Here is a 115,343-nt window from a genome sequence, read left to right on the forward strand (position 1 = left end):
TGCTGTGTGATATATTAAAGCCCGTGGGCTTCCATATCGAGGAAATCCACGGGCTTTGTTGCGCTTTTTTTTACAGCGCCTTTTTTGCATTATTTTGTAGGGAAAACAGCGTTCGCCCACAGTTTCAACGTTTTTTTCTGAAAAAACTACTCCATAAATTCTCCCAAAAGACCACTTGCAATTGCTACAGTTTCAGGACATGGACGCTTCTGATAGTATTCTTTTGTGCGCTTTGCAGGGTCAGGGTCACTAGGTCCGCTCAGACCGAGAAGCTCACGGCAGATGATAGTGTCAGAGCCAAGCTCTTCCTTGAAACGCTTTGCAAAAAGCTGAACACGCTCATAATCCTTGCCCTTTGCCGCCCTGTCACTGCCTATGGTGTTGCCAAATTTCAATCCAAGCACCATGACTGCACCTGTAAATGCTCCGCAAACCTCTCTCATTCTGCCTATTCCGCCGCCAAAGCCCGAAGCTATCTTGTATGCAGTTTCGCTGTCAAGGCCGATATCCTCAGCCCATGCGCCTACTACCGCCTGTGAACAGTTGTAGCCCTCCATGAAAAGAGCCTTTGCTGCCGCTGCTTTTTCCTTATTCATTTTAAAAACTCCTTTTTTGTCATATATTGATTTTTAGTATAGCACAGCTTTAAGTTTTTTTCAAGACGTATTATTGGTTAGTATAGTCTACGTCAAATTGCATAAAATTTTGCCATAAAATTTTGCAATATTTTTATATTGTTAGACAAAACTAACCTATTGACAAATGTACACTAATGTGGTATACTTTAATTACAGCAAGGGAAAAGCTGCAAAGAATAACGCAGATAAAGCGAAAACGCTGGTCTGTGGAAAAGTAAAAAATGATATTAAAATAAGGAGGACAAAAATTATGTCAAAGTTTGTATGTTCAGTATGCGGTTACGTTTATGAGGGCGAGGCTGCTCCAAAGGAGTGTCCTATCTGCCACGCACCAGCAGAAAAGTTCAATAAAGTAGAAGAAACAGCTATCACATGGGCTGACGAGCATAAGGTAGGCGTTGCAGAGGGTCTTGATGAGGAAGTTGTTGCAGGTCTTAGAGAGAACTTCAACGGCGAGTGCTCTGAGGTAGGTATGTATCTTGCAATGGCAAGAGTTGCTTACAGAGAAGGCTATCCTGAGGTAGGTATGTACTATGAGAAGGCTGCTTATGAAGAGGCTGAGCACGCTGCTAAGTTCGCAGAGCTTCTGGGCGAGGTAGTAACACCTTCTACAAAGAAAAATCTCGAGATGAGATATATGGCTGAGAATGGTGCTTGTGAGGGCAAGCTGAAGCTTGCTAAGAGAGCAAAGGAGCTTGGCTATGACGCTATCCATGACACTGTTCATGAAATGGCTAAGGACGAAGCAAGACATGGATGCGGCTTCAAGGGTCTGCTTGACAGATATTTCGCTAACAAGTAATTTATCTTAAAATAGTATAAATTAAAGATTACGACGAATTTTTCCCGAAAAAGGCGGAGGTATTTGAAAAAATACTTCTGTCTTTTTGTTTTATAAAGCCGTTATAAAGACTCAAATCTATTGCAAATGACGTAAAACTGTGGTATAATATCTTAGTATGATAAAATAATGCTTTAGGAGATGATAGTGTGATAGAAACACTGGCGGCGGAAACTGCGACCTTGCAGAACGTTTATGCCCCCTTGCCTTTCAAGGTGCATATGATATTCTGCGTTATCGCTACGCTTTTATATATAACTCAGTTCATAAGGAAAGGCTCTTATCATTATCTTACATTAATGATAGCTATCGACATTACTATAGTTACTCAGTTTACCACAAAAAGCTTTGTTATCGGTATGCTTTTCGGTGCAGAGGTAGCGCTTCTTGCGGCAACAGCTTTTATTTCCCATAGGTTTGCTAAAAAGCAGAAAGCTTTGGAGAATGCCGAGGAAAAGTCGGAAACTGCTCAAAAGGAAGATGAAGAATGAAAATAGTTATACTTGACTCTGAAACAGTTTCAAGAAACGATGTGTCGCTGGAGGGTATAACAGTCCTTGGTGAAAGCATTGTTTATGGTTTTACACCAAATGAACAGGTCGCAGAAAAGATAGGTGACGCTGACGCTGTTATATGTAATAAGTGCCTTATAACAGAGGAGGTATTCTCAAAGTGCAAAAACCTGAAATACGTCGGTCTTTTTGCAACGGGATATAATAATGTTGACCTCTCCGCCGCAGACAGGCATGACGCAGTGGTCTGCAATGTGCCTGCATATTCTACAAACGCAGTGGCACAGCATACTTTTGCACTTATCCTCAACTATTTCAGCAAGATAAGAGAATATGCCGAGAAAGTTGACGAGGGTGGCTGGGTGAATTATAAGCTGTTTTCATATTTTGGTATTCCTACCTATGAGCTTGCAGGAAAAACCATTGGTATAGTAGGCTATGGCGACATAGGAAAGAAAGTTGCTGAGATAGCAAGAGCGTTCGGCATGAAGATCATCACCTTTACACGCTCACCCCAAAAAATAACTGACGGCACGCCTGCGGTAAGCCTTGAAGAACTTCTAAAGACCTCTGATATAGTGACGCTCCATTGTCCTCTTACAAAGGATAATGAGAAAATGATAAATGCCGAAAGCCTTGGCATGATGAAAAAGTCAGCATTTTTCGTCAACACTGCAAGGGGCGGTCTTGTGGACGAAAAGGCTCTTGCACAGGCTCTTGAAAATGAAGTCATTGCAGGGGCAGGAATTGATGTTCTCACAAACGAGCCAATGAGTGAAGACTGCCCTCTCAGAAACGCAAAGAACTGCACTGTTACCCCTCACATAGCATGGGCGCCAAAGCAGACGAGAGAAAGGCTTCTTGAAACTGTTGCGCAGAACTTGAAAATGTGGATAGAGGGTACGCCGCAGAATGTTGTCAACGGAAAATAACAATAAGGACATGATAAAAATGATAGATATGACAAAAAAGAAAAGAGTTGTGGTAAAGGTAGGAACTTCTACTCTTACTCACAGCACGGGGCTTCTTAATATACGCCGTGTGGAACAGCTCGTTAAAACTCTTGCCGATCTGCAAAATGCAGGGCATGAGATAATCCTTGTATCAAGCGGTGCGGTGGGTCTTGGCAGAGCAAAGCTGGGCATAAAGGAAAGACCCAAGGACACTCCCACAAGACAGGCTTGTGCGGCGGTGGGTCAGTGTGAGCTTATGTATCTTTACGATAATCTTTTCTCTGAATACAGCCTTAATGTGGCTCAGCTTCTGCTTACAAAGTATATTCTTCTGGAGGACAGACGCATAAATGTGCAGAACGCTCTCAACCGCATCATAGAGCTTGGTTCTATCCCTATTGTGAACGAGAACGATACGGTGTCTATTGATGAGCTGGAGCTTGAAATGGGTGAGAACGATTCTCTTGCGGCAAATGTTGCGGTGCTTGCTAATGCAGATCTGCTTATAATAATGTCTGATATTGAGGGACTTTTTGACAAAGACCCTCATAAGTATGATGACGCTGAGCTTATTCCTGTTGTGCCTGAGATAACAGAGGAGATAAAGGCTATTGCAGGGGGTGCAGGTTCTTCACTTGGCACAGGCGGAATGGCGACAAAGATAAAAGCCGCTGAGATATGCAAAAATGGCGGAATAGATCTTATAATAATGAATGGCAGAGATCCAAGACATTTGTATAAGGTATTTGAAAATAAACCTATAGGAACACTTTTTACAGCTAACGGGGAGGTATAGTAAAAATGAGTTACATCGATATTTTGGGACAGAAAGCAAAAGCTTGCAAAAAGGATATCGCCTTCGCTTCAACAACACAGAAAAATGACGCACTTCTTGAGATCGCACATATCCTGAGAGTTTGCAAGGACGATATTATCGAAGCAAACAAGGTTGACCTTGAAAACGGCAGAATGAGAAAAATGTCTGAGGCAATGCTTGACAGACTTGCACTCAATGACAGCCGTATCGAGGGCATGGCAAAGGCTTGCGAGGAGCTTGCACAGCTTGACGACCCTGTGGGCGAGGTAGTTTCAGGCTCAACAAGACCTAACGGCATGAAGATCGAGAAAGTAAGAGTTCCAATGGGTGTTATAGGCATTATTTTTGAAGCCAGACCTAACGTTACTGTAGACGGCGCTATACTTTGCCTTAAAAGTGGAAACGCTGTTATACTCAGGGGCGGAAAGGAAGCAATAAACTCAAACAAAATGCTTGCCGACCTTATGAGAAAGGCTGTTGAAAGGGCAGGTTTCAGCCCTGACATCATTCAGCTTGTGGAGGATACTGACAGAGGCATCGCTCTTGATATGATGAAAGCTAATGATTATATTGATGTTCTTATCCCAAGAGGAGGCGCACAGCTTATAAAGGCTGTTGTACAGTCTGCCACTGTGCCTGTTATCGAGACCGGCACAGGAAACTGTCACGTTTATGTTGACGCAAGTGCGGATATAAAAATGGCTGTGAACATTGTTGATAACGGCAAGACCTCACGTCCGTCTGTATGCAACGCAGTTGAAAGCTGTCTTGTTCACAGGGATATCGCAGAGGATTTTCTCCCGAAGCTTAAAGAAAGACTTGACAAGCACCACGTTGAGATAAGAGGCTGTGAGCTTACAAGGCAGATACTTGGTCCTGAAAACGTTACTCCTGCTGATGATGACGATTATGCAACAGAGTTTCTTGACTATATAATCTCTATCAAGGTCGTTGACGACATGGCGGAAGCCCTTGAACATATCGACAGTTTTTCTACAGGACATTCTGAGTGTATCGTTACGGAAAGCCTTTTTGCCGCACAGGAATTTCAAAAGCGTGTTGACTCAGCGGCAGTATATGTAAACTGCTCAACAAGATTTACAGACGGCGGAATGTTCGGCCTTGGTGCTGAGATAGGCATTTCCACTCAGAAGCTTCATGCAAGAGGTCCTATGGGTCTTAGAGAAATGACCACCACAAAGTATCTTATCTCTGGCAACGGACAGATAAGAGAATAGATATTAATGAGGAGTTAGGAGTGAGGAATGAGGAATGAAGGTATCGCCTGCGGCGATAATATTTCTCTCTGTAGGGACGAACAGTGTTCGCCCGTTTACTCTATAATTTGATATATTACAAAAAAAGAGGTAATTATAATGATAAAAGCTATGAATATTTCTTATGAGATAGGCGATAAGCTTTATCTCAACATCACAAACAAGTGCCCATGCAACTGCACATTCTGTATTCGTCACAACGGTGACGGTGCTTATGGCTCTGACCCACTGTGGCTGGAACATCAGCCAACTGCCGAAGAGGTAATAGACAACATCAAAAAGCGTGACCTTGACAGCTACAAGGAAATTATTTTCTGCGGCTATGGCGAGCCTACCTGTGAGCTTGAAATACTCAAAGAAACTGCAAAGTATATAAAGTCTGTTACAAAGACACCTGTAAGGATCAACACAAATGGTCTTAGCGACCTTATCAACAAGCGTGAAACTCCTACTGAGTTCAAGGGACTTGTTGATATAATCTCAATAAGTCTTAACGCTTCTGACGCAAAGGCTTATGACGAGGTAACAAGACCCTCATTCAAGGGTGTGAACTGTTTTGAAGAAATGCTCTCTTTTGCAAAAAGAGTGAAAGAGTTCGTGCCGGAGGTAATGCTCACTGTGGTTGATATAATCGGCGAAGAGGAGATAAAAAAATCTCAGGCGGTTGCTGACAGCGTGGGTATACATCTCAGAGTCAGAGAATATGTTGATTAATATTTTGTAAACAATATATTAAGTTTTATATTTGCTCAATATTCCGTTTTCAGCAAACATCTAAGTGATGTCGGAACAATAACCGAGTGCTGAAAACGGATATTTTTTTGTTCGATAATAAAAAGAAAGCTTGGTAGAAAAAATGGAAAAGGAAAAGATAAGATGTCTTGTTTTGCAGGCAGGACAGGGGAACAGAGCAGCTTTCGGCGAGCTTTACGAAGAAACGGGCAGGAGCGTATATTTTAACTGCCTGAAGCTTCTTGGAAATGCTCAGCAGGCAGAGGATATAACTCAGGACACTTTCATGAAAGCTCTTGAAAAGCTTGACAGCCTTAAAGAGCCTGAGAATTTCTCAGCATGGGTAAACCGCATTGCCATAAACAACTGCAAAATGTATTTCAGGAAAAATCCCCGCACTGCGGAGGAGGAGTCGGAAAAGATAATCGACGATACGCCCGACAGCGAGCTTATCCCTGACGATTATGCCGACAGCGAAGAAAAACGCAGGATAATAATGAACATTATCGACACCGCTCTCACTGACGAACAGCGTCAGACAATAATACTTTACTATTTTGATATGATGAGCGTGGCTGAGATAGCAGAGATAATGGAATGTTCTGTTGGCACTGTCACTTCCCGTCTTAGCGCTGCAAGAAAGAAGATAAGGGAGGCGGTGCTTATTTACGAAAAGAAAAACAATGACAGGCTTCATGCTGTTATGCCTATACCTGTTCTGTCAAAGATATTTATGCAGGAATGTCAGCATTTGAAGCTGCCTGAATTATCCGTTTTCAGCAACACGGCAGCCGCCGAGGATATTGTTCCCGATAAAAATACTACAATAAGTAAATCGGGAGGAAAAGGTATGTTTTCAACAGTAAAAGCAAAAGTAATAGCAGGAGTAGTCGCATTGGCAGTAGTAGGTGGAGGTATCACAGCGGTGGTGCTTGCAAACAGAGATAAGACAGCAGATGCTGATAAGCCAAACACAGCCGTTCAGACAGACGCACAGGGGGAAGTGAACGAGCAGGAGATAGAGGACAATCTAAACGAACTTGATGAAAATGCTGATAATGAAGATAATGTTACTGACGATGATGCAAGCGGTACAAATTCAAACAGCGAGTTTGAAGTGGCTGTTTACACTGTTTCTGATGAGATAAAAAATGCTGATCTTTCGTCAGGTCTTGTTCAGCTCAACGGTGACATCATGCAGGTGGGCGGATATATAAAAACGTCTGATTTCTATGCAAAATATGCTGACGAATACAGCTTTGTATACTGCGACGGTGGTCACTATGAGGATAAAAAGGGCGAAATGCTCAATTATCGTGTAGGTGCTGACAATTATTTCGGCGGTGAATGGTGGGATAGCTATTACATGACCCTTATCCCAAATGTCGAGCCGCAGGGAGATGAGATAACGGTCTATGTTGCAAACCTCACAAACCCTGACGGACAGGTATCTCTTGCAGACAGCTATGTGGTATGGGCAGAGGAAACGCCTATGTCAAACGATATTTACACCCCTGCTTGGATACCGACCGGTATGCCAACAAGGCTTTGCTATGATGTCACAAGCACAAAGAAGCTTGATGAGATATATGACAACATAGATGATTATTCAGCACGATCAGTGCAGGAGATGCTTGCTTCTCAGGGCATCTCAAAGGGCGAGAACAGCATTTCAGGAAACTATCTTTCCTATGTTTACTCACAGGGCGATATGTCAATGAGCGGAACATACTGTGTGAACAGCGACACTGACCCTGATGTTTTCGTTGCATATGTTTTAGGCGAGAAAAATGCCGCAGGGCTAACACCTCTCTACAGATATCATTTTGCCTTCGATACAAATTCAAAAAAGCTTTATGAAAGTAGAATGTATCTTGCAGGTATGTTCTGAAAAACCTATCCCTCACATTTGTGGGGGATATTTTTTGCTCGTTGACAGGCATTTTGTTATGTGATATAATTATTTCGGCAATATTATAATAATAAGTATTAATTATATGTAAACTATATATGAAAATTTTGAATTTGCTCAACAAATCGTCTGCGTTTTGCATCTAACTAATGTCGGGACTGATAAAACAGCGGACGAGAAAACGGCAATTCGGAAAGAAAGAGCAGGTCAAAAACATGGAAAAAGATGATATCAAAAAGCTTGTATTGCAGGCGGCACAGGGAAACAAGGCGGCGTTCGGTGCGCTTTATGAAGAAACGGGCAGAACAGTGTATTTTAGCTGTCTGAAGCTTCTTGGCGACCCACAGCTTGCAGAGGATATCACTCAGGAAACTTATCTTAAAGCCCTTCAAAAGCTTGGCACTCTTGCACAGCCTGAGAATTTTCCAGCATGGGTAAACAGGATAGGGATAAATCTCTGCAAAATGCACTTTAGAAACAATTCCGCCCCTGAGGACAACTCAGAGGAGATAATAGAGGAGATCCCTGACGAGGGGCTTATCCCGGAGGAATATGTGAGCAATGACGCTAAAAGAAAGATAATAATGGATATTATCGACACTGTTCTCACAGAGGAGCAAAGACAGTCGGTGATACTGTATTATTTCGATATGCTCACAGTGCCTGAGATAGCAGAGGTAATGAACTGCACCACAGGTACAGTAACTTCCCGCCTTAGTGCCGCAAGAAAAAAGATAAAGGAGGCGGTGCTTATATACGAGGAAAACAACAACGACAGACTTCATGCTGTCGTGCCTGTATTTATTCTTTCAAAGCTTCTTAATAAAGAGGCTTCAAACACCGTTCTTCCGAAACTTACCGTTTTCACAGGCTCAGCCTCAGCCGCTAATGCAGTTCCCGATAGCGTAACATCAACAAAAACTATATCGGGAGGAAAAGGAATGTTTTCAACAGTAAAAGCAAAGGTTATAGCAGGCGTTTGTGCAGTGGCAGTTGTGGGCGGAGGTATCACAGCGGCGGTAATGCTTAGTTCAAATAATAGTGATGACGATGATAATAATGATATTGTTGTTGCTTCTTCACAAAATGACAGCACAGCTTCAAAGGGCGATGAAGACGTGTCTGATACCGCTAAGGATAACAAAGACAGCGACTTATATTGGATAGACAGCTTTCAGGGCGGCACGCCGTCAGATACTTTGCCGCAGGATATTTTCGGCAGCAAAATATCAGTGCCTGTTGACCTTAGTGCCATAGACGGCGGCAATGCCAATATGAAAATGTACGGCGACGATATTGGCAGATCTAGTGATATTATGAGCGTTGATAAAATGATAGGTGAAAACAGTGACGTTGAGATAACCTTCGTTTCATCAGATGAGAGCCAAACAAACTACGACCTTACCAGTGCAAACCCATTTGACCGTGACGCAAGTGTGGCTGACATTCTCAAGGAAAACAGCTGGAGCATTACCATACCTTTAGAAGAGGCTGTGGATACCTCCGACTGGGAGTATGAAAGCTACGGCAACTACAGCAATAAAGAAGATCTTGATAAAATAATCGACAAAATGGGCTGCCCTACAAGCATTTATATGAACAGCGAATATGACGGCATGGACGATTATAAATGCTATACAATGTATTGGGAGAACGTTGACTATACAATTTCACTCGGCGTGGTGGAAACATATAGTAATTACGAAGAGTATGACGTAGTGCTTGATTACTTCTCGGTTTCCGATTTCACATACTACAGCAAAAACTATCCGCAGGAAGAAATACACGAAAAAGACGGAGAGGCTGTTTTCACATCTGAGTATACAGGCATAACAACACCGGGCGAGAGCACTGTAAACACTGATGAGAACAGAGTAAAGGTATATGATGACCTCAAGACCCTCGACCTTACTTCAGACGCTGCTCTGCCTAAGGATATAAGCGTTAGCTATAAGGGCATAGACCACGTTTTCACAGGCAATGAGCTTATTGATGATGTAAGAGCAGAAATGGCGGATACACCTGACGATGAATACGATTCTGCTCTTTGCTACGGAAAAACAAGCTCGACTGTGGATAATATCATCATCTTCGACTTCTGGCTCAACAGCGATCATACCCTCCATAAGATAAGAATGAGTTTCACCACCGAAAGCGACTGCTCAATATTCGGTATAACAAAAAATTCAACTCCTGAGGAGATGGCTGCGATTCTCGGCACACCTGAGGTCAGCGACAGAAACGGCAAAGATCAGTTTCTTGATTGGAAGAGCGATTCCATGAGCGTGAACGCATATTACTATGACGGCGTTTTGCAGTCTATACAGGCTTACTTTGAAAACTAGGCGGCTTTTATTTGACAACATAAGCGGTATGTGCTATAATATTTTATATTAATGCTTTACTATGATAAAATATAGAGAGGATAATGTAAAATGAGCGAAAAGCTTTGGAGAAAAAACCTTATAAATATAGAGCCATACGTTGCAGGGGAACAGCCTAAAAACGATAAGATAATAAAGCTCAATGCAAATGAAAACCCTTATCCGCCGTCACCAAAGGTAAAGGCAATATTGGAGGGGAAAACTATTGCAGAGCTTAGAAAATACCCTAGTGCTGATGCTTCTGCACTGAGAACGGCGCTTGCGGAGCGTGTGGGACTGAATAGCGAAAATGTTTTCTGCGGAAACGGTTCAGACGATGTGCTTGCCACAGCTTTCAGAGCATTTTTCAACTCTGATAAGCCTATACTTTATCCTGATATAACTTATTCGTTCTATCCTGTGTGGTGTGAGCTTCTGAAGATACCATACAAGACTAAGAGCGTTGACGATGATTTTGTAATAAATATCGAGGATTTCAAAGAGCCTAACGGTGGCGTTGTTATACCAAACCCTAATGCTCCGACAAGCCTTGGTGTGGGTGAGAAATTTATAAGAGAACTTCTTGAAAACAATCAGGACAGCATTGTTATAATCGACGAGGCATATGTGGATTTCGGCAGATATTCCTGCGTGGAGCTTGTGAAAGAGTACGATAATCTCGTTGTAACACAGACTTTCTCAAAGTCACGTTCCCTTGCAGGCATGAGAGTGGGCATGGCTTTTGCAAGTGCTGAGCTTATCAGCTATATGCGGGCTGTAAAGGACTCATACAATTCCTATCCTCTCGACCAGATAGCCATAGAAACTGCCGTTGCAAGCCTTTCTGACGAGGATTATTTCAAGGCGACAGTTGAAAAGGTCAAGGCAACAAGGGATAGAACAGCGGAAAAAATGCGTGAAATGGGCTTCAACGTCCTTGACAGCGAAACGAATTTTCTCTTTGCACAGCATGAAAAGCTCTCTGCAAAGGAGATCTTCACATACCTCCGTGAAAATGGTATCTTCGTGAGATATTTCAACAAGCCGAGAATAGATAACTTCCTGAGAATTACTATCGGCACAGACGAGGAAATGGATCTTATGCTTGAAAAGCTTTCGGAGATATGCAAATAATATAGTTATCACAAAAGCTTATGGATATATCTATTCAGTGTAGGGGCAAACAGTGTTCGCACCTTAGTTTCTGATTTTTTTGAAAGACTTTTGTTCGGGCGGCTCTGACCGCCCTTTTTTGTGCCTTATCCCTTAAAATCAGAGCATAAAGGTATTGAAAATCAGAAAATGTTGTGATATAATTATCATAAGTAATTATTGCCTGAAGAAAGGATATGTATATATGTTGATAAATTCACTGGCGGCGCTTGCGCTTGGCTTTGCGCTGGATATGCTCCTTGGCGACCCTGAAGTAGTGGTCTATCCTCAGTATTTTATAAAAAAGCTTGTGGCAAAACTTGATAAGTCTTTCAGAAACAGCTATAAAAACACCCCCGAAGCACAGCGTATGGCAGGTCTTATGATGACTGTGATAGTGCTTCTTATAGTTGCCGCTGTGGCATTGCTTCTTCTATTCGTGGGCTATAAGCTAAATGCCGCACTTGGCATCTTCCTCGAGGGCATAATGTGCTGGTCAGCGCTTTCTGTAAAGTCCCTTAAAACTGCAGCAGGGGGCGTAATGCGTGCGGCAAGGGCAGGCAATCTTTCTTCGGCACAGCGTAAAGTAAAAAAAGTCACATTCCGTGACACCGACGATATGAACATTGACGCTGTTATAAAAAGTACGGTGGAGTCGGTTGCAGAGAACACCACAGATTGGGCGGTCGCACCTATTTTCTGGTCTGCGATATTCGGTGGTCTGGGCGGAATACTCTACAGAACAGTGAATATTATCGACAACACAGTGGGCTATAAAACAGACACATACATAAACTTCGGCAAATTTCCTGCAAAGCTGGACGACGTTCTCAGCTTTATACCTGCAAGAATAGCCGCTCTGCTTATGAAAATGAACGTTTCTTATCTTCACCTTGACAGCAAGAACGCTTCTCAGGTATACAAAAAAGACAGAAGAAAATCCCCTAGTCCTAATTCAGCGCAAACTCAGTCGGTGTGTGCAGGTGCATTGGGTATCCAGCTTGGCAGTGATGAGTATTACGGCGGACAGCTTGTAAGAAAGCCTGTTATAGGCAGAAATCTAAAGCCATGCGAGCCTAACGATATATTCTGGGCAAATCAGCTTTTGCTTGGCACATCGTTCTATGCTATGCTTTTTACAGCCGTTATAAGAACGGCACTGTTCTTTGTGATATGATATAAAATAACAATAGCCGAGAGGTAAATGCCCCTCGGCTTTGTTTTTATAGTGTAGAGGCGACCTTGGGTCGCCCGCTTATCGTTAGTTTCTGTGCAAAAAAAAGACCTCCCACCAAGAGAGGTCTTTTGTGTTATCAGTGGTTTCTGTACCAATCACGAATGAACTTGCCGCTTGCTGTGAGCTGTGAAGTGCCGCTCTTTATAGCTTTGAGGTTCGTACCGCTAACGAATGCGGAAGCCGTTTCGCTCTTTCCGCAGGCTGACCAGTTTATGTAGCCCACTTTTAGTGAGTCGAGAAGCTTGAGCCATTTTGTGCTTTCTGCTGAGTTATATCCGCCGTTTCCGCTTGCGTCGCAAGTTCCGAACTCAGATACAAGAACAGGAAGTCCCTTGTTGTAGCAGTTCTTAAGTCTGTTTCTCAGCCAATCAGTGTGAGAGTTTGCATAGAAGTGAAGAGCATAAACGCAGTTTTTGTCTGAAAGCTTGTTGCCAAGCACCTGATCTATGTCCTGACTCCATGTGCCTGTACCGCAAATTATGATAGCGTCACTGTCGTATTTTCTGATAGCGCTTACAACGCTCTGGCAGTAACTTTTTATGCCGCCTGTCCATGTTACACCGCCGTTAGGCTCGTTGCAGATCTCATAAATAACGTTATTGTAGTTCTTGTAGGTCTTAGCCATTTCTGTGAAGAACTTGATAGCTTCATTTTTGTGGTTGTTAGGGTTTTGGTCATTGAGAACGTGCCAGTCGATTATAGCATACATTCCAAGAGACTTTGCGTTCTCAACGCCTGTCTTGACTTTCTGCTTTGCCTGTGCCTGATACTTGCCGTTCTCGGTGCAGTAGCCACCCCATTCTTCTGTGTACATTGCAATTCTTATAGTGTTGACCTTCCAGTCATCTCTCAGCACTTTAAGAGAGTCCTTTGTAAGGATATCGGAGAAATCTTCCCACATGATGCCGTGAGTTGACATACCCTTTATCTTGAATATCTTGCCGTTCTTGTCAACAATATTCGCACCCTTTACAGAAAGCTGACCATGCTGTGAAACTGGGGTCACAACAGCAGGAGCTTTAGATGTGGTAGCGGATACCTCTGCAGAATATTTTCCATAGTGGTTGGCTTTCTTGTCGTCTGTCTTGCAGGCTCTTATCTTGAACTTGTATGTGGTCTTCTGGCTGAGATTTTTTACAGTGTAGCTTGTGCCTGTGGTCTTTGCAATCTCTTTCCACTGACCATTTTTAAGCTGAAATATTCTGTAATTTGTGCATCCTATCTTTGTCCATGAAAGCTTTACGCTGTTGTAGGAAACGCTTGATACTTTAAGACCCTTTGCAGGCTGTGGGTTCGTGGCGGTGTTCCAGTTGTTTGAATATGCGCCGTATACCTTTTTTCCTTTCACGGTCTTGTAGGCTCTTACCTTGAAGTTTTCACGGGTAGCATTTGGCAGTTTTTTCACAGTGTATGTGAGGGTCGAGCCACTTTTTACGTCTGCGATCTGCGGATATTTACCGTTTTTTCTCATACAAACTGAGTATCCCGAAGCTCCGCTGACCTTTTTCCAGCTAAGCTTTATCTCGCTGTTGCTAAGTGTTTTTGAAGTAAGCCCTGTGACTTTTCCGACGCTTGCCGCTTCAACAGTTATCGCCGTCTGCGAAAGAAGCGGCGTTTTGTCCACAGCAGGCAGTGCCGCCGCAGCCGACATGAGTGTTACCGAAGTCAGCAGCACAGCGGCGGCTTTCTTCAGGTCAATAAATTTTCCCATAATTTTTCCTCCAATAATGAATATTGTAACTTTTCATTCATATTTATTATAAGTTTAACATATTTTCATTCATTTGTAAACAGCAAAAGCCTATTTTAAAACTTAAATACTTCACAAATTTTAAATTCGTTCATTGGTGAAAATGTAATAAATCCTCCCTATTTACTATAGAAGTACGAAAAATGAATAAATTACAAATGATTAAAAAACGGTAACAAGAGCTTTTTTGGACAGTTGAAAACTACAGTTGAAAACTTTTGAAAATGTTGAAAACTATGTTGAAAATGTTTAAAACTCATGCTATAACAGCAATTTGGTGTTGAAAATTATAAAGTTTTCAACAATCGTCCGTTTTTTTACCCTTGTCTGTAACCAAAATGTAATCAAATCATTACATTGTGATATCCAAAAAAATGTACTTGAAAGAGTTGAAAATGTACAGAATATTATTTGATTTGTAATCATTGTGTAACGTGGTTTACTTTATCTCATAAAGTAAGTGAATTTTACATTCTAACGCATAAATAATAAAAATCATGCCTGTTTTGGTAAAAACTGCTATTGACATCGTGCCATAGACAGTGTATATTGTTAGTAAATCATATTTACACAATAGTACATGACAAATGTCAATTGACAGTTGGAACGTGGTGTGCTATACTTGATTTATTCACAAAAAATATAATGATACAGACAAAGAAAGGAATGGTGAAACGATGGAAACTGTTTTACAGGTCAAAGGGCTTTCAAAGCAGTACAAAAAAGGCATTTACGCCTCACATAACGTCACTTTTGACGTTGGAAAGGGCGAGATATTTGCGCTGATAGGTCCAAACGGTGCAGGAAAGACCACGACCATAAGAATGATATCAACACTTTTGCAGGCAACAGAGGGCGACGCTATCGTGGCAGGTCATAGTATTCTCACTGAACCTGATATGGTAAGAAAAAGCATTACATACCTCCCTGACGAGGCTGGTGCGTATAAGACCATGACAGGCAGAGAATATCTGGAATTCATGGCTTCTATCTATGCCGACAACGGAGAACAGGCTTACGAGTTTGTTAAGCGTGGCTGTGAGATATGCGAGCTTGGTGACAGGCTTAACGATAAAATATCAAATTATTCCCGTGGTATGGCAAGAAAGCTTCTCCTTGCAAGGGCGATAATGCCGCTCCCTGCACTGGCTATCCTTGACGAGCCGACTTCGGGACTTGATATTATAAACGCCCTTGAAATAAGAAGAATGATAAGAAAGCTTGCTTCTGAGGGCATGAGCTTTCTGCTTTCTTCCCACAATATGCTTGAAATAGAGTATGTTTCAGACAGAGTGGGTATAATTGCAAAGGGTGAGTTGCTGGAGGTCGGCAAGCCTGCGGAGCTTATTGAAAAATATGGCGCTCAGAACCTTGAAGAAGTCTTTGAAAGGGTGGTGCTTGACCGTGAAGGTTTATAGTCTTTTCCGCAAGGAATTAAAGGAAATGCTCAGTCTGCAAACTATTATAACAATGATAGTCACAGTAGTGGTGCTTGTTATGGCAGGTCAGGCAATGTCAGGGGCAATAAGTGACAGTGCCGAAAAGGCTTCCGACCTTACTATCTGCGACCTTGACAAAACAGAGTTCACAGAAAACGTTTTAAACTCTCTGAAAGCTACTGCAAAGGCTGGTGACGGTAAGATAACAGTTGTAGATATAAAGTCTGACGACTATGCCGCAGAGCTTAAAAGGCTCGATCAGGACAGCGTTGTGATAATACCAAAAGGCTTTACAGAGCAGGTAAAACAGCATAAAAAGGCAGACGTTGGATATGTTCAGAGAATGACCTCTCTTGCAACCATGTCAAATATAAACACAGGCTCGGACACTGCCCTTGCAGTTATACAGCAGGCAGTAAAATCAACTATCTATCAGGATAAGCTTTCAAGCGGCACAATGACAGAGGACGAAATGAATCAGCTTGAAGACCCTGTACTGCTTTCTGAAACAACGGTTGTTGGCGACAAGGCAGATAAAGTGAGCAGTTCTGTAGTGATGTCCCTTTGCTCAGCACAGAGCATGGTAGTGCCTATAATAATGTTCGTTCTTATAATGTTCTCGGCTCAGATGATACTTAGCGCGATCTCTACCGAGAAAATAGATAAGACCCTTGAAACGCTTCTTTCCGCACCTGTTTCAAGACTTTCAGTTCTTGCGTCAAAAATGCTTGCCGCAGGTGTTGTTGCGGCTTTGCAGGCTGTGGTCTATATGTTCGGCATGAGCAAAATGACAGGCGGTCTTACGGAGGGCATGGGAGATACCTCGGCATATGAATCTGCAATGGAAAACCTTGGTCTTACTATGAGCATTGGACAGTATGCTCTTGTGGGAATACAGATGTTTGTGTCTATCCTTATCTCATTGTCACTCTCAATGGTATTAGGCGCACTTGCAAAAGACGCAAAATCTGCCCAGACAATGCTTTTGCCTATAACCTTCTCCGCAATGATACCATATCTTCTTGCAATGGTAGTTGATATCAGAACGCTTTCACCTGTTATAAAGTATATCGTCTATGCTATACCGTTCACCCATACCTTTATGGCAAGCGAGAACGTAATGTTTGGCAACTACAGCCTTTATGCAGGGGGACTTATCTATCAGATAGTGCTTCTTATAGTGTGCATGACTGTCGCACTGAAAATCTTCATGAGCGACAAGATATTCACAATGTCAATAGGCGGAAAGCAGAGAACAAGAAAGTCATTTGCTTTTAAGAAGAAATAATATCACATAAAAGCGTATAATTACGCCACTTATATGTAGGGGAGCGACTCAATTTCTGTTTTACAGAAATACGGCGTCCCACCATATAGGTTTTATCGCAAAACAAAAAACCGCTGCGGATCTTTCTCCGTGGCGGTTTTGCTTTGTGCTATTTAATTTTCTGAAGTTTTAAGCCCCGTGTCCTCGTCAACAATGCCGTTATCCTGCGTGATATTGAAAATGCACCATTTTCCGCTGCATTTTCCAACGTAGATGTAAAGCTTTGCGTCCTCACTGCCCTTTGAGCCTTTGAAAGTCACGTTCGTTACTATCTCATAAGCCTCTGAAACATTCGGTGCAGAGCCGTAAAAGCTTTTGTATTCGCTCAGGTCATATTCAGACTTGTCAAGCTTTGTTTCTCTTCCGAAAGATACGTCAATAGTGTAATCAGAACCATAGCTTTCAATGAAATCACCGTAAAGGACTTCTTTCATAACCTGCTCTTTGCCATATCCGCCTTCGGTTCGCTGCTGTTCGTATTCGTTCTTCATCTCTTTTGGAAAGCACTCCACGAATGAGTCGAAATCGCTTGTCTGTATGGACTTGAAGTATTTTTCTATTACCTCTGTCTTTGTGGAGCTGAAAATAACTCCGCTTTTGTATAGCACAGCCACGATAACGCCTATAACAACTACCGCCACAATGGCAAGGGTCTTTTTGCCTGCGTTGGGATCATAGTGACGCTTTATCTCAGTGTCCTCTTTTTTTTCCTTTTCCCACTCGGCGTAAAGCTCTTTTTCCTCCTCCGTCCTGAAACGTTCAGGCTTTGTGGGCTTTTTGTATTTGTCGGCGGCGTGGGTCTTTAAGTTTGGGTCGCCATAGCCGCACTTGTCGCAGTGATCTCCCTCATAATAGTTTCCACATGATTTGCAAAGTTTTGACATTTTTGTACCTCGTGTCTGTGTTTGTAGATGTATGGTATGAGCATAAAAGCATATTTGGCGAACACTGTCCGCTCTACAGTTTTACTTTTGCTTGTAGTCTTTGAGGAAATCTCTCATTTCATTCATGGAGTATTCAAGATCCTCAAGCTTAGGAAGATAAACTATCCTGAAATGGTCAGGCTGTTCCCAGTGGAAGCCGCCGCCATGAACAAGAAGTATCTTCTTCTCACGGAGAAAATCAAGCACGAACTGCTCGTCATTTGTGATGTTGAAACGCTTTGCGTCTATCTTTGGGAAGATATAGAATGCCGCCTTAGGCTTTACAGCCGACAGACCGTCAATGCTGTTAAGTGCGTTGTAGATATACTCTCTCTGATCGTAGATACGTCCGCCCGGCAGGAGCAGATCGTCAGTTTTTGTGTAATCACCAAGAGCATATTTGATTATATACTGGCTCGGTACATTTGAACAAAGCCTCATGCTTGAAAGCATATTAAGACCCTCGATGTAGCCTTTTACCCTGCTCTTATCTCCGCTGAGGGTCATCCAACCCACACGGAAACCTGCTATCCTGTGGGACTTTGAAAGTCCGTTGAGGGTGATGCAGAAAACGTCAGGACAAAGTGAAGCGATAGAAGTGTGCTCAACGCCGTCCATAAGAAGTCTGTCATATATCTCGTCTGAGAATATGATAAGCTCATGACGTCTTGCCATGTTTGCTATCTTTTCAAGTATCTCTTTTGGATATACCGCACCTGTCGGGTTGTTAGGGTTGATGATAACGATAGCCTTTGTCTTGTCTGTTATCTTCTTTTCCATGTCCTCAAGGTCAGGATACCATTCGGAGCTTTCATCACAAATATAGTGAACGGCAGTACCACCTGCAAGAGTAACGGAAGCTGTCCAAAGCGGATAGTCAGGTGCAGGAACAAGCACCTCGTCACCGTTGTTGAGAAGACCCTGCATTACCATTGTGATAAGCTCGGAAACACCGTTTCCGGTGTAGATATCGTTAAGACTTTCAACAGGTATGCCCTTAAAGTGTGCATAATCATAAATGGCCTGTCTTGCTTCTGTTATGCCCTTTGAGTCGGAATAGCCCTGAGCGTTTCTCAGATTGTCTGTCATTGCCTGTATTATCTCGTCAGGGGCATTGAATGCAAACGGAGCAGGGTTTCCGATATTGAGCTTGAATATCTTCTCTCCCTTTGCTATCATTTCATTTGCTTCGTCCATAACAGGACCTCTTATATCATAACACACGTTATCAAGCTTGCTTGATTTTGAAAAAGTTCTCATTTTATAAAGCTTCCTTTCGCTTTTTGGTTTTCTTTTTATCTTTACTCTTTGTAAGCTCAAAGCTTCTGAGGGTAAGATCTTCTATCTCTAATGTTGGCACGTCGCTGTCGAGATACAATGTTATCCAGTGGACCTTGTTCATGTGATAAGCTTCCGTCACGCCCTTGTAGATATCCCTGTAAAACAGCACTTCTTCGGGTTTTAGCTTTAAGTTTACTATCCACCTGTCATTGTGGAGCATCAAAAGCCCGAACCACTTTTTCGTGTCCCAGTGGCGCAGTGCAGTGGACTGAAAGTCCTCGTTGAAAGGCTGGTCATATGTCGCACCTGCAATAGAGCCGCAAAAGTCAAGATATTCTTCTTTTGTCATAAAATCACCGACCTTTGCAAAATAAAGAAGTGTACTCGTTTAAGGCAATACCGTCAGGCGGGCTTTGTGCGGTGTTGCCTTAATAGTATACCTTATTATAATAACACTGCTTTGACCCTCTGTCAAGAAGAAAGTCAAGAAAAAAGCTGTCCCGATCTCTCGGAACAGCTCTTTCCCTGAAGTAAAAGAATATGAAAAATATGAAGAAAGCTTTGTTATTTAGAAACCGTAGCCGTAATTATAGCCGCCAAGACCATTGCCATAGTTTCCATAGTAATCGTTGTAGTCGTCGTTGTTATTGTTATTATTATTGTTATTGTTGTTCTGGTCGTTGTCATTTGACTCAGAAGTGTCCTCTGTGGACTCGCCGAGAACAACGTCAACATTTATCATTTTCTTGTTTCTGTATATAGTAAGCTGAACAGTGTCACCGACTTTGCACTTGTTCTTTATCTCATTCAGCTCGCTGATGTTTGATATAACAGTTCCGTTTATGCCTATAACAATATCGTTTTCCTGAATACCAGCCTTTTCAGAGCCGCTTCCCTTAGTAACGCTCTTTACAAGGAAGCCCTGTGGGATACCGTAGTATGATGAATATGCGCTTGTGATGTCTGTGCCTGAAATTCCAAGGCTAGGTCTGCCTGTAACGTAACCGTTCTTCATAAGGTCCTCAACAATAGGGAGCGCCTCGTCGATAGGGATAGCAAACCCAAGTCCCTCGCCCACAGATGATGATACCTTTGCAGAGGTGATGCCTATTACCTGACCATATGCGTTGATGAGTGGTCCGCCTGAGTTACCGCTGTTGATAGAAGCATCTGTCTGGATAAGATTCATTGTCCTGTCTTCAACAGTGAGCGTTCTGTCTGTTGCGGAGATTATACCTGCTGTTACAGAGTTTGCAAGTGAGAAGCCAAGTGGGTTGCCTATTACGATAGAAGCTTCACCTACCTGAAGATCTGCAGATGTGCCGAACTCAGCGGCTGTAAGTCCCTTTGCGTCTATCTTCAAAACTGCGATATCAGTCTGAGTGTCTTTGCCTACAAGGGTAGCTGTGTATGTGAGGTTGTCCTCACCGTCATCAGAGCTGCTGTCAGAACTTGATTTGCTGTCATCTGATTTGCTTGAAGTATCGTTGTAGCTGTCAGGAAGCACAACTGAAATAGACTGTGCACCGTCAACAACGTGTGCGTTGGTTACGATGTAGCCGTCCTCGCTCATTACGATACCTGAACCTGTTGCAGTGCCGTTTGAAAGGATACAGGAGATGCCTACAACAGAAGGTGAGACCTTCTTTACTATCTCAGGGATAGTCAGTGCGTCGGACGGAGTTGAGAGCTGCTGGATAGTTGGCAGATTTGAACGGTCAACAGTGCTTTTTGCACTGTTTGATGAGCTGTCGTCCTTTGAAACAACGGTGCCGTTGTTTGAAGAGCCTACAGCGTTCTTTCCTGTAACAAGATTGTAGCCTACAATGGAAGTAGTTCCGATAGCTGCAACGCAAAGCACTGCAATAATGCCTGAAAGCACCTTCTTGCCCTTTGACTTTTTCTTATTAGGATTGTATGTGAACTCATTCACGCTGCCTGCCTGAGCCTGATATTGATTATATCCGTTTTGCTGTGTATAGCTATTCTCAAAATTGTTATTATTGTTATCATTGAAGTTGTTGTTTTTGTATTCATTCATGATGAAAACCTCCTGGTATGTCAGCGGCGTGAGCCGTGGTAATCAATTTTAACCGCCCCTTGTGGGGCTTTCTTGTTTCGTTATCTAATATTATACTTGTTTATGTGAAAACTGTATGATAAATAGAACAATGTTTAATGTTTTTTGCGGGAATATTACGTCATATTGCAGGCTTATTTCTTTCACATTTGGCTTTTTTTATAGGTTCAAATTGCACAAATGCCTTTTTGTATAGTTTTTTTTTGCCTCCTTTTACATAATGTTAAGAACAGTTTTGCTTTTGCATATTTTAAATAAATATATCAAATGTTTTTTGTGCATATCGGTAGAAATTTTTCGGATTTTATTCTTCGAAATGTAAAATTATTATTAATTGAAAGCTAAAATCTTGACGGCTACAGAGTTTTCAACCTTTTTTGACAAGATTTATTGCGAAATGCACAAAAAATGATTTTATAGTTTGTTTAAGGTGACTAAATCCTCCGCAAGCCTCGTTTTTATGTTATCTTAAACGTTTAACATCCTTGACAAAATACAGAGAAATTGATATAATTAAGATTAGCTGAATGAACCCATTTTGGCATTTTACATAAAATTGTGGGCTGATTTGCATAATTTATTGCCCGAAATTTGAACATATTGTACAAGAAATACAATATGTTGTGGTCGTTGTGTGCTTCTGACACGATATGTGAATAATGCACAAATATTTTAACCTTTGTTTGAGTATATTACATAGGTCAAAATGACCAATACAGTGGATGAGATGAGGACGAATATCCTGTTTGATGTGATAAAGGAGCCATGCGGTATGGACACTATACTTTCAACTGAAGATCTGTGCCGTGACTTTAAGATCGGCGACGGAAGCGTTGTGAATGCGCTGAAAAATATCAACATCGAAATAGAAAAAGGCAAGCTGACGATCCTTAGAGGACGTTCAGGAAGCGGTAAGACTACTCTTATCAATATTCTTGGAGCGCTTGACAAGCCAACAAAGGGCAAGGTCATGTTTGGCGGACGGGATATTACAAGGCTTTCTGAAAGAGCCAGAGATGATATACGACGGTATAAAATGGCGTTCGTGTTCCAATCTGTGGCACTTATGTCGGGAATGACCGCTTATGAAAACGTTGACTTTGGTCTAAGACTTGCAAAATATCCATATGAAGAAAGGGATAAGCGCACAAGGGAATGTCTGCGAAGCGTGGGACTTGAAAAGCGAATGTTCCACCGACCGGGGGAAATGTCCGGTGGTGAACAGCAGCGAGTTGCTATAGCAAGAGCTATCGCGCATAAGCCTGACATAATTTTTGCGGACGAGCCTACTGCCGAGCTTGATACGGCAACTGCGCTCCATGTTGTAAAGCTTTTCAAAGAGCTGGTGGCGAGAGATGAGATGACTATCATAATGACCACTCACGACCCCAGCATGATAGATATAGCTGATAAGGTTTATACATTAGAGGACGGTGAGATAGTTGAGTGATGAACTTGATACTATTGTAGCTGCCGACAATGATAAATATATGATACGGTGTGAAAATCTGGTGAAGATCTACAAAACTTCTGATGTTGAGGTGGTGGCGCTCCAAGGACTTGACCTGGATGTCGAGCGTGGAGAACTTATGGCAATCGTCGGAAACTCAGGAAGTGGTAAATCAACGCTGCTCAATATGCTTGGAGGACTTGATAAGCCTTCGGCGGGAAACCTTTATGTGGACGGTAAGGATCTTCTGAAGTTTACCGATAAGGATTATATGGAGTATAAAAGGAACACCGTAGGCTTTGTGTGGCAGAATAATGCAAGAAATCTTGTGCCGTATCTTACGGCTGTGCAGAATGTTGAGCTTCCTATGCTGCTCAACGGCGAGCATAAAAGACGGCAGAAAGCACTGGAGCTGCTTGACAGAGTGGGACTGCTGAAAAGAAAAAACAGCAGGCTCGACCAGATGTCGGGAGGCGAACAGCAAAGAGTTGCAATAGCTATTGCATTGGCAAACGATCCGAGATTACTGTTGGCTGATGAACCTACAGGCTCGGTGGATACAAAGACTTCCAATATGATACTTGATATATTCAAGGAGCTTAATAAAGATGAGAAGATCACTATAGTGATCGTTACCCATGACCTTAAGCTTGCCGATCATATCGACAGAGTGGTGGCTATCAGAGATGGAAGAACAAGCTCTGAGATCGTAAGAAAGCGTTCTTATGTGGAGGAGCTTAATGAAATGGGAGATATCGTGCTGGTTGAGAACAGCGAGGAAACGGCTCATGAAGAGCTTATCGTCCTCGACAGATCTGGACGGCTGCAGCTCCCGAAGGACTTTATGGACGCTCTTGAGATAAAAGGCGGCGATAAGGTCAAGGTCGAACTTGATGAGAACGGCGAAAAGCTTGTGCTGTTCAGATCGGGGGGGACGTAAGCTTTATTTTCTTTATTTCCCGTGGGGGATCACATAATGAAGAGGTTCTATACTATTTATATTAGAATGTAATTAAGTAGGCTTGATTCTCGCAAAACCAAAAGCAATTTATTTAGAAAGGTGGATTCATAGTGAAAGACACAATGTTTAGGCGTGTTATTGCTTCCGCATTGGCACTTGCTCTGTGTGCAAGCGCATCAGTTCCAGCATTTGCAGACAGTGAAGCGGCGGACGACAGCACTCTAGGCACGCAGGCAACTGCTGATGATTCTGCAACAGGCGACGGAAGCTCCGCTGCCACGACGGGTACCGATTCGATCCGTCAGACTTCTTATACTAACTATGTAAAGAAGTATACCGACGCTGCAAGACCTGATAAGACAGTCGAGGTCTTGGGAAAGGATTACGATCCTGCTTCAGTAACAGACGCTCAGATCACTGTAACTACAGTAGATGGAGAGAATGATGTTATGCAGTGGGCAAATCAGGAGGGTTCAGTTTCTTGGACGGTGAACATTCCTGAAACAGGCGTCTACAATATCAAGATGATATATGAGGCACTTGAAAGCAACACAAACGACGTTGAGTTTTCGTTGCTTATCGACGGCGAAAGCCCATATGCAACAGCGTCAAGAATCACGCTGAGCAAGAGATGGATCAACGAATCTGAGATCAAACAGGATTCAAGACAGAACGATATCCGCCCTGGACAGATATCGACTCCATGCTGGCAGGAAACTCCTCTGGAGGACATCGACGGACTATTTAACGAGCCGCTGGAGTTCTATATGGAGGCAGGCGAACATACGATAACATTTGAATCTGAAAAGGCTGAGTTTGCTGTCAAGAGCTTTACTTTCTATCAGTATGAAGCACCTGCTGCTTACACAGCACCATCAGACAGCGATCTGACGCAGGCTCAGGGACAGAAGATCACTCTTGAGGGTGAAACTGCTGCCTACAAGTCATCAAGAACTCTTTATCCTACATCAGATAAGAGCTCTTATCTCACATCGAGCGCAAACGGCTCAAGCCCTACTAAAACAAGATATAATACTATCGGTTCAGGAAGCTGGACGCAGTCAACTCAGACAGTAACATGGGAGTTCAATGTTGACAAGGCTGGCTACTATAAGATAGGTATAAGAGGCAGACAGGATCAGATGAGAGGTATGTACTCCAACAGACGTCTTTATGTCAATGGCGAAGTACCTTGCCTTGAAGCTAATCAGATAAAGTTCTACTACGATACAGACTGGAGCATCACAACGCCAAAGTCTGAAAATGGCGACGATCTTTATTTCTACCTCCAGGCAGGCACAAACACTATTTCTCTGGAAGCAGTTCCTGGTGAGATCGGTGAGGTCATGGGCGATCTGGACGAGCTTGTTTATAACATAAACAGCTACTATAGACAGATCAGACAGATCACAGGTCCTGATCCTGATGAATACAACAACTACATGATCGACACAGCCATCCCTTCTATCGTTCCTGATTTCAAGGAATATGCTAAGACATTGAGAGATAAGAAGGCTGAGATCGAGAAGCTTTCAGGTTCAGGCGGAACTGAGGCTGAAACTCTTGAGAAAATGGCTATCGTTCTTGATAAGTGTATAAAGAAGCCTGACCTTATCCCTGAGATGATGTCACAGATCAAGGATAACATCACATCGGTTTCTTCTTTCGTAAACCAGTATCGTGAGCAGCCTCTTGAGGTCGATATGATCGAGGTAGCTACTTCCGATCAGGATTTCACTTCATGTGACAAGTCATTCTTTGGCTCACTTGGCTTCGGCTTCAAGGGCTTTATCGGTTCTTTCTTCGAGGACTACAACGCACTGTCCGATGAGGACGAAAGCGCTATGGAGTGCTGGGTAATGCTCGGTCGTGATAACGCTGAGGCTCTCCAGCAGCTCATTTCAAGTGAATACAATCCAACAGCTAAAACAAAGATCAATCTTAAGCTCGTTCAGGGTGGTATCGTTGAGGCTACATTTGCAGGCAAGGGTCCTGACCTCGCTCTCTTCATGGGCGGCGACTTCCCTATCCAGCTTGCAGCCCGTGGCGTTCTTACAGATCTCACCACATTCAGCGACTTTGACGAGGTAAAGTCACGTTTTGCAGACGACGCTACTGTTCTTTATCAGTACAACGGCGGTACATACGGTCTTCCATGTGACCAGACCTTCCCAATGCTGTTCTATCGTTCTGATATCCTCAGCGAGTACGGTATCGACCCAGCAACAGATCTTAACACTTGGGACGGACTTCTTAACTGTCTGCCAACACTTCAGAGAAACTACCTTGAAGTTGGTCTTATCCTCCCTGTAATGACAAGTACAGGCGGAACAACTCAGGTATCTGCTATCACAGAGCCTGGTAACACATTCGCTATGCTCCTTCTCCAGCAGGGTCTTAACTACTACAACGAAGAGCAGACAAAGACAACATTCGATACTCAGGAGGCTGTAAACGCTTTCGATACTTGGACAAAGTTCTATACAACATACAGCTTCCAGCAGACATATGACGCATTCACACGTTTCAGAACAGGTGATATGCCAGTGGTTATCCAGAACTACACATTCTATAACCAGCTTTCTGTAGCCGCTCCTGAGATCAAGGGCTGCTGGGGATTCCAGCCAGTTCCTGGTACTGTTCAGGAAGACGGAACTATCAACCACGCAGCAAACTCCAATGGTTCAGGTGCTATTATCTTCACAAAGGCAGCAGATCAGGAGGGCGCTTGGGACTTCATCAAGTGGTTCACCTCAACTGACGCTCAGGTCAAGTACGGTAACAACATCGAGTCTATCCTTGGTACAATGGGTAGATATGCAACAGCTAACGAAGAAGCTCTTCAGCAGTTGTCTTGGACAACTTCAGAAGTAAATCTTCTTCTTGACCAGCTTAATTCACAGGTAGAGATCCCGATCATTCCTGCATCTTACGGTGTAACAAGAAACGTTATGAACGCATTCAGAGCTGTAGTTAATGACTACGACAACGCTCGTGATACACTGTTCTGGTACAATAAGGATATCAATGACGAGATCACTCGTAAGCTTGAAGATCTTGGTCTGTACGACAATTAATGAAAGGGGAGTAACTAATGGCCAAAACCAATCCTGAAGCGCCTATGATAAAACAGGGCAAGTGGAAGTACACATGGCACATGATGAAAACCAACAAGGCTTGCTATGCAATGCTCCTGCCTTTCATGTCTTTGTTCATTATCTTCACGGTAGTGCCTGTCGTAATGTCGCTGCCAATGGGCTTTACAAATTTTAACATGATCGAAACTCCTAAGTTCGTAGGACTTTCAAACTTCTATACGCTGTTCCTTAACGACGACGTATTCCTTATCGCAGTAAGAAACACTCTTATTTTTGCGATATTCACAGGACCGTTCTCTTATATCCTCAGCTTTATTATTGCTTGGCTGATAAACGAGATGAACGCATTCCTCAAAACCTTCTTCACATTCGTGTTCTATGCACCTTCTATGACAACTTCCGTATATGTTACCTGGCAGCTTATCCTGTCAGGTGACTCCTACGGTTACCTGAACGCTGTGCTTATCGATCTGGGTATCCTGAACGAACCTGCACAGTGGCTCACAGATACAAACTATATCCTTACAGTTGTTATCATCGTTCAGCTTTGGATGTCAATGGGTGCAGGCTTCCTTGCTATCCGTGCAGGCTTTCAGAACATTGATAAGTCAATGTACGAAGCAGGTGCTATCGAGGGTATCAAGAACAGATGGCAGGAGCTTTTCTATATCACTATCCCTTCAATGGGACCACAGCTTCTGTTCGCTGCCGTTATCCAGATCTCAGCATCATTCACAGTCGGCGTTGTTGGTCAGAACCTCGTAGGTCTGCCTTCAACAGACTATGCAGCTCACACGATCATGAACCACGCAACAGACTATGGTAACATTCGTTACGAAATGGGTTATGCGTCAGCAATATGTTTCGTATTGTTCGCTGCAATGCTCCTTGCCAATAAGGGTATCAACTGGCTCTTAGGCAAGTATCTTGACTAAAGGAGGGGAGTATATAAAATGGCTAGAAAAAGAAAAAAGCAGCAGTCTATTGAAAAGCTGAAGGTCAAAGAGAAAAAGGCGAGAGTCAATGGTTCTCTTGGCGGAGATATAGTTATTTTCGTATTCCTCTGTCTCCTTGGTGCATTCATGGTGTTCCCGCTGTATTACTCAGTTATCCAGTCTATGAAGCCTGTTGAGGAGCTGTTCGTGTTCCCTCCAAAGCTTTATGTACTGAATCCGACTACCAACAACTTCTCAGATATGTTCAAGGTAGCCGCAAGCTCATGGCAGGTACCGCTGTCAAGATATATCTTCAACAGCTTCTTTATTACAATAGTAATTTGTATCTGCAACCTTTTCGTTTGCTGCTGTGCAGCATTCGTTCTTGCAAAGTGTAAATTCCCAGGAAACAAGGTCATTAACCAGATCATCGTTATTGCCCTCCTGTTCTCCTCAAATGCAACATGGATCATGCAGTTCCTCGTAATGGCTAAGCTCCATATGATCGATACATACTGGGCATTGATCCTCCCAAGCATTTCAACATCAATGGGTCTTTACCTCATGCGTCAGAGCATGACAACCATCCACGACTCCATGGTGGAAGCGGCTAAGGTGGACGGCGCAGGTCTGTTCAGGATCTGTTGGCAGATCGTCGTTCCAAACTCAAAGCCAGCTTTGATGACACTTATCATCTTCGCTTTCCAGGGAGCATGGAACATTCAGGGCGGAGCACTTATCTACTCCGAGCAGCTCAAAACACTACCTACAGTTGTACAGCAGATCACAGCAGCAGGTCTTGCTCGTCAGGGCGTTACATTTGCCGCAGCAGTTGTACTTCTGATACCACCGCTGATCGTATTCCTTGTAGCTCAGGGCAACGTCATGGAAACAATGGCTAACTCAGGTATGAAGGATTAATTTGAACTTAGATTATAGAAAAGGAAAAAAGGTGATAAGTAGTGTCGAGAAATAAAATCTCTCTAAAACGAATGATCTCTGCGGCACTTGCAGCAGGTTTGGCGCTGACCATGACCGTGACTGCTTTCGCAGATGAGCCTTATACAGCCTATAACTACGACTATTGGGACGATGCGATCCCATCGCAGAGTGCCTACCGTGTAGAAAAGACTGTAACAGGTGCAGATATGGGTCTTGACAGGCTTTCAGATCCGAGCGACCCGCTTTATATAAGCGATGACGCTCCTGCAAAGCTCTCAGATGCAAAAGACCTCTTTTACGATCAGGACAACGATACTTTCTGGGTGTGCGATTCAGGCAACAACAGAATACTCCGTCTTGATACTGATCTTAAGGTAACAGGCTGTTATACCGGATTCACAGGCTCTACAGAAATATCTGTAGGCGAGGACGGAAGATCGACCTTCCTTAATCCTAACGGCATATATGTCAAAAAGAGCATCTTTGATGATAAGCTTTATGTTTACATCGCAGATACAGACAATTCAAGGGCTGTTAAGTGTACTGTTGAGTCAGGCACAGAAATGACTCTGGTGCAGGAATACACAAAGCCTGACACAAAGCTTTATGATTCCGAAACATTCAACCCTTCAAAGATACTTGCAGATAAGGCAGAGAATATCTACGTTGTTTGTAAGTCAGTAAACACAGGTTCTGTTCAGTTTAATAAGGACGGTGAGTTCCAGGGCTTCTACGGTGCTAACCGTGTCGAGGTAACTGCCGCTGTCGTTGCTCAGAAGCTGTGGAGAAAGATCGCTTCAAACGAGCAGATCTCAGCAATGACAAGAAACGTTCCAGTTGAGTATGCAAACTTCGATATCGACGCAGACGGATTTATCTACACTGTTACTGAGGCTGCAAATACTACGACCGACGCTGTTAAGAAGCTTAACCCAGCAGGTTATAACATCTGGGACAACGCAGTCGGCGATGAGTATTCATTCGGTGACGTTGCTTCAGAGTATGATTCAACAACAAATAAAACTTATAAGTGCAGACTTACAGATATCTGCGTTTCTGACAACGGAACAATAAATGTTCTTGACTACGAGAACGGCAGAGTGTTCCAGTATGATAAGCTCTGTAATCTTCTTTGCATCTTTGGTACAAAGAACTCCACTTCTGATCAGGCAGGAAGCTTCCTTGGACCAAACGCTATCGAGGCAAGAGGCAACGAGGTCTATATCCTTGACGGAACAAAGAACGATATCACAGTTTATACTGAAACAACTTTCGGTAATGTCGTTCACAGAGCAGTTCTCCTCTATGACGAGGGCAGATACTCAGACGCAAGAGCTGATTGGGAAGAAGTTATAAAGAGAGACGGCGGCTATGCAATGGCTTATGTCGGACTTGGTAAGGCTTGCCTTAACGACGGCGAGTATATGAAGGCTCTTGATTACTTCAAAACAGCTTACGATCAGGACGATTACGATAAGGCATTCAAATATGCAAGAGAAGAATGGCTCAGAGATAACTTCACAGTGATAATGATAGTTATTATCGTTTTGATCGCTCTGCTCATCGTAAAAGCAGTTCTCAAGAAAAAGGGCATAAAGCTCATCAAGCGCAAAAAGAAGGAGGGAAACTGATATGTATGAATTTACTCCGGTAGGTTGGCTCAAGCATTGTGTTTTCCACCCTGTTGAAGGTTTTGAGGACCTGAGATGGAAGAAACAAGGCTCAATGAAAATATCGATGCTCATAGTTCTCTTCCTCTTTATTGCAATGGTCGTTGACAGACAGCTCACAGGCTTCCAGTTCAATGATAGCTACGTTAAAGTATTCAACGTTGTTCCGCTTATCGTTCAGTCTGTAGTTTACTTCTTCACTTGGGTACTCGGCAACTGGGCAATATGCACACTTCTCGACGGTGAAGGTACACTTAAAAAGATCTGCATCTATTCTGCATATTCTCTTGTTCCTTACATCGTTTGCACATTTATCGCAGTGATCTTCTCAAACGTTCTGGTACAGGACGAGTCGATCTGGATCACAGCAATCCAGTATCTTGGCATCGGCTGGTCTGTTATCCTTATGGTGCAGGCAATGAGAGCCGTTCACCAGTATTCATTCGGAAAAACACTTGCTTCAATTATTGGTACGATCATCGCAATGCTTCTTATATTGTTCCTTGCGATACTTCTCCTTTCATTGTTCCAGCAGGTATATGTATTCGGTTACTCAGTTTATACTGAGATCATGTACAGGATCAGAGGCTAAAACAGAAACGGTGGTGTAAATAATAAATGCATAACAAAAGTTACAAGAAAGCAGTTGTCTTTGCTATCTGCCTTACAATGCTGATGCCTCTGGGGTCAATGGTGGTTTCTTCCACTGACGAGAGTTCAAGCCAGGCTGATTCAAGCGCCGCAGTAAAGGATACTGACAGCAGTGTCGATTCAGCGGCTGATGATACAAGCTCAGCTGACGCTTCCGACGCAGCAGCTACTGCCGATGAAAGCAGCGATAAAGCTGCTGAAGACTCAGCAGCCGATGAGAAAACAACTACTACAGCAAGCAAGGACGACGAGGTTCAGCCTATAACTGACGAAGAAGCTCTTGCAATGTGCGAAAAGATAACAGAGAACGACAAGATAGCTCTTTATCTTGACGAAGAAAACGAAAGACTTTGTCTTTATGTAAAGGCTTCAGGTAAGTATTGGTGGACTTCGCCTATAAATGTTCAGGCTGACCAGACAATTATCGACACAGTTAAGGGTACAGCAATGAAAAATGCCCAGAGAAAGCAGATCGCTGCAAGTGCCGCTATCAGAGTCGGTGACCTTAGACAGGAAAAGAGAACAGAGTCCCCTGCTCCGGTTTACTCCAACAAGGCAAAGGTAAAATGGCAGAAAAATTCAGACGGCGTTGTTGCTACATATAACTACGTTTCTGATGGTGTGAAGCTCAAGATACACTATGTTCTTGAGGACGATAACCTCTATGTTTACTGCGATTCAGATGAGATCGAGGAGAAAAACACTTCTCAGGTAGACGGAAAGGTGCTTACAAAGATCGAGTTCTGCCCTAACTTCGGCGCTGCTGATTCAACTGCGACAGGCTATATGATAGTTCCTGACGGAAGCGGTGCTGTAATAAACTACAACAACGGCAAGACCGAGTACGCTGACTATAATCAGCAGGTATTCGGCAGAGATTATACAGCCGTTCCAATAACAGCTCCAAGAACCACTCAGCAGGCTTATATGCCGGTCCTTGCAACAGTAAGCGGTTCATCTGGACTTGTTTGCGTTGCTTCTGACGGTGAGTCAAACGTTTATGCTCACGCTCAGGTATGCGGACAGGAAAAGCAGGCTTACAACACTTGTTACTTCGAGTTTGAAACAAGAAGCTCAGACTCATTCTTCATGAGCGGTGATAACTCAAACAAGATCACAGTGTTCGAGAAGAACGGAATAAAGACCGAGAGATTTGGAGTTCGTTATTATCCTGTTGATTCAGACAACGGCGAGGATCTTAACTACGCCGACTGCGCTGAGGTCTACAGAAACTACCTTATTAATAATAGGGGTCTTACAGCTAAGGCTCAGGCAAATAAGAGCGATCTTTACGTTGACCTTTATGGCGGCGTTATGAAGGATACTTCTATTCTCGGTATCCCATTCAATCTTAAAACAGAGATCACTGGCTTCGATCAGGCTTCCGACATACTTGATATCCTCAAGGACGGCGGAGTTGACAACATAACTGTCAACTATAACGATTGGACAAATGACTCTATCAAGAACAAGATATCTACAGAAGTATCTCCGTCCGGCAAGCTTGGTGGTTCAAGTGCATTTGATAAGCTTATCTCAAAGGACGATAATATGAAGATCGTTCCTTCAATGAACAACTTCAAGATGGACAGTGGTTCATGGGGATATATGACTCTTACAAGCACAGCTATCAGAGTTTCAAATGCTTATTCAAGACAGTCATCATACAGCCCGGCCTTCGGTGTTGCAGAAAAGGGAGTTTCACCTGCTCTGCTCACACCAAACAAGTACTCGAATGTGTTCACAGAAATGCTCGAGAGCTATACTGATGAAAAGCTCACTTCTATCGGCTTCGGTGATTATTCAACAAAGCTTGTTTCTGACTATTCAAAGAAGGATCCTTCAAGCAGAAGCAAGACCATGAATACTATCGTTGACGGCTATAAGAGTGCGAGCGAGAAGATCAGTACAGTATTCGCAGACGGTGCGAACTCTTACGTTCTCCCATATGTAACAAACGTTTCAAACGTTCCTGTTTACTCCAGTGGATTCAACGTAACAGATTTCGATATCCCGTTCTATCAGATGGTCATTCACGGATATGTTGATTACGCTTCAACACCTATCAATAAGAGCTCAAATTCAGATGAAACATTTCTGCTTTCACTGGCTTCAGGCTCGCAGATACACTATGATATGACATACGCTGACGCTGATACGCTTCAGGATACAGAATATGACGACCTGTATTATTCAAACTATGCAGGCTGGACAGATCTTGCGGCTAATCAGTACAAAAAGGTAAGCAGCATACTTTCAGGCGTTTCAGATTATACGATCACAAAGTATGAGCTGAGCGATGACAAGAACGTTCTTACCACAACTTATTCAAAGGACGGAGCTTCAGACGTTGTTATCAGTGTTGATAAGAAGAACGCAACAGCTACCGTAGGCACAGAGGTCTATGACCTTGCAGATTGTATAGAAGGAGGTTTGACAGAATAATGAGCGAAGAGATCAAAAACACTCCTGAAGAGATCGAGGCTGTTAAGGCTGAGGATCTTGAAGATACAGTCGAAAAGGAAAATGACGCTGAGGCTGTTACAGAAGATATTTCAACAGAGGAGATAATCGCAGAAGAGCCTGCCGCTGAGGCAGTTGCTCCTGCACCTGTGATGAAGGAAAAGAAGCACAGACTTTCTTATGAAAAAAGAAAAGGACTTTATGGCTACGGATTTATAGCGATCTGGGCGCTGGGTACTATCTACTTCTTTATCCTGCCTCTTATAGAATCTCTCATTTACTCATTCAACAAAACTGAGGTAACTCAGGGCGGAATGAAAATGTCCTTTATCGGTTGGAAAAACTATGTAAACGCTTTCCGTAAGGATCAGGATTATTCCAAGGCTCTGGTAGCAATGATCGAGAATACGGTTTTGAGAACTCCTCTTATCCTCATATTCTCTATCTTTATCGCAGTTATCCTTAATCAGAAATTCAAGGGAAGAACATTCGCAAGATCAGTATTCTTCCTCCCTGTTATCATCGCTACAGGTCCTGTTATCGACATCATCAACGGTAACATGAGCACAGGCGGATACGCAGGCGGATCTGAGCAGTTCAGCTCAATGTTCGAGGCTGACCTCGTTGACCAGTTGCTGAACTTCCTCGGTATCTACAACATCAGTGATAAGCTCACTATGATAATAAACTCGCTGACCACCGACATCCTGAACCTTGTATGGAACTCAGGTATCCAGATACTTCTGGTGCTTTCAGCACTTCAGGGTATCCCGCTCTCAGCTAAGGAAGCAGCCCAGATCGAGGGTGCAACTTCATGGGAGTTCTTCTGGAAAGTCACAATTCCTTATATCAGCCCAATGATACTTTCAAGCGTGGTTTATACAATCGTTGATTCATTCGTCGATCCACAGAACGAAGTTATGACGATCGTTCTTAACAAGGCAAGCAACTGGGAGCATGGCTACTCAGCGGCAATGGCTTGGGCATACTTCCTTATCGTAGCAGTATTCCTTGCACTTGTCGTAGCACTTGTTAATAAGTTCGTTTACTATGAAGTAGAATAAGGGGGGATTTAAGTGGCAACTAAAAAAGAAGAAAAAGAGTTCGAAAAAGAACGAAAGGCTGCTATTAAAGCCCGTTATAAGAAGATGAAAGAGGAGGGTCTTGAGAAATATCTCACCCCTGAGCAGATCAGCTATAACAGAAGAAGAAGAGCGATCGGAATGGTTTGGCCGTTCTTCAGGTTCCTTATCCTGTTTGGTCTGTGCTTCGTAATCCTCTATCCACTGATATTCATGCTTTCAACTGCGTTCAGACCAAATGAGCAGATGAACGACCCATCAGTAGTTTGGATCCCTAAGAGCTTCACACTTGATAACATCAAGGACGTTTGGGGAGTAATGAAGTTTGAAGATACTGTTGTAAACACCGTTATCCTTAACCTCGTGGCCTCTGTCCTTCAGGTTATCACCTGCTCTATCACAGGCTACGGCTTCGCTAGATTTAAGTTCAAAGGTAAGGGAATCCTGTTCGGTATCGTTGTTCTTATGATCATCGTACCTCCACAGATCACAACTATCCCACTTTACCTCCAGTATGCTTACTTCAAGCCAGCGTGGCTCGCTAAGGTATTCACACTTGGCAAATCAACATCGCTTATCAACAGCGGTTGGACAATGTATCTTCCTGCATTGTTTGCAAACGGACTTCGTGCAGGTCTGTTTATCTTCATCTTCCGTCAGTTCTTCAGAGGACTTCCTAAGGAGCTTGAAGATGCTGCATACCTCGACGGCTGCAGCCCACTGAAAACATTCCTTGTTATCATGTGTCCTAACGCAAAGTCTTCGTTCCTGACAGTATTCCTGTTCTCTATCGTTTGGTATTGGAACGACTACTATGTATCATCATCATTCTTCACACAGAACGACACTGTTGCTCTTATGCTGAAGAACCTGAATACAAACCTGACTCAGCAGCTCTTCGACGGTCAGGCGGTATCTGTAAGACAGATAATCGTATGGCTTGAAGCAGGTTGTCTGCTTTCTATCACACCTATCCTTATTATGTATGTATTTCTCCAGAGATACTTTATCGAGGGTGTTGAAAGATCAGGTCTTGCAAACTAATTTGCAAATAAGCTTATCAAAAGTCCTGCACTTCGGTGCGGGACTTTTTTTTGCGTGAAGCCCTTTTTATGTTCATATATTTAAGACTTATTAAATTTGTACATATATAAAGCAACGCAATTGTGCATATTGCTTTGAAATGTCAGGTTAATTTAGTATAATCGTGTATAGAAAAAAAACTTTTTTTTTGATATAATTATTTTGGGTGTTATTGCCCATGGTAAGTTGTTTCTAAAAATATTCAGTTAGGAGTCTGAACATGAATATAAAAGTTGATTTAAAAAAGCTTTTTGCTGCCGCAGTATCAGCGATAATGTGCCTCTCCGCAGGGGGTTGCTATCTGCTTCCTGACGAGGAGGAAGTTCTCGATGCGCCGACCGTGAAGGCAAGCGATGTTACATATTCCACAGTGACGGCAAAGAAAAAAGACCTTGAAAAGAAGATAGTCGCCACAGGCACTGTCACAGCGGAAAATCAGTATACTCTTTCTTATGAAAAGCAGAGTGGTACAGTGTCAAAATTTTATGTAAAAGCAGGCGATAAGGTCAAAAAGGGTGATGTTATCTGTGACCTTGATACATATGACCTTGACTATCAGATAGAAGAAAAACAGCTTTATCTCGAAAAAGCAAAGCTTAAAGTTGATATAATTTATGAGGGCGGCGGATCCCAGGCAGAGATAGACTCTGCTTATGTTGACGTTCAGCTCCTTGAAAAAGAGCTTGAAAAGCTTCAGGCTCAGAAGGAGGATTCAAGCCTGAAATCACCTATAGACGGCGTTGTTTCGTCACTCTCTGACGTAAGAGCAGGCGACAACGTAAATCCGGGTCAGACTATCGCAACTGTTATAGATACTTCGGCTCTTTATATCGCAATACAGCCTGACGACCTCACCCAGTATGATATCGACACAGAAGTGCAGATAAGGATAGGCGAGGATTATTATGACGGTGTTGTTTTTATGACTCCTAAAAAGCTTGCTGATTATCAGGAAGAGCAGAAAGAGGATCACAATAATGTTGACGATACAGGTATAGATTATCAGGCGGATACTATCTATGTTCGTTTCAAGGATACCGCCCCTGCGGAAACAGTGGGTCAGCTTGCAGATACGATACTTGTCCTTGACAGCGTAAAGGACGCTATCGTTATATCAAATAATCTGATAAAAAAGGTTGACGGCACAAAGGTAGTTTATGTGCTGAAAAACGGTGAAAAAACTGCCGTTGAAGTGGAAACAGGACTTTCTACAGGCTCTCAGACCGAGATAAAGTCGGGTCTTAAAGAGGGCGACGAAATTGTTATCAGATAGGTTTGAAAGGATAAGCTTATGTTCACCTTATTGTTCCGTAAAATGCGAAACACCAAATGGATGGTGCTTTGCCTGCTGATAGGCTTTGTTATGGCGTCTGCCATGATGAGCACTATCCCTATTTATATGAACGCTTCTCTGCAAAGAATGCTTGTAAAGGATCTTGAGTCGTTCCAGACAGAATATGATATCTACCCCGGTGCGTATAATACTAGCTATGGATTGAAAATGGATATCTCAGGCAGTGAGCAGCAGAAAGCTGTTGAGAATTATAATAACAAAGTGGAGGCTAAGTTCAAGGAGCTTGGTCTGCCTGAAAAGCTTGATAAGAAGTATATAAGTGACGAGTATCTCTATGTGCGTTCACTTGCCGTTTCAGATGGCAATTCGCAGGCAAGGTTCACTCTCGGCGGTATGACGGATATCTCCGACCATATCAGCATAAAGCAGGGCAGAATGTTCACTGCAGGCAAGCGTTCAGACGGCGTTTACGAGTGCGTTGCCACAGAAAAAGCCATGAAAAGCACAGAGCTTGCTATAAACACAGTATATGAGATAGCCGACGTGTTTGATGATAACAATTCAATAAAAATAGAAATCGTGGGCGTTTTTGACGTTAAGGACGAAAATGACGCATATTGGGCAGAGGGTCTTGATTCTCAGTATACAGCCGTTGTCTTTACAGATTATGACACAATGCTCGGGGATTGCGTTGATACTGGCGTTGTGAATATCACAAAGGCTGTCCATAACTATGCGGTGGATTATGCTTCCATGAATATGACTGACCTTGCAAGCACAAACGAAATGATAGCAAAGCAAAAGACCTATTTTGGTGAAAATTCCATAGGCTTTTCGATGCCTGCCTCAGATATCCTCAAGGACTATGAGAGCCGTTCATCACAGCTCCAGCTTGTTTTGTGGCTTTTGCAGATACCTGTCATACTTATGATAATATTCTATCTCTTTATGGTGTCGCAGCTCAACGTTGAGCAGGAGCGTAATGAGATAGCGGTGTTCAAAAGCCGTGGAGCAAGCCGCTTGCAGATAATGGGCATTTATGCTCTGGAATCTCTCGTACTGGGCGTTCTGACCGTTATAATAGGACCATTCGCAGGTCTTGGACTTTGCAAGGTACTTGGTGCGTCAAACGGATTCTTGGAGTTTGTCAACAGGCGTTCGCTCCCTGTTCATATGACAATAGAAGCTGTCGTCTATGCGGCAATAGCCGTGGCAGTGTTCTTTGTCACAACTATGATACCGATCGTTCCTGCCACAAAAACAACTATTGTTGAGCATAAGCAGTCAAAAGCCAAAAAGAAAAAGCACGCTCTGTGGGAAAAGGTCTGCCTTGATTTTATCCTTGTGGGCGGTTCAGTTGGCTGGCTTTATTATTACAACAAAACTCAGGAAAAGCTTGTTGCAGAGGGTGTAACAGATACCACCGCAACAGTAAACCCTATAATGTTCGTGGCTTCCACTGCCTTTATACTTGGCCTTGGTCTGTTTCTTATAAGGATATATCCTTATATAATAAGGCTTCTCGCAAGAATAGGCAGAAGAGTGTGGTCGCCTGCACAGTATGTTTCACTGACTAATATCGGTCGCTCCTCAACGGGCAGGGAAAGATTTTTGATGCTGTTCCTTGTTCTTACTGTATCATTGGGCGTGTTCTTTGCAAATACCGCAAGAGCCTTGAACAGAAATGCCGAGGAAAGCGTTGCCTATGGGGTTGGCTGCGACGCTGTTCTTACAGAGCAGTGGTATAGCAGTAAAATAGAATCTGCACAGCAGACCACTCCTCAAAGCGCATCTCAGGCAGCTCAATCAGGCACAAAGCAGACTTCCGAAGAAAGCGACGAAGAAGACACAGAAACTACCATACAGTATGTGGAGCCTGTTTTTGAGCGATTTGAAAAGCTCGCAGGAGTGGAAAATGTCACAAAGGTTTTCAGAAAAGACGACGTGACCATATCTTCAAACAAAATGAACGTTCCAAGACAGCAGACAAAGTCTGACGATGAGGAAAAGACCCGTGACGATTTCCTTGACCAAAGCGTTGACACAAGCTCAGGCAAAAGCTCAACAAGCAATGTCCAGCTTATGACCATAGTGCCAAGCGATTTCTCAAAGGTCTGCAAATTTGAGGACAGACTTCTGCCGGTTCAGTTAAATAACTACCTGAACGCCCTCGCAGAGTACACACCGGGAGTTATCCTCTCTTCAAGCTTCAAGAGCTACGGTCTGGAGCTTGGTGATACTGTAGAGTGTAAGTGGGGCGGAAACGAGCCCTTTGAAGTGACCGTCCTTGCATTTGTTGACTACTGGCCGGGACTAAGCCCTTATAAAGAGGCGAAAAACGGAGGTTATATGGACTTTGCCGTTATGAACTACGATTATGTGAACGTTCAGACAAGCATGGAGCCTTATGAGGTATGGTTCAAGCTCAAAGACGGAGCTTCTGTTCAGGAGTTTTATGACTCAATAGACAAAGCAGGCATTAAACCCCTCACCCTTGAATCTGCAAGCCAGCAGACCATAGAAAAGAAAAACGACCCTATGCTCCAGGGCATGAACGGCGCTCTCACTCTCGGCTTTATCATCATCATGGTGATGTGCATAATAGGTTTCCTTATCTATTGGATACTCTCCATAAAGAGCAGGACTTTGCAGTTTGGTATCCTAAGAGCAATGGGAATGAAGTTCAGAGAGATAATAATGATGATAGTCTATGAACAGCTTTTGGTGTCAGGCGTTGCAATATTCGCCGCTATCTTTATCGGCGGCGTAACAAGCGACCTTTTCGTACCGCTGTTCCAGAGCATCTTCGATGCAAGCCAGTCAGTGCCGCCGTTTGCAGTGATACCTGAACGCAGCGACTATCTGAAGCTTTATGCAGTTATAGGAGTAATGCTGCTTACAGCCTTTGTGGTGCTTGGCAGACTTATAAAGAAGATAAAGATAAGTCAGGCGTTGAAGCTTGGTGAGGATTGATAGGAGGAAATTTTATGACAGCTTATGAAAAGCTTACAAAATGTTATGAGTGCGTAAAAAGCAAAATAGACTTTGAGCCAAAGGTAGCCCTTGTGCTTGGCTCAGGTCTTGGCGATTATGCAAATTCCATAGACGTGAAATACACCCTCAGCTATAAGGATATAGAGGGCTTCCCTACATCAACGGTAGAGGGTCATAAGGGTCAGTTCGTTTTCGGATATGTTGGCAAAGTGCCTGTTGTTATAATGCAGGGCAGAGTGCATTATTATGAGGGCTATGCAATGGAGGACGTTGTGCTTCCTGCAAGACTTATGAGAATGTTGGGCGCAAAGGTGCTTTTCCTTACAAACGCATCGGGCGGAGTGAACGCAGGCTTCAAGGCAGGCGACTTCATGCTTATAACAGACCATATCTCAAGCTTTGTTCCTAATCCTCTTATCGGCAAGAATATCGACGAGCTTGGAACAAGATTTCCTGATATGAGCGAGATATATAACAAAAAGCTCAGGGATATCATCTCAGGTGCGGCAGAAGATCTTGACATAACCCTCCGCCATGGCGTTTATCTCCAGCTCACCGGACCGTCTTTCGAGTCCCCTGCGGAAATAAGAATGGCAAGAACTATCGGTGCTGACGCAGTGGGAATGTCAACAGCCTGCGAGGCTATCGCCGCAAATCATGCAGGCATGAAAGTCTGCGGAATATCCTGCGTTGCAAACCTTGCAGCAGGCATGACGGATAATCCTCTCACTCATGCTGAAGTTCAGGAATGTGCAGACAAGGCTGCTCCCCTTTTCAAAAAGCTTATCACAGAAAGCATCATAAGAATAGGTAAACAGCTTTAAGGTTTTGTAACAACTTTTTCAAAATAATATGTAACAAATGTGCGAAAAGGGCTGATGATGTGTACTTTTTTGCTAAACTTTGTGAAAAACTATTGACAAATCAAACGCTTTAGTTTAATATATTATTATGAAGTAAGTATCTTCAAAAAAATATCAAGAATATGGAGAGATAATCATATGGCAAAATTTTGTGGACAGTGCGGAGCTCAGCTTAATGACAATGCGACTTTCTGCACTCAGTGCGGTGCAACAATAGCACCTCAGCAGCCTGCACAGCAGACCGCTTCACCAATGGCAAATCTTCAGCAGGCAGCCAAGAATATCGACATGAACGCTATAAAGGACGCTGTTTCTGTTGAAAACATCAAAAATCTGAAAAACAAGCCTAATAAGCTCACTATCGCAGTTCTGGCAGTTCTGCTCGTGCTTGTTATTCTGGTAGTTGTTATCCTTTGCATGATATTCGGCGGCGGAAGCTGGAAAACTCCTATCAATAACGTTATGGACGTTCTCAATGACGGCGACGGTAAGGCTTATGAAGAGCTTATGCCTCCTTATTATAAGGATATGGCAGACGCACTGGACGGTATCATTGATATAAGCGACGAGGATTTTGATGAAGAGGCTGAAAAGCAGAGAGATAGACTTACAAAGAAATACGGCGATGACGCTGAGATAAGCTATGAGGTAGTTAAAAAGACTAAGGTAGACTCAGACGATATCGACAGCTATAACGAAGTTTCAGACGTTGCGTCAATACTCAGCAGCAAAAAGGCTAAGAAGTATAAGCTTACAAAGGCTTATAAGGTAAAGATCAAGTATACTATCGAAGGCGAAGACGCTGATAAGACCGACAAGACAACTGTTATTGTTGGAAAGATGGACGGCACATGGGTTCTTCTGGACGAGGGCGACCTTCCAATAAGCACAGGTTTCTAAGATATATAAACGATCAGTAACGGGCGGAGAATTTTCCGCCCGTTTTTGAAAATGCGGTGTTTGCACAATGAAAAAAATATCAGTGCTGTGTATGCTTTTGTGTGTGGCAATGCTCTTTTGCTCCTGCGGAGAGGAAGAAAGAGCGGTCCTGGGATATGAACAGCCCGTGGCGACACTTGTCACAGCGGCGCAGTATAGCGATACGCAGTCATATCTTTCCTGCTTTACCCCAGAAGCGGAGGCGGAGTATAAAAACAGCGACAGCTATAACGAAGCCCTTGCGGAAACGCTTCTCACAAGGGGCGAGGAAAAAACGGAGCTTTCTTATAAGCTCAGCAATAAAAAAGAGCTTGACAGCGACGGTTTGAAAGACCTTGAAAAAAGCTATAAGGAAAGCTATCACAAAAATGTGACTATCAAAAAAGCTGTTACAATGACAGCAAAGCTCACAGAGACTACTGACAGCGGCAAGCTGTCTGCCAGCCGTGAGATAACAGTGGTCAAAATAGAAAACAACTGGTATATTTTCGGAAAAGTTATCGAAAAATTTGATCTCAGCCAAAAGGGCTGAGGGGATCAATAATAATATGAAAAGAGGGTATTAATATGGAAAATTGTCCAAAATGCGGTCTGCCTGTTGCCGACGGTGCAAAGTTCTGCGCTGCCTGCGGAACAAGAATGCCGCAGAAGCTTATAAAGAGCAAGGTCTGCTCAGTGTGTGGAAATACACTTAATGCGGGGTCTAAGTTCTGCAACGTCTGCGGAACAGCCGTGCCGCAGGACGAAACGCCTGCCGACGAGCCTGTAGTGGACGAGAGAAATCCTGAAATGGAGTCTATCGAAGTGCCTGAGCTGCATTTTGACGATACTCCTGTGCAAAATCAGACTATTCCGCCAACGACTCCTGATATGCCGACTATGGACAGCGTTTATCTGCCTGGGCAAGAGCCTGCAAAGCCTGTTCAGCCTGCACAGCCTACAGCCGAGGAAGTTGCAATGGCTTCAAGAACTGTGGAAATACCTCAGACGCCTACAGTTGCGGAAACTCCAAACGTTGCCCCACAGCCTCAGCAGCCTGAAAGAGTTCTTACACCAGAGGGCTATCAGCAGCCTGCTCAGCCTGTGAACAATGCAATGCCGCAGATGAATCAGGGTGGACAGCCTATCCAGCCAAATCAGATGAATCAAATGAACGGCGTTACACCTGGAAAGGGTGCAGGCGCACTTGTGCCGATAATACTTATCATTCTTATACTTGCTGTTATCTGCGTTGACGTTTTCTGGCTTTTCAGAGATCAGATATTCGGCAAAAAGGACGAAAGCTCAAATGGCTGTGCAGTGGTAACTCTCACGGACGAAACTGACTATCCTGCAAACGAAGCATTTTTCTTTGAAGAATAGAATATAATGTAAAAAGGGACGTTTCAAAGCGTCCCTTTTTTTGTGTGTCAACACAGTGTTTGCGTAAAAGATAAAGGCGACCCAAGGCCGCCCATACATTTAATCTTTCATGCTCTCGATTATCTCGTTAGCTTTCTTGTAAATGACCGCAGGTTCTTCGCCTATCCTGAATTCGCCGTCCTCGTAAAGCACCTTTCCTGCGCACATCGTGAGCTTTACATTCTGCTTTGAGCCGCTGTAAACAAGGTTTTTGCCTATGTTGTTAAGAGGCTGCATATTAGGCTGAAAAAGGTCGATAACGATAAGGTCAGCCTGCTTGCCCTCTGCAATAATGTCGCAGTCAGAAAGCCCCATTGCCCTTGCAGAGCCTACAGTTGCCGCTTTCAGCACCGAGTCAGCAGGGCAGGCAGAAGCATCATCGCAAGCTATCTTCTGCAAACCTGTCATAAGGAACATTTCTCTGAACATATCAAGACAGTTGTTGCTTGCAGGGCCGTCAGTACCTATAGCAATGTTTATGCCCATATCCTGCATTTTTACGATAGGCGCAATGCCGCTTGCAAGCTTTACGTTAGAGCCTGCACAGTGAACAGCCCATACGCCCTTGTTTTTGAATATCTCAAGATCCTTGTCGCTCATGTGAACGCAGTGGAAGCCTGCACCGCCAAAGTCGAAAATTCCGAAGCTGTCAAAAAGCTCAGTTGGCGTCATGCCATATTTCTCTATGCACTCTCTGACTTCTTTTGCAGTTTCCGAGTTGTGCATTGCAACAGGCGCTTTGTATTTTGCCGCAAGCTTGCCAACGCCCTCCATAAGTTCCTTTTCGCAGGTGTATTCTGCATGGAAGCCAAGCATAAAGCTTATAAGAGGGTCAACATTGTTGTATTTCAGATAGTTGTTTTCAAGCCTTTCAAGATTAGACTTGTCACCGCTCACCGCACCGCAAAGAACAGAGCGGAAGCCGCTTTCTATGCAGGCTTTTACATAATCGTCAAGCTCAAAGTACATATCAAATGCCGCCGTACAGCCTGTTGTGAGATATTCAAGTATAGCAAGCTTCGTGAGCCAGTAAACTTTCTCTCCGTCAAGCTTTGCTTCCATTGGAAAGATCTGCTTAAAAAGCCAGTCCTGCAAAGGCATATCGTCAGCATATGATCGCAGAAAAGTCATTGCTGAGTGAGTGTGCGCATTTTTGAATGACGGCATAAGGAGATTTCCCTTGAGGTCATATTCACGTTCAAAAACCTTCCCGTCAAGCTCCTCAGCCTTAGGCTTGCCAACGAAAACTATCTTTGAGCCTTCCGTCCAGACCTCTATATCCTGCGTTTCTATGCCGTTGGCAAGGGTCATTACCCTGCCGCCGAAAAATCTTATCATGGCTCTTTATCCTCCCTTACTCTATTTCAAGAACAGCCGTCTGCTCTCCGTGGCGTGAGATAACTCTCGGCACTCTTGCAGATATTCCGCAAACTATCTCGTAGCCTATCGTTCCTGTCATTTTGCCGATATCGTCGGCGGTTATCTTTTCATTTCCCTGTGCGCCTATGAGGACAGCCTCGTCCCCTGCCTTTACGTCCTCTACCTCAGTTACATCACACATGAACTGATCCATACATATCCTGCCTGTGATAGGGCATTTCTTTCCGTTTATAAGCACATATCCCTTGTTTGAAAGCGCCCTGGGATATCCGTCTGCATAGCCTGCCGTAACAGTTGCGAGCTTTACTTTGCCGTTTGCAGTGTAAGTCCTGCCGTAGCTTACGTCAGTGCCATTGTCTATGTATTTTACCTGCGCAACAGCCGCCTTAAATTCCATAGCAGGCTTTGGCTCAAAAGGCAGAGCCTTTGCAGGGTCAGGATAAAGTCCGTAAAGTATTATTCCAAGCCTTGCAAGAGAGCTTCTCTCATTATAATAGTATACTCCGCCGGCTGAGTTGAGAAAATGCACTTTTTCAAGGTGAAGCCCCTCTGCTTCGCACTTGTCAGCAACGGCAAGTATCTTCTCTGTCTGCGCTTTTGTGTATTTCTCGTCCTGCTCTCTCAGGCTGTCGGCCACCGCATAGTGGGTGAAAATGCCCTCCAGCGCAATGTTTTCAAGCTTCGATATCTCTTTAAGCTCACCGTATATCTTGTCGGTTTCCCCGTGAAGACCTATCCTCGTCATGCCCGTGTCGATAGCGGCGTGTATGCGTACCTTGCCGTCAGCGTTTTCTGAAAGTGCTTTAGCATATGAAAGCTCTGTGCAAGCCTGAATGATGTCAAGCCTTGTGAGCCACTTAGCATTTTCAGGAGGTGTGTAGCCCAAAATGAGTATCTCGCCTTTTATGCCCATATCCCTGAGCCTGTGGGCTTCGTGTATGTTCGATACCGCAAACCAGCGAATGTCCATTTCGTTTTCAAGAAACGGAACTACCCCGTTGTCAAAATGTCCGTAGCAGCTCGCCTTTACAACGCACATTATCTCTGTTTTTTCCCCTATGAGCCTGCGGTATTCTTTCAGATTGTATTCAATGCTGTCAAGATCTACCTCAGCCCATGCTCTCTTCAAAAAATCCATTTTATTTTTCTTCCCTTTCGGTTTTATAATTGTGCCTTTGCACAAAATATTTGTCATTTTCTATTGAAAAAGATAAATCAATGTGTTATAATGTTCTTATCATGGGCATTGTGTCGCCAAATCTTTCAGGAGGCTTTGATGTGAGTAATATCATCCCCGCAGAAGAATTTTTCTGCAACCGAGATACCTCTTGCTGCTTTACAGGTCATAGGGACAGGGATCTGCCTTTCGGCGGCGATGTCCATAAGCAGGGTATGAAAAATCTCCTGAGTATGCTCGTCCTTATGATAAAGGAAGCATATAGCGAAGGCTGCCGTACTTTTATATCAGGTATGTCAAAAGGTATCGACCTGCGCTGTGCTGAGATAGTCCACAGCCTTTCGGCTCAGCCCGAATATAAGGATATGAAGCTCGTGTGCGTTCTGCCCTATGCAGGCCAGCGTACAGAGATGAAAACACCCTTGGACAGCTATACATATTCGCTTATTCTGAACTCTTGCAGTGCGGTCGTGATAACAAGCCCCAAGTATGAAAACGGCTGTTATAAAAAGCGAAACAGCTTTATGGTTGAACATTCCTCTCGTCTGATCGGGGTCATAAAAGAGAAAGCCAAAGGCTCAGGCACTTTGCAGACCATAAACATGGCAAAGCGTGCAGGCCTTACGCTGAACATCATATGCCTTGACGATAATCCTGTTTTTTATATCGACTCAGACTCAGACAGCCGTCCTATTTAGTTTACACCTAAATTGCAAATTGTTCAATAGTTTTCGAGAATTTTTCCGAAAAAGTTTATATATGAAAATATGGCGGACAGTATGCCTGCCTGTATATATTTGAAAGTAAGGAGATCAATAACATGGCTCAGACGAAAGCTCACAAGAAAAAAAGAAGATCTCAGGCTCCTATCGCTCTGGTCTACTTCATAACGATGATAATATTCCTCTTTGTTATCGGCATGCTTGCACTGTATGCCCTCAGAGAGTTTGGTGTTATCGGCAATGATGACAGCGACAGCGACGCAGGCATAAAAAGCCCGGTTTATAATACCCTTTTTGCAAGAGTGAACAGCAAGGGCGTTCTTGCAGACGCAACAGTCATAAGAGTTGCACCGGACGCAAAGAAGATAATCATAATGCCTGTTTCAGCGTTCACAGTGAGCGGAAGCCAGACAATGCGTGAGATACACGAAGAGGGCGGCATGGTGAAGCTTGAAGCAGCCGTTGCAGACACTTTCGGTATCACTATAGACAATTACGTTTCTCTCACAAATGACGCATTCGAGAATGCGGCGGATATTGTAGGCGGAATTACATATACTCCTGATGAGGAGCTTTACTATCTCTCTCAGGATAATGACGAGAACGATATCGCTATCCCAAGCGGCGATCTGACTAACCTCAGCGGTCATCAGATAAGACTTATCTGTCAGTATCCTGTTTTCAAAGAGGGCAGGAACGGTAATATGAAGTTTCTTGGAACTGCGGTGACAATGCTTATAAACAACGCTTTCCAGCAGACGAATATCACTAAGGATAATCTTGATAACTTCTATAATATATTCACCGCAAACAGCGATACCGATTGGACAAGCGCACAGTATAAGGAAGAAAAGTCATATCTCAAGGATATGCTGGATCAGAACCTTACTCCTGCAGAAGCTCTTGTGCCGGAGGGCGAGTGGACGGACGATTCTCACTTTAAGGTGTCTGATAAGTTCAAGGAGAGCGTTCAGACAATGCTCAAAGATACTGCACCGTCAGCAGCGGAGAAGTAAAAACGTAAAGGCTGAAATTTTAACAGGGGGCGATATAACGTGAAACTTCTGGTCATAATCCTTAATAAAACAGACGTGCTTGACTATTTGCTGGAGGGACTTTCAGCAGCAGGCATAAAGGGTGCGACTATAATCGAGTCGTCAGGTATGGCAATGACCCTTTCAAGACTTGACAGCAGCTTTCTCAGCGCCTCTATCCGAGGACTTTTCAGCGGCGACGAGGATAACAGAACTATCCTCTCAGTAATAAAAAATAATCAGCTCGATACCGCACGAAAGATAGTTTATAATACTGTGGGCGATCTATCTCAGCCCAATACGGGAATAATGTTCACCGTTCCGCTGGATTTCGTCGAGGGAACAGTGAAGAAACCCGTGGATAAAGAAAAAGCAAAACCTAAGGATATCCCTGAGGAGAATGAAAAGAACGTCAGTTGACGAAATGTTTACAAACTATTAACATAATATTTAATTCTTTTCATTAAAAACTTTTGAATGTCCTTGCAAAAAACTGTTTTGTGTGGTATAATAATCACAATAGGCTTTTAATGAAAGACTGGAACTTGACTTCCGGTCTTTTGGTTTTGTATGGGGCTTTTTTTCATTGCAAAGCCTGATGGCTTTGCTTTGTGAAGCATTAACGGAGGTGCTGTATGGAAGTAAAGAAAACTACGGTAGAAAAAGTAAGAGAGCTTGCACAGCCTATCGCAGACGAGCTTGGCTTTTTCCTTTGGGACGTAAGGTTTGAAAAGGAGGGAGCAACGTGGTACCTCAGGGTGCTTATCGACAAGGACGGCGGCATAGATATGGACGATTGCGAGGCTTTCACAAGACCGATGAACAAGGTGCTTGACGAGGCAGACCCTATATCTCAGAGCTATGTGCTGGAGTGCGGAAGTCCCGGACTTGGCAGAGAGCTTAGAAGACCCGAGCATTTTGAGGTCTGCATAGGCGACGTTATAAGAGTAAGGCTCATAAGACCTGACGAAAACGGTGAAAAAGAGTTCGTTGTGGGTCTTGTGGGATATGACAAGGATAAGATACTTTGTCAGAAGCTGGACGAGGATATGAACGGCGTGGAGAATGTAGAGTTCAAGCTTGCAGATTGTGCTTATGTAAAGCTCAATGACGACGCAGACCTGTTCTGAATGAAGAAATTTAATAAATATGGGCAAAGCCCGAATCAAGTGTGAAAGGATTGATCAGAAAATGAATAAGGAAATGACCAGCAAATTTTTTGAAGCTCTGACGGATTTGGAAAAGGAAAATAATATTGGCAGCGATATACTTATTGAGAAAATAAAATCAGGTATCGAAAAGGCTATCAAGAAGGATTATCCTTACTGCGAGAATATCAGAGTGGATATCGACCCTGTTACAGGAAAGCTCGATATAAGGATACTCAAGGAAGTTATGGACGTTATGTATGTTGACGACCCTGACAACGAGATCTTCCTTGACGAAGCAAAGGTCTATGACCCTAACATCAAGGTGGGCGATATGGTGGAGATACCTCTCGACCCTGCAAAGTTCGGCAGAGTTGCCGCTCAGAATGCAAAGCAGTCTATCAAGCACGATATCAAGGATTTTGAAAGAGCAAGACTTATCGAGCAGTATCACGATAAGGAGCATGAGTGCGTTTCTGCCACAGTCCAGAAGGTCGAGCCTGCTACTCAGAACGCTATACTTACTATCGACAAGAACGAAGTTTATCTTGTAAGAAACGAGCAGATACCGGGCGAAACACTCAAGGCAGGAGATATCATCAAGGTATATGTTGTGGGTATCGCAAATCCTGACAGAAAGCCTTCTATCAAGATATCAAGAACTCACAGAGAGCTTGTTAAAAGACTTTTTGAGCTTGAAGTTCCTGAGATAGCAGACGGCACTGTTGAAGTAAAGGCTATTTCAAGAGTTGCAGGCGCAAGAAGCAAGATAGCGGTTTATTCAAAGGACCCTAACGTTGACGCCGTAGGCGCTTGTATCGGTCCTAGAAAGTCAAGAATAACTTCTGTTGTGAACGAGCTTAAGGGCGAGAAGATAGACGTTATCAATTGGTGCGAAGACCCTGCACAGTTTATCGCAAAGGCTCTTGCTCCGGCTGAGGTAATAAACGTTGTTCTCAGCGAAGAGGAGGGCGTAAGAGAGTGCCGTGTTACTGTTCCTGACAACCAGCTCTCACTTGCTATCGGTAATAAGGGTCAGAACGCAAAGCTTGCCGCAGGTCTGACAGGCTATAAAATAGATATCGTATCCGAAAGCTCTGCAAAGGCTGAGGCTGCTGATGATGAAAACTAAGAAGATACCAATGAGAATGTGTCTTGGGTGCGGCGAAATGAAACCCAAGAGAGAGCTTATCAGAGTGGTGAAGTCAAAAGAGGGGGATATCTCCCTTGACCTCACAGGCAAAAAATCAGGCAGAGGCGCTTATATATGCAAAAGCGTCGAATGCTTTGAAAAAGCAAGAAAAGCAAGAAAGTTTGAAAGAAGCTTTTCCTGCATGATAAGCGAGGATATATATAACAGCATGGAGGGCGAGCTTAGGGAAAATGAATAATAAAATAGGGCTTGTTACAATGTGCAGAAAAGCAGGAAAGCTTGTAATGGGTATGGATATGGTGAAGGACGCCTGCAATACAGGCAAAGCCTGCGCAGTGTTTGCGGCAACGGATTTTTCACCTAAATCTCTTAAAGAGATAAAGTTCAACTGCTACAAAAACGGGATAAAGCTTTACAGCCTTGGCATGACAATGGACGATATCCATTTTGGCCTTGGCAAAAGAACAGGCGTTATCGCTATTTGCGAGGGAGGCTTCGCAAAGGCTTGCGCCAAAGGGCTTGAGGAGATCCCTATAGACGAAAATGAGTTTTATAGCATTTAGCATTTATTGAGGAGGTATTTTACAGCCTATGAGTATGAAAACAACTAAATATAAGCTTAGCGATATGGCTAAGGATCTGAAAGTTACAAATAACGACCTTATCGAGTGTCTTGGCAAGCTTGGCGGAGAGCCAAAGAAAACACAGTCAGTGCTTACCCCTGAGGAGATCTCTTATGTTCTGGAGTATTATACACAGAACAATCAGGTGGACAGCTTTGATGCTTTCTATGCAAATAACGTGAAGCCTGCCAAGGAAGAAAAGAAGGCAGATAAGAAGCCTGCAAAGGCTGAGAAAAAGGAGAAAAAGGCTGAAAAGAAGCCTGAGCCTAAGCCGGCTCCAAAGGCGGAAGCAAAGCCTGAGCCTAAGGCAGAGCCAAAGGTGGAAAAGAAGCCGGAGGTCAAGGCTGAAACAAAACAGCCTGCTCCTGAACAGAAGAAAAAGCAGCCAGCTCCACAGAAACCTGCAAAGAAGAAAGAGCATGGCGTTCGTCAGCAGCTTGGCGGTTTTTCTGATAAGAAAGAAGCTTCAGGCGGATATACTATCTCTGAGGATAACGATTCGTTCGGCACACAGAGAACCATCGACACAAGAGGAAGCTATATAGAGCTTGATAAGTATAACGAGAAGTATGATAACCTTGCAAACTCAAAGCAGAACAAGAGCAAGGATAACTTCACAAAGAAGCAGAAGCTCACTCAGAAATCTCAGCAGAGAAAGAAACAGCAGTTCTCACATAAGAAGGAAACTGAGAGCGAAAAGCTCCGCAGACTGGAGCTTGAAAGAGCAAGAAAACAGCAGCTCAAGGTCATGATACCTGACGAGATCGTTGTTTCAGAGCTTGCAAGCAGACTTAAAGTAACAGCTACCGAGGTCATCAAAAAGCTTATGGGTCTTGGCGTAATGGCTTCTATCAATGAGGTGGTCGACTTTGATACCGCCGCACTTGTTGCAGAAGAGCTTGGCGCAAAGGTTGAAAAGGAAGTACACGTTACAATAGAAGAAAGACTTATCGAAACTGACGAAGATCCAGAGGAGAGCCTGCAGGAAAGATGCCCTGTCGTTGTCGTTATGGGTCACGTTGACCATGGTAAGACATCTATCCTCGACAGAATAAGAAACGCTCACGTTACTGACACTGAGGCAGGCGGTATCACACAGCATATCGGTGCTTATCAGGTGGAGTATCAGGGCAAGAAGATAACATTCCTCGATACCCCGGGCCATGAGGCTTTCACAGCCATGAGAGCAAGAGGTGCGAACGTTACAGATATCGCTATTCTCGTTGTTGCCGCTGATGACGGTATCATGCCGCAGACTATCGAGTCTATCAACCACGCAAAGGCAGCAGGCGTTTCTATAATCGTCGCTATCAATAAAATGGATAAAGAAGGCGCAGACCCTGACAGAGTTAAGCAGCAGCTTACAGAGCAGTCCCTCGTTGTTGAGGAATGGGGCGGCGATGTTATCGCAGTTCCTGTTTCCGCAAAGACCGGTATGGGTATAGACGAGCTTCTTGAAAACATTCTCCTCGTTGCAGAGGTCAAGGAGCTTAAAGCTAACCCTGACAGACTTGCAAGAGGTACTGTAGTCGAGGCCAGACTTGATAAGGGTAAAGGCCCTGTTGCTACACTCCTCGTTCAGAATGGTACTTTGAAGTCAGGCGACGTTATAATCGCAGGCACTTCTGTCGGACGTATCAGAACGATGACAAACGATAAGGGCAGAAGCATTAAGGAAGCCGGCCCGTCAACACCTGTTGAGATAACAGGTCTGGGCGAAGTTCCAAGTGCAGGTGACGTTTTCAACGCAGTTGCAGACGAAAAGCTTGCAAGAGAGCTTGTTGAGCAGAGAAAGCATGAAGCTAAGGAAGAACAGTTCCAGCAGCATCAGAAGGTAACTCTCGATAACCTGTTCAGCCAGATAGCTGAGGGAGAAATGAAAGAGCTTCCTATCATCGTCAAGGCTGACGTTCAAGGCTCAGTTGAAGCCGTTAAGCAGTCACTTGAAAAGCTTTCAAATGACGAGGTCAGAGTTAAGGTCATCCACGGCGGCGTAGGCGCTGTATCTGAAAGCGACGTTATGCTCGCAAACGCTTCAAACGCTATCATCGTTGGATTTAACGTTCGTCCTGACCCTGTTGCAAAGCAGAATGCAGAGCAGAGTGGCGTTGATATCAGACTTTACAGAATAATCTATGATGCAATAGAAGAAATAACAGACGCTATGAAGGGTATGCTCGCTCCTAAGTACAGAGAGGTGGAAACAGCTCGTATCGAGGTAAGACAGGTCTACAAGATATCCAATGTTGGTACTGTAGCAGGTTCTTACGTTCTTGACGGTAAGGTGGGCAGAAATAACGAGATAAGAGTCGTAAGAGACGGTATCGTTATCGCCGAGGATAAGATGTCAAGCCTTAAGAGATTTAAGGACGACGCCAAGGAAGTTGCCGCAGGCTTTGAGTGCGGTATCACTCTTGAAAAGTTCACCGATATCAAGGAGGGCGACATTTTCGAGGCGTTCTATATGGAAGAATACAGAGATTGATAATGATGCTTACGGGACGGACAGCCGCCCCGTAAGAGCATATTTAAGCAGGAGATAAAGATATTATGGCAGGTTACAGAGCAGGACGTATGTCCGAAGATATAAGAAGAATAATATCGGGCAAAATGAGAGACCTTAAAGACCCAAGGATACACGGAGGAGATATGCTCACTATCGTCCGCTGCGACGTGGCAGGCGACGGCTCATTCTGTAAAGTGTATGTTTCAAGCTTTGAGGGCTATGAAAAGGCAAAGGAAGCCGTTAAGGGCTTTGAGTCGGCAACAGGATTTCTCAAAAGAGAGATATCAAACGTGCTGAAGCTGAAAAAATGCCCTGAGCTTAAATTTATCGCAGATAATTCTATCGAGCATTCAGCAAAGATAAACAAGCTTCTTAAAGAAGTTCTGCCCGAAGAAGAAAAAGAAGAGAAAGACGGCGAAGAGTAATAGAGGAGAAAGGATATTATGACATTTCAGGATATTCTTAAAATATTTGAAGAAAATGACAATTTTCTTATTTTAACTCATAAAAGCCCCGACGGCGATACGCTTGGTTCAGGCTTTGCCCTGTGCGCTTTTCTGAGAGATATGGGGAAAAAGGCTAACGTTGTAAATTCCGACAGCTTTCCCGAAAGATATGATCTTATCTATGAGAGCTATTACCCTCAGGAATTTGATGTGAAGTACGTTATCGCAGTGGATATCGCAGACACGAATCTTCTTGGCAGCAACCTTTCAAAGTATGCCGAGGAGGGTGCGATCGACCTTTGCATCGACCACCACATCTCAAACAAGTATTTTGCAAAGCAGTCATATGTAGAAGCAGACGCTTCTGCCGCAGCACTTATAATGTATAAGATATTCAAAGCTTCAGGCAGAAAGATATCACGTCAGATAGCGAGATGCCTTTATACAGGCATTGCAACAGATACAGGCTGCTTCAAGTATGAAAACACAACTCCGCAGGCTCACATCGCCTGTGCAGAGCTTATGTCATATGGCATAGATTTTGCTTATATCAACAGAAAAATGTTTGATGTAAAAAGCAAGGGCAGACTTATGGTGGAGCAGTCCGTTACAGCGAATATGGAGTATTACTGCGGTGGCAAATGCTCTATGATAGTGCTTACAAAAGAGCTTATGGAGAAAAGTGGCGTTGACGCTGCCGAGTTCGAGGGACTTGCTTCTATACCATTGTCCGTTGAGGGCGTGAAAATAGGCATAACAGTTAAGCAAAGACACGAGAACGTCTTTAAAATATCAGTAAGAAGCGACGATGAGATAGACGCATCAGCGTTCTGCCGTGAGTTTGGCGGCGGAGGACACATAAGAGCCGCAGGCTGTGAGATAACAGGAAGCCTTGAAGAAGTCAAGGCTAAGCTTCTCAAGCAAGCGGAAAAGGTCTTGGGCTGATGAGCTTGGATAACAGCAAGGATAATATCTGCGGCATTTTGCCTGTAAAAAAGCCCGAGGGCTGGACTTCTTTTGACGTTATCGCAAAGCTCAGAGGAGTTCTAAGGATAAAAAGATTGGGTCATTCAGGGACCCTTGACCCCATGGCAACAGGTGTTCTGCCTGTTTTCGTTGGCAGAGCCACAAAAGCCTGCGATATTATCCCCGACAGACGAAAGGTCTATACCGCAGGCTTTCAGCTTGGGGTAAGCACCGATACCTTAGACAGCACAGGAAAGACGTTAAAAACAAGCGACAAGGCAGTTACCGGAGCCGACCTTGAATGTGCAAAAAGCAGTTTTGTAGGCGATATCATGCAGGTGCCGCCTATGTATTCTGCAATAAAAGTGAACGGCAAAAAGCTCTATGAGCTTGCAAGAGCAGGCAAAGAAATAGAGCGTGAGCCGAGAGCTGTCCATATCGACAGCATTGATATAATAGAATATGACGAAGCTTCACGCAGGGGCGTAATGAAAGTTGATTGCGAAAAAGGTACTTATATACGCTCCGTTATCAGCGACATAGGTGAAAAGCTTGGCTGCGGCGGAATGATGACTTCTCTTGAGCGTTCCTATTCAGGTGGCGTCGATATAAAGGATTGCTATACCATAGAGGAGATAGCCGAAATTTGTGAGCAGGATAAGCTGCCACAAATGCTTATCCCACTTGACAGAGCCTTTGAAAGCTACGAAAAAACTACCCTTGGACAGTGGGAAACAAAGCTTTATAGAAACGGAGTAAAGCTCAGACCTGAGCAGACAGGGATAAAAGATCTGTCAGAGGACAAGCTCTACCGTGTCTACGGCAGTGATAACAGCTTCCTCGGTATCGGCGCTTTTCATGAGGGCAGCTTCAGAAGCTTCAAAAATTTCTGATAATTTGTTTTATTCGGAGGGATATTTTGACGGATATAACAAACAGCGGGTTTATCCCCAAAAAAAGGACAGTTTGCGCTCTTGGACTTTTTGACGGAGTCCACAGAGGACATCAGCTCATAATAACAACGGCTGTGAAAAAGGCTCAGAGCCTTGACGGACATTCGGCAGTTTTCTGTTTCAAGACCGACACAGTGACCTCAAAAGGTCATGACGGCAGGATAGAAATGCTTATGAGCGACGAGGAAAAGCATAAAAAAATGGCAGAGCTTGGGGTCGAAGTGCTTTTCTCACCTGATTTTGCAGAGTTCAAAGGAATGTCACCGGAGGATTTTGTGAAAAAGGTGCTGAAAGAAAGGCTCAATTGCAGCGGTGCAGTGTGCGGAAACGATTTTACATTCGGCAAAGGCGCACAGGGCAAGGCTGTTGACCTTAAAAGGCTCGGTGAAAAATATGATATAGATGTGGAAATAGTAAGTCCACTGCTCATGGGCGGCGAGGTCATAAGTTCCACTGAGATAAGACGATGCGTCCGTGAGGGCGAGATAGCCAAAGCAAATGAAATGCTGGGTTATCATTTTGGATTCTGCCTTGAAGTGGAACACGGCTTTCAGCGTGGCAGAACGTGGGATTTCCCCACGATAAATCAGCAGATACCAAAGGGCAGGGTAATGCCGAAATTCGGCGTTTATTGCTCCGCTGTTGAAATAGACGAAAATAAGTATGCAGGCGTGACAAATATAGGCGTAAAGCCTACCGTCCATGTTGAAACAGCTCCCCTTGCAGAAACCTTCATCATGGATTATCATGGGGATCTTTACGGCAGAAAGCTAAAACTTGAACTGCATGAATTTCTCCGCCCCGAAAAAATGTTTGACAGCTTCGACAGCCTCCGTGAGGAGATAGCAAAAAACAAAGAGCAGGCGGTCAGATATTTTGAGGAAAATAAAATATGACAAGTGAAGATTTGCCAAGACGAAAGAAAATACGTCTTGAGGGTTATGATTATTCTGCGAACGGCTTGTATTTTGTGACGATATGTGTTACTGAAAAATACCAAGTCCTGTGGGAGAATGTAGGGGCGAACAGTGTTCGCCCGCTGACTGCAAATGAAATTCTGCACCCAAAACTTTCTGTTACAGGAAAACTTGTAAAGAGAAAACTCACAGAGATATCTGAGCACTATCCCGACGTTTTTGTAGAGATGTCTTGTATCATGCCTGACCATGTGCATATTATAATCAAAATTGAAAAACAGCCGAAAAACGGGCGAACACTGTTCGCCCCTACAAGTGAAACACCGACACTTTCAAGGGTCATAAAACATTTCAAAGAGGCTGTCACGAAAGAACTAGGTTATTCCATATGGCAAAAATCTTTTTATGATACGATAATCAAAAACAGAAAGCAACACGCAGAAATAAGGCAGTATATTGCAAATAATCCTGCGAAATATGTAAAAATTGCATTTGATGAGCAAGATATGAAATAAGACTCTAATTTTGAAAGGAAGATATAAATGAACAAGGTAAGAACAAGATTTGCACCTTCACCAACAGGTTATATGCACATAGGTAACCTGAGAACAGCACTCTTTACCTATCTTATTGCAAAGCAGAACGGAGGAGATTTTATTCTTCGTATCGAGGATACAGACCAGGAGCGTTATGTTGATGGTGCTGTTGAGGTCATCTATAAAACACTTAAAGACGTTGGTCTTAATTGGGACGAAGGCCCTGATATCGGCGGACCTGTAGGCCCTTATATCCAGTCACAGAGAATGGGTATGTTCAAAAAGTATGCCGAGGAACTCGTTGAAAAGGGTGAAGCTTATTATTGCTTCTGCGACAAGGAAAGACTTGAGGAAGTAAGAGCCATTCAGGAAGCAAGCGGTATCGCTCCAATGTATGACAGACATTGCCGTAATCTCTCACCTGAAGAGATAAAGGAAAAGCTTGACGCAGGCGTTCCTTATGTTATCAGACAGAAAATACCTACAGAGGGCGAAGTTACTTTCCATGACGAGCTTTACGGCGATATCACTGTTGACTGCTCTACTCTCGACGACCAGATACTTATAAAGACAGACGGTATGCCTACCTATAACTTTGCAAACGTCGTTGACGACCACCTTATGGGTATCACCCACGTTGTTAGAGGTAACGAGTACCTTGCTTCTGCACCTAAGTATAACCTGCTCTATAAGGCTTTCGGCTGGGAGATACCAACCTATATCCATGTTGAGCATATCATGAAAGATAAACAGCATAAGCTCTCAAAGAGAGACGGCGACGCTTCCTATGAGGATCTTATGAAAAAGGGCTATCTTAAAGAAGCCGTTATAAACTATATCGCTCTGCTTGGCTGGGCGCCAAAGGGCGAGAACGAGATATTCTCACTTGAAGAGCTTGTTAAGGAATTCGATATCCACGGACTTTCTAAGTCCCCTGCTATCTTTGACCCTGCTAAGCTTAAAGCTATCAACGGCAAGTATATAAAGGCTATGACCCCTGAGAAGTTTGCTGAGTATGCTATCCCTTATATCAAGCAGTCCGTTCATAGAGAGGACGTTGACCTTAACGAGATCGCAAAGCTCTTGCAGGCAAGAACAGAGCTTTTCACAGAGATACCTGAAATGGTAGACTTTATCGACGCTCTCCCTGAGTATGATATAGCTCTCTATACACATAAGAAGATGAAAACGAACCCTGAAAATTCTCTGGAATCTCTCAAAGAAGTTCTCCCTGTACTCGAGGGCGTTGAGGATTGGACAGAGGAAAATATCCATGACGCACTCTTTGACCTTATCGGCAAGCTTGGCGTAAAGAACGGTATCGTTCTGTGGCCTCTGAGAGTTGCAGTTTCAGGTAAGGCGTTCACTCCGGGAGGCGGTGTTGAGATATCATATCTCATCGGCAAGGAGGATACTCTTGCAAGAATAAGAAAGGGCATTGAGAAGCTGTCATAATAAAAAACTACGAAAATGTTGAATATGTGTAGGGGCGAAATTATTTCCAAACAAGTGGGATGTCGGATCTCTGCAAAGCAGAAATTGCACCGCTCCCCTACAAATTACATAGATACATCGCTTTTAAACAGATAAATAATTCAACAGCGGAGCATTTTGAGTATTTGCTACTTTAAATTTACTTAAAATGCTCTGTATTTCGTACAGCTATCACTCCCCTGTCACATAAGTATTATAAAATTGTAAAGACTTATGAATGCTTTTCCTAAGAGGAGGAAATAAAATGATAGAGGTTATAAACCTTACCAAGAGATACGGCGACAAAAAGGCTGTCGATAATATCTCTTTTAAAGCTGAGGACGGCGAAGTTCTCGGCTTCCTCGGTCCTAACGGAGCGGGAAAATCCACCACCATGAATATCCTTACAGGCTACATATCCTGTACAGACGGCAAAGCCCTTATAGACGGCGTAGATATCCTTGAAGACCCTATCAAGGCTAAAAAGCAGATAGGCTATCTCCCTGAGCTTCCGCCCCTTTATATGGATATGACCGTAAAAGAATATCTCTATTTTGTCTATGACCTTAAAAAGTGTAAGCTTCCAAAGGTTTCGCATCTTAAAGATATATGCGGACTTGTAAAGATAGACCATGTTTATAACAGAATAATCAAGAACCTGTCAAAAGGTTATAGACAGAGAGTAGGTCTTGCTCAGGCTCTTATCGGCAACCCAAAGGTTCTTATCTTGGACGAGCCTACAGTAGGTCTTGACCCTAAGCAGATAATCGAGATAAGAACTCTTATAAGAAAGCTCGGCAAAAATCATACCGTTATCCTTTCTTCCCATATCCTCTCTGAGGTGCAGGCTGTCTGCGATAAGATAATAGTTATCAACGAGGGCAAGGTCGTCGCAAACGATACAGAGGAACACCTCTCACAGAAGCTCTCAGGCGAGCATAAGCTCACTGCAAAGATACAGGGCGATAAGGATAAGATCGTCAGAGCAATGCAGGGCATAAAGGGCGTTGAAAAAGTCATCTGCGACGCAAGCCATAAAGACGGCGTGAACGATATAAGAATAGAGGCAAAAGAAGGCGTGGATATCAGACGTGACGTCTTTGAAACAGTTGTTAAAAACGGCTGGTATATGCTTGAACTTAAGACCTCCGAGCTTTCACTTGAAGATATATTCCTCAAGCTCACAATGGGCGAGGCTTTGCCTGCCCTTGAAAATACTTCCGATAAGGAGGGAAATGACTAATGGGCGCAATATTCAGACGAGAGGTAAGAAGCTATTTTACCTCACCTATCGGTTATATTTTCCTTGCGGCATTCTATGCCTATTCAGGCGTAATGTTTGCAAACTACAGCCTTGAAAGCGGCTATACAAGACTTGATTCCGTTTTCAGTGCGCTTCTTATAATCATAATAGTGCTTATACCTGTCCTCACCATGAGGACCATATCCGAGGAAAAGCGAACAAAAACAGACCAGTGTCTGCTCACCGCCCCTGTGGGTCTTGGCAGCATAGTTGTAGGTAAATTCCTTGCCGCTTTTCTTATCTATATCATAGCTATCGCTATCACAGGCGTTTTCGCAGTTATCGTATCCGCTTTCGGTACGCCTGACTGGAACGTCGTTGTGGGCAATATCGTCGCTCTGGCACTTGTTGGCGGTGCTTATATCGCTATCGGTATCTTCTGCTCATCTTTCACAGAAAACCAGATAGTTGCCGCAGTAATAAGCTTTATCGCACTTATCTTCGTGTCGTTCCTGTCAACTATAGGCAATCTTCTGCCTTTTGAATGGCTCACAACAGTGTGCGAAAAGGTGTCATTCGGCGAGAGATATTATTCATTCACCTATGGACTTTTTGATTTTTCTAACGTTGTGTTCTTTCTGAGTGCAATAGTGGCATTTCTTTTCCTCACGGTGAGAGTGCTTGAAAAACGCCGCTGGGGCTAAAGGAGGGCTGTTTAAATGGAAGAGAATAATAACGAAAAGATCTCTGTATCAGGAGCAGACCTGCTTAAAGATGTTGTGGCAGACGAAAAGGCAGCAAAGACCGCTCCAAAGGATACAGAAAAGGATAAAAAAGATAAAGACAAAAAGAAAGATAAAAAAGAGAAAAAGACAAAGGACGGCAAAAAGTTCAATGCCAAAAAGCTCAAGCATGGAACAATGGCAACAGTGTTCACCTGCGTTTTTGTCGCTCTGCTTGTCCTGGTGAATGTTGTCACAACAATGCTTTTTGACAGATATCCTATCACTATCGACCTGACAAGCAATAAGATATATTCAGTTTCAAACGATACAGAGGATTATGTAAAGAAAGTGAACGTAGACGTTCAGGTAACTATCTTCGCAGACGAGAATACTTATACAAATTACAGTTCTTATAATAAGCAGGCTGTTGAGCTTTTGAAAAACTATTGTAAGCTCAATCACCATATCACATATCGTTTCGTTGACATCGACTCACACCCTGAGATCGTTAAGGAGTATACCGATACTATCAGCCAGTTCGATATGATATTTGAAACAAAAACAAAGGTTGACGGCAAAGAGATAAGCCGAACAAGAAAGCTCGGTATGCTCGACCTTCTTACATTCACAGACGAGTTCGAGCAGAAGCTGTCACAATCAGGCTACAGCATAGATACCCTTGCCCAGCAGGCAGGCGGCGACCTTTCATTCCTGTCCTATTACGGCAGCTATGTTGAGTCCTCGAACGCAGAGCAGGCTTTCACTTCTGCACTTATGACAGTAACAGACCCTAACCCTGTCTATGTTTCTATCCTCACAGGCAGAAGCGAGCTTACACAGCTCACATATTTCCAGACGCTTCTTACAGCTAACGGCTATAACGTGAACACAGTGGATATAACCTCCGAGGATATCCCTGCCGATACAGACGTTGTGGTTATCCCTGCTCCTAAGACTGACTATCTGGAGGAGGATATCAAAAAGGTCAGCGACTTCCTCAATAATGACGGAAATCTTGGCAAACAGCTCCTCTATATCGCTTCTTATGGTCAGGAGGACACCCCGAATCTTGATGAGTTCCTGTCAGAGTATGGACTTTCTGTCGGCAAGGGAGTTATCTGCGAAAGCGACTCAGGCAAGTATTATAACTCACCTTGCGTGACAGTTTCGTCAGATGTTTCCGATAACTTCACTCAGGACGTTTCTACAGAGAACCCGGCTATCCTTTCAGCACTCTGCCGTCCTGTAAACACACTCTTTGACGAGCAGGATATGGTGTCCACAGACGCCTACCTCAAGTCCTCAGATTCTGCCTATACCGCAAATGTTGATATATCACAGACCACAGGTCAGGTGAATATAGGCGATGCTTTGGTAAAGGGTCAGCAGAATTATATGGCTGTCGGCTCAAAGGCAAAATTTACAGACGATAACAAAACTCTCTATAGCAATGTTATCGCAGTAGGTTCAGAGGGTATGCTGTCTGATACCTACTTGCAGTATTCACAGTATCAGAACAGCGAGTATTTCATAAGCGTTATAAACGGCCTTACCGGAAAGACCGCAGGTATCACTATCACACCAAAAACTATCACAGGCAATGTTTTCGATATCACTCAGCAGCAGAAAACAGTTCTTAAATGGACATTCTGCCTTGGCGTACCTGTTGTAGTTCTTATAGTGGGTATCGTTATCTGGGCAAGAAGAAAGAATAAGTAAAACACAGAGGTAATCACAAATGAATGGTAAATTGCAGGGTATCATTATCTGCGGAGTCACAGCCGCTTGTCTGGTGGGAGTAATGGCGTTTCTCAATTCCACCTCAGGCAAATCAGACGCAGACTCCAGCTCATCGTCAACAGCGGCAGTTTCAAGTCAGGACGAGAGCGTTGTTATCCTTACAAAGTCAAGCGACGATATAACAAGCGTAAAGGTTTCAAACGAACATGGCGAGTATTCCGTTAATAAGTCCGAGTCAGGTAAATCCACATGGAGCATACCTGAGCTTGGCACTCTCAATGCAAATGCCACCGCAGAGGCTTCCATGATATCGAATCTTGACGGCTTCAAGGCGAAAAAGCTCGTTGAAGAAAACGTTGAGGATATGTCAAAATACGGTCTTGATAAGCCCACAGCAGATCTCACAGTTGAATACAGCGACGGCACTGCCACTACCCTTCATGTAGGCTCTGTTTCACCAAGCAACGAAAGATACAGATATGTGAGCCTTGACGATGAAAAGACCGTCTATATGGTAATGGGAACAAAGCTTTCATACTATACAGATCCAGTGACCGCATATGCGAACCTTACTTTGCTCACAAAGCCGGCTGACGACGATTGGCCTGACTATGGCAAGGAAACAGTTACAAGAAAAGATCTGGACTATGAAATGGCGTTTGAAAATAACCCTAACGAGATAGAGGGACTTTCAGGTCAGGTAATGACAGAGCCTATCTTCTCATACCTGAACATCACAAATTCTTCAGCAACTACCCATGGTATGTGGGGACTTACAGCACAGAGCTGTGAGGTCATCGCACCTGATGAAACTGCAATGAAGGAGCATGGACTTTCCGACCCGTTCGCAACAGTAAGACTCTCGGGAGACGGCTATGACTATACTCTTAAAATAGGCGACCCTGTCTATGCTACCGCAGGTGACAGCAGTGAAACAACAGATACAGTGTCTGCATATTATTGCTACTTTGAGGGCGTAAAGGGCGTTGACGCTATATACCTCGTTTCAGCCGATAACCTTCCATGGGCAACGATCAAAGCAGAGGACGTTATCACAAGCCTTATGACTTCAAACTACCTTGTTGACCTTAAGAACGTTGAGGTAGTCTATAATGGTAAAAAGACCGTTTATGAGGTGGAAAGCTCAGGCACAAGTGCTGATACAGATTCTGACGGCAAAACTACCGCACAGGTAACAAAGGTCACAACAGACGGCAAGGAGCTTGACGTTGACAACTTTAAGACCTTCTATCAGTATCTTATGGGTTGCCCGACAAATGAGATATACTTCACAGACCCTGAGGGCGAAAGCTATCTGACTGTAACATTCGACCGCAAGGACGGCAAAAAGGACGTTATGGAGATTTATAAGGATTCTTCAAGACGTTCTGTAGTCAAGCTAAATGGTGAAACCTCATTCAGAATACAGTCAACTTGGGTAGATACGTTCGTTGCAAATATGGACAGACTTCTTAAAGGCGAGGCTGTGGACGATAACTATTAAAACGCATATCCCATGCTAAGCATATGATCTGACGGGCGAACAGCGTTCGCCCCTACGGATATGTTTCGACAGCTTTCGCAAAGAATATGTGATACAATATGTATCCCACATAAAGCAAGGCTGAAAACCTGCGCAAAAAAGTTGTCAAAAGCTCTTTTAATTATGTGAAAAGTATGGTATAATAAAATAGTAAACAAAAAGAGAAATATATTATGAGAAAGGCGGAGAGATAAATGGCAGAAGAAAAGAAAGCTTTTTTCACCTATAAGGGCGTTCCTCTGGTGAGAAAAGGTAATAATATCTATTTTGGAAATATGTATGACGAGTTTGTAGTCATGATAGAAATACTTTCTACAGAAAAGGTCGGCGGTATCGACGTTGCAAATAAGGTAAGAATAAGAAAAGTTGCAACAGACAGCACACTGCCTCCGAATAAGCAGATAGTTAAGGTGGCAGAGAAATCAAGCCTTTATGAAGCACTTGATTTTGCCTGCGCATGGCTCAAGGTATCATAATACATCAAAAAATAACCGGCGTGTATCACGAAGATACACGCTGGTTTTGTATGTGTTGTATGCTATTCAACATTAGGTCTTGTTATAAGGGACATTATTTCATCTATCATTTCCTTTGGCAAATTGTAATCCTGAAATTCGCCTGTATCATCTTTTATGCTAAAATTGCATATTTTACTTTCAGAGTGCATACCGCCTGAGGTGTCCCACGAATACTGTGAAACATCGATAACACAAATGCTCTCATACGCATCACTTGATTCATCCTTTTCGAGAGAGATTCCATAAGAGTCTGCGCCACCGTATTCTAAGCCGTCAATGTAAGGATAATCCTTGCATACCGATTTAGCATTCTCTATCCATGCAGTTATCTTGTGGATAGTGTCCTTGTCTGTTATCTCATATGGCTCTTCTCCATACCAGTGATGAATATAATATGCCGAAATTTCAGCATTTTCATCAACCTTTGATGATGAAGTTGTGGTAGTTGTCATTGTTGTAGAAGCTGTTGTCACAACTGTACTGCTGTCATTGACCTTGCTTTTGTTATCATTGTCTGTTGTCTGTGAGCATGAGCAAAGAAGCAGTGAGAGCGCTAAAACCAAATAAACTGTCTTTTTCATGTTTTGTCACCTACCCTTAAATGTAAACACAGTCGTCCTGATATGTGTAATGAATCCGTATATCATTTTTTCCATACCCATCGTTAACAATAAAATATTTATCAACTAATTTATTATTATTATCGAAGCATTGAACAATGCCATATGTTAGTACCCAATGATTTTTATCATTTTTTCCGCCATAATTAGGATGCTTTATAATAAGTAATATGGTTGGAGAATTTGACGTGAGTATCCTGTAAAAACAAAATCCCCATGAATCACCGCCATAGTAAGCATCAGGCGATGAAGTAAAACTACATATTTTATCCTTTTTTGCGTTACTAAGTCCATTTATTATTCCATTTCGGCTTGTTTCTCTCGGAATATAATTGTTAAGGGTGTTGAAAAGACTTCTGGGATTATTAGAATAAGAATCGCTCAAACAATTGTTGTCTTTGTAGTCATCAATATAGCATAAGTTGATAACAGCTGCTAACGCCCCACATTGATTAGATGTGTTGTAGTTCAGTTTTCTAGGTGTTCCAGATACTTTTGAAACCGTTGTGTGCAATCCTGAATTAGCCCTGGAAGCACTTGAACTTATAAAATTAGTTGATGAAAGTTTTATGCTCTCATTAGTAAAACTCTCAGTAACTTCGTTGAATTGCTCGTCTGTTAAAATCTCACCTGTTCGCAAATTTTTGTAATCAGTGCTTGTTTTAGTCAAGTATTCAAGTGGACCAGCATAATATAAATCGCCTTGTAAGTCGCTATATGGAGATGATGATGTAGGACTATACTCTATTGTATTTCCTGACAAATCATATATCACATATCCCGACTCCATTTCAGCGCAGAAAGCAATGGTTCCTTCATCTGCTCCATGTAAGTTGTGAATTTTAACCACTTGTCCCATGTTTTCAGCGCTGGTTAAATCTGAAACAGAAGTTGGTAATGTAAGAACCTCCTGGTTATCAAGAGCAAACGTTGCGATTGAACTTTGTGAGAAAATCACAACACAAGCAGAAACCATAGCTAAAACTCTTCCTTTAATGTTCATAATGGTAAACCTCCTATAATTTATTATATACACAATATACCATATTTAAGCACTGCCGTCAATATCCAATATATACAAATAAATATCAGTTATTAGTGCGTTTTGGACAATGACAAAAAGCATGACGATTTTCAATCGTTTAAGTTTCAAAAGTCTACAATCCCGAAAAAGTTTTTTGAAAATACGCCCATTTTTTTGGCTTTACCCCCTTGTAAAGCTATCGGAAGTATGCTAAAATAATATAAGCGTTATGAATAATGACGGGATCTATGAGGGAAACGTTTACGCCATTTTGGTGAAACGTTTACAACTTTAAAATATTGAAAAGGAGCGTATAAAAAATATGCAGTATGGTTATTTTGACCTTGAACACAAGGAATACGTCATCACAAGACCTGACACACCTGCACCTTGGGCTAACTATCTCGGCTCACCTGAGTACGGTGCTATCGTATCCAACAACGGCGGCGGATACAGCTTTGTAAAGAGCGGTGCTAACGGAAGAATAATCCGTTACCGTTTCAATTCAAATATCGGTCTTCCTGGCAGATATATCTACATCAGAGATAACGACGCCAAGGATTATTGGTCATGCACATGGCAGCCTGTAGGCAAGCCTCTCGATCAGTATAAGACAGAGTGCCACCATGGTACAGCTTATACAACTATCAAGTCTGACTATGCAGATATCCACTCTGAGCTTACATATTATGTTCCTCTGAACAAAACATATGAAGTATGGAGAACTAAGATCACAAATAACTCTGACAGATACAGAAACCTTTCAACATTCGGCTTTGTAGAGTTCACAAACGAGAACAACTATGAGCAGGATCAGGTAAACCTCCAGTATACTCTGTTCATCACAAGAACAAGCTTTGAGGGCAATAAGATCGTTCAGCACATCAATGAGAACAGCGGTAAGGACGAGAACGGCTCTAACTGGAGAGAAAGATTTTTCGGCGTAGTTGGCGCTCCTGTTTCCGCTTATAACGGTAATCTGGACAGCTTTATCGGCTCTTACAGAACATACGGCAACCCTGTTGCAGTTGAAAGAGGCTTCTGCGATAACAAGCTCAACTATAACTCAAACGCTTGTGGCGCTCTTCAGTCTGACATTATCCTTGCTCCTGGCGAAACAAAGGAGATAATCTATGTCGTTGGTCAGAAGAATCCAAAGGTAGCAGACGAGATACTCGCTGCATATAACGAGCCTGGCAAGGTAGACGCTGAGGTAAAGGAGCTTATCGCTTACTGGCATGGTCAGCTCAATAACTTCCAGATCGAAACTCCTTCTGACGAGTTCAATAACATGGTAAACGTATGGAACGCTTATCAGTGCTTCATCACATTTATCTGGTCAAGAGCTGCGTCATTCATCTATTGCGGTCTGAGAAACGGCTATGGCTATAGAGATACAGTTCAGGATATCCAGGGTATTATCCATATCAATCCTGAGCTTGCTGCTGAGAAGATCAGATTTATGATCTCTGCACAGGTAGATAACGGCGGCGGACTTCCACTTGTTAAGTTCGACCACAAGGCAGGCCATGAAACTTGCCCGGACGAGAACGATGAGAACTCTATCTACGCTAAGGAAACAGGTCACCCATGCTATAGAGCAGACGACGCTCTCTGGCTCTTCCCAACAGTTAATAAGTATATCGGCGAGAGCGGAAACAAGGCGTTCCTCGATGAGGTTATCGTATACGCAAACGGCGGCGAGGATACAGTTTACGAGCATCTTAAGAGAGCTATCAACTTCTCAATGGAAAGACTTGGCGCTCATACAATGCCGGCAGGTCTTTATGCTGACTGGAACGACTGCCTCAGACTTGGCAAGAAGGGTGAGTCAACATTCGTTGCATTCCAGCTCTACTATGCAATGAGCATCATCAAGGGCTATGCTCTTGACAGAGGCGATAATGAGTACGCTGCTTATATCGACAAGGTACAGCCTGAACTCGGCAAGAGCCTTGAAGCTTGCTGGGACGAGGATAGATTTATCAGAGGCTACAGAGAGAACGGCGAGATCGTTGGCGCTAAGAAGGATCCAGAGGCTTCAATGTGGCTCAACCCACAGTCATGGTCAGTTATCTCAGGCTTCGCATCTGATAAGCAGGCTGAAACTGCTATGGAAAAGGTACACGAGATACTCAATACTCCATTTGGCGTAAAGATCATGGAGCCACCTTATGTAGATCATTACTTTGACGGTGCTCTCATGCACATCTTTAACCCTGATACAAAGGAGAACGGTGGTATCTTCTCACAGACACAGGGCTGGGCTATCCTTGCAGAGTCACTTCTCGGTCACGGTGACAGAGCATTCGAGTACTTCCTCGAGTCCTCACCTGCTAACATGAACGATAAGGCAGAAGTAAGAATACTTGAGCCATACGTTCACGGTCAGTTTACAGAGTCAACACGTTCACCATATGCAGGACGTTCACACGTTCATTGGCTGACAGGTACAGGCTCAACAGTAATGGTAGGCTGCGTAGAGGGTATCTGCGGTATGAGACCAAACGCAGAGGGACTTGTAATAAGCCCATCTATCCCACACACATGGGACGGCTTCAAGATCGAAAAGAACTTCCGTGGCAAGCACCTTTCTATCGACATTCAGAACCCAGACCACGTTCAGAGCGGCGTAAAGTCTATGACAGTCAACGGCGAAGCAGTTGAAGGCAACTTCGTATGCGAGTGCAAGATGACAGAGCAGACAAACATCGTTGTTGTTCTTGGATAATTGCTTTAATGCTTAAAACAATATAAAACTATCGGCAGCAGACGCTATCATGTGCCTGCTGCCGATTTTTTTGACGATTTTTAATAATATTTAGATTTATTTAGTAAATTGTACAAAACATAAACAAGTAATATGTTAAAATTGTCAATTGTAGTAATTATCCAATTCGAGTATAATTATTACAGGAGGCGATATTATGAAAAAAATTATATCAACAGTATTAGCTTTTGCTATCATGGGAACAATGTCAACTGATGTGTTAGCTTACTCAAATGAAAGCTACTATTCTGTGCCTAGTATGATTCAATACACCATTGAGAATGATAACATGGGCGATATTGTGAACAGACACCAGCTACTTAATCAGGAAAATGAACAAGTGGCAACTTGTTTAGACTGTGAGAATGGATATATCATCTATGATGTAAATGATTGCATTATAGAGTATAGTCCAACAGCAGAGTCACCATATGCAAATTATGACGATATTGTCTATTATGGCGGTCCGTTAGAATATGTGACAGAAGAAAATGGTGAGTTCTTTGATATCACTACTGGTAATAATGTCAGTGATTTTGATTTTGAGCCAATAGAATCGTCCGAATATTCTATTCAGACATTCAGTTCAACCTCAAATATTAGAGATGTTTCATGGACAGTAAAGGGAAAAACGAGACTTTTAAATTACAATGGAGGCGATTTAAACGCTTGTGGTTCTTTAGCTACGACTATTCTGTTATTCTATTATTATGATTATGTGTCTCATGATTATTTGAAATCTGCATATGCTAACGATCCCCAAAAAGCCTTTGAAACTTTAAGAAAAATAATTGAACCCCAAAAAATTGGAACTAATTATGAAGAATTAACTTCTGGCATAGAAAAAGCGTATAAACAAGTTACGTCATTAACATCGCTTGAAACAGTTACACGACGTTCGGGTGATTATTGGGGAATGACATATTACAATGTGAATGCGTTAAATACTCCAGTAATTGCGGGTCTGGCAAATCACCCTATTTATAAAGGCCATTGGGTTGTAGCATATGGGACAAAACTACGATATAATGGTAATAAGATTATCTATAAATGGTATATAGTAAATGATGGCTGGGGTAATGATAATGTAGTGATTAACAGCAACTATTGTGATGGCATAGTATATCTTACAAAATGTAAATAAACTGTTATGGAGGCGATATTATGAACAAAACGAAATATAAAATATTATTTATTTTCACTTTGTCAGGAATAGCTGTAATGACAGCCTGCGGAAATACCACAGAAAGCAGTGCCGCCCCAACGCCTGCAAACAGCTCTGTTGTGCTCGGTGAAAGCACTGAACAAAGTGAAGCTTCGGTGGACAATGATAGTATCACAGAACTTGATTTCAGCAATATAAATGGCTTTGGCGTGTCTGCCGAGTATGGCGACCCATATGCAAAGGGGAAAAACTGGGATATAACAGATGAAACGGCTATAACAGAATTTCGCCAGCTCCTCAACGAAAGTTTAAGCTATGCGGTCGATGAAAATACAGCAAAAAATGGAATGCTTTCAAAGGGTACTGCTCAGTGGAAAGTATCAGACGGTAAAGAATATAGCATAATTGTCAGACAAACGATGGCAGATGCGTATAACGTAAAGATAAATAAGTGTTACTACAACGTGCCTGAAGATCTGATAAATAAGCTTTCGGATATTATCACAGAACAAAAAGAAAACTAATATGCAAAAAAACTCCCGACAGTCGGAAAACCTGTCGGGAGAAGTCTTATTAAGGGGATCAATAAGTTATCGCTGTGTTTGTTTCTTTCAGCATATTTATTATATCATATCTATTTTCGTTTTTGTTAAGCTGGCTGCTTAGTTTTCACTAAATATTTTGTGTCCTATTTAATTCATATAACATAAATGAAAACAAAAATCGGCGGATACGAACTCTCGTATCCGCCAAAATATTATTATAGATCCTTATGAAATAAGCCAGTTAAGTATCTGGAAGTTAGGCTTTGCGTCATCAACGACAGTTACCTCAACAGTGTGAGTAGCCACCTCGTCAGATGAGTATATCTGCTGTGCCTTAGCGTAGTTGCCCCAGCCGCTTGTGAAGTCAGCGTTGATAGTCGCAACGTCCTCGCCATCGACCTTTACAGCAGCCACGCCGGACTTGCCGTCAACTGTCATGTAGTATATCATACCAATGTTCTTTGCAGTTATCTCAAACTTGATAGTGCCGCCTGTTGTTGTTCCCCAACCGTCTGTGAACTTCTGGAACGTTGTAACATCTGTGAATGTTCCCTCGTCAGTTGTCTTTACAATGTCCTCTGTCTGACGGCTTCCGATAGTAGCGTCAGCGAATACATCGCCCGTCGGTGCAACAGTGCTTGTGTCAAATGCCTTTGCTTCCTTGTCAATGCTGTCAATATTGTCCTTTATGTTGCCAACGAATTTTGTGAGCAGTGAAGCCATTATAACGTGTCCGTCATCATTAGGGTGAACGTTGTCAGGTGAAATGTCAGCCCATGTGAAGTTGCCAGCCTCTATCTCAGGCATAACAGCGTCATGATAAGATATCATAGGAATGTTGTAAGCCTGTGCTACCTTGAGATGTGCAGCCTGTGGAGATGTACCCCCCTCAGTTGAAGGCTCAAGTATCATAACTGCAGGATTGTTGTCCTGCTCAAGACACATTCTTACAAGGCTGTCCATGCAGGACTCATAAAATTCATCATCAGCGTCATTGATAAACTCGATAACGATAATGTCAGGCTTAGCCTCCAAAGCGTCACGCTGTGCCCTGTGAACACCTATGTATGAGTCAGTTGCACCGATACCGGCATTAGTAACATCAACATAGAAGCTTATGTTTTCCTCCCACCAGCTCTTGAACTGGTTTACATACTGATTAGTTGAGGAGTTAGCACCCGAACCTGCCGTGATAGAGTCGCCGATGAAACAGATCTTTGTTGTCTCCTTAGGATTTTGCAGAGCGTAGTCGAGCTTAGCCGCAAGACGGGAAGTGTCGCCCTCGTTGATAACGCTTCTGGCGATCATGTTCTCAGTAGCACCGTTTTTAACATCTATCTTTTCCGTAGATGCAGGATATTCAGCAAGAAGCTTGTCTGAAACACTTTCGGTATCAGCCGCACTTGAATCGGAAGCCTGAGAGTTTGCCGCAGCGGAGTTTGAGTCAGCAGCAGAAGAGCTGTTTGAATCACCGCAGCTTGTGAGAGCAGCGCTTGTCATGCAAAGAGCAAGAGCCGCCGCAAGGAATTTCTTCATAGTAATAAGGTCCTTTCATATCTTGATTTTGCCAAATGGCTGTATATATTAACAAATATATTATACAACAAAAAGCAAATTAATGCAATAGGTATAAAACGATTACATTTGAATAAATCAGGGGCGAGGCTAAGTGAGGAGCGGAGTTAAATGAGGAGTGAGGAATGAGGAATGAGGAATTGGCATAGCTGACCAAAGTTGTGCACAAGCACAAGGTAAAAGTCAGTACCGAGCGAAGCGATTTTGCGGCGGCAGGAACTTGCCCGAATGAGATGTAGGGGCGAACATTGTTCGCCTGTGCTTGGAGTTTGCTGTAAATTCAGGATTGTAGGGGACGACGCCCTCGGCGTCCCACTCGGAGGAATACTGCTGTATTTTTTGTATCTTTGATGTTGAATTATTCGGGGAGTGACATTATTGTGAAATTCTCCAATAATTTAACGGGCGAGAAATATCGGGACGTCGTATTTCTGCAAAGCAGAAATTGCGCCGCTCCCCTACATGGTTTGTGCTAACACCCACAGAAACCATTTGACAATCCCCTCCCCCAATGCTATAATAAATTCAGGAGGTGACATAACATGGAAATGTTTGATCTGAGAGCCGACTATAAAACACTGCCTGACGAAACTCTTCGCAGGCATTTCCGCAGGCTTATAAAAAGGCAGCGGCGATTTGCAGCTTTTACCTTTGCGTTGCTTATTCCTGCGGTTATAATATACGGAATGATGGGATGGGCGAATTTTTTTGCGGCGGAAAGTGCGATGTTCGCATTTTTTGATGCAAGCTCAAATGCTTTTTTTAACTATGCGGCGTTTGCCGCAAGCGGAGCTTTGCTCATGGCGGATACAACTAAATTGATAGTCGCCTCCCCTGCCGTGATGATATTATATATGGGTCTGAAATTCGCCCTTTTCGACAGCGTGTCAGGCGATACTTTCGTTATGCTCGCCTACCTTATAGTAGCCGCTGTCATCACCGCAAAAACTGTGTCTGACCTTAATTTCATGCGTAAACTCCCCAACTTTCCCTTCGACGGCAGAAAAGAGCGTATAGACTTCGAGGGGCTTTCCCGTGATAAAATGACCGAAAACCTGCAAAAATTGCTGGATAACCAAAAGGACGATAAGGTCATAACTAACGATTATGAGGATATCTTTACAAGCGATAAACCACAGGATATCGCCAGCCCTCCCGAAAATACCGACGAGTATCTCCAACAGCATAAAATGTCTTATCAGCGTGTAAGGTCATGGAACGATGTGAGCAGACTGGATTAACAGCCTGCTCCTTTTCTTTAATTATTTAATCAAGTGTGCGAAACTATGTCTTAATTTCTTAAAAATCGTCCGATTTTCTCTTGATTTATTCATTAAATCATGTTATAATAACACTGTGTTTGAATTTATAGGAAAGGAGCTGTGCTGTATGATCGGTAACATCAAAATAATTGCGGTCTGTATGTGTAAAGTCTATGATGAGCGTAATTATAGAATCATACGGGCTCTTAATAATTTTGCTGTTGAAAACGATTACAGGCTGTTTGTATATCACACCTGCTCAGACCTTTATTGGAAGACTCTGTCTGAAAAAGGCGAGCAGTCTGTGTTTGACCTTATTGATTATAATATAACAGATGCCGTCGTGACCTTTGAAGAAGGTGTGTATGCTGAGAATGTAATGACAAAAATCAGAATGGACGCCGCCAAATATGGTAAGCCTGTCATATCAGTTGGCGTAGAGCATGACGATTGTATAAGCATCAAATTCGGCTATGCAAAAGGCTTTGAACAAGTGGTTCGCCATGTGATAGAACAGCATGGTGTAAGAGATATAGGCTTTATCGCAGGCAGAAAAGACGAAGAAAATTCAGAAGAGCGTATAGCAGTTTTCAGAAAGCTACTCGAGGAGTATGATATCCCATTCAGAAATGATGTCTTTTATTACGGTGACTATTGGTCTGTTCCTGCTTTGAAAGCAGTGGACGATATGATAGAAAAAAATAAAGTCCCAAGAGCGATCATCTGTGCAAATGATATGATGGCTATAGCCGCAGGGGCTGAGTTTCAAAGAAGGGGCTATAAGATCCCGGAGGATATTATCATAACAGGCTTTGACGGCTCAGAAGAAGCTAATTTTTGCACTCCTATGCTTACAACAAGCGGCTGTAGCTATGATGATACCGCTAAAACCATCATTGATGTTATAAGTAAAGCTTTGGCTGGTGAAAAGCCCGAAAAGATATATACAGTAGACTATGATCTGTCCGTTGAAAATTCCTGCGGATGTAAACCATCAGTCGAGCAGATAAATACAGGGGAGTATATCAGAATACTCAGAGACAGAATGAACCGCTATCAGGACGAGGAGCGTGTCCTCTATGAGCTTGCAGTGAATATCATGAATTGCGAAACTCCTAAGACTCTTGCTACACTGCTGAAAGAGTATGCTTTTGGCGATATGGCTGTTGTGGTGAATGGTGATTTCTTTGACGAACGTAAAGACCCTCGTGTAAGCAATAGAGAACCGCTTTTTAGCGATAAAATGATACTTTTGCGGAGCCGTGCCGTGGAAGATAGAGATATCCCACAGCCTTTTGACCGCACCAACATCATTCCCGATATAGAGAATATAATGGACTATAAAGTCCCCCTCATATTCTCCGCACTTGCCTATATCGGCATACCACTTGGCTATGCCTGCTTCTATTTTCCTGTCATGCTCAACGAGTATTTTAAAATACCACTCTATGTAAATTCCCTAAATACCGCCTTGGGCAGCTTCCGAAGCGTCACCTATCAGAAGTATATGACAAAGCATATCGAAGAAATGTACCGTCACGATATGCTAACAGGGCTTTATAACCGTACTGGCTTTTATAATGCCCTTGAAACTCTCCCACGAAGAAACGACCAGCTTGCATTGGTGGTCTCAGTGGACGTTGACGGACTTAAATACATAAACGATAATTTCGGCCACGAGGCAGGCGACTATGCCATAAGAGCCGCCGCAAATGCTATCGACAGCGTGAGCATTGAGAATAAGGTCTGCGGAAGATTTGGCGGAGATGAGCTTGCCCTTTTTGCTATAGTTGATACAGACCTTGCCGAGCAGGTCAAGGAAGAGATAAAGGATAAAATGGCAGAGCTGAACAGACGAAGCGGAAAATCCTATGTCCTCTCAGTAAGCGTGGGCGCAGCCATTGCTCCGGTAGAAAATTTCTGGTTTGACGATGTAATGCACATCGCAGATAAATATATGTATGAGGATAAAAGACTTAAACCTCATAACAGAATATGACCTGTAATGGTTCTGAAAAAACTTGTATGGGCGACCTTTGGTCGCCCTCTTTTTGTCATTGACCGATCGGCAAAAATTTTCATACACCCTCAGTGGACGGATAAAACCGTCCATTTTTTGTTTTTGCACAAGTTTACTTGACGAAATGAAGAAAAAGTTGTATAATATTAATTGATGCTTTATGAACTTTGTGTTTAAGCACCATGTACAAAAACAGCGTCATATATTTGTGCGAAAGATAGAATTTTGAAAAAAATAGCGACATTTTGCCTTTTTAAAACGTACTTATATATAGTGGGCTCACTTTTTGCAGTGTTGCCCACAAGAAACTTTTCAGAACGGAACATAAAAAATGAAGATAAAACAGCTTTTTTCGGGTGATACCGATAATACATTCATACAGTTTTTCAGATACGTCTTTGTGGGCGGCTTTGCCTTTGTGGTGGATTACGGCATTATGACCGCACTTGTGGAGCTTTGCCGCTTCGACCCCGTCATTGCCGCGACTATCTCTTTCGTGGCAGGACTTTTGGTGAATTATTCCCTGAGTACGTTTTGGATATTCAAAAATTCAAAGATAAAAAACCGTCTTGCAGAGTTTGCGGCATTTGCCGCCGTGGGCGTTGTGGGACTTGGCATAAACGCCGCAATAATATGGTTTTTTAAGGATATCCTTGCTTCAAAGCTCATATTCGGCACACTTCTCCCGCAGGATAAATATTATCTTGTGGGCAAACTCGTTTCCACAGTGATAGTTTTCATATGGAACTTTGCAGGCAGAAAATTTATTATATTTGATAAAAATAAAGTCTAAACAGGAGAGGATAACACATGGAAAAGGTAATTATTATAGGCGCAGGCCCAGCCGGTCTGACTGCGGCAATAGAGCTTCTTAAAAACAGCGGTGACTATGACGTGACCATACTCGAAGGCTCGCAGGCAATGGGCGGAATATCACAGACAGTGAGATATAACGGCAACCGCATGGATATAGGCGGACATAGATTTTTCTCCAAAAATCAGCAGGTCATGGATTGGTGGGCAGACCTTATGCCTTTGCAGGGCAAGCCTGCCTATGACGATAAAAAGCTAGGCCACGAAAAGCCGCTTGCCGAAAACGGCCCCGACCCTGAAACTGAGGATAATGTAATGCTCGTTCGTGACAGAGTGTCGAGAATTTATTACAATAAGCACTTCTTCGACTACCCTATCTCAATGAAGCCCGAAACCATAAAGAACATGGGCTTTGTCACCACCATGAAAGCAGGCTTTAGCTACCTGTGGGCGTGCGTGTTCAAAAAGCCTGAAACCAACCTTGAGAATTTCTATATAAACCGTTTCGGAAAAGTCCTCTACTCTATGTTCTTCGAGGGCTATACCGAAAAGCTCTGGGGCAGACACCCAAGCGAGATATCCGCAGATTGGGGCTCACAGCGTGTAAAAGGTCTTTCTATCACAGCCCTTTTGAAAGATATGTTCAAAAAGGTGTTCGGCACAAAGAATAAAGGCGAGGTAGAAACCTCCCTTATCGAACAGTTCTGGTATCCAAAATACGGCCCAGGTCAGCTTTGGGAGACCGCCGCTGAGAAAGTAAAAGAGCTTGGGGGAAAAATACTCACAGGCTGTCAGGTAAAGAAAATAATGTGCGAGGGCAGAAAAGTCACCTCCGTTGTCTGCGATACCGCTGAGGGCGAAAAGACCTTCACAGGTGATATCTTTATCTCCTCAATGCCTGTCAAAGACCTTATCCTCGGCATGGACGGCACAAAGCCTTGCGATACCGTTATAAAGATAGCCGAAGGTCTGCCATACCGTGACTTTGTTACCGTTGGTCTGCTGGTCAATAAGCTCAACCTTAAAAATGAAACAAATAAAACAACTCTCGGCAATATCGTCCCTGACTGCTGGATATATGTTCAGGATAAGGGCGTAAAGCTTGGCAGAATACAGATATTCAACAACTGGTCGCCTTATATGGTGGAAAAGCCTGAGGATACAGTTTGGATAGGTCTTGAGTATTTCTGCGCCGAGGGGGACGATTTCTGGAATATGTCCGATGAGGACTGCGTGAAATTCGCCACCGCCGAGCTTGTTAAAATGGGCGTCATCTCCGAAAATGAAGTCCTCGATTCACATAGAGAAAAGGTCAAGAAAGCATATCCTGCTTATTTTGATACCTATAAGCATTTCGATACCATGATAAAGTTCCTCGATACTTTCCCTAACCTCTATTGCGTTGGCAGAAACGGTCAGCATAGATATAATAATATGGACCATTCAATGCTCACCGCCATGGAAACAGCCGAGGCTATAAAGACCGGCAAAAAGAGCAGAAAAGATATCTGGAACGTGAATACAGAAAAAGAATATCACGAAGAAAAATCTGGAAACTAATATGAACAAAAAGAAAGGTGGACTTCTTCTGTCCCTGCGGAAAGACATGAACAGAAGAGCCATAAGCGACAGACGGCTTGAGGCGATCTTCCGCACCCTCAGCCGTCACCCTTATATAGTTGCAGCGTTCATATGCCTTGCACTCACAGGCTTTGGAAGCTATAGCTATAAGTTTTTAAACGGCGTCATTGTGTGTGGCGTTTTCATGATAATAGAGTTTTTCTACCTCAGACGGTTTTTGAAACAGCTCGATGACAGCGGAAAGCATACCGCAGGCTCAGTTTTGACCTTTGCAGGCAAGACCCTTTTGACCCTTGCGGCAGTGAATTATTTCGTACATACCCAGTATAAAGCGGCTTTTATCTGCTTTGCAGGACTTTGCGTCGTGCTTGTTATGTATGTCGCGTTGCTCAATAACGATAAAAAGTTCCACGACCGTGTCACCTGCCTTGCTTTGGCAGGAGCAGGCTTTGTCCTGCGCTATTCCTATGTCTTTATGTCAGATATCTATACAAGACAAAATGACGTGTGGTATTTCGGCGGCGAGGGCGGTCACGCAGGCTATATAGAGTATATCTATAATAACAACGCCCTGCCGAATTTCGACCCTACCACCCTTTGGCAGTATTATCACCCGCCTCTGCATCATATCATCTGTGCAGTATGGCTGAAATTCTGCACTTCCATAGGCATAGAGTATTATATGGCGTGCGAGGCTATACAAGCCTTGACCCTCTTCTATGTCTGTGCCGTAACAATAACAGTCTATAAGATATTAAGGCTCTTTGACCTTAAAGGCAAAGCCCTGACCATACCGTTCGGTATGTGCTGTATGTATCCATACCTTGTCCTAATGTCAGGGGGAATAAATAACGACCCTCTCATGCTGTGCTTTACAGTGGGAGCAATATATTGCGTGCTGAAATGGTATAGAGAACAGACCGCGAAGAATATCGTTAAAGCAGCCCTCTGTATTGGTCTTGGCATGATGACAAAAATATCCGTAGGGCTTATCGCCCCTGCCGTAGCCATACTTTTCTTTATGGCGCTTGTGCAAAATCGTAAGAATATGGCAAACCGCCTGGGTCAAATGTGCCTTTTCGGTGTAATATGCTGTCCTCTTGGACTTTGGTGGAGCGTGAGAAACTACCTGCGTTTCGGCGTAAAACCAAACTATGTCCCAAGCCTTTCAAATGCCGACGTCCAGTATATAGGCGACCTTACAGCCAAACACCGCCTTACAGACTTCAGCTTCTCACAGATCAAAATAGTCTTTGAGCAGTGGGGCGGTGAAAGCTATAAAGAGTATAACCCTACCATAGCAATGCTTAAAAACTCCATTTTTGGCGAGGGCATAAACGAAACTTTCTTCCCTGAAAACGCAAGGCTCGTGCCATATGCACTTTTCTGGATAGCCTTGGTTCTTGCGGTCATAGCGTTCATCGCAATGCTCATAGTGCTTTTTGTAAAGACCGATAACGCAAGATTTACCGAAAAACTCATGCTCACAGTGGTCTATGCCACTATCTTAGGCAACTATTATAACTTCTGCATCAGATATCCTTTTATCTGCACAATGAATTTCAGATACATAATCCCATGTATGCTCATAGGACTTATAAATATCGGACTTTTCACAGACCTTTGCAACCGCTCCGAAAAAGCCCCATGCAAAGCCATAGTCAGCACCCTGAGCTATCTTTCTTCTGCATTTATCGTCCTGTCCTACATAACATACTTCTTTGTGGCAAGCACCAACGGATAAAACCCCGACCCCATGCAGGGGCGAACAACGTTCGCCCGCCTAGCTTCCCCACAAACTGAAAAATATCGCAAAAAAATACCGACCGCTCAACCCGAGCCGTCGGTATTTTCATTATGCCAATATAGCCTTATTTCTTAGTAGTCACATTCTTAACAGCCGACCAAGCCCCGTAATACTTTGTGCCGCCTACAGTTGTGTAAGATCTTACACGAACATAGTATTTTTTGTTGGCAGAAAGCTTTGAAACAGTGGTCTTGTCTGTCTTGTTGTTTGTTATAGTCACTTTCTTTGCACTTGTGAACTTTGAGTTTGTAGCATACTGAATTTCATATCCGGTAGCAGAGCCTTTCTGCGCCCAATCCACAAAGAAAGCCTTTGACTTAGCCGTAAGCTTCTGTATCTCCTGCTTTGCAGGATTTATCTTGAACGTCTTTGTGATAACTCCGCCATACTTGCCCTTGCCTGTTATCTTTACAGTAGCCTTGCCAACTTTTTTGTTGTTTGAGTATGAAACTGTGTAGTCAGTGCCGTTTTTTAGAACAGTGTTTCCGACCTTTACAGTTACGTTCTGTGTGATAGCCTTTCCTGTGAACGCCTTTGTGGAAATGCCCGAAACAGTAGCCTTTGTGATGTCGTTGTTAGCTGTCTTTATGCTCTTTACATCAGACCATGCGCCGTAGTATACCTTGCCGTTTACGTTTGTGTAAGAACGAACACGAACATAATATGTCTTGTCCCCCGACAGACCGTTTACTGTCAGCGTGTCAGGCTTGTTTGCTGTCAAATGCTTTGAAACTGCACCGCTCATGTTTGCGTTTACAGAATACTCAACGTCATATCCCGTTGCAGAGCCTTTCTGCGCCCAATCAACAAAGAAGCCCTTGTATTTTGTTTCAAGCTTCTGTATCTGCTGTTTTGCAGGAACAATGTCGAACTTAGCACTCAGAGAGCCTGAATAGTTGCCCTTGCCGTATACATAAACGTTTGACGTGCCAACGTTCTTGTTGTTTGAGTATGAAACTGTGTAGTCAGTGCCGCTTGTAAGCGTCCTGCCTGCTACCTTTACTGTAACTGACGGAGTAATATTGCTTCCCGTGAATGAAACGCTTGAAGCCACTGAAACTGTTCCGCCTGCCATTGCACGCTTTGTGATAGTGAAGTTCTTTGATGTGTAACCTGTGTAGTCGCCCATGCCTGTCGCAATAACAGTTGTAACGCCAACGTTCAGATTGTTTCTGTATGAGATAGTGTAATCCTTGCCTTCCTGAAGCACCTTGCCGCCAAACGTAACTGTAGCCGCAGGCTTTTTGTATGTGCCGTCATAAACATAGCTTGTTTCTGAAAGCGTAATAAGTCCGTTGTTAAGGCTCTTCTTTGAAACAACTATCTTAACGTCCTTTGAAACGCTGTTATAACCATTTGCAGAAGCCGTAACAGTAACATATCCTGTGCCTGTCTTGAGAGCGGTCACGTTTCCGTTTTTGTCAACAGTGCATATTGACGGAGTCGTGCTTTTGTATGTGAGAACAGCGCCGCTTGTTGATGAGCTTGCGCCAATGTTCTTGCTCTGTCCCGCAACTATGGTAACGCTTGAAGAGCAGTTAAGATCTGCTTTTTTGCCGTAAGGCTTCATAAGAGCCTCGATAACGTCCTTTGCAGGGCTTGTAACAGTGTTGTTTTTTCTGTTTATGTAGCCGTGATATTCACTGTTGAGAACAATGCTGCTCCCGTTGTATACTGCAAAAGCATTGTTGTCCCACAGTACGCATGGAATTTTGTTCTTTTTTGCAAGCGCAGTGTAGTCTGTTGCCCACTTTACACGCTCAGCAGTGTTGTTCTTGTCCGTTGAGCCAAACTCGCCGATAACAACAGGTATACCCTTGTCACGGAAATTGCTTTTCAGCGTGCTGAAAAGGTTCTTAAGCTCGTCCTTTATATAAGAAGAGTAAGTCGATGTTGCACCATTTGATGTATCTATATTCATTGCAAAGTTGTAAGGGCTGTAAGCGTGAACTGATACAGCGATGCGGTTTTTGTTGCCTGAGATATCTGTAGGAAGCTTGAAGCCTGAAACAGTTGCACCGTCTATGGAAGCGTCGTAACCAGGACACATGATAAGTCTGCCCCTGTTGTTTGAGCCTGTGTCTCTTATGGTGTCAACAGCCTTTTGATTGAGCTTGTTAATGCAGTCGATAGCGTCCTTTACCTCTGACGGAATGTTCCACTTGTTGAACCACCACTCATAGCCTGTGCCAATAAGCCGAGGCTCGTTAAGGGTTTCAAATATAAGATGATAGTCATAATTCTTGAAATATTCTGCCATCTGTGACCATACGCTCGTGACAAATTTCTCAGAGCTTGAATATGCAGAAGACCTTGGATAATATCCTGCTCCCGAAGCGCTTTCAGAAGACTTTGTGTCATGATGAATATTCAAAATAACATACATATCGTTTTTGTAGCAGTAGTCAACTACTTCCTTTACTCTTGCAAGCCATGCTGAGTCGATAGTGTAGTTGTCACCCGATACGTGCTTGCCCCAAGAAACAGGCACTCTCACTGTGTTGAAGCCTAAAGACTTTACCTTGTCTATAAGAGCCTGAGTTGTTTTAGGATTGCTCCACGATGTTTCCGTGTCAAGACCTGAACCGCCTGTTGCGTCAAGAGAGTTGCCCAAATTCCAGCCCAGACCCATATCCTCAAGTATGGCTTCCGTGTCAGCGTTTTTAAGAGTCTCTCCCGACAATGCCTGCGCATTTATATCCCCAAGGTCAAGACCAATAAATATGGTCATTGCCATTAAAAGAGATAAAATAAAGCTCAGGTATCTTTTTGATACTGATTTCATTCTTTCCCGTCCTTTCATATATAAAATATTAACCTCATCAGTGTCTTTCATTATACCACATCTCTGTTCAAATTAGAATACGCTTATTAAACAAATAACCTACCTTCTTTTTGTGTATAAACCTCAAATGTTCATATTTTTAATCACTATATGAAAAAGTGCCAATTTATTTGAGTTAATATAATTATACAATGTTAAAATTTTAGAGGATATTATCTGCAAAAAAATCAGATCTTGCTATTGAAAATGGAGCAGTATTGTGCTATAATCAAATGTGTTCAGAACTTTAGTCCAAAGAAAGGAAAGGTATATTTTATGAAAGTTAAACAGTGGCTTGCATCATCACTTGCAGTGCTGATGCTTGTTTCGACCGTGGGCTGCGGAGATAATTCCTCAAGCTCAAAGGCTGAAAGCAAATCAAACAACAGCTCTGCCGTTGTTTCGGAAACTGCAATGCCTGAAAAGGATTATGCAACAACGACCGACGGCTCAGCGAAAGTCAAGATCGACGGAACAAAATTCATGGTGGGCGACAAGGAGCTTTGGTTCAATGGAGTGAACGCTCCATGGGATAAGTGGAACGACTTTGGCGGAGGCTTTAATTTTGAGTTCTGGCAGGATCATTTCCAGAAGCTTCACAATTCAGGCGTAAATGCCGCAAGGATCTGGATAATCTGCAACGGCGACGTTGGTATGGCTATCTCAGCAGACGGTACATTTGACGGTGCAACAACAGCTCATTGGGAGGATCTTGACAATCTGTTCTATCTTGCAGAGCAGTATCAGATCTATATAATGGCAACAGTTCAGTCCTTTGATAACTTCAAGGATCAGAACCAGAATTATCAGGCTTGGAGAACGCTCATTCAGGACAGCGACAAGACAGATATGTTTGTAGATAACTATATAGTTCCTCTCGTTCAAAGATATGGCAAGAGCGACTATTTCTGGTCTGTGGACCTTTGTAACGAGCCTGACTGGATAGTTGAAAATGAAGAGTGTGGCAAGCTTGATTGGCTCTATCTGGAGCAGTATTATGCAAAGGCAGCCGCAGCTATCCATGCAAATTCAGACGTTCTCGTAACCGTGGGAATGGGTATGATAAAGTATAACTCCGACAGCCAGCAGGGCAACAAAATATCCGACAGCGAGCTTCAGACCGTTTTGAGCGGTGATAAGTATGACAAGAGCCTTGCCTATGTTGACTTCTATTCAACTCATTGGTACACCTGGATGCAGGGAATGTGGGGATATCCTTTCAGCGAATCTCCAACAGACTTTGGCCTTGACGGTACAAAGCCTTGCGTTATAGGCGAATGCCCGGCCGTTGCAAGCGACAGCGATTTCGACATCACCTCAGCTTATGAGGACGCTTACAACAATGGCTGGAACGGCGTGTTTGCATGGAAAACAAGCGGTCAGGACGACGGCTGTGGACTGTGGCTGGATATACAGCCTGCTATAGAGAAAATGGCAGGTATCTGCGAGGATAAGATATTCCCTAACGGCAAAAAAGCTGTATAAACAAACTTTGATAAAATAATCACAAAAAGAGCCGACTTTTGCGGCTCTTTTTTGTTGCTCTTTTTTGTGAACAAATTGTGCTGTCTGTTGACTATAGTGCGGCATAATGCTATAATAAGATACGGAAAATCAATGACGATTTGCAGAGAGTAAAATGCTGTAGATCGTTATTTTTACGCATTAACGTCATATAATGGCGGCGTGGAAAGGAAGTAAAATCATGGAAGAATACAGCTACATATTGTTTATTGCACTAATACTGCTTTCGACCAAAATTCTCGGACTTGTAACAAAGAAAATGAAACTGCCGCAGGTAGTCGGTGCGTTGTTGGCGGGCGTAATACTCGGACCTGCCGTTCTTAATGTTGTAAAAGAAACTGAGTTCATCTCAGAACTGTCAGAAATCGGCGTTATCGTGCTGATGTTCACCGCAGGACTTACAACAGACGTTAAGGAGCTTAAAAAGACTGGTAAAGCGTCATTCATAATCGCTCTTCTTGGCGTTATCGTACCAATGTTCGGCGGACTTGGACTTGCCGCTGCAATGGGCATAGGCAAGGGCGATAAGCTCGCCTGCTCACCATTCCTGCAGCACCTCTTCATAGGCGTTGTGCTTACTGCAACATCAGTTTCTATCACAGTAGAAACTCTGAAAGAACTTGGCAAGCTCTCTACAAGAGCAGGTAATGCCATTCTCGGTGCGGCTATCATAGACGATATCCTTGGTATCATCGCATTGACCCTCATCACAAGCCTTGCAGATACAAGCGTTCACGTTGCAACAGTTCTTATTAAGATAGTAGCGTTCTTTGCAGTGGCTATCGGCTGTACAGTCGTTTACCATGTTGTGTTCACAAAGTGGAGAAAAAGAGATAAAAAAGACCTTAGACGTCACGTTATCATTTCCTTCGTTTTCTGCCTGCTCATGGCGTATGTAGCAGAGCTTTTCGGCGTAGCAGATATCACAGGCGCATTTGTTGCAGGTCTTGCAATTTCAAGCGAAAAGGACGTAAAGTATATCTCAAACAGATTTGAAACACTTTCGTATATGTTCCTTTCACCAGTGTTCTTTGCAAGCATCGGTCTTACAATGAACGGTATCAACATGAGCGGCAAAATGGTGCTGTTTACAGTTTTGCTCCTTGCTGTGGCAATAATCACAAAGATAATAGGCTGCGGACTAGGCGCAAAGGTTTGTAAGTATACAAATCAGGAAAGCTTGCAGATAGCAATGGGTATGATCTCACGAGGCGAGGTCGCACTTATAGTAGCGGCTAAAGGACAGAAGCTTGGACTTATGGGCGACGAGGTTTTCGCACCTATCATCATCATGGTGGTTGCAACAACGATAATCACACCGGTATTCCTGAAGTTTGTGTTTAAGGATAATCATGAAGAACACGTTGAGGACGAGCTTATGAAGTCTGTGGAGGGCTTCTCACAGTATGAACAGGAGCTGCAGGAACTCTCAAGAAAAGAAAAGTAATGAAAAAAGCAAAGAGCGGAGCAAAGAACTCCGCTCTTTTTTTGTACAAAAAATCCGCTGCCACGAATGATAGCGGATATGGGTGCAGGGGCACGCCCCTGCTTAAAGATTGAACATGATCTGATTGAGTACGCTCTCCAGATATTCCTGTCTGCCGCTTGAAAGTGAGTCAGTAACTTCGCCCTTCTCAACTGCATACTTCTCAAGGCTCTCCATGTCAGCCTTACCTGCAATGATGTCTGCACCAATGCCTGTTGTCCAGCTTGCATATCTGTCATCAACGAACTTGTCAAGTCTGCCGTCCTCAATGATCTTTGCAGCAGCCTTAAGACCAAGTGCAAATGTGTCCATACCTGCAATGTAGCTCAGGAAAATGTCTTCCATTGTGTATGAGCCTCTTCTTGCCTTAGCGTCAAAGTTCAGACCGCCGTTTGTGAAGCCGCCTGCCTTGAGAACTTCGTACATACAAAGTGTAGCGTCATAAGCGTTTGTAGGGAACTGGTCTGTATCCCAACCGAGCAGTGGGTCGCCCTGGTTAGCGTCGATAGAACCGAATACACCGTTATCTCTTGCAACTCTCAGCTCATGCTGGAAAGTGTGCTGAGCAAGTGTAGCGTGGTTAGCCTCGATGTTCATTTTGAAGTCCTTGTCAAGACCATATTTTCTCAGGAAACCGAGAACTGTAGCTGTATCGAAATCATACTGATGCTTTGTAGGCTCCTTTGGCTTTGGCTCGATGTAGAAATCACCAGTGTAGCCCTTTGAACGAGCGTAATCAACAGTCAGCTTCATAAGTCTTGCCATGTTGTCAAGCTCCAGACCCATGTTTGTGTTCAGAAGAGTTTCATAGCCTTCTCTTCCGCCCCAGAAAACGTAGCCCTTACCGCCAAGCTTGATAGTAGCGTCAACAGCGTTCTTGATCTGAGCAGCCGCATAAGCGAAAACATCAGCAGAAGGTGATGTGCCTGCACCATGCATATATCTTGGGTGATCGAAGCACTTAGCAGTACCCCAAAGAAGCTTCTTAGTAGGGTCAGCAGCCATTTTTTCAGCTATGTAGTCAACTACCTCAGCAAGCTTTGCGTTAGTGGTGCCGAGATCACCGTACTCAGGAGAAAGGTCACGGTCATGGAAGCAGAAATAGTCGATAGAAAGCTTGTCCATTATCTCGAAAGCAACATCGACCTTTTTCTTAGCTCTTGCCTCAGGAGCAGCCTCGCCCCAAGTCTTGTCAGTAGTGCCGCAGCCGAACATATCAGTGCCGTCGCCGCCCATTGTGTGCCACCATGAAAGAGCGAACTTGAGCTGTTCTCTCATAGTCTTGCCCATTACAACCTCATCTGGGTTATAGTACTTAAAAGAGAGGGGATTAGTTGAGTTTACGCCCTCATACTTGATCTTTGGAATATCCTTAAAATACTCTGCCATAATTTTGACCTCCGAATATATTATTGTTTGATCTTAACGATTAAACGATTACAATACAATAATACACCAAATCGCACCCGTTTGTCAACTGTTTTTTATCAAAATTGCATATATTGATATATATTAAAATTGTGGGATAACTGCATAGACACACTATTTTTTCTCGTATTTTCATCAATATTTCTGTAATAATTTTGTGTAATAACTGCACAAATTTTGACAACTAAACTTGTGCAAACAAATGATTTATTTTTTAATTTGGCAACATTTCTGCAATTGTTGCATTTTTTATGCAACAAAGCACCCCTTTTTCGGGATAAGTATAAGGGTATTATCCCAAATCGAATATCCTGCAAGGTAGCAGTGTATGAGGAAACATTTTGTCAACGTGAGTTAGGTGAACACGATGAGAGGTTCTGATCGCACAGAAAAGCACTTCCTGCACCTTGTTTGAAGCTTGAAAATTGAATAAAAATCGTACAAAACCACAAAATTACGGCAACAAAACTGTAGGGGCGAACACCGTTCGCCCGTCGAAGGAACAAGCCCACAATTACAACACGGTTTGGCAACCGAAAAACTTGCCCACCGCACCTGTAGGGGAGCGACGCAATTTCTGTTTCACAGAAATGGGCGTCCCGTTCGGAGGAATAACGCATAATTGTTGTATCATTGATGCCAAATTATTCTCGGGATGACATTGTTGTGATAATCTCCGTTAATTCAATGGGTGAGGATTATCGGGACGCCGAGGGCGTCGTCCCCTACAATTATGGATACTGTTGATACGTATACCTCCATTGAATACATTTATTCCCACTCGAAAATCTGATTTCAGACCTGCAATACCCCACAATAAATTGTACAATATGCTTCTGAAATCAATTTTTAGCTTGATAGATATTGTGCAACCCTACAAAAATCACATAAATGACCTTAAATGACTTGAATTTTGCGAAAAAGGTGCTAAAATATAATTAGCACTCAGAAAGACTGAGTGCTAACAATCCGATCGTGAGAGTGCTGAAAACATAGGTGCGACCACGAAGGATCCTAATTTAGCATATTAAAAGGTATCATAAAAGGAGGAACTTATCATGGCGATCAAACCATTGCAGGACAGAGTTGTAGTTAAGATGACAGAGGCTGAGGAAACCACAAAGAGTGGTATCATTCTCACAGGCTCAGCTAAGGAAAAGCCTGAGGTCGCAGAGGTAATAGCTGTAGGCCCTGGTAAAAAGGACGTTACTATGGGTGTTAATAAGGGCGACAAGGTGCTTATCTCTAAGTACAGCGGTACTAATGTTAAGCTGGACGGTGAAGAGTTCATTATCGTTAAAATGGACGACATTCTCGCAGTTGTTGACTAATTTCACTGCATTTTAAATAGTATATAAACGGAGGTAATTTACAATGGCTAAGGATATAATTTTTGGCGAAGACGCAAGAAAAGCTTTGCAGAGCGGTATCGACAAGCTCGCAAACACTGTTAAGATAACACTGGGACCTAAGGGCAGAAATGTAGTTCTTGATAAGAAGTACGGTGCTCCTCTTATTACAAACGACGGTGTTACTATAGCTAAGGAGATCGAGCTTGACGACCCATTTGAGAACATGGGCGCACAGCTTGTAAAGGAAGTCGCTACTAAGACTAACGACGCTGCCGGTGACGGTACAACAACAGCTACATTGCTTGCTCAGGCTCTTGTTAGAGAGGGTATGAAGAATATCGCAGCAGGTGCTAATCCAATGGTACTTAAGAAAGGTATGGATCAGGCTGTGGATACTGCTGTTGAAACTATCGTCGCTAACTCAAAGAAGATAGAAGGCTCTGAGGAGATAGCTAGAGTAGGTGCTGTTTCTGCCGCTGATGAGAACATCGGTAAGCTTATCGCTGAGGCTATGGAAAAGGTAACTGCTGACGGCGTTATCACTCTTGAAGAGTCAAAGACTGCTGAAACTTACAGCGAAGTCGTTGAAGGTATGCAGTTCGACAGAGGATATATCGCACCTTATATGGTAACAGATACAGATAAAATGGAGGCTGTCCTTGATGACGCTTACATTCTTATCACAGATAAGAAGATCTCTAACATTCAGGAAATTCTTCCACTTCTCGAGCAGATCGTAAAGGCTGGCAAGAAGCTCCTTATCATTGCCGAGGACGTTGAGGGCGAGGCTCTTTCAACTCTTATCGTAAACAAGCTGAGAGGTACTTTCACTTGCGTAGCTGTAAAGGCTCCTGGCTTTGGCGACAGAAGAAAGGAAATGCTCCAGGATATAGCTATCCTCACAGGCGGTCAGGTAATTTCATCTGAACTTGGTCTTGAACTCAGCGAAACAACTATGGAGCAGCTGGGCAGAGCAAGACAGGTAGTCGTTCAGAAAGAGAACACTATCATTGTTGACGGCGCAGGCAACAGCGACGATATCAAGGCAAGAGTTGGTCAGATCAAGTCACAGATCGAGAACACAACTTCTGATTTCGACAGAGAAAAGCTTCAGGAAAGACTTGCTAAGCTTTCAGGCGGCGTAGCTGTTATCAAGGTCGGTGCTGCAACTGAGGTAGAAATGAAAGAGAAGAAGCTGAGAATAGAGGACGCTCTGGCAGCTACAAAGGCAGCTGTTGAAGAGGGTATCGTAGCAGGCGGCGGAACAGCTCTTATCAACGCTATGCCAGCAGTTAAGAAGCTCGTTGACAAGCTCAGCGGTGACGAAAAGACAGGCGCTCAGATCGTTTACAAGGCTCTTGAAGAACCAGTTAGACAGATCGCAGTGAACGCAGGTCTTGAGGGCAGCGTTATCATAGACAAGATAATCCGTTCAAGAAAGGTCGGCTATGGCTTCAACGCTTATACTTCTGAGTATGTTGACATGATACCTGCAGGTATCGTTGACCCTACTAAGGTTACACGTTCAGCTCTCCAGAACGCAGCTTCTGTTGCTTCAATGGTGCTCACAACTGAGAGCCTTGTTGCAGACAAGAAGGACCCACAGGCTGACGCTGCTATGGCAGCCGCAGCAGCAGGTGCAGGCGGAATGGGCGGTATGTACTAATAAGCTCCCATGACTAATATCTGATATAATTTACAGCCTCCGTAGTTATCCTGCGGAGGCTGTTTGTATGGAATGGGTAATATTTTATGACATGGTTTACAAAAATCAAATAAAATCCTCGATGTTTTTGTAAGTAAAATCCAAAAGTATTGATTAATTAAATTAAATATATACATATTGTTGCAGACGTCCGCTTAAAATTGGAGCAAATTATGATATTTAATAAAAAATTAAATAAATATTCACACAATGGGTTTGTGAATTTGTTATAATACTTATATCAATTTGAATAATTATTGTCTTTTGTTCAAATTTTCAGAAGTGCGAAAATTTGAAATAATGGGCATGAAAAGAAGTAAATAAACGAAAGGAAGATGAAATATGTCGCTTGGACGAGTATTGGTAGTAGACGATGATAAGAACATCTGCGAGCTGCTTAGGCTTTACCTTGAAAAGGAGGGCTATGGAGTAATACTTGCACATGACGGTGAGGAAGCAGTGGTAAAATTCAACGCTCTTAAGCCTGACATCATACTGCTTGACATTATGCTGCCTGGTATAGACGGCTGGCAGGTATGCCGTGAGATAAGAAAGAAGTCCAACGTGCCTATCATCATGATAACCGCAAAGGTAGAAACATTTGATAAGGTGCTTGGTCTGGAGCTTGGAGCTGACGACTATATCGTAAAGCCTTTCGATACAAAGGAAGTTATCGCAAGAATAAAGGCTGTATACAGAAGAGTTGGCCAGTCATCAGGCGAAGCTGAGATAAAGGAAGTCAAGTATGACAAGCTTTCAGTTAATATGACAAGATATGAGCTGAGAGTAAACGGTCAGGTGCTTGACACACCGCCGAAGGAGCTTGAGCTTCTGTTCCACCTTGCTTCAAATCCGAACAGAGTTTATACAAGAGATCAGCTCCTTGATGAGGTATGGGGCTTTGAATATTACGGCGATTCGAGAACTATCGACGTTCACGTTAAGCGTCTGCGTGAGAAGCTTGAGGGCGTTTCTGACAAGTGGGCACTTAAAACTGTATGGGGCGTAGGATACAAGTTTGAAGTCGCTGAAACACCGCATGAGTAATCGTAAAAGCATATTCTTTAAATACTTTGTAATTTGTTCAGCAGTAATACTTATAAGCTTTGTGTGCTTAGGAACGGTATTACTGCTGGTTTCTTCAAGGTATTTTATTGACGAAAAAAAGAGCCTGTTGGAGAAAAACACCAAGGCTCTTGCTTTATATACGCAGGAAGAAATGCTGGCTCAGCCTGCCGACTGGAAAAAGTCGGTGACAGATGAGATGATGCAGTATTCAATGGCGTGCAACGCTGATTTTATCTTGTGCGACTCTACGGGAGCAGTGCTTGTGAACTCCAGTAAAGATCCTGTGTGCAGCCCTCATAATATATCTGTCCATGAGCTTGAAGCTTTTTCTGACAATTGCGAGTATGTTTATTCGGATCTCGGAGGAGCTTTCGATGCTATATATCATGTGATAGGTAAGTCGTTCAAAGCGAATGGACCTGAATATTATGTGCTTGCATTCAGTTCAAAGGCGGCTCAGGACGACTACACCTACAACATAATGGAAATATTTATAGTTTCCGCTATAATAGTTTTGGTCATAGTAATGTTTCTGGTATATTTCATGACGCTGAAGCTTACAGAGCCTATAAAGGAGATAGCGGAGGTGTCAAAGAAGATAGGAGCAGGAGATTTTTCTGTCACGCTGCCTGATTATTCTACCTCGGAGCTTGAACAGCTCAGCAACGCTTTCAACGATATGGCTGCCAGCCTGAAAAGCTATGACACCATGCGAAATAGCTTCCTTGCGAACGTTTCTCATGAGCTTAGAACGCCTATGACGTCTATAGGCGGTTTTGTGGACGGTCTGCTTGACGGCACCATACCAAAGGAGCAGGAGAGATATTATCTTAAGATAATTTCCTCTGAGGTACACAGACTTGCAAGGCTCGTAAGAAGTATGCTCAATCTTGCAAAGATCGAGGCAGGCGAGCTTAAACCTAATTTGCAGTATTTCTCTGTACTTGAGCCGATAGTCGATACCCTTGTGACTTTTGAGCCAAGGCTTGAGGAAAAGCAGATAGAGATAAGGGGTCTTGACGTTGACAGAGTGACCCTTTATGCGGATAATGACCTTGTGCATCAGGTCATGTATAACTTGATAGAGAATGCCATAAAGTTCGTTGACAAGGGCGGTTATATAGAGTTCCACTTTGAGCCAGAGGGCAACATGACGAGCATTTCTATCAGAAACAGCGGCGAGGGTCTGTCTGAGGACGAGCTTCCGCTGGTGTTTGACAGGTTTTATAAGACCGATAAGTCAAGAGGACTTGACAAGACGGGCGTTGGATTGGGACTTAATATCGTGCGTTCTATCATAAAGCTCCACGGGGGCAAGATAATGGTACGAAGCGTTAAGAACGAGTATACGGAATTTGTGTTCACGCTGCCTAACAAGGCGGAGGGCGACTAGGAGGCTCATATGGAGCAGTTTGAAGAGCAGCCTTGTCTGCATGATGAAAATGAAGATACAGCCCAAGAAAATGGGCATTACAAGCTGCCTGAGGGAGCGGTAGCCGCTCACAAGGTGGACGAAGATTTTTGGTCGGCTGTTGATTCGGCAAGAAAAAGAAGCCGCCACAGAGAGCGTATGCGCCATGCAGTTGCAAGGCTGTGCTTTATGGTGCTTTTTGTAGGCATCGGAATAGCCATATCAATAACCTCCATAAGGGGAAGCGGCTGGGTGAGAAATCTTGTTACAGGGGACGAGAAGATAAGCTTTACGCTTCCTGTGGCTGACAAGCCGAAGCTTGACGATGAATTTTATCAGGCTGACGGAAGATACACTGCCGAGGGTATCGCAAAGGGGTTTTCTCCTGCTGTGGTATCTATAGAGGTTTACAAAAATTCGGGTGGATATGTTGCGGCAGGTCAGGGCAGCGGTGTTATAATGTCTGCTGACGGATATATCGTCACAAACGCTCATGTTGTAAATGCGGCGGAGTCGGGCATAAAAGTTGTTCTAAGCGACAATTCGGAGTATGAAGCCAAGGTGGTGGGGCAGGACCCTGCCACGGACATAGCGGTGATAAAGATACAGGCGCAGGGCTTGCAGGCGGCTGAGTTCGGTGATTCAACTCAGGTGAATGCAGGGGAAGAGGTAGTCGCTATCGGCTCACCGGCTGGCTATTACGGCACTGTGACAAAGGGTATCGTGTCAGGTGTGAACCGCAGGATAAGGCTTGAAAACTCGTCAACAATAATGAACTGCATACAGATAGACGCAGCCATAAACCCCGGTAACTCAGGTGGAGCGCTGTTCAATATGTGGGGGCAAGTCATAGGGATAACCTCATCGAAGCTTGCTTCAAGCGACTATGAGGGCATAGGCTTTGCGGTATCCATAGACGAGGCGAAGCCTGTTATTGAGGAGCTTATGGAAAAGGGCTATGTGGCAGGCAGAGTAAAGATAGGTGTGACTTATTATGCTGTCAGCGACACCACTGCTGAGATATACGGTATAAAGCCGGGCATTTGTATTGTGTCCATAAACCCTGATTGTGACGTTGCCAACACAGACCTTGTGGAGGGCGATATCATCACGGAAATAGACGGAAAGTCCACCGCAGGAGAGGTGGATATAGCGTCGCTGTTTTCAGGAAAGCAGGCAGGAGATGAAGTCGTCTGCAAGGTATATCGCAAGACGGACAGCGGTGATGAGAAAGAGTTTGAGATAAAATTCAAGCTTATGGCGGATAACGGCGGTCTGGTGGCAGATAGTCAGGCGGAATAGATAACAAAAATGGATAAAAAAGAAAAAAGCTGTGGTAAGAAAGGGTACCACAGCTTTTTTCTTAGGGGATTAATAAAATATGTGATGATATTATAGAATTACTATAATACTATTATTATATATTCCCATTAGTTTCATGTCAACATAAAAGTGTGACAGCTATTTTAAAAAAATCTGTCACACTTTTTGTCACTGGAAAGATGTATAAAAATACAAAAGAGCAGACCATATTGCGATCTGCTCTTAGTTTTCATGAAAAATTATTCAGAAAGACCCTCGATAGAGAATGTAATCTCAAGGCTGTCCTCAAATGCAAGATTGTCCTTGTCAATAGGAGAATCCTTAGCTGTATCGCCGTAATCGTTGTAGATCTCGATTCTGTAGCAGTTGTTGTTGTCCTCGATGTTGCCATACTTGATCTTAGCTTTATCGAATGCAACTTCCTGACCGTCAGCCTTGATAGACTTAAGCTCTACCTTGAGATCGTCAGCGTTGTACTTACCTGGAGTTTCCTTATCAGTCTTAGGATCGCCTGTGCCCTTGAGTTTTTCGCCGTTAAGAAGACCGATGATATCAACGCACATTACTACGCAACCCTGAGCGCCAACAGCATAGTCGCCGTCAAGAGCGATCTGTGGGTTGATGCCCTCGTCTGGATCGTCATAAGCTATAGAAGCGTTTGTGATAGAAACTGTGTACTCACCGTCGCCTGTTATGTCAGCGTCAACGCCGAATGCTTTAGTAGCTTCAGGTTCGCCCTGACCTTCCCAGTTGCCCCAGAGCCACTCTCCGTCACCGAACATAAGGAATGCATCATAGCCCTCGAATGTCTTTACAGGTGTGTAATCAGAGTCACCGCCCTCTGTCTTTGAGTCAGCTGTGCTGTCTGCTGTTGCAGCTGAGTCGCCTGCTCCGCCGCCTGTTGCAGCAGAATCCTCTGTAGCAGCTGTTGTAGTTGTTGCAGCTGTAGTTGTAGTAGCAGCTGTAGTTGTTGTTGCGGCAGGTGTGCTTGATGAATCAGCTGAATCGCCGCATGATGCGAATACTACTGTTGTCAGAGAAAGAGCTGTGACAGCAGCAAGAATTTTTTTAGCTTTCATTATAATAACCTCCTGAAAAATAATGGCAGTTACACTACCCCTAAGATAGAATATCTCTAATGAATATGATACAAAATTTTCGCATTTTTTTCAAGATACTATTTTAACAAATTTCCCTATGATAAATCGTTTACATTATACAAAACTTGTTGAAACTATATAAAAATATTAACCTTACAGCAACATATTGAACAAATCATGCGAAAATCGTGTACTTAAAATATGAATAACCTGAGCTTTATGTGGCACAATACTGGCAGTCAGAAACAAAAAGGAGCGAGAACAAAATGGATATAAATTTGAGCAAGGCACAATACAGCGAGATGTACAAAGAGGCGTCAAAGGGGACAAAGTGGTGGGTGACCATACCGAAGGCGTTTTTATTTGGCGGACTTATATGCGTTATTGGGCAATCGCTTATGGATATGTATTTATATTTAGGTTTATCCAAGGATAACGCCTCAATGTCGGTATCAATAACTTTGATATTTTTATCGGCTCTTCTCACAGGTCTTGGCTGGTATGACCGCATAGCGAAGCACGCAGGTGCAGGTACGCTTGTACCCATAACAGGTTTTGCGAACTCTGTGGCGGCGCCTGCTCTTGAGTTCAAGACGGAGGGATATATTCTTGGGCTTGGGGCGAAGATCTTCATTATCAGCGGACCTGTTATTCTTTACGGCACTTTGGCTAGTGTGCTTTACGGGCTTATTTATTATTTGTTTTTGAGGTAAGCTGCTTGCAATTCATGATAACCGCACAAACTCACTGTAGGGGAGCGGCGCAATTTCTGCTTTGCAAAAATACGACGTCCCGTTCTGAGAGCGATAAGGTTTGGCTTTATCACGAATTTGTGTAGATGTGCCGTGCTGGGAAATATTATGCAGTTCATTGTGCATATACCGCATGATTGAGCAGCAAGCAGGTGCGGGCTGTCGGGGGCGCCAGCCCCTACACATTTGTGTCGATTTTTTTCGTCGCAAAATCGCTGGTGTTCTTTGCGGATTTTACTTTATGCTATGGGATAGAAAAAGCGGTGCAGAGTTTTTCACTCCGACACCGCTTTGTTTTTTTGATTTTTACTTTTTATACGAGGGTATCCTTATACTTTTTGCCCTCTACCACCAATATTGGATAGCCGTCAAGATACGGTTTCACGGCTTCCTGATTTTCGTCTGCATACTCAAATATCTGATCTGCCAGCTCGTTAGCCGTTTTCGTCAGCTCCTTTATGGACTTTTCATTCATAGTAGGACAGACCGGCGACAATGTTATTACTTTAGTTTCATTTAGTGCCATTACTCTCAGCGGCCATATCCTGCAGTCGAACGGTTTGTCGTCGCCTAATATACAGCCCTTCTCGTTATCCAGCATTGGGCAATAATACAGGTCTGCATTCTGTTCCTTATCCATTTTGAACAAGAAGTGGTTTTCCTTCTTTATAAATTCCTGCTTAGGGGTATATTCCTGCAATATCTTGCTTGCAAGCGTTTGTGAGATATACGGTGTTTCCCATATATCATAGCTGTCAAAGCAGCAGCATATCCTGCACTTTGCACATTCCTCTTTTGACAATATTTTTGAAAGCATTTTTTCTGTCATGCCTGCCGTTTGCAGGCATTTCCCCCTTTCACGTCTATGGTATGTTAGCCACACTTTTGTGGATTGTATGTTTTTACTAATTATAACACGTTTCTTTGATAAAATCAATAGTGGCTTACTTTTTTCTACACAGGGAGCTATCTGTTTTATGTGAATTAACAAACTATTTACATTTGCTCTGCCGTATTGGGGATATTCTCTTTACGGAATGTCTTATTTGCGGCAAATCCTATGCCGAGCATCACTGCCATGCCTGCCCACACAAGGGGTTCGCTTATCATGATGCCGAAATATCCCATGCGTGGGGCGAGTATCATTGCCACTGCGAACTTGCCCAAAAGCTCTATTATGCTTGAAGCTATAGGTGTTATCTTATCTCCTACGCCCTGAAGTGCGTTTCTGAAAACTATTACTATGCCGAGGATAAAGTAAAATGCTGTGTTTATTTTCATGTATTTTTCCACTGTACCCACTATCTCAGGGTCGCTGATACCTGTGATAAGGTGTGCGAAAAATGGTGTGAAAAGCCATGTTGCGGCTATTACGATAACAGACCAGCCCCATGTTATGAGGGTCGCTTTTTTCACGCCCTCTTTTACTCTGTCTATCCTGCCTGCACCGTAGTTCTGGCTTGAAAAGGTTGCTGAAGCTGCACCGAAAACGGATATAGGGAGCATAAAGATCTCAGATATTTTTCTTGCGGTGGTGTGGGCGACTATTATGTCAGTGCCGAAGATATTTATTGCGCCCTGCATTATAACAGTGCCGATACCAACGAGAGATATCATAAGTCCCATTGAAACTCCTGTTGCATACATATCTCCTGCGAGCTTGAAGTTAAAGCGGAAGTCGCTTTTTGATGGGATAAGAAATTTGTGTTTTTTAATGATGTATATTACACAAAGCACAACTGAGATACCCTGTGCGATAAGGGTGGCATATGCCGCACCCTCAACACCCATTTTAAAGCCCAGGATAAAGAGCAGGTCAAGCCCGATATTAGCGATAGTTGATATTATAAGGAAGATAAGTGGCGAAACAGTGTCGCCGACTGCACGGAGGACACCTGCGCAGATGTTATAGAACATTGATATTATCATTCCTGCAAGGATTATGACTATGTAGGTTTTTGCCTGCTTAAAGATGTTGTCAGGCGTGTTCAACGCTTTCAGCAGTGGGTCGATAAAGGCAAGGCTGAGGGCGGTTAGGGCTATTGCCGTTGCGATACCGAGGGTAAGGGCGTGGGCGACGGACTTTTTCAGGCGGTCAAACTCTTTTGCACCGAAAAAGCGTGCTGTCACAAGGGCAAAGCCGTTTGTAAGACCGTTCAGAAAGCCTATTATGACGGTGTTCACTGATGAAGTTGCGCCAAGGGCGGCTATGGCGTTTTTGCCTAAGGTCTGACCCACGATACGGGTGTCGGCAAGATTATAAAAAAGCTGAAAAACGTTGCCAAGCAAGAGGGGCAGGGAAAACATTAAAATAAGCTTTGTGATATTTCCTTTCGTTAGGTCTTTCATAATTCTTTCTCCTATTTATGTCTTATATTTATTCCTAAAACCATATTATTTTAGCACAAATAGAATTTCAATTGGTTATATTACTGTGAACATTTATTGTACATACTATACAATTTGCGGTGGTTTTATTTGTGTGCAATAACGAAAACGTTTTAGCAAAAAAACGCCCGACAGAAATTTATCCGTCGGGTGCTAAAGGGGAAGTTTGGTGTAATTTTATTTAACTATGTCTACACTGTCAGTGGGTTTTGAGAGATCGGCATAGCTGTATGAGCGTATCTGTCTGTCGGAGAAGATATAAATATATCCGTCCTGAACGAATGCACTGCGGTAACGATCTTTCTGGTCATTGTCGTTGACCATAGCCGTGATCTCGTCTTCGCTAGCCTGATCGAAATAATCGTCAAAATAATCTGTATATTCGTCAAGCTTTATAGTTCCATACTCGCTGAAGGTTTTGGTTTCTATGTTATATTTCATTACCAGAATTTTTTCAATAGTTTTTTCATAATAGGTATATTCCCAATTGTCGCCGTCATCGGTCTTGCCTACTGTGGTTATGTCATAGAATGGTATGGCTATATATCCGTTTTCGTTGTCTGTTATTATGGAGTTTGAAGAAATAGTGCTGGCGGATCTTTGGGTCATATCCTTTCCGTCAACTGTTGTTCCCATTTCTTTCTCGTGATATTTGTATTCCTGTATAGTCTTGAAGAAGTTGAATTTCTTTACTACCTTTGTGTCATAAACCTGCACCTGATCCACTGTGCCGTTAGCATTCGCTATGCCCTTGCCGCTTGAGCCGTATAAAAGCGTTTCTTGCTTTTCTGTTTTGCTCTTGTCGAGTATCTTTACGCTGAAAGAGTCAAATGACGTGCTGTCGGTGCGCACTGCGATATCGTCATTATAGTTCGTCAGGTCATAATGGAAAATGTTGTTTGCCGTTGACACTGCTATCACTTTATCATCAGGGGTCACCTGAGTTATCTTGTTAGGGTCTGAGAAATCATATACTTCATCAAGCTGGATATTGTTCGCTTGCTGATAAGTGTCATCATTGTTATATGCGGAAGAATAATCTCTGTAAACATACAGCATAGAATGATAGAACGTGTTATATCTTACGCTTTCGAAATCGATGTCCTCGTATGTGAGGGTATTTTTCACAGGGACGCCAAGGTCATTGTCAAAAAGCCACAGGGTGCAGATATTAATGCCGCTATAATAGGTATTGAGTGTGCTGATATCGTAAATGTTTGCAGAGTCGTTTGAGAACAGCGACAATCTGCCGTTATACTCATCTCCTGATATGGCGTGGCTTATATGCTCGGCGTCTGCGCCTGTGACGGTCTGGGTTTTGTTAAGCTCCATGTCGCCGCCACCGTAGTTTATTCTTGTAATAAGCGCTCTTGTTGGCACTGTGCTGTAATCATCGTCTGTTTTTTCAAAGCCATATGCTCTTAAAATATAAATGTTGTCTGTTCCCATTAAGATGCTGCTTTCACCGCAGGCGATAAGCTTTGAAGCCATGTATGAGCCTTGATTTTTTCCGTCAAAGGACGAAAGCAGGATCATGGACGGTGTATTATCTCTGGCTGTGATATACATTTCACTTTCTTCAAAAAGCTGTTTTTCACCATTGATGTATCGCACGGGTGCGATATCCTCGGGCTTTTGGTCATCTAAGAGCAGTGAAGCCGCTCGGGTGTAGCGTGACACGATGAAAAATTTTCCGTCAACTTTTCTTATGCTCTCCAGCACGCCGGGCTGTTCAAACTCGCTTATGAGCTTGATATTCTCAGGGTCGCTCACGTCAAACACGCACATTCCGCAGTATTCGATATCGAGGTTTTTCTTTCCTGACTTCACGGGTAAGATAAAGTCGAAGAAAGCGTAAAGCTCGTTATTATCCAGATACATTGCAACAACGCTTGGTGCGAACTTACAGCCGTACTGTTCGTATTCGGCAATGTCGACAAGACCTTTTTTAAGGAAGGTTTCCGCAAAGATATCCTGTTCTGACTTTGTGATATTTCCGTTTTGGGTAATATAAACGTCGATACCGCCATTGTCAGTAATGAAATGGGCATTTCCGTAGGTTATGTTTGTTTCCAGCTCATCTATGCTGGTTGTGGGGGTGATATCCACGCCTGAGCGAGTGAGCTGTATACCAGCGGGGTTAGGGGTGAGCTGGTGATCTCTGAGCGCCTGCTTATACAAAGCCACATAGTCATCGTCATCAACAGACAAAGCGTCGATATTTTTGAATATATAGCTATTGTCAACTATAAAGTCCTCTATGTTTTTGCTGTTGCTATTTATATAGTTGTAAAGACCCTTATAGGTCGTTCCACGGAGGCCGTCAAGACCTGAGGCGTCAGCGGACTGTGAAGAAGCGGAATTGGGGTATTTTTTGACGAACTGGGTATTGCTGAACCTAAGCACAGCAAATCCGCCTACCACAAGGACGAAAGCCGCCACCACAGCCAGACATCTCAGGGCGTTGCTTCTGCCGCTGTTTATTTTTATCTCTGCACTATTTGGAGTATTTTCGATAACGGGTCTGAAGCCTGCCACGTCCAGCATATCTTTTATTTCCTGGGGCATGAGCTTATCAGGAATTTTGTTTGCCTGTTCCATTTGTCTGATAAGCTTTCTGCGTTTTCTTAAATTTCTCATCATGTCACCTCCTTTCCAAACAGCTTACTGCGTATTTTTGCTTTACCTCTGGATATATGGGAACGGACTGTCGTATCTTTAATACCTGTTATCTCCATTATCTCCCTGCCTTTGTAGCCTGCTATACAGTGAAGTGATATACAGAGTCTTTCCGCTTCACTGAGATCAGCAAACTCTTCTAAGATCTCGCACCGCTCGAATCCGTTTTCGTCCTTGATTATTGCGTCGCTTTCATTAATATAATCGAGGTTAGAGCGTCTTTGGGCGTATTCCTTTTGTTTTTGTTTGATCTTGGCGACCAGAATTTTGAACATCCAGCTATCGAAAGCTTCGCTTTTCCGCAGCGAGGAGATGCTCATATAGCCGTCCAGCACAGCGTCCTGCACTGCATCGGCGGCGTCCTCGGCATTTTGCAGGTTAGCGAGGGCGTAATAATAAAGCTCCTTATATATCTCTCCATAGAGCTTAGAAAAGGCGTCCGTATCGCCGTTCACCGCAAGTTCTGCGAGCTTTTTTCTTCCCTTTTTGTCCAATCTGATCCCCCCTGTCGTCCGTCATAATATAAGTGTATATTTTTCACTGAAATGTTGCAGTGAAAAATATTTTTTTGAATAAAAAAATCGGGGACGAGGTGGTCGTCCCTGATGATATTTGTTTATCAAACTGTGTAGGGGCGACCTCTGGTCGCCCGTGTCGGTCGTCTGTCAAACCCTGCATATCCGCACTTTTTGGTACATTATGGTCGCAAGTTTTACCGCCGCAAAATCGCTTCGCTCTTTGCGGATTTTACTTTGTGCAGGAGGATAGAAAAGCGGTGCAGATTTTGTTTCTTCGATATACATTTATAATAAAGCACTACTTCTATATGCTTTTTTGCTTTACTCTGCACCGCTTGGTCGGCTTGCGCCGAATGAGGCTCTGCCTCATACTCCGACAGGGCTTTGCCTTGTACCCACAAGGGGTTTCACCCCTTGACCCTGACCAGGGACGTGTCCCTGGTCCTTTTGCTCGCTTCGCTCGGTGCTGAGGGGGTAACTTTGGTCTGCTATGCTAATTCCTCATTCCTCACTCCTCATTCCTCATTTTTCACACCGCATACCCATTCCTGTTCAACAATTTTATAACCTTATCATAATTAAGTCCCTTTATAGTATGATAGTCTGTACTCTCCGAATTGGTATAAACTCTCACGGCACAAGTATGGCTTATCTTCTGAAACGGATTTTGCATGACAGTTACCATTGACACTCTGTCAAGTGCGGCTATTGATTTATGAAAGCTATACCATTTACAATATGACAATGTACAATACCCGTTTTCAAAGCCTATTGACGTTGTGAACGCTGCCGCCGCCTTGACTATCACGAGCCACAGCAATGGTATGGTAGTTAGTATAACAAGTATGGTTATTTCTCTTTTCCAGTTAGGAAAAAAGTAAAGCGCTCCTCTTCCTGATACGATGGGTATAAACGTGCATATGAGCGGTATCGTTATAAATCTGCCAAGGTCGGCTTTTCCTGTGGAGATGTCGCTTTTCACAGGCGGTATTTTCGGCATGAGCATCTTCAGGGAGCGGTCTACCTGTCCGTTTGTCGTTATCGGTATAAGTGCTGATATTTCAAGCCGTCTTTTTCCGTATCCTGTACAGTGGGCAGACACAGAGGTTATTTTGCATATCTTCATAAGCAATGATTGTCTTAGGTCGATATAGTTTACTCTATCTCTATAGAGGACGTGTCTGCGTCTTGTGCCTATCCCGCTTCTGATTATGAAAAGGTCGGAACAGCGTGTGCAGGAAAAATTCCAGTGGCGCATTAGATTCGACAGAAATGATATGAGCCAGCCTCCTGCCAGCACACCGCCTGCGATAAGGATATATTCAGGCACTTCTGCAAGCACTGGAACTTTTGCTATCTCCGTATTCACTCTGCGGAGTATTTGTTCCTCCGCCTCTCGGCCTACTATCCTATATGCTTCGTAAAGTACCGACAGAACGATTATCATGCCTGACAGAGTTGATGAAAAGATAAGAGAGAATATAACGAGCAGGCTTTTCTTTGAGTTGTAGACATATTTAGGTTTGTTTTTGCATTTGGCAGTGGCAAAATGATAAAGCTCAAAGGCTCGTTTTTTTGTAAGGGTGAGCATTATATCTGCATTTTGCAGTGATTTTGCATCGGTGTCTATGTATACGGCACAGGAATGTATAAGTCTGGAAATATATCCTTGCGACAGTGACAATGAGCTTATCTCGGCAAAATAGACCTTTGTTCGTGTTATGCCGAAATAGCCTGTGTGGGCTATGATGCAATCTTCTTCAAGCTCATAGTAGACAAATATCCAGCGCAGGAAAGCGTAGCCGAAGATAAATGTGATAGTGAGGATATCAACCCAATGTGCCTGAAACCAGCTTTGAAAGTTGAATTTTGCGGCTATGAGATACTTGGCAAGAGGGATAGCAAGAAGCCACATATATTTAGTTGTATAAGATAATATCATTATAGGGTGCTGGCGGTGGGCGAAGAAATTCTTCAGCCAGCTTCTTTTTTCTTTGATAGTTTCTCTGCGGCTCATTTAAACCTTTCCTGTCTATGGTATCTAGTCTTCTTTGCGTTCTCTGTTTCGTATGGAGCTGTTTACTATGGCGGATATTTCCATGGCGTCACGGCGGCTCATAAAAGGTATAAGAAGTCTTGCGCCCAAGGCGTTTAGGACAACAAAATTCAGTCCTGTTATACTGCCCAGTGGGGTTATGATAGTTGTGACGGATTTTATTGCCGAGGTGGGCATAAAATGCCGCATGGTAAAGAAAAGCCCTGTAAAGGCGGTGACTTCTTTTGAGCTGACGGTGAAATAAGATCTGATGAAATAAAAGGGAAGCACCAGCAGGCAAAAAAGTGCGGCGATTATCCACATTGGCATAAGGATATAATTCACGGAAAATGGGATAAGTTTTTCTATGAGATTGACCGCATAGCGGATAAGAAACAATATTACCGCAAGGATAGCCCAGAAGATAAAAAGCGGTATTTTTGAGGGCTTATATCTGTGCATTTGAGGACGTTCACCTCGCTGTTTGTTTTTTTGCGTATTTGTATGTATGGTTATCTCAGTTTTCAAGAATTAATCTCCCTTTTATATCATATCATTTATAAGGCAATTATTTGCACGAAAAAAGTGTTTTCGGGGGAAAGCTATGGAACTTACGGCTATAATAAACAAGATAAATTCGTTTTTGTGGGGCGTTCCGCTTTTGATACTTTTGCTTGGAGGCGGAATATATCTGAGCATAAAGCTTGGATTTCCACAGATACACATTTTAAAAATAATGAAGAAAACGGTTTTTACGCTGTTTAAAAAAGAAAGCTCCGAAAGCGATTCTCTCTCGCAGTTTCAGACATTTTCCACGGCGCTTGCGGCAACTGTAGGAACAGGCTCGGTGGTGGGCGTGGGGGAATGTATCAGGATAGGGGGCGCAGGCTCGGTATTCTGGATGTGGGTGTCTGCATTTTTCGGAATGGGGCTTGCTTACTGCGAAAACTATCTGGGAGTGAGATGCTCTGACGGAAAGCTTTGCGGTGCGGCGTCTTATCTCGAAAAGATAGGCAGAACGAAGCTCACGGCTGTTTTGTTTGCAGTTTTTACGGTGGGTGCGTCCCTTGGAATGGGTAACATGGTGCAGACGGGTTCGGCGGCTGCGGCTGCCCGAGAGGGGTTTGGGATACCCTCATATATATTTGCACTTGTGGTGCTTATTTTCGTATTTTTAGTAGCTGTGGGAAAAAACTCAGCAGCTTGTCTTTGCGAAAAGCTTGTGCCGATAATGGCGGTGCTTTTCATAGGCGGCAGTTTGGGAGTGATAATATTTCACCCATTAAAAGCCGCAGGAGCGATAGCAATGATAGTAAAAAACGCCTTTTGCCCCACAGCCTGCATAACAGGCTCGGTGGCAGGGACGATAATATTTTCCATGGTGGAGGGGTTAAAGCGTGGAGCGTTTTCAAACGAAGCAGGCTTAGGCTCGACGGTGGCAGTACACAGCTCGTGCAGGATAAAGTCGCCTGAATTGCAGGGAACATGGGCAATGGCTGAGGTTTTTATAGATACCTTTGTCATATGCACTTTGACGGCTGTGGTGATAATAATAAGCGGAACTGACCTCACGGGGGAGGATATGGCAGTGCGGGCTTACAATGCTGCTCTTGGTGGAGCGGGGAAGTATTTCATGTCAGGTTCGCTGATACTTTTTGCATTAGCGACAGTGGCAGGGTGGTTTTTCATTGGAGAGAGGGCTTGGAGATACCTTTTTCCTCGAAGTGATATGATCTATAGGATCATGGCTATAGCTTGTGGGTGCATTGGAACGATGTGGAGCATGGAGCTTGTGTGGGGAGTGTCGGATATTTTCAATGGACTTATGGCAGTGCCGAATGTTATCGGGGTATTGGTGTTGTGGAGAAAAGAGGTAGAAATGAGGAATGAGGAGTGAGGAATGAGGAGTGAGGAATTGGCAAAGCTGACCAGAGTGGGATATCCAACACCGAGCGGAGCGATTTTGCGGCACGATGAAGTTGTAGGGGACGACGCCCTCGGCGTCCCGTTATCGAAGTAGTGAGTTTTGCTTTTTCGTGAAGTCATTCAAACGAACAAAGGCGGGTGAACACTGTTCGCCTCCACATTATGCCCTTATATTTCTCCGCTTGCGTGTCTTGTCACATGACAGCCTACGTTCACTGACACCGGCAGGCCTGCGATATGGGTCGGTGCTTCTTCTATATTTACTGCAAGGCAGGTCTGTGTGCCGCCGAAGCCTTGTGGTCCTATGCCAAGGAGGTTTATCTTCTCAAGCATTTTCGCTTCAAGCTTTGCATAACGTTCCTTTGGATTTCTCTTTGATACGCTTCTGCACAGTGCTTTCTTTGCAAGGTATGCGCACTTCTCAAAGTCGCCGCCTATGCCTACGCCTATGACTATTGGCGGACATGGGTTAGAACCTGCTTTTGCACACACTGACACTACCCAATCCACTATCTCGTCCTCGGTAACTGACGGGGTCATCATTTTAAGCTGTGACATATTTTCGCTGCCAAAGCCCTTTGGTGCCACCATTATTTCTACCTTTTCGCCCTCTGCTATTTTAAGATGCACAACAGGCGGTGTATTATCCCCTGTGTTTACTCTTTCCAATGGGTCGGATACTATGGAACAGCGCAGTCTGCCCTCTGTATAGCCTCTTGCTACGCCTTTGTTTATGGCTTCATTCAGCGAACCGCCTACAAAATGCACGTCCTGTCCTATAGTCATGAAGATAACTGCCATGCCTGTATCCTGACATATAGGGATAGTTTCTTCTCTTGCTACTCTCATATTGTCAAGGATATCAGCAAAGACGTTCTTTCCCACTGGGGACTGCTCTTTCTTGGCATTGCACTCTATACAGCTTTCCATATCCTCAGGAAGATACAGATTGGCTTTTATGCACAGATCTCTTACAAGTTCTTCTACTTCTGAAACGTTTATCTCTCTCATTTTTATTTATCCTTTCGCTCTGTATTTGCTACCTTTTCACGGTCGCTGAGCTTTATTACTTTTTCGCTGTCAAGGACATAGCATGGCTTGCCCTCCAGAAGAAATTCTCCTTTTAGAAAATCTGCGCAGGCTTCTTCGTTGACGTTTGGGGCTTTACACAGCTTATCCTCGGGAATATCCGTGAAGCCTGCTACGTTGTCGCACAAAAGCCCTACGGAAACTTCTTCGCCCATTGTGATTATTATGCAATCTCTGTCGGAGATCTCTTTTGGCTCATAGTGGAAACGTCTGCGCAGGTCTATGACAGGCACTACCTCGCCCTCGTTCACCACTGTTCCCGGCACATAATCGGGAAAATCAGGCACGGGAGTTGGGGTCTGCGCCGCTATGATTATTTTTATATCCTCAAAGGGCAGTGAAAAGCTTCGCCCTGCTGAGGTGAAAATGAGATATCTGCTGTTTTCCACAGCTATCCCTCCTTGTTATATTTTATCATAAGCCGTTGTCGATGCGATAATGTATCTCCTGTGCTATCTTGTCAAGGGGACACTGCTTTGACACTGAGCCGTTTTCATATGCGGCTTTGGGCATACCATAGACTATGGAGCTTTCTGCGTCCTGTCCGATATTATATGCTCCCATTTTCTTCATGTTGAGCATACCATTTGCACCGTCACAGCCCATGCCGGTGAGGATAACGCCTATAGCGTTACGCTTTGCGCTGTATGCCACAGAGTCAAAAAGCACGTCAACTGACGGACAGTGACCTGAAACCTTTACGCCTGCTTCAGAGGTGACAAAATAGCCTTTTTTATCCCTGAACAATCTAAGGTGCTGACCGCCCTGCGCTATTACCACCATGCCTTGGCTGAGATACAGACCGCTTTTGGCTTCCACAACGTTGTGACCGGTTTCAGTGCATAGCTGTTCGGCATATATCCTTGTATAGCCTGCAGGCATATGCAGGACTGCCACTACAGGAGGCAGGTCGTGGCGGAGGTCTTTAAGGATAGCTTTCAGGGCTTCCGTTGAGCCTGTTGAACCGCCTATGGCTATTATTCTGGAGGTATTTATGGCAGGTATATGCACAACAGAATTAACTCTTGCTTTTTCAAGGCGCTGTATGCTTTCGGCAAAGCGTTTCTGAAAACGCTCGTTATCAGACGGAGTGCCGTCAGGTTTATATACGACGTCTATGGCACCTGCCTGCATCATGGGATATTTATTGTTATGCTGAATGGTAAGATAGATTATAGGCACAGAATATCGTGGGGCAAGGCTTATGATGTAGTCGTCCATATTGTCTTGGCAATCACCGTCGAGAAGAACATAGTCGGGAGAAAGGGCAGTGACGCTTTTTCTGCCGTTGCTAAGGCAGGCTGAGGCAAGCTTTGAGCTTTGGAAGCCTGCGTTTGTAAGGGCTTTTCTGCAAAGCTGTGCAAAGGCTTTGTTTTCGGTTATCACAAGAAAGAGAGGCGTCATTTTTTATCCCCTCCCAGCTTGCGGTATATTGCAGGGGCAACTTTTACAAAAGGCATATACTTCGGCACTGATTCTGCGTGACCGATATAGAAATAGCCGCCCTCCTCCATTGCGTCATAGAATTTTCTGCATATCTCGGCTTTTGTATCGTCGTCAAAATATATCATGACGTTACGGCAGACGATAAGGTCGAATTTCTTTTTGAAAGTGAAATCATCCATAAGATTGTGGTAGCGAAACTCAACATTCTGCCTTATTGTATCGCTGACCTGCCAGAGATCTTTTGTGTTTGAATATGGGTGAAAATACTTTTTACGCCAATCTTCGGGGATATTCTTTATGGACATACTGGTATAAATGCCGTTTTTGGCAGAACGCAGTGCGTTAAGGGAGATATCCGTGGCAAGTATTTTCAAGTCCCAGAAACGGCGGTCAAAACCGAAATAATCGTCCATACACATGGCAAGATTATATGGCTCGTTGCCGAATGAGCAGCCTGCACTCCATATACGCATATCATGATCGAGGACATTTTTTTCGGCATAGGGGAGAAATTTCTCCATGAAGTGTTGGAAATGGTCCGTTTCACGCATGAAATATGTATGGTTGGTAGTAAGGCGGTTTATAAGGTTGGCAGTTTCTCTGCCTGTTTCATCGCTGTAGACGGCGCTGAGATATTCTGAAAAGCTGTTGAAGCCGCAGTCCAATACATAGTTGCTCAGCCTGCTTTCAACGATAGACTTTTTCCTTGCAAGGTCAAGGCCGTATTTTTCTTTTATGAATGCAGTAAGCTCGTCAAAGTCTGACTGAGAGATCTCAAGACGTGACAGCATTCCTCTTCCTCCTTGTTATTATGTTTTACCTGTTTGTTCTGACCAGAATATCAGGGTCAAGCAGGGATATGTTTTTGTTGTTTGCGTTTATAAAGCATTTTACAAGGCTGTTTTTTACGGGCGACACGGCGGTCTGCTGGGGGAGGATATCCTCAACGTCCAAGACCTTATCGCATATTATGCCAGCCTGATTTGAGCCGACTTCTATCACTATGGTACTGCTTCTGTTGTCATACTCCCCTTCGGGCAGTCCAAGACGCAGGCGGAGATCTATCACGGGAACTGCTTTTCCTCGCAGATTTATAACGCCTTTTATGAACTTTGGTGTTTTCGGGAGCCTTGTGACGGGAAGAAGCCCTATTATATCGGTGACATCTTTTACCTCAAAGGCGTAATATTTTTCATCAGAAACAAAGGAGAGTATTTTTCCGCCCTTCTGACAAAATTCGTTTATATCCTGTTCTGACATCTTTATTCACCCTTTCGGAAGTCATAATTGCCGAGAAATTCTTTCATATCCAGTATTATGGTTATACTGCCGTCACCGAGGACCGAACAGCCTGCCATGCCTGATTCCTTGAGGGGATAGGCGTCAAGGAGAGGTGAGAACGGTTTTACTACCACCTGCTGGTCAACTGTTATCCTGTCTGCCATGAGGACGGCTTCCTTGCCACCGTCTTTACAACAGAGCATTATGCCCTTTGTTACGTCCTTTTCGGCATTTGGTATATCAAAATGGTCGCTCATTCTGATAAGAGGCAGACATTTTTCACGGAGCATTATAAACTCGTTGCCCTCGGGGTCGGTGATAAAGCTTTCGGCTTTGCAGGAGAAAGCTTCGGAAACTGCGGAAACAGGCAGAGAGAAATTCTCGCCCCCTACGTCAACGCTTAAAACGTCAAGGATAGACAGAGAAAGTGGTATCCTGATAGTAAAGACAGAGCCTTCGCCAAACTTGGAGTCAACATAGAGCTTTCCGCCGACTTTCTCTAGGTTTTTCTTTACAACGTCCATTCCCACGCCTCTGCCTGAATATTCGGTTATTTTATCATTGGTGGAAAAGCCCGCGGCCACGACAAAATTGAATATCTCTTTGTCGGTATATTCATTCTCAGGCTTTGTGAGCATACCGTTTTTCTTGGCTTTCGCCATAAGCTTTGCGGTATCCATTCCTGCACCGTTGTCACGGCAGGAGATAACCACTTCGTTGGAGTCATAGCCTGCGCTTAGAGTAACTGTGGCAGGTTCGGTCTTGCCTGCTTTTGCACGGACTTCGGGGTCTTCTATGCCATGGTCAACTGCGTTTCTTACAATGTGCATAAGGGGGTCATTGAGGATATCTACGATAGATTTATCCACTTCCGTTTCCTGCCCTTCAAACACAAGAGTAACGTTCTTTTTGAGCTTTTGGTTCATATCCCTGACAACACGGTTCATCTTCTGAAATGCTGTGGAAACAGGCACCATTCGTATGGACATTACAACGTCCTGAAGCTCATCGGTAAGCTTTTTCAGCTCACGGGAGGATTTATTGAAGCGGTCAAGGTTTATCTCGGCTTTTTTCAGGTCGGGAGAGGAGATAACAGAACCTTCGGTTATAACGATCTCAGCCACAAGGTCAAGAAGTCTGTTGAGCTTATCGAGCTTGACGGATATCATGGACTGCTCATGCTTTTCGGCATGCTTTTTGGGGACTGCATTTGCAGGCTGAGCAGGCTTTGGGGCTGACTTTTCCGGAGCAGACTTTTGGGCAGGCTGAGGTTTTTTGGCTGCGTTAGCAGGTTGCTCAGGCTTTTTCACCTGCTCGGCTTTGTCAACGTTCACGGCGTTTTTCATAAGGTCAAGAACGCCATTCGGGTCATCGGTGATAAGCTTTATGTAAAGTCCCTTTTTGGATATCTCGTCCCCTGCATTGTCGGCGTCAAGATCCTCAGGAAAAGTTTTTATTACCTCGCACATTTTACCTAAAGCACGCAAAAGCACCAATGCACGCATATCAGGCATTGCACAGCTTTCGGAATATGTGATCTTATAGGTGAGGACTCCCTCTTTTTCATCATCAGGGAAAAGCCCCTCATAGGTGTCGGTATCGGCTGAGTAAGTATCGGAACTGTCTGTGGCAGGCTGACCTTTCATGGTGGCTGCAAAGGCGTGTATCTTATTTTCAAGCTCTGAAAAATCGGTGAGCGGTGCGTCGTCATAGAGTGAATCAAGCTCTGATTTAAGGTTATCGGAGGCTGAGAAAAGAAGCTCATAGAGAGCAGGCTTGTCATATTTCACAGTAGGGTCTTCACGGATAATGTAGAAGAGATCCTCAACTGAGTGGGCAAGGGTAGACATATTGTGCATACTCATCATGGCGGCAGAGCCTTTAATAGTGTGCATGGTACGGAATATCTCGTTGATATCGTCGGAGGAGATAGAGTCTTCCTGCTCGGTGCGCATAAGGATCTCGTCCAACTTTTCCAGAAGGTCGCCTGTTTCAAAGACGAACATATCCGCCATATTTTCCATACCGCTTTCAAATTTCGGCAAAAAAGTCACTCCCTTTCGGTGCTGTTGAAGCATACGGATATAATCAATAATATTATAGCAAATTTTTTGATATTTTTCAAGCATTTTTGTGCATTTTAAGTAAAAGAAACGATCAAGTGAGGAGTTAGGAATGAGGAATTAGGAATGAGGAATTAGGAATGAGCAAAGCTGCCCCCAAGCACCGAGCGAAGCGATAGATAAAGCGCACGCTCAAGCTCGGCGCTGGAGGGCTTGTGGGGTCTAGGGGCAAAGCCCCTAGCGGAGTATGAGGCAGAGCCTCATTCGGCGATAGCCGACTAGGTGCAGATTGTAGTATTAAAAGCATATAGAAATAAGCTATCAGACAAAAGAAATATCGGAGTAACACAATCTGCACCGCTATTCTATCCCAAAGCAAAACGTATATCCGCAAAGAGCGGAGCGATTTTGCGGCGGCAGAAACTTGCCCGAATACCTGTAGGGGAGCAGCGCAATTTCTGCTTTGCAGAAACACGACGTCCCGTTTCGAGGAGTTGCGGGGGTTGAATTTGTACAAACCATGTAGGCGAATAAAGGCGGGCGAACGCTGTTCGCCCCTACCGCCATTTGTGGGGTTATTGGGGTTTGTGCAATAATTTTTAGTGGTTATGTTTCGCAATATTGTGTATATGTGCCATATGGCATTTTGAAACAACGTGCCGAACTTTGTATGGTTACCGCAAGAATGGACAGGCAAACAGGTGTGGGCTGTCGAGGTCGCCAGCCCCTACATGGTTTAAAAAATTGACAATGTGCAGATAACGCAAATAAAAAATGCGAAACGAAAAACGTTTCGCATTAGTATCATATCAAATTATTTTTCCACCGCATATCACCATGTCAGGTGATACCATTACATCAAGGGGGTCGCCGCTGAATAGGGTGAGGTCTGCGTCAAGCCCTGTCTTTACAGAGCCTACCCGGTCGGATATGCCTGCTATCTCTGCCGCTGTGCAGGTGATAGCTTCAATGCCCTTTTCATAGTCAAGACCGTTTTTTACTGCAATAGCCGCTGACAAGGGCAGATATTCTATCGGCACTTCTGCATGGTCGGTGCAGATAGCTACCTTTATGCCGTGAGAAGAAAGTATGCCTGCGTTTGCCGGGGTAAGATTTGCCATTTCAGGCTTGCACCTGTCGCATATTACAGGACCTATCACACAGCTTGCTTCTTCCTCTGCAAGCTCGTCGGCTATGATATGACCGTCAGTGCAGTGTATAAGCACATAGTCAAGCTCAAATTCTTTCGCTATCCTTATGGCGGTGAAAATATCGTCCGCCCTGTGACAGTGAAAATGCGCCTTGACTTCGCCTCTGAGAACAGGGAGCAGAGCCTCAGACTTCATGTCAAACTCAGGCATATCCTCCTCGCTTCCCATTGCACGCTCGACCGCTTCACCGTATTTCTGCGCCTTTATAAGTGCTTCTCTTATTATGCCTGCCACTGCCATTCGGGTGTAGGGGGCGTCCTCTTTGTCAGAATAGGTGAGTTTAGGGTTTTCGCCCATTGAGAATTTCATTCCAACTGTGCCTACAAGCATTTTATCTACTCGCTTGCCATAGGTTTTTACTGCCGCAATACTGCCTGCAACAGGGTTTGCTGAGCCTGGGGATACAAGACAGCATGTTACACCTGCTTTTCTTGCAAGCTCAAAGGAATAGTCGATGGGGTTTATGCCGTCAACAATGCGGATATGTGCTGTGCATGGTTCAGATTCCTCGTTGAAATCCTCGCCCTCCATGCCTACGCCGCTTGTGGATAGTCCAAGATGTGTGTGAATGTCGATAAAACCAGGGTAAACTGTTCTGCCGTTGCCGTTTATGTCCTCGGCTGTGACAGCTTCGGGAGAGCCGCTTTCTACAGCGGAAATAATGCCGTCTGTTATCTCAACCCAGCCGTTTTCAATAACACGTCTGTCGCTGTCCATGGTCTTTATTTTAACGTTGTAAATTTTCATATGCAGTTTTCACCATTCTTATTTGCCTGTTGAGCCAAAGCCGCCTGCGCCACGCTCTGTATCGGAAAGCTCTGTTACTTCCTCTACTTCGGGAGTGAAAACAGGGGTTATCACAAGCTGTGCGATCCTGTCGCCACTGTTTATGGTGTAGTCCTTGTCTGAACTGTTGTGGAGAGCGCAGATAATCTCACCTCTGTAGTCCCAATCAACAACGCCAACGCAGTTTGCAGGGGCAATGCCGAACTTTGATGCGAGTGAGCTTCTTGCATAGATAAGAAGAACGCAGTTTTTCTCACCCTGAACCTCGGCTGATATGCCTGTGTGTATTTTCTCGGTCTGACCTGCTTTTATGGTAACAGGTGCGTCTGTGCAGGCACAAAGGTCATAGCCTGCGCTAAATTCTGTTTGTCTTGCAGGGATAACTGCATTTTCCTTAAGCTTTTTTATAAGTAATCTCATTTTATAAAACTCCTCTGTAGTATAGGCCGTTGGTGGCGTTTTCGGGCTTTGCACCCCTTTCGCCACTGTAGGCTTTTATTATTTCGTTTATCCTGTGGGCGTTCTCCTCATAGAAGTGAAGCTCCATATAGTCGGCATTGTCAAAATCGTCGAGCTTGTCTGCAAGGTACAAAATATCGGAATTTAGTATCTCTGCACAATCTCTGCCCTTTGGACATCTCACCGGAAACTCTCTGCCTGTGCGGTCAAAAAGCTTGCCCTTGCAGTTTTTACAGCCTATATCGTTTCTTATAGGACAGTTTGCTGTGAGCATAAGGGGAAGTCTGCCGTATGCCACAAAGCCTATCTCAATGGGCTTCTTTAACTTTTCTATCTGCGACGCTTTAAGCTCAAAGGACACTGTGCAGTCTTTTGCACCAAGTTTTTTTACCTCGTCCAATGCGGCTGAGTTGCAGAGATTGAATGAATAGCCTGCGTGAAGCTCAAAGCCAAGGTCATTCGCAATAAGGCAGTGGCCGATATTCATGGCAAGCATTTTTGTTATGCCTGCTTCTTTTGCGGATGAAAGCTTTTCACATAGGGCTTTCTCGTCGAATGTGAAGCGTGGCATTATTATCATAAGCTTGCTTTTGTCTGACACGATCTTTGCCGCTTCTGACGCTATCTCTATTGGCACGCCCACAAGCTCTGCTTTGTCAAGGTCAACACCCTCAAGCTGAGAGAGCTTTGAGAGCATTATGCGGATCTTTTTGTGTTCATAGGCTTTTGGCAGGGTAGGAAGATCGGCAAGTGATTTGTCGGTAAAATCGGCGGTATGGGTGAAAAAGTCTATACGCTTCTGGTCAAGCTTTTCTACCGCCTGCCGCCTTAGGTCATTAAGTGCGGAAGCTGGATAGGCAAGGTCTTTGCCTATGGCGGCTTCAAGTCCTCCGAACTCGTATATGGTGTCCCCAAGCTTGGAGAGCTGTTTTTTTACATAGTCGCTGTCGCAGGCCTTTTTCAAGGCTTTTTGTGGTATATCGCCGTAAACGGTCACGGTGTTTCCCTCGCTGTCACGGAGAGAAAGCTCCGCCTGAGAACTTTCCTGAAGCTTTATGGTGAAAAAGGCTTTTGTGCGCTTTTCACATCTGCGGTAAAGCTCATGGAGCTCGGGAAGAATTTTGGCGGTGGCGGAAACGTCCTCTTTCTGCCTTGTGCCGAACATTTCTCTGCCTAATCTGCCATTGTAATAGCCGTCTGTAAATCCCCCGCGGGAAAAGACCGCTTCAAGGGCTTTCAGGTCATAAGGCTTGTTTTCGAGAGAATTTTTACAGCAGTTCACTGCCGCCGCAACATATTCGGGGCGCTTCATTCTGCCCTCTATTTTAAGAGAGGAAACTCCGTCCTTTTCGAGCCTTTGGAGCTTATCAACATAGGACATATCTTTCAGAGAGAGGGCGTAACGCTCCTGCCCCTTTGTTATCTTATCCCCTTGCGCGGGAAGTCTGCACGCTTGTGCACAAAGTCCCCTGTTGGCACTTCTCGAACCTATCAACGCGCTCATATAGCACTGACCTGACACGGACATACAAAGTGCGCCGTGGACAAAGACCTCTGTTTCGATGCCAAGGGCGGTGAGGTCTTTTATGGTATGCTCGGGAAGCTCTCTTGACAGGACAGCTCTTGAAAAACCAAGTTTTTTAGCCGTTTTCACACCGCTTTCGCTGTGGATGGTCATTTGGGTGGAGGCGTGATATTCAAGGCTGGGGCAACATTCACGGCATATTTTCACAAGGGTCAGGTCTTGGGTGATAAGTCCGTCAACGCCAATTTCTGCGGCAAATTTGACGGCTTTTTTGCACTCTTCAAGCTGTTCGTCAAAGACAACAGTGTTTATCGCCTGATAGACCTTTACACCTCGCAGGTGACAGAGCCTTACGGCTTCTTTTAACTGTTCATCTGTGAAATTGGCGGCATTTTGTCTGGCGGAGAATTTCTCTCCACCGAGATAAACTGCGTCACAGCCGCTTCTGAGGGCGGCTTCGAGAGTTTCAAAAGAACCGCAGGGGGCAAGTATCTCAGCTTTGTGAGCCATTAATGGCTTCCTCCCTCGGGTCTGTAATTTACTGTGCCGACAAAATTGCCGTTGTTAGGCTGATTAGGGTGGACAGGTCTTTCAATAGCGTTCTTTATCTCCTGCGAAAGAAGCTCGTTTGCGTTTATAACTTCGTCCTCAGGCTCTCTTTTTACAACTGTGCGTGCTTCGAGCTGTTCTTCAAGGTCATGGACTTTTGCCTGAAGCTCTCTTATTTCTTTCTGAGCTTCGTCAGCCTGACTTCTTGCTCTGCCTGCGTCGTCAACATAGTCCTTTATCTGGGTGCGGATATTTTCGATATTCTGATTTGCCTTGCTAAGCTCGTCAAGACAATCAAGTGCTGTCAGCACTGCGGCGTCCTGAACGGAAAGGCTCGGGATAGCTTTCATCATGCCTTTTATCTTTGAAT

The 115,343-nt window shown here is 43.7% G+C and carries 94 protein-coding genes (1 of these 94 running past the window's edge); 64 read left to right on the top strand and 30 right to left on the bottom strand.

What is annotated here, in order from left to right:
• Positions 1-146 precede the first annotated feature (146 nt).
• Positions 147-596 (bottom strand): C-GCAxxG-C-C family protein, encoded by a 450-nt coding sequence (locus tag AB5Z01_RS03635; protein WP_022287214.1) that lies wholly within the window; start codon positions 594-596, stop codon positions 147-149.
• 292 nt (positions 597-888) lie between these two features.
• Between AB5Z01_RS03635 and AB5Z01_RS03640 the strand changes: the two genes are divergently transcribed.
• From AB5Z01_RS03640 to cbiB, 10 genes are all read left to right on the top strand, one after another.
• Entirely contained in the window at positions 889-1,440 is a 552-nt protein-coding gene (locus AB5Z01_RS03640; protein ID WP_138336784.1) for an NADH peroxidase, read from the top strand.
• A 188-nt stretch (positions 1,441-1,628) separates the two neighbouring features.
• Positions 1,629-1,970, top strand: coding sequence for a hypothetical protein (locus AB5Z01_RS03645; RefSeq protein ID WP_287216342.1), 342 nt, complete (start codon positions 1,629-1,631; stop codon positions 1,968-1,970).
• Complete coding sequence (locus AB5Z01_RS03650) at positions 1,967-2,923, top strand: D-2-hydroxyacid dehydrogenase (protein WP_287216343.1); 957 nt, start codon at positions 1,967-1,969, stop codon at positions 2,921-2,923. The genes AB5Z01_RS03645 and AB5Z01_RS03650 overlap by 4 nt, the downstream gene beginning before the upstream one ends.
• 19 nt (positions 2,924-2,942) lie before the next feature.
• Positions 2,943-3,740 carry a glutamate 5-kinase gene (gene proB, locus AB5Z01_RS03655; protein WP_022287218.1) on the top strand — a complete coding sequence of 266 codons (798 nt, stop codon included), beginning with the start codon at positions 2,943-2,945 and terminating at the stop codon, positions 3,738-3,740.
• Between the two features lie 5 nt (positions 3,741-3,745).
• Complete coding sequence (locus AB5Z01_RS03660; RefSeq protein ID WP_195221381.1) at positions 3,746-4,999, top strand: glutamate-5-semialdehyde dehydrogenase; 1,254 nt, start codon at positions 3,746-3,748, stop codon at positions 4,997-4,999.
• Positions 5,000-5,137: 138 nt separating this feature from the next.
• The gene (locus AB5Z01_RS03665) at positions 5,138-5,752 is read left to right on the top strand and encodes a TIGR04100 family radical SAM protein (RefSeq protein WP_243271256.1); all 615 of its coding nucleotides are present in this window, start codon (positions 5,138-5,140) and stop codon (positions 5,750-5,752) included.
• A 142-nt stretch (positions 5,753-5,894) separates the two neighbouring features.
• A complete protein-coding gene (locus AB5Z01_RS03670; RefSeq protein WP_287216344.1) occupies positions 5,895-7,661 on the top strand; it encodes an RNA polymerase sigma factor in 1,767 nt (588 codons plus the stop codon).
• 236 nt (positions 7,662-7,897) lie between these two features.
• Complete coding sequence (locus AB5Z01_RS03675) at positions 7,898-10,027, top strand: RNA polymerase sigma factor (RefSeq protein WP_287216345.1); 2,130 nt, start codon at positions 7,898-7,900, stop codon at positions 10,025-10,027.
• 90 nt (positions 10,028-10,117) lie between these two features.
• The gene (gene hisC, locus AB5Z01_RS03680) at positions 10,118-11,179 is read left to right on the top strand and encodes a histidinol-phosphate transaminase (protein ID WP_287216346.1); all 1,062 of its coding nucleotides are present in this window, start codon (positions 10,118-10,120) and stop codon (positions 11,177-11,179) included.
• Between the two features lie 223 nt (positions 11,180-11,402).
• Positions 11,403-12,374, top strand: coding sequence for an adenosylcobinamide-phosphate synthase CbiB (gene cbiB, locus AB5Z01_RS03685; RefSeq protein ID WP_022287224.1), 972 nt, complete (start codon positions 11,403-11,405; stop codon positions 12,372-12,374).
• Between the two features lie 136 nt (positions 12,375-12,510).
• Here cbiB and AB5Z01_RS03690 read toward each other — a convergent pair whose 3' ends face one another.
• Entirely contained in the window at positions 12,511-14,145 is a 1,635-nt protein-coding gene (locus AB5Z01_RS03690) for a cellulase family glycosylhydrolase (RefSeq protein ID WP_302838636.1), read from the bottom strand.
• Between the two features lie 716 nt (positions 14,146-14,861).
• On the opposite strand from AB5Z01_RS03690, the gene AB5Z01_RS03695 reads away from it, so the two are divergent.
• The gene (locus AB5Z01_RS03695) at positions 14,862-15,602 is read left to right on the top strand and encodes an ABC transporter ATP-binding protein (protein ID WP_368365332.1); all 741 of its coding nucleotides are present in this window, start codon (positions 14,862-14,864) and stop codon (positions 15,600-15,602) included.
• Complete coding sequence (locus AB5Z01_RS03700) at positions 15,589-16,911, top strand: ABC transporter permease (RefSeq protein WP_368365333.1); 1,323 nt, start codon at positions 15,589-15,591, stop codon at positions 16,909-16,911. Before AB5Z01_RS03695 ends, AB5Z01_RS03700 begins: the two co-directional genes overlap by 14 nt.
• A 152-nt stretch (positions 16,912-17,063) precedes the next feature.
• Here AB5Z01_RS03700 and AB5Z01_RS03705 read toward each other — a convergent pair whose 3' ends face one another.
• From AB5Z01_RS03705 to AB5Z01_RS03720, 4 genes are all read right to left on the bottom strand, one after another.
• Positions 17,064-17,834: a hypothetical protein gene (locus AB5Z01_RS03705; RefSeq protein ID WP_195221387.1), complete on the bottom strand. Its 771-nt coding sequence runs from the start codon at positions 17,832-17,834 to the stop codon at positions 17,064-17,066.
• A gap of 81 nt (positions 17,835-17,915) precedes the next feature.
• A complete protein-coding gene (locus AB5Z01_RS03710; protein ID WP_195221388.1) occupies positions 17,916-19,133 on the bottom strand; it encodes a pyridoxal phosphate-dependent aminotransferase in 1,218 nt (405 codons plus the stop codon).
• 1 nt (position 19,134) lies between these two features.
• Positions 19,135-19,503 carry an MmcQ/YjbR family DNA-binding protein gene (locus AB5Z01_RS03715; RefSeq protein WP_368365334.1) on the bottom strand — a complete coding sequence of 123 codons (369 nt, stop codon included), beginning with the start codon at positions 19,501-19,503 and terminating at the stop codon, positions 19,135-19,137.
• A gap of 219 nt (positions 19,504-19,722) precedes the next feature.
• Positions 19,723-21,195 carry a S1C family serine protease gene (locus tag AB5Z01_RS03720; RefSeq protein ID WP_117856921.1) on the bottom strand — a complete coding sequence of 491 codons (1,473 nt, stop codon included), beginning with the start codon at positions 21,193-21,195 and terminating at the stop codon, positions 19,723-19,725.
• Between the two features lie 745 nt (positions 21,196-21,940).
• On the opposite strand from AB5Z01_RS03720, the gene AB5Z01_RS03725 reads away from it, so the two are divergent.
• The 16 genes from AB5Z01_RS03725 to AB5Z01_RS03800 all read left to right on the top strand — a co-directional run bounded on the left by AB5Z01_RS03725 (position 21,941) and on the right by AB5Z01_RS03800 (position 43,021).
• Positions 21,941-22,684, top strand: a complete 744-nt coding sequence (locus AB5Z01_RS03725; protein ID WP_368365335.1) for an ABC transporter ATP-binding protein — start codon at positions 21,941-21,943, stop codon at positions 22,682-22,684.
• A complete protein-coding gene (locus AB5Z01_RS03730; protein ID WP_022287233.1) occupies positions 22,677-23,624 on the top strand; it encodes an ATP-binding cassette domain-containing protein in 948 nt (315 codons plus the stop codon). Before AB5Z01_RS03725 ends, AB5Z01_RS03730 begins: the two co-directional genes overlap by 8 nt.
• 131 nt (positions 23,625-23,755) lie before the next feature.
• On the top strand, positions 23,756-26,722 hold the full coding sequence (locus tag AB5Z01_RS03735) for an extracellular solute-binding protein (protein ID WP_332009263.1): 2,967 nt from the start codon (positions 23,756-23,758) through the stop codon (positions 26,720-26,722).
• Between the two features lie 17 nt (positions 26,723-26,739).
• Entirely contained in the window at positions 26,740-27,678 is a 939-nt protein-coding gene (locus AB5Z01_RS03740) for a carbohydrate ABC transporter permease (protein ID WP_022287235.1), read from the top strand.
• A gap of 18 nt (positions 27,679-27,696) precedes the next feature.
• Positions 27,697-28,599 carry a carbohydrate ABC transporter permease gene (locus tag AB5Z01_RS03745; RefSeq protein ID WP_022287236.1) on the top strand — a complete coding sequence of 301 codons (903 nt, stop codon included), beginning with the start codon at positions 27,697-27,699 and terminating at the stop codon, positions 28,597-28,599.
• A gap of 41 nt (positions 28,600-28,640) precedes the next feature.
• Positions 28,641-30,251, top strand: a complete 1,611-nt coding sequence (locus AB5Z01_RS03750) for a tetratricopeptide repeat protein (RefSeq protein ID WP_195221390.1) — start codon at positions 28,641-28,643, stop codon at positions 30,249-30,251.
• A gap of 1 nt (position 30,252) precedes the next feature.
• Complete coding sequence (locus AB5Z01_RS03755) at positions 30,253-30,882, top strand: Yip1 family protein (RefSeq protein WP_022287238.1); 630 nt, start codon at positions 30,253-30,255, stop codon at positions 30,880-30,882.
• Between the two features lie 26 nt (positions 30,883-30,908).
• Positions 30,909-33,386, top strand: coding sequence for a DUF5696 domain-containing protein (locus AB5Z01_RS03760; RefSeq protein ID WP_195221391.1), 2,478 nt, complete (start codon positions 30,909-30,911; stop codon positions 33,384-33,386).
• Positions 33,386-34,468, top strand: coding sequence for a carbohydrate ABC transporter permease (locus AB5Z01_RS03765; RefSeq protein ID WP_242998755.1), 1,083 nt, complete (start codon positions 33,386-33,388; stop codon positions 34,466-34,468). Before AB5Z01_RS03760 ends, AB5Z01_RS03765 begins: the two co-directional genes overlap by 1 nt.
• Before the next feature lie 12 nt (positions 34,469-34,480).
• A complete protein-coding gene (locus tag AB5Z01_RS03770) occupies positions 34,481-35,530 on the top strand; it encodes a carbohydrate ABC transporter permease (protein ID WP_038670186.1) in 1,050 nt (349 codons plus the stop codon).
• A gap of 259 nt (positions 35,531-35,789) precedes the next feature.
• Positions 35,790-36,842: an efflux RND transporter periplasmic adaptor subunit gene (locus tag AB5Z01_RS03775; RefSeq protein ID WP_138336809.1), complete on the top strand. Its 1,053-nt coding sequence runs from the start codon at positions 35,790-35,792 to the stop codon at positions 36,840-36,842.
• Positions 36,843-36,860: 18 nt separating this feature from the next.
• On the top strand, positions 36,861-39,836 hold the full coding sequence (locus tag AB5Z01_RS03780; protein ID WP_287214799.1) for an ABC transporter permease: 2,976 nt from the start codon (positions 36,861-36,863) through the stop codon (positions 39,834-39,836).
• Between the two features lie 14 nt (positions 39,837-39,850).
• Complete coding sequence (locus AB5Z01_RS03785; protein WP_287214798.1) at positions 39,851-40,681, top strand: purine-nucleoside phosphorylase; 831 nt, start codon at positions 39,851-39,853, stop codon at positions 40,679-40,681.
• A 177-nt stretch (positions 40,682-40,858) separates the two neighbouring features.
• Complete coding sequence (locus AB5Z01_RS03790) at positions 40,859-41,620, top strand: zinc ribbon domain-containing protein (protein ID WP_117957342.1); 762 nt, start codon at positions 40,859-40,861, stop codon at positions 41,618-41,620.
• Between the two features lie 67 nt (positions 41,621-41,687).
• Complete coding sequence (locus tag AB5Z01_RS03795; RefSeq protein ID WP_287214794.1) at positions 41,688-42,191, top strand: hypothetical protein; 504 nt, start codon at positions 41,688-41,690, stop codon at positions 42,189-42,191.
• A 35-nt stretch (positions 42,192-42,226) separates the two neighbouring features.
• Positions 42,227-43,021 (top strand): zinc ribbon domain-containing protein, encoded by a 795-nt coding sequence (locus tag AB5Z01_RS03800; RefSeq protein ID WP_287214791.1) that lies wholly within the window; start codon positions 42,227-42,229, stop codon positions 43,019-43,021.
• A gap of 99 nt (positions 43,022-43,120) precedes the next feature.
• Here AB5Z01_RS03800 and AB5Z01_RS03805 read toward each other — a convergent pair whose 3' ends face one another.
• Complete coding sequence (locus tag AB5Z01_RS03805) at positions 43,121-44,398, bottom strand: amidohydrolase (RefSeq protein ID WP_118053465.1); 1,278 nt, start codon at positions 44,396-44,398, stop codon at positions 43,121-43,123.
• A 16-nt stretch (positions 44,399-44,414) separates the two neighbouring features.
• On the bottom strand, positions 44,415-45,578 hold the full coding sequence (gene alr / locus AB5Z01_RS03810) for an alanine racemase (protein ID WP_117863591.1): 1,164 nt from the start codon (positions 45,576-45,578) through the stop codon (positions 44,415-44,417).
• 140 nt (positions 45,579-45,718) lie between these two features.
• Here alr and AB5Z01_RS03815 point away from each other — a divergent pair, with 140 nt between their 5' ends.
• The 19 genes from AB5Z01_RS03815 to AB5Z01_RS03905 all read left to right on the top strand — a co-directional run bounded on the left by AB5Z01_RS03815 (position 45,719) and on the right by AB5Z01_RS03905 (position 63,821).
• Complete coding sequence (locus AB5Z01_RS03815) at positions 45,719-46,315, top strand: SLOG family protein (RefSeq protein WP_272125429.1); 597 nt, start codon at positions 45,719-45,721, stop codon at positions 46,313-46,315.
• Positions 46,316-46,437: 122 nt separating this feature from the next.
• Positions 46,438-47,355, top strand: coding sequence for an LCP family protein (locus tag AB5Z01_RS03820; protein WP_022287251.1), 918 nt, complete (start codon positions 46,438-46,440; stop codon positions 47,353-47,355).
• A 39-nt stretch (positions 47,356-47,394) separates the two neighbouring features.
• Positions 47,395-47,793 carry a hypothetical protein gene (locus AB5Z01_RS03825; protein WP_242988935.1) on the top strand — a complete coding sequence of 133 codons (399 nt, stop codon included), beginning with the start codon at positions 47,395-47,397 and terminating at the stop codon, positions 47,791-47,793.
• Between the two features lie 215 nt (positions 47,794-48,008).
• The gene (gene rimP / locus AB5Z01_RS03830; RefSeq protein ID WP_038670204.1) at positions 48,009-48,503 is read left to right on the top strand and encodes a ribosome maturation factor RimP; all 495 of its coding nucleotides are present in this window, start codon (positions 48,009-48,011) and stop codon (positions 48,501-48,503) included.
• 61 nt (positions 48,504-48,564) lie between these two features.
• A complete protein-coding gene (gene nusA, locus AB5Z01_RS03835) occupies positions 48,565-49,653 on the top strand; it encodes a transcription termination factor NusA (protein ID WP_022287254.1) in 1,089 nt (362 codons plus the stop codon).
• A complete protein-coding gene (locus AB5Z01_RS03840) occupies positions 49,643-49,912 on the top strand; it encodes an RNase P modulator RnpM (RefSeq protein ID WP_038672821.1) in 270 nt (89 codons plus the stop codon). Before nusA ends, AB5Z01_RS03840 begins: the two co-directional genes overlap by 11 nt.
• The gene (locus AB5Z01_RS03845) at positions 49,905-50,237 is read left to right on the top strand and encodes a 50S ribosomal protein L7 (protein WP_038670206.1); all 333 of its coding nucleotides are present in this window, start codon (positions 49,905-49,907) and stop codon (positions 50,235-50,237) included. Before AB5Z01_RS03840 ends, AB5Z01_RS03845 begins: the two co-directional genes overlap by 8 nt.
• Positions 50,238-50,265: 28 nt before the next feature.
• The gene (infB, locus tag AB5Z01_RS03850) at positions 50,266-52,782 is read left to right on the top strand and encodes a translation initiation factor IF-2 (protein WP_243271257.1); all 2,517 of its coding nucleotides are present in this window, start codon (positions 50,266-50,268) and stop codon (positions 52,780-52,782) included.
• A gap of 65 nt (positions 52,783-52,847) precedes the next feature.
• Complete coding sequence (rbfA, locus tag AB5Z01_RS03855; protein WP_038670210.1) at positions 52,848-53,228, top strand: 30S ribosome-binding factor RbfA; 381 nt, start codon at positions 52,848-52,850, stop codon at positions 53,226-53,228.
• 18 nt (positions 53,229-53,246) lie between these two features.
• Entirely contained in the window at positions 53,247-54,194 is a 948-nt protein-coding gene (locus AB5Z01_RS03860) for a bifunctional oligoribonuclease/PAP phosphatase NrnA (protein WP_038670212.1), read from the top strand.
• Positions 54,194-55,108: a tRNA pseudouridine(55) synthase TruB gene (gene truB / locus AB5Z01_RS03865; protein ID WP_368365336.1), complete on the top strand. Its 915-nt coding sequence runs from the start codon at positions 54,194-54,196 to the stop codon at positions 55,106-55,108. The genes AB5Z01_RS03860 and truB overlap by 1 nt, the downstream gene beginning before the upstream one ends.
• Before the next feature lie 26 nt (positions 55,109-55,134).
• Positions 55,135-56,064: a riboflavin biosynthesis protein RibF gene (gene ribF / locus AB5Z01_RS03870; protein WP_256321653.1), complete on the top strand. Its 930-nt coding sequence runs from the start codon at positions 55,135-55,137 to the stop codon at positions 56,062-56,064.
• Positions 56,061-56,600: a transposase gene (locus AB5Z01_RS03875; RefSeq protein WP_046439159.1), complete on the top strand. Its 540-nt coding sequence runs from the start codon at positions 56,061-56,063 to the stop codon at positions 56,598-56,600. Before ribF ends, AB5Z01_RS03875 begins: the two co-directional genes overlap by 4 nt.
• A gap of 27 nt (positions 56,601-56,627) precedes the next feature.
• The gene (gene gltX / locus AB5Z01_RS03880) at positions 56,628-58,076 is read left to right on the top strand and encodes a glutamate--tRNA ligase (RefSeq protein ID WP_022287263.1); all 1,449 of its coding nucleotides are present in this window, start codon (positions 56,628-56,630) and stop codon (positions 58,074-58,076) included.
• A 283-nt stretch (positions 58,077-58,359) separates the two neighbouring features.
• Positions 58,360-59,337: an ABC transporter ATP-binding protein gene (locus AB5Z01_RS03885; RefSeq protein WP_022287264.1), complete on the top strand. Its 978-nt coding sequence runs from the start codon at positions 58,360-58,362 to the stop codon at positions 59,335-59,337.
• Positions 59,337-60,041 (top strand): ABC transporter permease subunit, encoded by a 705-nt coding sequence (locus AB5Z01_RS03890; RefSeq protein ID WP_038670220.1) that lies wholly within the window; start codon positions 59,337-59,339, stop codon positions 60,039-60,041. Before AB5Z01_RS03885 ends, AB5Z01_RS03890 begins: the two co-directional genes overlap by 1 nt.
• 15 nt (positions 60,042-60,056) lie before the next feature.
• A complete protein-coding gene (locus AB5Z01_RS03895; protein WP_287214780.1) occupies positions 60,057-61,781 on the top strand; it encodes a GldG family protein in 1,725 nt (574 codons plus the stop codon).
• A gap of 19 nt (positions 61,782-61,800) precedes the next feature.
• Positions 61,801-63,306: a DUF4340 domain-containing protein gene (locus AB5Z01_RS03900; protein ID WP_287214778.1), complete on the top strand. Its 1,506-nt coding sequence runs from the start codon at positions 61,801-61,803 to the stop codon at positions 63,304-63,306.
• Between the two features lie 233 nt (positions 63,307-63,539).
• Complete coding sequence (locus AB5Z01_RS03905) at positions 63,540-63,821, top strand: hypothetical protein (protein WP_038670225.1); 282 nt, start codon at positions 63,540-63,542, stop codon at positions 63,819-63,821.
• Positions 63,822-63,883: 62 nt separating this feature from the next.
• Here the strand turns inward: AB5Z01_RS03905 and AB5Z01_RS03910 are convergent, their stop codons facing one another.
• Together AB5Z01_RS03910 and AB5Z01_RS03915 are read right to left on the bottom strand one after the other, a co-directional pair.
• Positions 63,884-64,444, bottom strand: coding sequence for a hypothetical protein (locus tag AB5Z01_RS03910; RefSeq protein ID WP_278634829.1), 561 nt, complete (start codon positions 64,442-64,444; stop codon positions 63,884-63,886).
• A 16-nt stretch (positions 64,445-64,460) separates the two neighbouring features.
• Entirely contained in the window at positions 64,461-65,486 is a 1,026-nt protein-coding gene (locus AB5Z01_RS03915; RefSeq protein WP_117896600.1) for a hypothetical protein, read from the bottom strand.
• A 343-nt stretch (positions 65,487-65,829) separates the two neighbouring features.
• Here AB5Z01_RS03915 and AB5Z01_RS03920 point away from each other — a divergent pair, with 343 nt between their 5' ends.
• The 3 genes from AB5Z01_RS03920 to AB5Z01_RS03930 all read left to right on the top strand — a co-directional run bounded on the left by AB5Z01_RS03920 (position 65,830) and on the right by AB5Z01_RS03930 (position 69,966).
• On the top strand, positions 65,830-68,238 hold the full coding sequence (locus AB5Z01_RS03920) for a glycosyl hydrolase family 65 protein (protein ID WP_038670230.1): 2,409 nt from the start codon (positions 65,830-65,832) through the stop codon (positions 68,236-68,238).
• 196 nt (positions 68,239-68,434) lie between these two features.
• Positions 68,435-69,421 carry a hypothetical protein gene (locus AB5Z01_RS03925; RefSeq protein WP_117863600.1) on the top strand — a complete coding sequence of 329 codons (987 nt, stop codon included), beginning with the start codon at positions 68,435-68,437 and terminating at the stop codon, positions 69,419-69,421.
• Positions 69,422-69,441: 20 nt separating this feature from the next.
• Complete coding sequence (locus AB5Z01_RS03930; protein ID WP_368365337.1) at positions 69,442-69,966, top strand: hypothetical protein; 525 nt, start codon at positions 69,442-69,444, stop codon at positions 69,964-69,966.
• A gap of 246 nt (positions 69,967-70,212) precedes the next feature.
• Here the strand turns inward: AB5Z01_RS03930 and AB5Z01_RS03935 are convergent, their stop codons facing one another.
• A complete protein-coding gene (locus tag AB5Z01_RS03935; RefSeq protein ID WP_287214772.1) occupies positions 70,213-71,523 on the bottom strand; it encodes an SGNH/GDSL hydrolase family protein in 1,311 nt (436 codons plus the stop codon).
• Positions 71,524-72,104: 581 nt separating this feature from the next.
• Between AB5Z01_RS03935 and AB5Z01_RS03940 the strand changes: the two genes are divergently transcribed.
• From AB5Z01_RS03940 to AB5Z01_RS03960, 5 genes are all read left to right on the top strand, one after another.
• The gene (locus AB5Z01_RS03940; RefSeq protein WP_287214771.1) at positions 72,105-72,803 is read left to right on the top strand and encodes a hypothetical protein; all 699 of its coding nucleotides are present in this window, start codon (positions 72,105-72,107) and stop codon (positions 72,801-72,803) included.
• 148 nt (positions 72,804-72,951) lie between these two features.
• The gene (locus AB5Z01_RS03945) at positions 72,952-74,823 is read left to right on the top strand and encodes a GGDEF domain-containing protein (protein ID WP_287214769.1); all 1,872 of its coding nucleotides are present in this window, start codon (positions 72,952-72,954) and stop codon (positions 74,821-74,823) included.
• A gap of 352 nt (positions 74,824-75,175) precedes the next feature.
• On the top strand, positions 75,176-75,637 hold the full coding sequence (locus AB5Z01_RS03950; RefSeq protein ID WP_046439191.1) for a GtrA family protein: 462 nt from the start codon (positions 75,176-75,178) through the stop codon (positions 75,635-75,637).
• Between the two features lie 17 nt (positions 75,638-75,654).
• Positions 75,655-77,217 (top strand): NAD(P)/FAD-dependent oxidoreductase, encoded by a 1,563-nt coding sequence (locus AB5Z01_RS03955; RefSeq protein WP_287214755.1) that lies wholly within the window; start codon positions 75,655-75,657, stop codon positions 77,215-77,217.
• Position 77,218: 1 nt separating this feature from the next.
• On the top strand, positions 77,219-78,982 hold the full coding sequence (locus AB5Z01_RS03960; protein ID WP_287214753.1) for a glycosyltransferase family 39 protein: 1,764 nt from the start codon (positions 77,219-77,221) through the stop codon (positions 78,980-78,982).
• A 127-nt stretch (positions 78,983-79,109) separates the two neighbouring features.
• On the opposite strand, the gene AB5Z01_RS03965 is transcribed toward AB5Z01_RS03960, so the two are convergent.
• Entirely contained in the window at positions 79,110-81,830 is a 2,721-nt protein-coding gene (locus AB5Z01_RS03965; protein WP_368365338.1) for a cellulase family glycosylhydrolase, read from the bottom strand.
• A 315-nt stretch (positions 81,831-82,145) separates the two neighbouring features.
• Between AB5Z01_RS03965 and AB5Z01_RS03970 the strand changes: the two genes are divergently transcribed.
• Positions 82,146-83,354, top strand: coding sequence for a carbohydrate-active enzyme (locus AB5Z01_RS03970; RefSeq protein WP_022287210.1), 1,209 nt, complete (start codon positions 82,146-82,148; stop codon positions 83,352-83,354).
• 220 nt (positions 83,355-83,574) lie between these two features.
• Positions 83,575-84,840, top strand: a complete 1,266-nt coding sequence (locus tag AB5Z01_RS03975; RefSeq protein WP_368365339.1) for a cation:proton antiporter — start codon at positions 83,575-83,577, stop codon at positions 84,838-84,840.
• A gap of 102 nt (positions 84,841-84,942) precedes the next feature.
• Here the strand turns inward: AB5Z01_RS03975 and xylA are convergent, their stop codons facing one another.
• A complete protein-coding gene (xylA, locus tag AB5Z01_RS03980) occupies positions 84,943-86,268 on the bottom strand; it encodes a xylose isomerase (RefSeq protein ID WP_022287212.1) in 1,326 nt (441 codons plus the stop codon).
• A 1,097-nt stretch (positions 86,269-87,365) separates the two neighbouring features.
• On the opposite strand from xylA, the gene groES reads away from it, so the two are divergent.
• The 5 genes from groES to AB5Z01_RS04005 all read left to right on the top strand — a co-directional run bounded on the left by groES (position 87,366) and on the right by AB5Z01_RS04005 (position 93,145).
• Positions 87,366-87,638: a co-chaperone GroES gene (gene groES / locus AB5Z01_RS03985; protein ID WP_022288719.1), complete on the top strand. Its 273-nt coding sequence runs from the start codon at positions 87,366-87,368 to the stop codon at positions 87,636-87,638.
• Positions 87,639-87,681: 43 nt separating this feature from the next.
• Positions 87,682-89,325, top strand: a complete 1,644-nt coding sequence (groL, locus tag AB5Z01_RS03990) for a chaperonin GroEL (protein WP_038670252.1) — start codon at positions 87,682-87,684, stop codon at positions 89,323-89,325.
• A gap of 381 nt (positions 89,326-89,706) precedes the next feature.
• Positions 89,707-90,411 (top strand): response regulator transcription factor, encoded by a 705-nt coding sequence (locus AB5Z01_RS03995; protein WP_022288718.1) that lies wholly within the window; start codon positions 89,707-89,709, stop codon positions 90,409-90,411.
• A complete protein-coding gene (locus AB5Z01_RS04000; RefSeq protein WP_038670254.1) occupies positions 90,404-91,825 on the top strand; it encodes a cell wall metabolism sensor histidine kinase WalK in 1,422 nt (473 codons plus the stop codon). The genes AB5Z01_RS03995 and AB5Z01_RS04000 overlap by 8 nt, the downstream gene beginning before the upstream one ends.
• A gap of 9 nt (positions 91,826-91,834) precedes the next feature.
• The gene (locus AB5Z01_RS04005; RefSeq protein WP_287216266.1) at positions 91,835-93,145 is read left to right on the top strand and encodes a S1C family serine protease; all 1,311 of its coding nucleotides are present in this window, start codon (positions 91,835-91,837) and stop codon (positions 93,143-93,145) included.
• Positions 93,146-93,405: 260 nt separating this feature from the next.
• Here the strand turns inward: AB5Z01_RS04005 and AB5Z01_RS04010 are convergent, their stop codons facing one another.
• A complete protein-coding gene (locus AB5Z01_RS04010; RefSeq protein WP_278645431.1) occupies positions 93,406-94,245 on the bottom strand; it encodes a hypothetical protein in 840 nt (279 codons plus the stop codon).
• Positions 94,246-94,532: 287 nt separating this feature from the next.
• Between AB5Z01_RS04010 and spoVAC the strand changes: the two genes are divergently transcribed.
• Positions 94,533-94,979, top strand: a complete 447-nt coding sequence (spoVAC, locus tag AB5Z01_RS04015; protein ID WP_022288714.1) for a stage V sporulation protein AC — start codon at positions 94,533-94,535, stop codon at positions 94,977-94,979.
• Positions 94,980-95,331: 352 nt separating this feature from the next.
• Here spoVAC and AB5Z01_RS04020 read toward each other — a convergent pair whose 3' ends face one another.
• The 6 genes from AB5Z01_RS04020 to AB5Z01_RS04045 form a co-directional block, all read right to left on the bottom strand.
• Positions 95,332-95,847 (bottom strand): hypothetical protein, encoded by a 516-nt coding sequence (locus tag AB5Z01_RS04020; RefSeq protein ID WP_267300745.1) that lies wholly within the window; start codon positions 95,845-95,847, stop codon positions 95,332-95,334.
• A 167-nt stretch (positions 95,848-96,014) separates the two neighbouring features.
• Positions 96,015-97,367, bottom strand: a complete 1,353-nt coding sequence (locus AB5Z01_RS04025; protein ID WP_368365340.1) for an MATE family efflux transporter — start codon at positions 97,365-97,367, stop codon at positions 96,015-96,017.
• Positions 97,368-97,583: 216 nt separating this feature from the next.
• The gene (locus AB5Z01_RS04030) at positions 97,584-100,046 is read right to left on the bottom strand and encodes a hypothetical protein (protein ID WP_332009494.1); all 2,463 of its coding nucleotides are present in this window, start codon (positions 100,044-100,046) and stop codon (positions 97,584-97,586) included.
• Positions 100,046-100,579: an RNA polymerase sigma factor gene (locus AB5Z01_RS04035; RefSeq protein ID WP_022288710.1), complete on the bottom strand. Its 534-nt coding sequence runs from the start codon at positions 100,577-100,579 to the stop codon at positions 100,046-100,048. The genes AB5Z01_RS04030 and AB5Z01_RS04035 overlap by 1 nt, the downstream gene beginning before the upstream one ends.
• A gap of 553 nt (positions 100,580-101,132) precedes the next feature.
• Positions 101,133-102,620, bottom strand: a complete 1,488-nt coding sequence (locus AB5Z01_RS04040) for a PH domain-containing protein (RefSeq protein ID WP_368365341.1) — start codon at positions 102,618-102,620, stop codon at positions 101,133-101,135.
• A gap of 24 nt (positions 102,621-102,644) precedes the next feature.
• Complete coding sequence (locus AB5Z01_RS04045) at positions 102,645-103,100, bottom strand: hypothetical protein (RefSeq protein WP_046440618.1); 456 nt, start codon at positions 103,098-103,100, stop codon at positions 102,645-102,647.
• A 142-nt stretch (positions 103,101-103,242) separates the two neighbouring features.
• Between AB5Z01_RS04045 and AB5Z01_RS04050 the strand changes: the two genes are divergently transcribed.
• Positions 103,243-104,535: a sodium:alanine symporter family protein gene (locus AB5Z01_RS04050; RefSeq protein WP_287216269.1), complete on the top strand. Its 1,293-nt coding sequence runs from the start codon at positions 103,243-103,245 to the stop codon at positions 104,533-104,535.
• Between the two features lie 197 nt (positions 104,536-104,732).
• On the opposite strand, the gene AB5Z01_RS04055 is transcribed toward AB5Z01_RS04050, so the two are convergent.
• From AB5Z01_RS04055 to zapA, 10 genes are all read right to left on the bottom strand, one after another.
• The gene (locus tag AB5Z01_RS04055; protein WP_038670264.1) at positions 104,733-105,575 is read right to left on the bottom strand and encodes a fumarate hydratase; all 843 of its coding nucleotides are present in this window, start codon (positions 105,573-105,575) and stop codon (positions 104,733-104,735) included.
• A gap of 2 nt (positions 105,576-105,577) precedes the next feature.
• On the bottom strand, positions 105,578-106,042 hold the full coding sequence (locus AB5Z01_RS04060) for a chemotaxis protein CheW (protein WP_022288705.1): 465 nt from the start codon (positions 106,040-106,042) through the stop codon (positions 105,578-105,580).
• A gap of 25 nt (positions 106,043-106,067) precedes the next feature.
• On the bottom strand, positions 106,068-107,057 hold the full coding sequence (locus AB5Z01_RS04065; protein WP_368365342.1) for a chemotaxis protein CheB: 990 nt from the start codon (positions 107,055-107,057) through the stop codon (positions 106,068-106,070).
• Positions 107,054-107,890 (bottom strand): protein-glutamate O-methyltransferase CheR, encoded by an 837-nt coding sequence (locus AB5Z01_RS04070; RefSeq protein ID WP_022288703.1) that lies wholly within the window; start codon positions 107,888-107,890, stop codon positions 107,054-107,056. The genes AB5Z01_RS04065 and AB5Z01_RS04070 overlap by 4 nt, the downstream gene beginning before the upstream one ends.
• Positions 107,891-107,915: 25 nt before the next feature.
• Positions 107,916-108,359 (bottom strand): chemotaxis protein CheW, encoded by a 444-nt coding sequence (locus AB5Z01_RS04075; RefSeq protein ID WP_022288702.1) that lies wholly within the window; start codon positions 108,357-108,359, stop codon positions 107,916-107,918.
• A 2-nt stretch (positions 108,360-108,361) separates the two neighbouring features.
• Entirely contained in the window at positions 108,362-110,425 is a 2,064-nt protein-coding gene (locus AB5Z01_RS04080) for a chemotaxis protein CheA (RefSeq protein ID WP_368365343.1), read from the bottom strand.
• 827 nt (positions 110,426-111,252) lie between these two features.
• A complete protein-coding gene (locus tag AB5Z01_RS04085; RefSeq protein WP_117923344.1) occupies positions 111,253-112,401 on the bottom strand; it encodes an amidohydrolase in 1,149 nt (382 codons plus the stop codon).
• 18 nt (positions 112,402-112,419) lie between these two features.
• Entirely contained in the window at positions 112,420-112,860 is a 441-nt protein-coding gene (dut, locus tag AB5Z01_RS04090; protein WP_022288698.1) for a dUTP diphosphatase, read from the bottom strand.
• Between the two features lies 1 nt (position 112,861).
• Complete coding sequence (locus tag AB5Z01_RS04095; protein ID WP_368365344.1) at positions 112,862-114,934, bottom strand: DUF3656 domain-containing protein; 2,073 nt, start codon at positions 114,932-114,934, stop codon at positions 112,862-112,864.
• Positions 114,934-115,343, bottom strand: the 3' portion of a protein-coding gene (gene zapA, locus AB5Z01_RS04100; RefSeq protein ID WP_022288696.1) for a cell division protein ZapA. The gene runs 97 nt beyond the window's last position; the window shows 410 of its 507 coding nt (coding positions 98-507); the start codon falls outside the window, past its right edge; its stop codon occupies positions 114,934-114,936. The genes AB5Z01_RS04095 and zapA overlap by 1 nt, the downstream gene beginning before the upstream one ends.

This window comes from Ruminococcus sp. RTP21359st1_H3_RTP21359_211015 (genome assembly GCF_040909065.1).
GTDB classification, from domain to species: Bacteria; Bacillota; Clostridia; order Oscillospirales; family Ruminococcaceae; genus Hominimerdicola; species Hominimerdicola aceti.

Coding starts and splice junctions, on each gene's coding strand:
- AB5Z01_RS03635 (WP_022287214.1), bottom strand. CDS start 596: ATGAATAAGGAAAAAGCAGCGGCAGCAAAGGCTCTTTTCATGGAGGGC.
- AB5Z01_RS03640 (WP_138336784.1), top strand. CDS start 889: ATGTCAAAGTTTGTATGTTCAGTATGCGGTTACGTTTATGAGGGCGAG.
- AB5Z01_RS03650 (WP_287216343.1), top strand. CDS start 1,967: ATGAAAATAGTTATACTTGACTCTGAAACAGTTTCAAGAAACGATGTG.
- proB (WP_022287218.1), top strand. CDS start 2,943: ATGATAGATATGACAAAAAAGAAAAGAGTTGTGGTAAAGGTAGGAACT.
- AB5Z01_RS03660 (WP_195221381.1), top strand. CDS start 3,746: ATGAGTTACATCGATATTTTGGGACAGAAAGCAAAAGCTTGCAAAAAG.
- AB5Z01_RS03665 (WP_243271256.1), top strand. CDS start 5,138: ATGATAAAAGCTATGAATATTTCTTATGAGATAGGCGATAAGCTTTAT.
- AB5Z01_RS03670 (WP_287216344.1), top strand. CDS start 5,895: ATGGAAAAGGAAAAGATAAGATGTCTTGTTTTGCAGGCAGGACAGGGG.
- AB5Z01_RS03675 (WP_287216345.1), top strand. CDS start 7,898: ATGGAAAAAGATGATATCAAAAAGCTTGTATTGCAGGCGGCACAGGGA.
- hisC (WP_287216346.1), top strand. CDS start 10,118: ATGAGCGAAAAGCTTTGGAGAAAAAACCTTATAAATATAGAGCCATAC.
- cbiB (WP_022287224.1), top strand. CDS start 11,403: ATGTTGATAAATTCACTGGCGGCGCTTGCGCTTGGCTTTGCGCTGGAT.
- AB5Z01_RS03690 (WP_302838636.1), bottom strand. CDS start 14,145: ATGGGAAAATTTATTGACCTGAAGAAAGCCGCCGCTGTGCTGCTGACT.
- AB5Z01_RS03695 (WP_368365332.1), top strand. CDS start 14,862: ATGGAAACTGTTTTACAGGTCAAAGGGCTTTCAAAGCAGTACAAAAAA.
- AB5Z01_RS03705 (WP_195221387.1), bottom strand. CDS start 17,834: ATGTCAAAACTTTGCAAATCATGTGGAAACTATTATGAGGGAGATCAC.
- AB5Z01_RS03710 (WP_195221388.1), bottom strand. CDS start 19,133: ATGAGAACTTTTTCAAAATCAAGCAAGCTTGATAACGTGTGTTATGAT.
- AB5Z01_RS03715 (WP_368365334.1), bottom strand. CDS start 19,503: ATGACAAAAGAAGAATATCTTGACTTTTGCGGCTCTATTGCAGGTGCG.
- AB5Z01_RS03720 (WP_117856921.1), bottom strand. CDS start 21,195: ATGAATGAATACAAAAACAACAACTTCAATGATAACAATAATAACAAT.
- AB5Z01_RS03725 (WP_368365335.1), top strand. CDS start 21,941: ATGACCAATACAGTGGATGAGATGAGGACGAATATCCTGTTTGATGTG.
- AB5Z01_RS03740 (WP_022287235.1), top strand. CDS start 26,740: ATGGCCAAAACCAATCCTGAAGCGCCTATGATAAAACAGGGCAAGTGG.
- AB5Z01_RS03745 (WP_022287236.1), top strand. CDS start 27,697: ATGGCTAGAAAAAGAAAAAAGCAGCAGTCTATTGAAAAGCTGAAGGTC.
- AB5Z01_RS03755 (WP_022287238.1), top strand. CDS start 30,253: ATGTATGAATTTACTCCGGTAGGTTGGCTCAAGCATTGTGTTTTCCAC.
- AB5Z01_RS03760 (WP_195221391.1), top strand. CDS start 30,909: ATGCATAACAAAAGTTACAAGAAAGCAGTTGTCTTTGCTATCTGCCTT.
- AB5Z01_RS03765 (WP_242998755.1), top strand. CDS start 33,386: ATGAGCGAAGAGATCAAAAACACTCCTGAAGAGATCGAGGCTGTTAAG.
- AB5Z01_RS03775 (WP_138336809.1), top strand. CDS start 35,790: ATGAATATAAAAGTTGATTTAAAAAAGCTTTTTGCTGCCGCAGTATCA.
- AB5Z01_RS03780 (WP_287214799.1), top strand. CDS start 36,861: ATGTTCACCTTATTGTTCCGTAAAATGCGAAACACCAAATGGATGGTG.
- AB5Z01_RS03785 (WP_287214798.1), top strand. CDS start 39,851: ATGACAGCTTATGAAAAGCTTACAAAATGTTATGAGTGCGTAAAAAGC.
- AB5Z01_RS03790 (WP_117957342.1), top strand. CDS start 40,859: ATGGCAAAATTTTGTGGACAGTGCGGAGCTCAGCTTAATGACAATGCG.
- AB5Z01_RS03795 (WP_287214794.1), top strand. CDS start 41,688: ATGAAAAAAATATCAGTGCTGTGTATGCTTTTGTGTGTGGCAATGCTC.
- AB5Z01_RS03800 (WP_287214791.1), top strand. CDS start 42,227: ATGGAAAATTGTCCAAAATGCGGTCTGCCTGTTGCCGACGGTGCAAAG.
- AB5Z01_RS03805 (WP_118053465.1), bottom strand. CDS start 44,398: ATGATAAGATTTTTCGGCGGCAGGGTAATGACCCTTGCCAACGGCATA.
- alr (WP_117863591.1), bottom strand. CDS start 45,578: ATGGATTTTTTGAAGAGAGCATGGGCTGAGGTAGATCTTGACAGCATT.
- AB5Z01_RS03820 (WP_022287251.1), top strand. CDS start 46,438: ATGGCTCAGACGAAAGCTCACAAGAAAAAAAGAAGATCTCAGGCTCCT.
- rimP (WP_038670204.1), top strand. CDS start 48,009: ATGGAAGTAAAGAAAACTACGGTAGAAAAAGTAAGAGAGCTTGCACAG.
- nusA (WP_022287254.1), top strand. CDS start 48,565: ATGAATAAGGAAATGACCAGCAAATTTTTTGAAGCTCTGACGGATTTG.
- AB5Z01_RS03840 (WP_038672821.1), top strand. CDS start 49,643: ATGAAAACTAAGAAGATACCAATGAGAATGTGTCTTGGGTGCGGCGAA.
- AB5Z01_RS03845 (WP_038670206.1), top strand. CDS start 49,905: ATGAATAATAAAATAGGGCTTGTTACAATGTGCAGAAAAGCAGGAAAG.
- infB (WP_243271257.1), top strand. CDS start 50,266: ATGAGTATGAAAACAACTAAATATAAGCTTAGCGATATGGCTAAGGAT.
- rbfA (WP_038670210.1), top strand. CDS start 52,848: ATGGCAGGTTACAGAGCAGGACGTATGTCCGAAGATATAAGAAGAATA.
- AB5Z01_RS03860 (WP_038670212.1), top strand. CDS start 53,247: ATGACATTTCAGGATATTCTTAAAATATTTGAAGAAAATGACAATTTT.
- truB (WP_368365336.1), top strand. CDS start 54,194: ATGAGCTTGGATAACAGCAAGGATAATATCTGCGGCATTTTGCCTGTA.
- AB5Z01_RS03875 (WP_046439159.1), top strand. CDS start 56,061: ATGACAAGTGAAGATTTGCCAAGACGAAAGAAAATACGTCTTGAGGGT.
- gltX (WP_022287263.1), top strand. CDS start 56,628: ATGAACAAGGTAAGAACAAGATTTGCACCTTCACCAACAGGTTATATG.
- AB5Z01_RS03885 (WP_022287264.1), top strand. CDS start 58,360: ATGATAGAGGTTATAAACCTTACCAAGAGATACGGCGACAAAAAGGCT.
- AB5Z01_RS03890 (WP_038670220.1), top strand. CDS start 59,337: ATGGGCGCAATATTCAGACGAGAGGTAAGAAGCTATTTTACCTCACCT.
- AB5Z01_RS03895 (WP_287214780.1), top strand. CDS start 60,057: ATGGAAGAGAATAATAACGAAAAGATCTCTGTATCAGGAGCAGACCTG.
- AB5Z01_RS03900 (WP_287214778.1), top strand. CDS start 61,801: ATGAATGGTAAATTGCAGGGTATCATTATCTGCGGAGTCACAGCCGCT.
- AB5Z01_RS03905 (WP_038670225.1), top strand. CDS start 63,540: ATGGCAGAAGAAAAGAAAGCTTTTTTCACCTATAAGGGCGTTCCTCTG.
- AB5Z01_RS03910 (WP_278634829.1), bottom strand. CDS start 64,444: ATGAAAAAGACAGTTTATTTGGTTTTAGCGCTCTCACTGCTTCTTTGC.
- AB5Z01_RS03915 (WP_117896600.1), bottom strand. CDS start 65,486: ATGAACATTAAAGGAAGAGTTTTAGCTATGGTTTCTGCTTGTGTTGTG.
- AB5Z01_RS03920 (WP_038670230.1), top strand. CDS start 65,830: ATGCAGTATGGTTATTTTGACCTTGAACACAAGGAATACGTCATCACA.
- AB5Z01_RS03925 (WP_117863600.1), top strand. CDS start 68,435: ATGAAAAAAATTATATCAACAGTATTAGCTTTTGCTATCATGGGAACA.
- AB5Z01_RS03930 (WP_368365337.1), top strand. CDS start 69,442: ATGAACAAAACGAAATATAAAATATTATTTATTTTCACTTTGTCAGGA.
- AB5Z01_RS03935 (WP_287214772.1), bottom strand. CDS start 71,523: ATGAAGAAATTCCTTGCGGCGGCTCTTGCTCTTTGCATGACAAGCGCT.
- AB5Z01_RS03940 (WP_287214771.1), top strand. CDS start 72,105: ATGGAAATGTTTGATCTGAGAGCCGACTATAAAACACTGCCTGACGAA.
- AB5Z01_RS03945 (WP_287214769.1), top strand. CDS start 72,952: ATGATCGGTAACATCAAAATAATTGCGGTCTGTATGTGTAAAGTCTAT.
- AB5Z01_RS03950 (WP_046439191.1), top strand. CDS start 75,176: ATGAAGATAAAACAGCTTTTTTCGGGTGATACCGATAATACATTCATA.
- AB5Z01_RS03955 (WP_287214755.1), top strand. CDS start 75,655: ATGGAAAAGGTAATTATTATAGGCGCAGGCCCAGCCGGTCTGACTGCG.
- AB5Z01_RS03960 (WP_287214753.1), top strand. CDS start 77,219: ATGAACAAAAAGAAAGGTGGACTTCTTCTGTCCCTGCGGAAAGACATG.
- AB5Z01_RS03965 (WP_368365338.1), bottom strand. CDS start 81,830: ATGAAATCAGTATCAAAAAGATACCTGAGCTTTATTTTATCTCTTTTA.
- AB5Z01_RS03970 (WP_022287210.1), top strand. CDS start 82,146: ATGAAAGTTAAACAGTGGCTTGCATCATCACTTGCAGTGCTGATGCTT.
- AB5Z01_RS03975 (WP_368365339.1), top strand. CDS start 83,575: ATGGAAGAATACAGCTACATATTGTTTATTGCACTAATACTGCTTTCG.
- xylA (WP_022287212.1), bottom strand. CDS start 86,268: ATGGCAGAGTATTTTAAGGATATTCCAAAGATCAAGTATGAGGGCGTA.
- groES (WP_022288719.1), top strand. CDS start 87,366: ATGGCGATCAAACCATTGCAGGACAGAGTTGTAGTTAAGATGACAGAG.
- groL (WP_038670252.1), top strand. CDS start 87,682: ATGGCTAAGGATATAATTTTTGGCGAAGACGCAAGAAAAGCTTTGCAG.
- AB5Z01_RS03995 (WP_022288718.1), top strand. CDS start 89,707: ATGTCGCTTGGACGAGTATTGGTAGTAGACGATGATAAGAACATCTGC.
- AB5Z01_RS04000 (WP_038670254.1), top strand. CDS start 90,404: ATGAGTAATCGTAAAAGCATATTCTTTAAATACTTTGTAATTTGTTCA.
- AB5Z01_RS04005 (WP_287216266.1), top strand. CDS start 91,835: ATGGAGCAGTTTGAAGAGCAGCCTTGTCTGCATGATGAAAATGAAGAT.
- AB5Z01_RS04010 (WP_278645431.1), bottom strand. CDS start 94,245: ATGAAAGCTAAAAAAATTCTTGCTGCTGTCACAGCTCTTTCTCTGACA.
- spoVAC (WP_022288714.1), top strand. CDS start 94,533: ATGGATATAAATTTGAGCAAGGCACAATACAGCGAGATGTACAAAGAG.
- AB5Z01_RS04020 (WP_267300745.1), bottom strand. CDS start 95,847: ATGACAGAAAAAATGCTTTCAAAAATATTGTCAAAAGAGGAATGTGCA.
- AB5Z01_RS04025 (WP_368365340.1), bottom strand. CDS start 97,367: ATGAAAGACCTAACGAAAGGAAATATCACAAAGCTTATTTTAATGTTT.
- AB5Z01_RS04030 (WP_332009494.1), bottom strand. CDS start 100,046: ATGAGAAATTTAAGAAAACGCAGAAAGCTTATCAGACAAATGGAACAG.
- AB5Z01_RS04040 (WP_368365341.1), bottom strand. CDS start 102,620: ATGAGCCGCAGAGAAACTATCAAAGAAAAAAGAAGCTGGCTGAAGAAT.
- AB5Z01_RS04045 (WP_046440618.1), bottom strand. CDS start 103,100: ATGCACAGATATAAGCCCTCAAAAATACCGCTTTTTATCTTCTGGGCT.
- AB5Z01_RS04050 (WP_287216269.1), top strand. CDS start 103,243: ATGGAACTTACGGCTATAATAAACAAGATAAATTCGTTTTTGTGGGGC.
- AB5Z01_RS04055 (WP_038670264.1), bottom strand. CDS start 105,575: ATGAGAGAGATAAACGTTTCAGAAGTAGAAGAACTTGTAAGAGATCTG.
- AB5Z01_RS04065 (WP_368365342.1), bottom strand. CDS start 107,057: ATGACGCCTCTCTTTCTTGTGATAACCGAAAACAAAGCCTTTGCACAG.
- AB5Z01_RS04070 (WP_022288703.1), bottom strand. CDS start 107,890: ATGCTGTCACGTCTTGAGATCTCTCAGTCAGACTTTGACGAGCTTACT.
- AB5Z01_RS04075 (WP_022288702.1), bottom strand. CDS start 108,359: ATGTCAGAACAGGATATAAACGAATTTTGTCAGAAGGGCGGAAAAATA.
- AB5Z01_RS04085 (WP_117923344.1), bottom strand. CDS start 112,401: ATGAAAATTTACAACGTTAAAATAAAGACCATGGACAGCGACAGACGT.
- dut (WP_022288698.1), bottom strand. CDS start 112,860: ATGAGATTACTTATAAAAAAGCTTAAGGAAAATGCAGTTATCCCTGCA.
- AB5Z01_RS04095 (WP_368365344.1), bottom strand. CDS start 114,934: ATGGCTCACAAAGCTGAGATACTTGCCCCCTGCGGTTCTTTTGAAACT.